Source organism: Paenarthrobacter sp. 2TAF44 (assembly GCF_052114885.1).
Taxonomy (GTDB): domain Bacteria; phylum Actinomycetota; class Actinomycetes; order Actinomycetales; family Micrococcaceae; genus Arthrobacter.
In genome coordinates this window covers 288,358-403,700 of the sequence record NZ_JBFRFP010000001.1, presented here as the reverse complement: position 1 = coordinate 403,700, position 115,343 = coordinate 288,358, and the positions used below count along the sequence as shown (strand labels likewise).

General features: G+C 60.5%; 98 protein-coding genes (2 of these 98 only partly in view). 45 read left to right on the top strand and 53 right to left on the bottom strand.

Features of this window, described 5'->3' with window-relative positions; genetic code table 11:
- Positions 1-251, top strand: partial view of a helix-turn-helix domain-containing protein gene (locus AB4Z15_RS01730; protein WP_442015763.1) — the 3' end only. The gene continues 757 nt to the left of window position 1, outside the view; only the last 251 of its 1,008 coding nucleotides appear in the window; its start codon lies beyond the left edge, outside the window; it ends in the stop codon at positions 249-251.
- Between the two features lie 15 nt (positions 252-266).
- Here AB4Z15_RS01730 and AB4Z15_RS01725 read toward each other — a convergent pair whose 3' ends face one another.
- Positions 267-464, bottom strand: a complete 198-nt coding sequence (locus AB4Z15_RS01725) for a hypothetical protein (RefSeq protein WP_442015762.1) — start codon at positions 462-464, stop codon at positions 267-269.
- A 168-nt stretch (positions 465-632) separates the two neighbouring features.
- Here AB4Z15_RS01725 and AB4Z15_RS01720 point away from each other — a divergent pair, with 168 nt between their 5' ends.
- Both AB4Z15_RS01720 and AB4Z15_RS01715 read left to right on the top strand, forming a co-directional pair.
- Positions 633-1,859 (top strand): acetyl-CoA C-acyltransferase, encoded by a 1,227-nt coding sequence (locus AB4Z15_RS01720; protein WP_442015761.1) that lies wholly within the window; start codon positions 633-635, stop codon positions 1,857-1,859.
- Entirely contained in the window at positions 1,856-2,269 is a 414-nt protein-coding gene (locus AB4Z15_RS01715) for a hotdog fold thioesterase (protein WP_442015760.1), read from the top strand. Before AB4Z15_RS01720 ends, AB4Z15_RS01715 begins: the two co-directional genes overlap by 4 nt.
- A gap of 126 nt (positions 2,270-2,395) precedes the next feature.
- Here the strand turns inward: AB4Z15_RS01715 and AB4Z15_RS01710 are convergent, their stop codons facing one another.
- Together AB4Z15_RS01710 and AB4Z15_RS01705 are read right to left on the bottom strand one after the other, a co-directional pair.
- Positions 2,396-3,415: a dihydrodipicolinate synthase family protein gene (locus tag AB4Z15_RS01710; RefSeq protein ID WP_442015759.1), complete on the bottom strand. Its 1,020-nt coding sequence runs from the start codon at positions 3,413-3,415 to the stop codon at positions 2,396-2,398.
- 39 nt (positions 3,416-3,454) lie between these two features.
- Complete coding sequence (locus AB4Z15_RS01705; protein WP_442015758.1) at positions 3,455-4,468, bottom strand: ornithine cyclodeaminase family protein; 1,014 nt, start codon at positions 4,466-4,468, stop codon at positions 3,455-3,457.
- 139 nt (positions 4,469-4,607) lie between these two features.
- Between AB4Z15_RS01705 and AB4Z15_RS01700 the strand changes: the two genes are divergently transcribed.
- From AB4Z15_RS01700 to AB4Z15_RS01665, 8 genes are all read left to right on the top strand, one after another.
- The gene (locus AB4Z15_RS01700; protein ID WP_442015757.1) at positions 4,608-5,984 is read left to right on the top strand and encodes an aldehyde dehydrogenase family protein; all 1,377 of its coding nucleotides are present in this window, start codon (positions 4,608-4,610) and stop codon (positions 5,982-5,984) included.
- A gap of 103 nt (positions 5,985-6,087) precedes the next feature.
- The gene (locus AB4Z15_RS01695) at positions 6,088-7,590 is read left to right on the top strand and encodes a bifunctional 3-(3-hydroxy-phenyl)propionate/3-hydroxycinnamic acid hydroxylase (RefSeq protein WP_442015756.1); all 1,503 of its coding nucleotides are present in this window, start codon (positions 6,088-6,090) and stop codon (positions 7,588-7,590) included.
- Between the two features lie 47 nt (positions 7,591-7,637).
- Entirely contained in the window at positions 7,638-8,576 is a 939-nt protein-coding gene (locus tag AB4Z15_RS01690) for a VOC family protein (protein WP_442015755.1), read from the top strand.
- Between the two features lie 30 nt (positions 8,577-8,606).
- The gene (locus AB4Z15_RS01685; RefSeq protein ID WP_442015754.1) at positions 8,607-9,638 is read left to right on the top strand and encodes a fumarylacetoacetate hydrolase family protein; all 1,032 of its coding nucleotides are present in this window, start codon (positions 8,607-8,609) and stop codon (positions 9,636-9,638) included.
- Positions 9,635-10,501, top strand: coding sequence for an ABC transporter substrate-binding protein (locus AB4Z15_RS01680; RefSeq protein ID WP_442015753.1), 867 nt, complete (start codon positions 9,635-9,637; stop codon positions 10,499-10,501). The genes AB4Z15_RS01685 and AB4Z15_RS01680 overlap by 4 nt, the downstream gene beginning before the upstream one ends.
- 141 nt (positions 10,502-10,642) lie before the next feature.
- A complete protein-coding gene (locus AB4Z15_RS01675; RefSeq protein ID WP_442015752.1) occupies positions 10,643-11,659 on the top strand; it encodes a fumarylacetoacetate hydrolase family protein in 1,017 nt (338 codons plus the stop codon).
- Positions 11,659-12,267, top strand: coding sequence for a cupin domain-containing protein (locus tag AB4Z15_RS01670; RefSeq protein WP_442015751.1), 609 nt, complete (start codon positions 11,659-11,661; stop codon positions 12,265-12,267). Before AB4Z15_RS01675 ends, AB4Z15_RS01670 begins: the two co-directional genes overlap by 1 nt.
- Positions 12,264-14,234, top strand: a complete 1,971-nt coding sequence (locus tag AB4Z15_RS01665; protein WP_442015750.1) for an acetoacetate--CoA ligase — start codon at positions 12,264-12,266, stop codon at positions 14,232-14,234. The genes AB4Z15_RS01670 and AB4Z15_RS01665 overlap by 4 nt, the downstream gene beginning before the upstream one ends.
- A 143-nt stretch (positions 14,235-14,377) precedes the next feature.
- Here the strand turns inward: AB4Z15_RS01665 and AB4Z15_RS01660 are convergent, their stop codons facing one another.
- The gene (locus AB4Z15_RS01660) at positions 14,378-15,292 is read right to left on the bottom strand and encodes a LysR substrate-binding domain-containing protein (RefSeq protein ID WP_442015749.1); all 915 of its coding nucleotides are present in this window, start codon (positions 15,290-15,292) and stop codon (positions 14,378-14,380) included.
- Positions 15,293-15,431: 139 nt separating this feature from the next.
- Here AB4Z15_RS01660 and AB4Z15_RS01655 point away from each other — a divergent pair, with 139 nt between their 5' ends.
- The 6 genes from AB4Z15_RS01655 (at position 15,432) to AB4Z15_RS01630 (ending at position 21,861) form a co-directional block, all read left to right on the top strand.
- On the top strand, positions 15,432-16,727 hold the full coding sequence (locus AB4Z15_RS01655; protein WP_442015748.1) for a cytochrome P450: 1,296 nt from the start codon (positions 15,432-15,434) through the stop codon (positions 16,725-16,727).
- A 29-nt stretch (positions 16,728-16,756) separates the two neighbouring features.
- On the top strand, positions 16,757-17,080 hold the full coding sequence (locus AB4Z15_RS01650) for a 2Fe-2S iron-sulfur cluster-binding protein (protein ID WP_442015747.1): 324 nt from the start codon (positions 16,757-16,759) through the stop codon (positions 17,078-17,080).
- A 15-nt stretch (positions 17,081-17,095) separates the two neighbouring features.
- Positions 17,096-18,337: an NAD(P)/FAD-dependent oxidoreductase gene (locus AB4Z15_RS01645; RefSeq protein ID WP_442015746.1), complete on the top strand. Its 1,242-nt coding sequence runs from the start codon at positions 17,096-17,098 to the stop codon at positions 18,335-18,337.
- A gap of 37 nt (positions 18,338-18,374) precedes the next feature.
- Entirely contained in the window at positions 18,375-19,274 is a 900-nt protein-coding gene (locus tag AB4Z15_RS01640; RefSeq protein ID WP_442015745.1) for a LysR substrate-binding domain-containing protein, read from the top strand.
- A 152-nt stretch (positions 19,275-19,426) separates the two neighbouring features.
- The gene (locus AB4Z15_RS01635) at positions 19,427-20,458 is read left to right on the top strand and encodes a VOC family protein (protein ID WP_442015744.1); all 1,032 of its coding nucleotides are present in this window, start codon (positions 19,427-19,429) and stop codon (positions 20,456-20,458) included.
- A complete protein-coding gene (locus AB4Z15_RS01630) occupies positions 20,455-21,861 on the top strand; it encodes an MFS transporter (RefSeq protein ID WP_442015743.1) in 1,407 nt (468 codons plus the stop codon). Before AB4Z15_RS01635 ends, AB4Z15_RS01630 begins: the two co-directional genes overlap by 4 nt.
- A gap of 26 nt (positions 21,862-21,887) precedes the next feature.
- Here AB4Z15_RS01630 and AB4Z15_RS01625 read toward each other — a convergent pair whose 3' ends face one another.
- The 5 genes from AB4Z15_RS01625 to AB4Z15_RS01605 form a co-directional block, all read right to left on the bottom strand.
- A complete protein-coding gene (locus AB4Z15_RS01625) occupies positions 21,888-22,799 on the bottom strand; it encodes a carbohydrate ABC transporter permease (protein ID WP_442015742.1) in 912 nt (303 codons plus the stop codon).
- 31 nt (positions 22,800-22,830) lie between these two features.
- A complete protein-coding gene (locus AB4Z15_RS01620) occupies positions 22,831-23,766 on the bottom strand; it encodes a carbohydrate ABC transporter permease (protein ID WP_442015741.1) in 936 nt (311 codons plus the stop codon).
- On the bottom strand, positions 23,766-25,097 hold the full coding sequence (locus tag AB4Z15_RS01615; RefSeq protein ID WP_442015740.1) for an ABC transporter substrate-binding protein: 1,332 nt from the start codon (positions 25,095-25,097) through the stop codon (positions 23,766-23,768). Before AB4Z15_RS01615 ends, AB4Z15_RS01620 begins: the two co-directional genes overlap by 1 nt.
- 134 nt (positions 25,098-25,231) lie before the next feature.
- Entirely contained in the window at positions 25,232-27,355 is a 2,124-nt protein-coding gene (locus AB4Z15_RS01610; protein WP_442015739.1) for a beta-galactosidase, read from the bottom strand.
- Positions 27,356-27,381: 26 nt separating this feature from the next.
- Positions 27,382-29,553, bottom strand: coding sequence for a hypothetical protein (locus AB4Z15_RS01605; protein ID WP_442015738.1), 2,172 nt, complete (start codon positions 29,551-29,553; stop codon positions 27,382-27,384).
- A gap of 186 nt (positions 29,554-29,739) precedes the next feature.
- Here AB4Z15_RS01605 and AB4Z15_RS01600 point away from each other — a divergent pair, with 186 nt between their 5' ends.
- A complete protein-coding gene (locus AB4Z15_RS01600; RefSeq protein ID WP_442015737.1) occupies positions 29,740-30,333 on the top strand; it encodes a TetR/AcrR family transcriptional regulator in 594 nt (197 codons plus the stop codon).
- 56 nt (positions 30,334-30,389) lie between these two features.
- On the opposite strand, the gene AB4Z15_RS01595 is transcribed toward AB4Z15_RS01600, so the two are convergent.
- The 3 genes from AB4Z15_RS01595 to AB4Z15_RS01585 all read right to left on the bottom strand — a co-directional run bounded on the left by AB4Z15_RS01595 (position 30,390) and on the right by AB4Z15_RS01585 (position 36,333).
- Complete coding sequence (locus AB4Z15_RS01595) at positions 30,390-32,858, bottom strand: glycoside hydrolase family 2 TIM barrel-domain containing protein (RefSeq protein WP_442015736.1); 2,469 nt, start codon at positions 32,856-32,858, stop codon at positions 30,390-30,392.
- Between the two features lie 293 nt (positions 32,859-33,151).
- Entirely contained in the window at positions 33,152-34,918 is a 1,767-nt protein-coding gene (locus AB4Z15_RS01590) for an FAD-dependent oxidoreductase (RefSeq protein ID WP_442015735.1), read from the bottom strand.
- A 113-nt stretch (positions 34,919-35,031) separates the two neighbouring features.
- Complete coding sequence (locus tag AB4Z15_RS01585) at positions 35,032-36,333, bottom strand: MFS transporter (RefSeq protein ID WP_442015734.1); 1,302 nt, start codon at positions 36,331-36,333, stop codon at positions 35,032-35,034.
- 188 nt (positions 36,334-36,521) lie between these two features.
- Between AB4Z15_RS01585 and AB4Z15_RS01580 the strand changes: the two genes are divergently transcribed.
- Both AB4Z15_RS01580 and AB4Z15_RS01575 read left to right on the top strand, forming a co-directional pair.
- A complete protein-coding gene (locus tag AB4Z15_RS01580) occupies positions 36,522-37,376 on the top strand; it encodes a sugar phosphate isomerase/epimerase family protein (protein ID WP_442015733.1) in 855 nt (284 codons plus the stop codon).
- Positions 37,377-37,381: 5 nt separating this feature from the next.
- Positions 37,382-38,167, top strand: a complete 786-nt coding sequence (locus AB4Z15_RS01575) for an SDR family NAD(P)-dependent oxidoreductase (protein ID WP_442015732.1) — start codon at positions 37,382-37,384, stop codon at positions 38,165-38,167.
- On the opposite strand, the gene AB4Z15_RS01570 is transcribed toward AB4Z15_RS01575, so the two are convergent.
- The 6 genes from AB4Z15_RS01570 to AB4Z15_RS01545 are packed head-to-tail and all read right to left on the bottom strand — an operon-like array spanning position 38,164 to position 44,491.
- On the bottom strand, positions 38,164-39,165 hold the full coding sequence (locus AB4Z15_RS01570) for a LacI family DNA-binding transcriptional regulator (RefSeq protein ID WP_442015731.1): 1,002 nt from the start codon (positions 39,163-39,165) through the stop codon (positions 38,164-38,166). The genes AB4Z15_RS01575 and AB4Z15_RS01570 overlap by 4 nt on opposite strands.
- Before the next feature lie 40 nt (positions 39,166-39,205).
- On the bottom strand, positions 39,206-40,576 hold the full coding sequence (locus tag AB4Z15_RS01565) for an MFS transporter (RefSeq protein WP_442015730.1): 1,371 nt from the start codon (positions 40,574-40,576) through the stop codon (positions 39,206-39,208).
- Between the two features lie 46 nt (positions 40,577-40,622).
- Complete coding sequence (locus AB4Z15_RS01560) at positions 40,623-42,095, bottom strand: NAD-dependent succinate-semialdehyde dehydrogenase (protein WP_442015729.1); 1,473 nt, start codon at positions 42,093-42,095, stop codon at positions 40,623-40,625.
- Entirely contained in the window at positions 42,092-43,219 is a 1,128-nt protein-coding gene (locus AB4Z15_RS01555; RefSeq protein WP_442015728.1) for an alcohol dehydrogenase catalytic domain-containing protein, read from the bottom strand. The genes AB4Z15_RS01560 and AB4Z15_RS01555 overlap by 4 nt, the downstream gene beginning before the upstream one ends.
- Entirely contained in the window at positions 43,216-43,665 is a 450-nt protein-coding gene (locus tag AB4Z15_RS01550) for a zinc ribbon domain-containing protein (protein WP_442015727.1), read from the bottom strand. Before AB4Z15_RS01550 ends, AB4Z15_RS01555 begins: the two co-directional genes overlap by 4 nt.
- Before the next feature lie 22 nt (positions 43,666-43,687).
- Positions 43,688-44,491 (bottom strand): N-acyl homoserine lactonase family protein, encoded by an 804-nt coding sequence (locus tag AB4Z15_RS01545; protein WP_442015910.1) that lies wholly within the window; start codon positions 44,489-44,491, stop codon positions 43,688-43,690.
- 148 nt (positions 44,492-44,639) lie between these two features.
- Here AB4Z15_RS01545 and AB4Z15_RS01540 point away from each other — a divergent pair, with 148 nt between their 5' ends.
- The gene (locus AB4Z15_RS01540) at positions 44,640-46,412 is read left to right on the top strand and encodes a helix-turn-helix domain-containing protein (protein WP_442015726.1); all 1,773 of its coding nucleotides are present in this window, start codon (positions 44,640-44,642) and stop codon (positions 46,410-46,412) included.
- Between the two features lie 26 nt (positions 46,413-46,438).
- On the opposite strand, the gene AB4Z15_RS01535 is transcribed toward AB4Z15_RS01540, so the two are convergent.
- From AB4Z15_RS01535 to AB4Z15_RS01515, 5 genes are all read right to left on the bottom strand, one after another.
- Positions 46,439-47,374 carry an ROK family protein gene (locus AB4Z15_RS01535; RefSeq protein ID WP_442015725.1) on the bottom strand — a complete coding sequence of 312 codons (936 nt, stop codon included), beginning with the start codon at positions 47,372-47,374 and terminating at the stop codon, positions 46,439-46,441.
- 52 nt (positions 47,375-47,426) lie between these two features.
- Entirely contained in the window at positions 47,427-48,317 is an 891-nt protein-coding gene (locus AB4Z15_RS01530) for a carbohydrate ABC transporter permease (protein WP_442015724.1), read from the bottom strand.
- On the bottom strand, positions 48,314-49,258 hold the full coding sequence (locus AB4Z15_RS01525) for a carbohydrate ABC transporter permease (RefSeq protein WP_442015723.1): 945 nt from the start codon (positions 49,256-49,258) through the stop codon (positions 48,314-48,316). The genes AB4Z15_RS01530 and AB4Z15_RS01525 overlap by 4 nt, the downstream gene beginning before the upstream one ends.
- A 71-nt stretch (positions 49,259-49,329) precedes the next feature.
- Positions 49,330-50,670 carry an ABC transporter substrate-binding protein gene (locus AB4Z15_RS01520; protein WP_442015722.1) on the bottom strand — a complete coding sequence of 447 codons (1,341 nt, stop codon included), beginning with the start codon at positions 50,668-50,670 and terminating at the stop codon, positions 49,330-49,332.
- A 190-nt stretch (positions 50,671-50,860) separates the two neighbouring features.
- Complete coding sequence (locus AB4Z15_RS01515; RefSeq protein WP_442015721.1) at positions 50,861-51,922, bottom strand: Gfo/Idh/MocA family protein; 1,062 nt, start codon at positions 51,920-51,922, stop codon at positions 50,861-50,863.
- A gap of 162 nt (positions 51,923-52,084) precedes the next feature.
- On the opposite strand from AB4Z15_RS01515, the gene AB4Z15_RS01510 reads away from it, so the two are divergent.
- Entirely contained in the window at positions 52,085-53,308 is a 1,224-nt protein-coding gene (locus AB4Z15_RS01510) for an ROK family protein (protein ID WP_442015720.1), read from the top strand.
- Between the two features lie 78 nt (positions 53,309-53,386).
- Here AB4Z15_RS01510 and AB4Z15_RS01505 read toward each other — a convergent pair whose 3' ends face one another.
- Positions 53,387-54,034, bottom strand: a complete 648-nt coding sequence (locus AB4Z15_RS01505; RefSeq protein WP_442015909.1) for a GTP cyclohydrolase II — start codon at positions 54,032-54,034, stop codon at positions 53,387-53,389.
- A 181-nt stretch (positions 54,035-54,215) separates the two neighbouring features.
- Here AB4Z15_RS01505 and AB4Z15_RS01500 point away from each other — a divergent pair, with 181 nt between their 5' ends.
- The 4 genes from AB4Z15_RS01500 to AB4Z15_RS01485 all read left to right on the top strand — a co-directional run bounded on the left by AB4Z15_RS01500 (position 54,216) and on the right by AB4Z15_RS01485 (position 59,738).
- The gene (locus tag AB4Z15_RS01500) at positions 54,216-54,707 is read left to right on the top strand and encodes a MarR family winged helix-turn-helix transcriptional regulator (RefSeq protein ID WP_442015719.1); all 492 of its coding nucleotides are present in this window, start codon (positions 54,216-54,218) and stop codon (positions 54,705-54,707) included.
- A gap of 236 nt (positions 54,708-54,943) precedes the next feature.
- On the top strand, positions 54,944-57,124 hold the full coding sequence (locus AB4Z15_RS01495) for an amylo-alpha-1,6-glucosidase (RefSeq protein WP_442015718.1): 2,181 nt from the start codon (positions 54,944-54,946) through the stop codon (positions 57,122-57,124).
- 153 nt (positions 57,125-57,277) lie between these two features.
- Positions 57,278-57,853 carry a TetR/AcrR family transcriptional regulator gene (locus tag AB4Z15_RS01490; RefSeq protein WP_442015717.1) on the top strand — a complete coding sequence of 192 codons (576 nt, stop codon included), beginning with the start codon at positions 57,278-57,280 and terminating at the stop codon, positions 57,851-57,853.
- Positions 57,854-58,121: 268 nt separating this feature from the next.
- Complete coding sequence (locus AB4Z15_RS01485) at positions 58,122-59,738, top strand: MFS transporter (RefSeq protein WP_442015716.1); 1,617 nt, start codon at positions 58,122-58,124, stop codon at positions 59,736-59,738.
- Between the two features lie 341 nt (positions 59,739-60,079).
- Here AB4Z15_RS01485 and AB4Z15_RS01480 read toward each other — a convergent pair whose 3' ends face one another.
- From AB4Z15_RS01480 to AB4Z15_RS01455, 6 genes are all read right to left on the bottom strand, one after another.
- Positions 60,080-61,297, bottom strand: a complete 1,218-nt coding sequence (locus AB4Z15_RS01480; RefSeq protein WP_442015715.1) for a serine hydrolase domain-containing protein — start codon at positions 61,295-61,297, stop codon at positions 60,080-60,082.
- A gap of 3 nt (positions 61,298-61,300) precedes the next feature.
- Positions 61,301-62,116, bottom strand: a complete 816-nt coding sequence (locus AB4Z15_RS01475; protein WP_442015714.1) for an ABC transporter ATP-binding protein — start codon at positions 62,114-62,116, stop codon at positions 61,301-61,303.
- Entirely contained in the window at positions 62,113-63,063 is a 951-nt protein-coding gene (locus tag AB4Z15_RS01470) for an ABC transporter ATP-binding protein (protein WP_442015713.1), read from the bottom strand. The genes AB4Z15_RS01475 and AB4Z15_RS01470 overlap by 4 nt, the downstream gene beginning before the upstream one ends.
- Positions 63,060-63,974: an ABC transporter permease gene (locus AB4Z15_RS01465; RefSeq protein ID WP_442015712.1), complete on the bottom strand. Its 915-nt coding sequence runs from the start codon at positions 63,972-63,974 to the stop codon at positions 63,060-63,062. Before AB4Z15_RS01465 ends, AB4Z15_RS01470 begins: the two co-directional genes overlap by 4 nt.
- Positions 63,971-64,987 carry an ABC transporter permease gene (locus AB4Z15_RS01460; RefSeq protein ID WP_442015711.1) on the bottom strand — a complete coding sequence of 339 codons (1,017 nt, stop codon included), beginning with the start codon at positions 64,985-64,987 and terminating at the stop codon, positions 63,971-63,973. The genes AB4Z15_RS01465 and AB4Z15_RS01460 overlap by 4 nt, the downstream gene beginning before the upstream one ends.
- Before the next feature lie 92 nt (positions 64,988-65,079).
- Positions 65,080-66,672 carry an ABC transporter substrate-binding protein gene (locus AB4Z15_RS01455; protein ID WP_442015710.1) on the bottom strand — a complete coding sequence of 531 codons (1,593 nt, stop codon included), beginning with the start codon at positions 66,670-66,672 and terminating at the stop codon, positions 65,080-65,082.
- Between the two features lie 103 nt (positions 66,673-66,775).
- Between AB4Z15_RS01455 and AB4Z15_RS01450 the strand changes: the two genes are divergently transcribed.
- On the top strand, positions 66,776-67,663 hold the full coding sequence (locus tag AB4Z15_RS01450) for a LysR substrate-binding domain-containing protein (RefSeq protein ID WP_442015709.1): 888 nt from the start codon (positions 66,776-66,778) through the stop codon (positions 67,661-67,663).
- A gap of 7 nt (positions 67,664-67,670) precedes the next feature.
- Here the strand turns inward: AB4Z15_RS01450 and AB4Z15_RS01445 are convergent, their stop codons facing one another.
- Positions 67,671-68,273, bottom strand: coding sequence for a TetR/AcrR family transcriptional regulator (locus AB4Z15_RS01445; RefSeq protein WP_442015708.1), 603 nt, complete (start codon positions 68,271-68,273; stop codon positions 67,671-67,673).
- Between the two features lie 115 nt (positions 68,274-68,388).
- Between AB4Z15_RS01445 and AB4Z15_RS01440 the strand changes: the two genes are divergently transcribed.
- The 3 genes from AB4Z15_RS01440 (at position 68,389) to AB4Z15_RS01430 (ending at position 71,102) form a co-directional block, all read left to right on the top strand.
- Positions 68,389-69,288 (top strand): carbon-nitrogen hydrolase family protein, encoded by a 900-nt coding sequence (locus AB4Z15_RS01440; RefSeq protein ID WP_442015707.1) that lies wholly within the window; start codon positions 68,389-68,391, stop codon positions 69,286-69,288.
- Between the two features lie 10 nt (positions 69,289-69,298).
- Positions 69,299-70,726: an APC family permease gene (locus AB4Z15_RS01435; RefSeq protein WP_442015706.1), complete on the top strand. Its 1,428-nt coding sequence runs from the start codon at positions 69,299-69,301 to the stop codon at positions 70,724-70,726.
- Between the two features lie 112 nt (positions 70,727-70,838).
- Complete coding sequence (locus AB4Z15_RS01430) at positions 70,839-71,102, top strand: hypothetical protein (RefSeq protein ID WP_442015705.1); 264 nt, start codon at positions 70,839-70,841, stop codon at positions 71,100-71,102.
- A gap of 86 nt (positions 71,103-71,188) precedes the next feature.
- On the opposite strand, the gene AB4Z15_RS01425 is transcribed toward AB4Z15_RS01430, so the two are convergent.
- From AB4Z15_RS01425 to AB4Z15_RS01395, 7 genes are read right to left on the bottom strand one after another with little or no spacing between them, the layout of a single operon-like run.
- Positions 71,189-72,256, bottom strand: a complete 1,068-nt coding sequence (locus AB4Z15_RS01425; RefSeq protein ID WP_442015704.1) for an LLM class flavin-dependent oxidoreductase — start codon at positions 72,254-72,256, stop codon at positions 71,189-71,191.
- The gene (locus tag AB4Z15_RS01420) at positions 72,256-72,513 is read right to left on the bottom strand and encodes a tautomerase family protein (RefSeq protein WP_442005126.1); all 258 of its coding nucleotides are present in this window, start codon (positions 72,511-72,513) and stop codon (positions 72,256-72,258) included. Before AB4Z15_RS01420 ends, AB4Z15_RS01425 begins: the two co-directional genes overlap by 1 nt.
- Before the next feature lie 5 nt (positions 72,514-72,518).
- On the bottom strand, positions 72,519-74,006 hold the full coding sequence (locus AB4Z15_RS01415) for an aldehyde dehydrogenase (RefSeq protein WP_442015703.1): 1,488 nt from the start codon (positions 74,004-74,006) through the stop codon (positions 72,519-72,521).
- Entirely contained in the window at positions 73,996-74,736 is a 741-nt protein-coding gene (locus tag AB4Z15_RS01410) for an alpha/beta fold hydrolase (RefSeq protein WP_442015702.1), read from the bottom strand. The genes AB4Z15_RS01415 and AB4Z15_RS01410 overlap by 11 nt, the downstream gene beginning before the upstream one ends.
- 12 nt (positions 74,737-74,748) lie before the next feature.
- Positions 74,749-75,303 carry an amino acid synthesis family protein gene (locus tag AB4Z15_RS01405; RefSeq protein ID WP_431114987.1) on the bottom strand — a complete coding sequence of 185 codons (555 nt, stop codon included), beginning with the start codon at positions 75,301-75,303 and terminating at the stop codon, positions 74,749-74,751.
- Positions 75,300-75,908, bottom strand: coding sequence for an amino acid synthesis family protein (locus AB4Z15_RS01400; protein ID WP_442015701.1), 609 nt, complete (start codon positions 75,906-75,908; stop codon positions 75,300-75,302). The genes AB4Z15_RS01405 and AB4Z15_RS01400 overlap by 4 nt, the downstream gene beginning before the upstream one ends.
- A 55-nt stretch (positions 75,909-75,963) precedes the next feature.
- Positions 75,964-76,644, bottom strand: coding sequence for a GntR family transcriptional regulator (locus AB4Z15_RS01395; protein ID WP_442005131.1), 681 nt, complete (start codon positions 76,642-76,644; stop codon positions 75,964-75,966).
- Between the two features lie 140 nt (positions 76,645-76,784).
- Here AB4Z15_RS01395 and AB4Z15_RS01390 point away from each other — a divergent pair, with 140 nt between their 5' ends.
- From AB4Z15_RS01390 to AB4Z15_RS01360, 7 genes are all read left to right on the top strand, one after another.
- Entirely contained in the window at positions 76,785-77,723 is a 939-nt protein-coding gene (locus tag AB4Z15_RS01390) for a flavin reductase (RefSeq protein WP_442015700.1), read from the top strand.
- Positions 77,724-77,823: 100 nt separating this feature from the next.
- Complete coding sequence (locus AB4Z15_RS01385) at positions 77,824-79,254, top strand: purine-cytosine permease family protein (RefSeq protein ID WP_442015699.1); 1,431 nt, start codon at positions 77,824-77,826, stop codon at positions 79,252-79,254.
- 103 nt (positions 79,255-79,357) lie between these two features.
- Positions 79,358-79,840, top strand: a complete 483-nt coding sequence (locus tag AB4Z15_RS01380) for an NUDIX domain-containing protein (RefSeq protein ID WP_442015698.1) — start codon at positions 79,358-79,360, stop codon at positions 79,838-79,840.
- Between the two features lie 77 nt (positions 79,841-79,917).
- A complete protein-coding gene (locus AB4Z15_RS01375; protein WP_442015908.1) occupies positions 79,918-81,390 on the top strand; it encodes an NAD-dependent succinate-semialdehyde dehydrogenase in 1,473 nt (490 codons plus the stop codon).
- Between the two features lie 27 nt (positions 81,391-81,417).
- The gene (locus AB4Z15_RS01370; RefSeq protein ID WP_442015697.1) at positions 81,418-81,972 is read left to right on the top strand and encodes a cysteine hydrolase family protein; all 555 of its coding nucleotides are present in this window, start codon (positions 81,418-81,420) and stop codon (positions 81,970-81,972) included.
- Positions 81,973-82,112: 140 nt separating this feature from the next.
- The gene (locus tag AB4Z15_RS01365) at positions 82,113-82,838 is read left to right on the top strand and encodes an alpha/beta fold hydrolase (RefSeq protein WP_442015696.1); all 726 of its coding nucleotides are present in this window, start codon (positions 82,113-82,115) and stop codon (positions 82,836-82,838) included.
- Between the two features lie 38 nt (positions 82,839-82,876).
- Entirely contained in the window at positions 82,877-84,361 is a 1,485-nt protein-coding gene (locus AB4Z15_RS01360) for a carboxylesterase/lipase family protein (RefSeq protein WP_442015695.1), read from the top strand.
- A gap of 96 nt (positions 84,362-84,457) precedes the next feature.
- Here AB4Z15_RS01360 and AB4Z15_RS01355 read toward each other — a convergent pair whose 3' ends face one another.
- A complete protein-coding gene (locus tag AB4Z15_RS01355) occupies positions 84,458-85,429 on the bottom strand; it encodes an AraC family transcriptional regulator (protein ID WP_442015694.1) in 972 nt (323 codons plus the stop codon).
- A 334-nt stretch (positions 85,430-85,763) separates the two neighbouring features.
- On the opposite strand from AB4Z15_RS01355, the gene AB4Z15_RS01350 reads away from it, so the two are divergent.
- The 6 genes from AB4Z15_RS01350 to AB4Z15_RS01325 are packed head-to-tail and all read left to right on the top strand — an operon-like array spanning position 85,764 to position 93,964.
- Positions 85,764-87,107, top strand: coding sequence for an extracellular solute-binding protein (locus tag AB4Z15_RS01350; RefSeq protein ID WP_442015693.1), 1,344 nt, complete (start codon positions 85,764-85,766; stop codon positions 87,105-87,107).
- Position 87,108: 1 nt separating this feature from the next.
- On the top strand, positions 87,109-88,071 hold the full coding sequence (locus tag AB4Z15_RS01345; protein ID WP_442005544.1) for a carbohydrate ABC transporter permease: 963 nt from the start codon (positions 87,109-87,111) through the stop codon (positions 88,069-88,071).
- Positions 88,072-88,986, top strand: coding sequence for a carbohydrate ABC transporter permease (locus AB4Z15_RS01340; RefSeq protein WP_442015692.1), 915 nt, complete (start codon positions 88,072-88,074; stop codon positions 88,984-88,986).
- Between the two features lie 11 nt (positions 88,987-88,997).
- The gene (locus tag AB4Z15_RS01335; RefSeq protein WP_442015691.1) at positions 88,998-90,017 is read left to right on the top strand and encodes a LacI family DNA-binding transcriptional regulator; all 1,020 of its coding nucleotides are present in this window, start codon (positions 88,998-89,000) and stop codon (positions 90,015-90,017) included.
- Positions 90,018-90,048: 31 nt separating this feature from the next.
- Entirely contained in the window at positions 90,049-91,647 is a 1,599-nt protein-coding gene (locus tag AB4Z15_RS01330) for an alpha-N-arabinofuranosidase (RefSeq protein WP_442015690.1), read from the top strand.
- Between the two features lies 1 nt (position 91,648).
- On the top strand, positions 91,649-93,964 hold the full coding sequence (locus AB4Z15_RS01325; protein WP_442015689.1) for a beta-L-arabinofuranosidase domain-containing protein: 2,316 nt from the start codon (positions 91,649-91,651) through the stop codon (positions 93,962-93,964).
- 53 nt (positions 93,965-94,017) lie between these two features.
- Here AB4Z15_RS01325 and AB4Z15_RS01320 read toward each other — a convergent pair whose 3' ends face one another.
- The 13 genes from AB4Z15_RS01320 to AB4Z15_RS01260 all read right to left on the bottom strand — a co-directional run bounded on the left by AB4Z15_RS01320 (position 94,018) and on the right by AB4Z15_RS01260 (position 111,453).
- Positions 94,018-95,043 (bottom strand): SDR family NAD(P)-dependent oxidoreductase, encoded by a 1,026-nt coding sequence (locus tag AB4Z15_RS01320; RefSeq protein ID WP_442015688.1) that lies wholly within the window; start codon positions 95,041-95,043, stop codon positions 94,018-94,020.
- A complete protein-coding gene (uidA, locus tag AB4Z15_RS01315; RefSeq protein ID WP_442015687.1) occupies positions 95,040-96,896 on the bottom strand; it encodes a beta-glucuronidase in 1,857 nt (618 codons plus the stop codon). Before uidA ends, AB4Z15_RS01320 begins: the two co-directional genes overlap by 4 nt.
- A 22-nt stretch (positions 96,897-96,918) precedes the next feature.
- Complete coding sequence (locus tag AB4Z15_RS01310; protein ID WP_442015686.1) at positions 96,919-97,929, bottom strand: Gfo/Idh/MocA family protein; 1,011 nt, start codon at positions 97,927-97,929, stop codon at positions 96,919-96,921.
- The gene (locus AB4Z15_RS01305; protein ID WP_442015685.1) at positions 97,926-98,789 is read right to left on the bottom strand and encodes an ATP-binding cassette domain-containing protein; all 864 of its coding nucleotides are present in this window, start codon (positions 98,787-98,789) and stop codon (positions 97,926-97,928) included. Before AB4Z15_RS01305 ends, AB4Z15_RS01310 begins: the two co-directional genes overlap by 4 nt.
- Complete coding sequence (locus tag AB4Z15_RS01300) at positions 98,789-100,585, bottom strand: dipeptide/oligopeptide/nickel ABC transporter permease/ATP-binding protein (protein WP_442015684.1); 1,797 nt, start codon at positions 100,583-100,585, stop codon at positions 98,789-98,791. The genes AB4Z15_RS01305 and AB4Z15_RS01300 overlap by 1 nt, the downstream gene beginning before the upstream one ends.
- Positions 100,582-101,523, bottom strand: coding sequence for an ABC transporter permease (locus AB4Z15_RS01295; protein WP_442015683.1), 942 nt, complete (start codon positions 101,521-101,523; stop codon positions 100,582-100,584). The genes AB4Z15_RS01300 and AB4Z15_RS01295 overlap by 4 nt, the downstream gene beginning before the upstream one ends.
- Positions 101,524-101,534: 11 nt before the next feature.
- A complete protein-coding gene (locus tag AB4Z15_RS01290) occupies positions 101,535-103,091 on the bottom strand; it encodes an ABC transporter substrate-binding protein (protein ID WP_442015682.1) in 1,557 nt (518 codons plus the stop codon).
- Positions 103,092-103,372: 281 nt separating this feature from the next.
- On the bottom strand, positions 103,373-104,023 hold the full coding sequence (locus AB4Z15_RS01285; protein WP_442015681.1) for a TetR/AcrR family transcriptional regulator: 651 nt from the start codon (positions 104,021-104,023) through the stop codon (positions 103,373-103,375).
- Positions 104,024-104,134: 111 nt separating this feature from the next.
- Complete coding sequence (locus tag AB4Z15_RS01280) at positions 104,135-105,139, bottom strand: LacI family DNA-binding transcriptional regulator (RefSeq protein ID WP_442015680.1); 1,005 nt, start codon at positions 105,137-105,139, stop codon at positions 104,135-104,137.
- 159 nt (positions 105,140-105,298) lie between these two features.
- Positions 105,299-106,117 (bottom strand): SDR family NAD(P)-dependent oxidoreductase, encoded by an 819-nt coding sequence (locus tag AB4Z15_RS01275; RefSeq protein WP_442015679.1) that lies wholly within the window; start codon positions 106,115-106,117, stop codon positions 105,299-105,301.
- Positions 106,114-107,346 (bottom strand): glycoside hydrolase family 1 protein, encoded by a 1,233-nt coding sequence (locus AB4Z15_RS01270; RefSeq protein ID WP_442005529.1) that lies wholly within the window; start codon positions 107,344-107,346, stop codon positions 106,114-106,116. Before AB4Z15_RS01270 ends, AB4Z15_RS01275 begins: the two co-directional genes overlap by 4 nt.
- A 55-nt stretch (positions 107,347-107,401) precedes the next feature.
- Positions 107,402-110,068, bottom strand: a complete 2,667-nt coding sequence (locus AB4Z15_RS01265; RefSeq protein WP_442015678.1) for a family 78 glycoside hydrolase catalytic domain — start codon at positions 110,066-110,068, stop codon at positions 107,402-107,404.
- A gap of 32 nt (positions 110,069-110,100) precedes the next feature.
- Complete coding sequence (locus AB4Z15_RS01260) at positions 110,101-111,453, bottom strand: MFS transporter (protein ID WP_442015677.1); 1,353 nt, start codon at positions 111,451-111,453, stop codon at positions 110,101-110,103.
- A 185-nt stretch (positions 111,454-111,638) separates the two neighbouring features.
- On the opposite strand from AB4Z15_RS01260, the gene AB4Z15_RS01255 reads away from it, so the two are divergent.
- Positions 111,639-112,265, top strand: coding sequence for a TetR/AcrR family transcriptional regulator (locus tag AB4Z15_RS01255; protein ID WP_442015676.1), 627 nt, complete (start codon positions 111,639-111,641; stop codon positions 112,263-112,265).
- A gap of 117 nt (positions 112,266-112,382) precedes the next feature.
- On the opposite strand, the gene AB4Z15_RS01250 is transcribed toward AB4Z15_RS01255, so the two are convergent.
- Positions 112,383-113,123: a glucose 1-dehydrogenase gene (locus AB4Z15_RS01250; protein WP_442005525.1), complete on the bottom strand. Its 741-nt coding sequence runs from the start codon at positions 113,121-113,123 to the stop codon at positions 112,383-112,385.
- A gap of 497 nt (positions 113,124-113,620) precedes the next feature.
- On the opposite strand from AB4Z15_RS01250, the gene mgtA reads away from it, so the two are divergent.
- Positions 113,621-115,343, top strand: partial view of a magnesium-translocating P-type ATPase gene (mgtA, locus tag AB4Z15_RS01245; RefSeq protein WP_442015675.1) — the 5' portion only. Its footprint extends 947 nt past the window's final position; the window shows 1,723 of its 2,670 coding nt (coding positions 1-1,723); it begins with the start codon at positions 113,621-113,623; its stop codon lies off the right edge, out of view.

The following is a 115,343-nucleotide window of genomic DNA, read 5'->3' as shown; positions in this document are numbered from 1 at the left end:
AGCTCTGCGAAGAGCACGGCGAAACGGTGAGCTCCTGGATCCGGCGCAAACGCCTTGAAAAATGCCGTTTGGACCTTGAGAACCCGCAATTGAGCGGCAGGCCGGTATCCGCCGTAGGAATGCAGTGGGGCTTTACGGACGCCTCCAGCTTCTCCCGCGCCTTCAAATCGGCCTTCGGGCAAGCGCCGGCTGAATACCGCTACTCTTTCACTCCCCTTCGAAGGTTCAAGGAGCAGAAGGACGATAGCTGACTAATCCGCGCATGGTCACAAACGTCCGCCATCAATAAGGCGCGACTGTTGATCGACGGCAGCCGAACTCGCAGACAGTTTCCAGTGGATGCGCTTCTTGAGCACACGGCCTCCTTGACGGAGGTCTATGCCGGCAACGAGGGCCGCCTTGTCGCCCAACTCATCGGTGAATGCCAACAGGACGAGATGGCGATGGCGGAATTCCAGAAGCATTTCTGGCTGTTCCCGCAGGCCTTGTGTAATACGATACGGTTCGTATAAGTTGGGTGGACTGAGATGCAAGGGCGGGCCCTTGGGCTTAGCAACCCTGTGTTCTCAATCCCGTCCTTCTCGCGCCAAGGGACCAGCGGCGTGCCGGGCGGTCCCCAATGAAAGGAAAGCATGATCGTGAAGACTGCCTTGGAGCCACGTGATGCTGTGGTGGTCGCCTACCGCCGAACACCGATTGGCCGGGCCCGTAAGGGTTCATTGGCCGCTGAGCGTCCCGAGGATCTGGCCCTCGCAGCCATTCGGGGAGCACTCGCTGCCGTTCCACAGCTGGGCTCTGACGAGTTCGCGGATGCCTACGTGGGGTGCGCTGTCCCGCAGGCCGCACAGGGCGACAACATCGGACGTCGAATCATGGTGCTTGCAGGAATGGACACCGTCCCGGCGGTCACAGTAAACCGCTTCTGCGCCTCCTCGTTGCAGGCTACGGCAATGGCAGCACAGGCCGTGCGCGCGGGCGACGGCGATGCCTTCCTGGTTGCGGGTGTCGAATCGACCAGCGCAGTTCCTCCAGTGACTGATAACCCCCACCCGGCCTTTGCCGAGGCAGCGCGACGGGCCGATGCCAGCTTCGAAGCTGGTCAGCCGTGGGTCGACCCCCGGGATCGTGGCGAGCTGCCGGATGTGTATCTTTCGATGGGCAAGACTGCGGAGTTCGTAGCCCGTCTGACCGGAACCTCGCGCCGTGACCAGGACGAATGGGCTCTTGAGTCTCAACGCCGGGCGGAGCGGGCTGTCCAGTCCGGGTATTTTGCGCGAGAGATTGTCTCAGTGACCACGGCTTCCGGCATGGTGGTCAGCGCCGATGACGGCCCGCGACCGGGAACCACCATGGAAGCCCTGTCAGGTCTGAAGCCTGTGTTCCACGAGTCCGGAACTGTCACGGCGGGCAACGCCAGCCCACTGAACGACGGCGCGTCGGCCTTGGTGGTAATGAGCGCCCGCCGAGCCGGCGAACTTGGATTGCGGCCGTTGGCCCGGATTCTGGGCAGCGCCGCCAGCGGCCTTTCACCAGAGATCATGGGACTGGGACCGGTTGCTGCGTCCAGTCGTCTGCTTGATCGTTTGGGGCTCTCGATCGGTGACATTGACGTCGTCGAACTGAATGAAGCCTTCGCCGCCCAAGTGGTCCCAGTGGTCCGCAAGCTCGGGGCGGATCCGGAGCGCGTCAACCCCTTTGGCGGCGCAATCGCCCTGGGCCACCCCTTCGGTGCAACGGGTGCGAGGTTGGTTGGAACACTCATCAATGGTCTGCAAACCACTGACGGATCCCTCGGCCTGGCCACCCTGTGCGTGGGCGGCGGCCAGGGCATGGCCATGGTGCTGGAGAGGCTCTCATGAAACCGATAGCACTTATTGCGGACCCGGCCCGCTCAATGCTTGCCGCAGACCGCTCCTTGGAAGGCCTGGGTATTCAGGTGCTGAGTGCAAGTGCAGGGCGGGCCACTGCAGTCCTGACCGTTACGCCACAGATGGCCAACGGGCATGGGATTGCCCACGGCGGCTTGGTCTTCGCTTTGGCAGACACGGCATTCGCCATGGCCGCAAACACGTTCGGCGCCGGAATCGCGACCGCCGAGGCTTCGATCTCCTATGTTTCCCCGGCCCGCATCTCCGAGGAGCTTGTTGCCTGCGCTGAAGTGACATTTCACGAGGGCCGCCGGATGATCGTCGATGTCATGGTGCGGGCGGGGGAGCGGACTGTTGCCATCTACCGCGGAACAGGCAGGGCGCTTCGCGCGACCGACTGATTCTCGTGCACGACGCCGGGGCCACGCAGTGGTCCATCCATGCATGAGGAGCCCCTTGAATCACCGGGCAATAAACAAGCCGGCGATCCAAGGGGCTTTCCGTGCCAGCTCACGGCCGGCCACTATTTATGCGGTGACGCGTCCGCGGAGGAACTCGGAGTCAGGTGAGTCCGTGACTGGAAGCCCCGAAGCTTGCAGGCTGGCGCGTAGCTGCTTCATGAAGCGGTCGGGGAGCCTGACTGCCGGAGGACGCAGCGCGCCCCCATTAAATCCGGAGAGCCATTCCTGGTATTTCCACTGGGTGCGGTTGATGGAGCTCGTTCCCGGAGTGGAAGTGGACGACACCGCAATATTCGCGGCCCGGGCGGGCTGCACCTCCCAATACCGTTCCATGGCCTCCTCCCACTTGCCGGTGCGCGCGAGCTCAAAGGCCTTGGGGTAGTAGTCGCCCATCCAGTTCGTGTTCGCAGTGCCGGAGAACTGAACGTCCAGGACCGACATCAGGGGGATGAGTTCGGCCTCAATGGGGCAGGAGATCACTACTTCATCGCGGAAGTGGTGGTACATCTCCATGACACCTGGAATGCCCGGGTATCCCTGTTCGGCCTTGATGGCAACAATGCTGGGCATGGCATCAAGGACGCGGCGCACGAAATCAACGCTCATGCCCGCGGGGTGAATCCTCTCGAACCCCCAAGCCGGCAGCGGGAACAACATGGTTGCAAGGTCGGTTTCGTCGGTAAACCGCTTGGTGTAGTCGAAAACCTCGTCGTATGAAGTGGGCCAGAACGAGGAAGGATAGGCCAGCAGGGCACGGTCAGCGCCCGCCTTCGTCGCCAGGTTTGCGGCGTGGATGTTTTCTTCCAATGTCCCGAAAATGGCGTGGAAAAAGAGGCCGAAGTCTTCCCCGGCAGCCTCGCGGGCCACCTCCGTGATCCGGGCATTCTCCTCCGGAGTTATGTTCGCTTCGGCTATCAGCAGGGAACCCTTGTAGCCGCGTTCCTTGAGCAGGAGGATGTCGTGTCGGATTGCATTTTCGTTGATGCCGGAGAAGTCCGGGGTGAAGGACGGGTGCGTGACGGCGACAGTGCCGACAAAGTTCTCCCGGGCCCAGGAACGTGCCTCGGATTTGGTGTAGTCCACCATGATGTACTCCTTGTTTTTCCGTTTTTTCTGATCTGGGGCCTATTTGCGGCTGGTGACGATGCCAACCGGAAGGATCGTGCCAACGCCCTCGGCGCGGGCGCGATCCACGAGCATTTCGGCCACCACGATGTCCTGCAATCCGGAACCCGTTGACTTATATATCCTGATCCCGCGCTCCACATCGATCGCAGTTTCCCCGCTGAGGACCGCATTGAGCGTGACGACGAGCGAATCGACGTCGACGCCGTTCGCCCGGGCCGCGATCATGTCCCCGCTGCCGTGCACTACCTCGTCACGGGTGTCCACCACTACTGTTGTGGCCCTTGCGATCAGCTCCGCAGGCAGTTCCCGTTGGGCTGGTGTGGTGGAACCGATGGAAACTACCGCCGAGTCGGGGCCGACCCATTCGGCCTGCAGGGTAGGGGACTCGTCCCGGGAGCGGGCGGCGCACAAAATTAGATCAGCCCCTTCCGCAGCCTCGCGGGCGGAGCCGACAGCGCGTGCGGGGGCGCCAAAGACGCCGTCGAACTCGGCAGCAAAGGCCTCGCGATTGGCGGCCGTAGGGCTGAACACACGGATGTCCGCGAATTCAAGGACATGCGAAAACGCGGTCAGATGGGAACGTGCTTCAAAGCCGGAGCCGATCACCCCGACGCTCAATGGCCGTGGCGGGACGATGCTGGAGGCGCCCACTGCTGTGGTTGCAGCGGTGCGCAGGCCGGTCACACGGTTTCCGTCCACCAGCGCCACAAGATCCGCGGTGTCCTTATCGAAGAGGGAAATCAAGTAGCTGACGCGGAGTCCATCCGCGAAGGACCCTGCAATGGATTTCGCGCCGAACAGCTGCCCGCTTGGTGGCACCGAGGGCATGACCCTCAGCCATTCCCGTGGCGTCTGAGCGAATATGCGTCCAGGCGTGCCGGCGTCGTCGGCGGGATTCTTATAGGCCGCGCGGATCGCCTGGATAGCCGCGGACCAGTCCGAAATGCTGGCCACATCGGCGTCGGTGAGAAAGAGTGGAAGGTTCGTCGGTAGCTCGCCGTCGGTGCTCACGGGCACTCCTTTGTGTCGTGCAGCCGAAGTGGCTGCTGCGTGGGTGGATGAATCCGGAGAAGGATCGAAGATTGTGTCCGATACGCATCGTATCCTATAGTCGTGACGAAGAACACGTCTCGAGGAAGAGGACCCACGTATGGCAATCGCAACCGTCAACCCCACCACCGGTTTGACCGAATTGATCATTGAGCCGCACAGCGCGGAGGAAGTCCAGGAGCGAATTGCAGAATCGGCCAAAGCTGCCCAAGCGCTGCGGTGGACAACCTTTGCCCAGCGTGCGCTGTGGATGCTCGCTGCGGCGGAAATTCTCGAGGAGCAGGCGGAGGGCCTGGGGGAGCTGATCACCGTTGAGATGGGTAAGCCAATTGCGCAATCCATTGCCGAAGTGCACAAGTGCGTTAAGGCCATGCGCTTTTATGCCGCGCGGGCCGAGGAATTCCTTACTGACGCTCCCTTGGACAACCCGTCATCGGTGGGCGCCAGCAGGGCGTGGACCCGCTACGAACCGTTGGGGACCGTCCTGGCGGTCATGCCTTGGAACTATCCGTTGTGGCAGGTCATTCGTTTTGCGGCCCCGGCGCTCATGGCAGGGAACTCGGGCCTGCTCAAACACGCATCAAACGTGCCGCAGGCCGCGCTCTTTCTGGACACGCTCTTTGAGCGGGCGGGTTTCCCGATTGGCTCTTTCCGCACCCTGCTGATTGGCGGCTCTGCGGTGGCCTCCGTGCTGGCCGATGAGCGGGTCAAGGCCGTCACGCTGACCGGCTCCGAGCCGGCAGGACGTTCGGTGGCTGCCATCGCCGCCGATCACGTAAAAAAATCCGTGCTGGAGCTTGGCGGCTCAGATCCTTTCATTGTCATGCCTTCGGCCGATGTTGCGGAGGCAGCAGCGACCGCCGTCCGTGCGCGTATCAGCAACAATGGCCAGTCATGCATTGCCGGCAAGCGCTTCATCGTGCACACCGAGGTCTACGACGCTTTCGCCGCCGAATTCGTGAAGCTGATGTCGGAGCTTTCCGTGGGGGACCCACTGGACCCCGCAACCCAGGTGGGACCGTTGGCCACCCTGTCCGGACGCGACGAGCTGGCTGAACTCGTCGAGGACGCACGCGCTTTGGGCGCCCAGGTGCTGACTGGCGGGACAGTCCCGGAAGGTCCGGGCTTCTTCTACGCCCCGACGGTGCTCGCCGGCCTAACTGAAGAGATGCGGATCATCCAGGAAGAGGCCTTCGGTCCAGTCGCGTCGCTGTACCGTGCCCATGATCGCGAGGATGCCTTGCGGATTGCGAACCAGACTACCTTTGGGCTTTCGAGTTCAGTGTGGACCGGCGATGTTCAGGAGGAGGAATGGTTCCTGGCGAATCTCGACGCGGGGGCGGTCTTTATCAACGGCATGACGGTTTCGTATCAAGAGCTTCCTTTCGGCGGAATCAAGCGCTCCGGCTTTGGTCGTGAACTGGCTGCGGACGGCATCAGGGAGTTCTGCAACCTTAAGACAGTCTGGAAGGCCTAAGCCGGCGGGCGCCGTTTTAAGCGCTTCCATGCACCCTTGTGCCCCCGCGTGATGCATGTTACTTTTTATTCGAAACGATACGTACTGAACTTGAAGGAGCGAGATGACTAACGTCAACGTCGACGTCGTAGTGATCGGGGGAGGGCCTGTTGGAGTCACTGCCTTGGCCTTGTTGGGGCGCGCGGGTCTGACCGCCGTCGGCGTGGAGCGGGATGCCCAGGTTTGGCCAACCGCCCGCGCAGTGCATTTTGATGGTGAAACCTTCCGTACCCTCCAATCGCTGGGGGTAGCAGAGCGCTTTGCCGAAGCAACTTTGCCGATGTCCTCCTTCCACATTGAGAATGAGGAACGGGAAGTCCTTGTGTCCGTGCCCACTGGCCAATTCGGCACTCAGGGCTGGCATGATGACCTCACTTTTCACCAACCGGACATCGAAGTTCTGCTACGGGGCGTGGTGGAAGAACTTCCCGGTGTTGAGTTCCGACAAGGCGCCAACGTGATCTCAGTGCGCAACCAGGGAGCCGGCGTCGCAGTGGCGGTGCGGGACGCTGACGGCACGGAATCACTCATCCATGCCCGCTGGGCCATTGCTGCGGATGGGGCCCGTTCGTCAATCCGCCAGGCGTTGGGGATTGAGTGTGAAAAGCTGGGTGAAGATGCGCAGTGGCTGGTCGCAGACGGCATTTTGGAAGAAGGCCCTGGGTTGTCTTCCGACATGATCTTCCTGGGCCATCACACCCGGCCCTCCCTGTGGATCCGCCTGCCCGGCAAGCGTGTTCGCATGGAGTTCATGTTGATGCCGGGGGATGACCCCGAAGAAATTGCAACCCCCGCGGGCGTTGAAAGAATCAGCCACGGCGTCCTGCCGGCAGGGAAGTTTGTGGCAGACCGCCTCGCCACCTATACCTTCCGCGGCCGCATCGCGCAGCAGTGGCGGGCCGGCAACATCTTCCTGGCAGGAGATGCAGCCCACCAGGCACCCCCGCTTTTTGGGCAGGGACTTTGCGCAGGAATGCGGGATGTGGCCAACCTCGTCTGGAAGCTTGACGCTGTCAAGCGGGGCACGGCCAATGAAAGCCTGCTCGACACCTATGAGAGTGAACGCATGCCGCATGCACGGTTCTGGGTGGAGCAGGCAACAAGAGCGGCGGGTTTCATGCAAACAACCGACGCCGAGATCGCCAAGCAGCGTGACGCCTTCATTCGCGCAAACCCTGCTGCCTCCGCCCCGGTAGCCCCCGCACTGGGGCCGGGCCTGCACGAAGGTGGCGTCGATGAACGTGCCGGCAGGCTGGCCATTCAACCGATCCTCAGCGACGGAGTGCGTCTGGATGACATGGTGGGAAGCCGGTTCCTGGTGGCAACAACACACGAAATCTATTCGGCAATCCCATCCCAACTCCGCGAACAACTCGAGGATTCCGCCGACGTCGTGGTCCTGTTTGATCCGGCAAAAGTTGGCCAGATCCTTCAGGCCGCCGGCGCCCAAGCTGTTGTCATCCGCCCCGACCGCTACATCCTGGGCTTAGGCGATACCCCTGACGCGCTGGAGCGCCTCATCGGCAGAATCCCGGGCCTTGCCCGGGAAGTGCCGGCATCCCTCTAAAGCAAAATTCGACAGACCACACACGGACAGGAACACAGGAGCGCATCATGGCATTCAGCCCGATCACACACCTCAGGCACTTCGACATCGCAGTGCCTGATTACCAAAAGCAGGTTGAGTTTTACAAGAACCACTGGGGACTCACCGAAATGGAGAACGACGGCGACGTGACGTACTTCGCCGCCGAAGGCTCACCGGAACAGTATTCGGTGCGTGTTCGTAAGGCCGATGAAAAGCGCCTCGACATGGTCGCTTTCGGTGCAGCGGACAAGGCCTCAGTGGACCAACTCGCCTCGGATCTCATTGCCAAGGGCGTAAAGCTGATCGGCGAACCCGATGACGTCAAGACCCTTGGAGGTGGGTACGGCTTCCGGTTCTTCGACCTGGAGGGACGCACTATCGAGGTCTCATCAGACGTAGACGTACGCAAGCACCGCAAGATCGAGGAACGCGAGGCGATTCCGGTGCGGCTCTCCCACGTGGTGCTCAACTCTCCTGAACCCGAGAAAATGCGCGCCTGGTATGAGCAGATGCTTGGCTTCCGCCTCTCCGACACCCTGAAGCACCCGCACATGGGGGATCTCTTCTACTTCATGCGCTGCAATGCCCAACACCATTCCATTGCGATCTCCCGCGGCCCGCATGCTTCACTGCAGCACGCATCCTTCGAGCTTCGTGGCATCGACGAGTACATGCGCGGCAGCGGCAGACTGCTGCGTTCGGGATTCAGGAAGATCTGGGGCCCCGGCCGTCACAAAGCCGGAGACAACACCTTCACCTACTTCCACGATCCCAACGGGAACACCATGGAGTACACCACCGAACTGGACTCGGTGGACGAGGATACATGGCATCCAAGCATCTTCGACACCCGCGATCCTGAGACGTCCGATCAGTGGGGAACCGGGGGCGACATGGACGAATTTATCGCCCGCGAGATGTTCAACGACCAGGACAAGGGCCTTTATGTCCCCCCGCCGGTATAGCGGCACCAAATGATGGACATTGGAGGATTCATGGAAGAAGAGCAAGTGAACGGCTTCACGCTGGGCACCTTCGAAAAGGCCGGGGAGAGCTTCCCCGGTGCGGTCTTTGGAGACCGCGTAGTTGACCTGCGCATCGTGCTGCCGGGAATTTCACGCATCGGCGATCTCTTCGCCGATTGGGACGCACACCTGGATGTGCTCGGGTCCATCGACGCGGCCGCGGCGCGCACCCTCCCGCTCGAAGGACTGAACGTGCAGGCGCCGGTCCAGCCGGTGGGCAGCATCATCGCCGCCGGGGCAAACTACCGCGAGCACGTCGTGCAAATGAGCGTCGCCCACAAGCTCGGCAAGGAAGGCGCGGACCCAGCGCAATTAGCAGCTGACGCTGCGGCCGAAATCGACGAGCGGGGCCGCTCGGGGGATCCGTATGTCTGGACGGGTATCCCCTCGGCGGTGTGCGGAGCCTACGACGACGTCCAACTTCCTGATGTGGGTGGCAACGTCGACTGGGAACTGGAGCTCGGAGTGGTCATCGGACGAAAGGCCCACAGGGTCTCAGCCGAGGACGCTCTTGACTACGTGGCCGGATACACCATCGTCAATGACATCACCGCACGCACCTTGGTCCCGCGCAACGACATCGCGATGATGGGTACTGATTGGTTTCGCGCGAAAAACCAGCCCACGTTCTTCCCTACGGGCCCCTACCTTGTGCCGAAGCGGTTCGTCCCGGATCCGGCAAAGCTGCGGATCCGCCTGAGCCTGAACGGCAATCCAATGCAGGATGCCCTGGCCGATGACCTGGTCTTCGACATCCCGAGCCTGATCGCCTACGCCTCCTCGGTAGCCGTCCTGCTGCCCGGCGATGTCCTCATCACTGGTTCCCCGGCAGGCAACGGTTCTCATTGGGGCCGTTTCTTGAGGGACGGCGACGTCATGGAGGCGGAAATCAGCGGACTGGGCACTCAACGGTCGACTGTTCGCGGGCCCAGCGGACAGTTGCCCCCCTGGTATGTGGATCGGCCGCTCGCCGTCGCTGCTGCTGGCGGAGCCGCCCAGTGACCCTGCGCCAGAGGACCTTGCGCCAGAGCCATTTTGTTCCGCCAGTGTCCTATCTGCTGGCGGAAGATCTTGGATTCCTGCGAGGATCAGATGTGGTGCTCACCCGCACCACCTCAAGCGCCGAACAGCTTCGAGCCCTGCTCGCAGGGGAACAGGACATGGTTGTCACGGCGATCGACAACCTGTTCGAGTGGACCCTGGCAGGGGCCGACCTTCGCCTGGTGGCCCAAGTGGAGGCGACCACGCCGCTGGGTATCCATGCCCGCAGTGGCCTCGCGACGATAACGGATCTGGCTGGTTGCCGGTTCGCCGTTGACGCTCCCAACAACGGTTTCGCGCTCATCGCCAAGCGTCTGCTGCGGGACGCCGGCGTCGAGGTCGACTACAGGGTAGTGGGTGGTGTGCGCGAACGCCTGGATGCACTGCTCGACGGCGAAGTGGACGCGACGCTGCTCGGGGCGCCGTTGGACAAACTTGCGGAGAAGTCCGGATTTGCCCGAATAGTGGACATCAATGCATGGCTGCCGGAGCTGCCGGGCCAAGGACTGGTGGTCCGTGCCGACGTCGTCGGATCCGTGGAACTGGAACGCTACCTCAGGGCCTTGGCACGCGGCGTGGAGGCCGGAGTTCAGCTGTCAGATGCGCAGGGCATCGAATTACTTGAACGCTGCGGTTTCCAGGCTGGGGCGACGAGCGCATGGGACTCACGGGCGCGGACGCTCACCGTGGACCAGCGCGGGCTGGAGCTGTTGACCGGGATCCGACAAAGTCTGGGCATGCTTGGGCAGGGCACTTCCCTGAAGGAACTCTGCGACACTGAACCGCTGCTGAAGGCCTTGGAGCCCGCATCCCGGGAGTCGTGACCCGATAATCCTCACCGTACTGGCTACTACTGCACGCATCATCGTCGTGTGACCCTACAAACCTCCGAGGGACTTGCTATTGCAATCCCCATATCTCGATACGATACTGTACGTATCGTATGAATAAACGAAGGAAAAATCATGAAACTGGGACGGATAGCAGTGCCCACGCCCGACGGCGAAGAGATTCGCCTGGTTGCGGCCCAGCCGGAACAAGGCCGGGTCATTGATCTCGCACGCGCCTACGCACTAACGCTTCAACGCAAAGCCGCCGAACCTGACCGGGCGCGGGCGCTGGCCCGCGCAGTTCTGCCCGGCAGCCTGGCTGCCGGAATCGGTGGAGGCTCCATATTCCTGGATGCGGCCCACGACTCACTGGCCGCCGCCGACGATGCCTCATACGGCATTGACGAGGTGTCATGGCGAGCGGCAGTCGACGCCCCGGTGATACGCGACGGCCTGACTTTCGAGCAGCATATCCAAAACTTCCACCGTATTGTGGCCAAGGCCCAGCCGGCACGCTCAATTTACGAGCGGCCGGGCTATTTCAAGGGCACCACGGCCATGTCCTACGGACACAACCAGGAGCTTCCCTACCCCGATTTCACGAATGCCCTGGACTGGGAGCTCGAGGTTGGATACGTCGTGGGCAAGTCCGGCAGTGATCTGACCCCTGATACGGCGCTGGACCATCTCTTCGGCATCACCGTCTTCAACGACTTCAGCGCACGCGATGTTCAGGGTGCGGAAATGGCCATCGGCATGGGCCCGCAAAAGTGCAAGGACTTCGGCTACGGCATCGGCCCATGGGTCACCACGATGGACGAAGTCGATTCAATCGAGGGACTGCGCGGGCAGGTCCGTGTCAACGGCGAAGTCCTCTCCGACACCAAGGTGGAGGACTTCGTCTACACGCCGGCCGAGTTGCTGGCTTACGTCTCCATCTCGGACCGCCTTCAGCCTGGGGACCTCATCGGCTCCGGCACCATGGGCTTCGGCGCCGGCGTGGAGATCGGTAAATTCCTGCAGCCCGGCGACGTCATTGAGCTTGAACTCGAAGGCGTCGGGACGCTTCGCACCCCGATTTCCACCGAACGCCAAAAGGCGCCCTGGTGGCCAGAGCCCCGCACTTACCCCCACGACGAATGGGTGGCGTGATGACACGGCCCCCGGTTCGCCGTGTCGTCACCGGACACGACGACAATGGTCGCGCCATTATCCTGTCGGATGGAGCGGCCCCCAACCACTGGTCCTCGGACATGATTCCGGGATTTGGTGCCACGGTCCCCTGGATGACGGAGGCAGAGGCGATCGATCATGTGAGCGACGAGGATCCGGCTGGCGCGGACGTCGAGATCCCCAGCTTCCCTGCCCCGGGCCAGACGATACTGCGCATCGCCGATTTTCCGCCGGACTCTGTGTACCCGGACGAGGCTGGCTCGGTCATCTTCAACGAGATCGACGGACACGAGGAGGCTGAAGCCGGGGCCGAGCACAGCGGTTCCAGGCATTTCTGGTTCCACCGCACTGACTCGCTGGACTATGCGGTCGTTCTTGAAGGTGAAATCACGCTGCTGGTTGACGAAGGTGAGGCAACCATGCGCGCCGGTGATGTGGCCGTGCAACGTGCCACGAGCCACGCCTGGTCCAACCGCACGGAGCAGACCGCCAGGGTCCTGTTCGTACTGATCGGAACCGAACCGCTGACCGCGGCACAGATTGCCGAGCAGCGCAGGAAGGCCTCCCGGCACTTGGAGAGGGCATGATTACCAACGCGCAGGCCGCAGATGGCGAATTGATCTGGCAACCTGATCTGGAACGGGCGCCCGAGACCGGCGTTGGCCGATTCGCCGAGTTCCTGGCCGGCCACAGCGTCGGGATTGGGGCGGGCTACGACGAACTGTGGCAGTGGTCAGTGGATGAGCCCGGGAAGTTCTGGGAGCTTTTCGCCGAGTTTGCCGGCGTCGATTTAGGTGGAACTCCGGGGCCGGTGTGCAGCGGCGACCCCATGCCACACACGCGCTGGTTCCCCGGCCGCACGCTCAACTTTGCAAAGCATCTGCTGCAGGGCCACGAGGGAGTCGCCCTCATCGGCATCGATGAGGATGGGAAGCGCGAGGAGGTCACATGGGCTGCGCTGAGGAGGGACGTTGCCTCCTTGGCTGCCCATCTTCGTAGTTGCGGCGTAGGCCAGGGCGACAGGGTTGTCGGAATACTTCCCAACGTTGCCGAGGCCGTCGTCGGGCTGCTTGCCAGTGCGTCCGTCGGCGCTATCTGGTCGGTCTGTGCCCCGGAGTTCGGCCCGGGTGCAATCGTTACACGCTTTGCCCAGCTCGAACCAAAGGTCATCCTTGCCGCGCCGGGCTACCGACTCGGCGGGAAGGACCGGGACCGTCGTGGTGAGCTGGTGGAAATCATCGCAAAGCTGCCTACGCTCGAGCACATCATCTGGGTGGGGCGGCATACTTCCATTCCAAGTGTCCCCACCCAGGTCCCGGCCACGGATTGGGAGCAGGCCATCGCCGATCCAGCGGAGCTTGTCTTCACCGACCTCGAGTTCAGCCACCCCCTGTGGGTACTGTTTTCTTCGGGGACCACAGGGATTCCCAAGGGGATCGTTCACGGTCACGGCGGAGCGCTGCTTGAGGAGCTGAAAATGCTCCTTATACATTCCGACCTGCGCCCGGGGGACCGATACCTCAACGTTGCTTCCACCAGCTGGGTGTTGTGGAACTCGCTCGTCTCTGCGCTCGGAGTCGGTGCCACGGCGGTGCTCGTTGATGGAAACCCCACTTTCCCGTCCTTGGACCGGGTATGGCAGATCGCTGCAGCAGAGCAGATTGCTGTCCTGGGCGTGGGTGCTGGTTTCATCCACGCCTGCGCAAAGGCGTCCCTGGCACCGATGCTCGACCATGACCTGGCTGCCTTGAAATCCGTTCAGGTCACAGGTTCACCGCTCTCCGCTGACGGCTATCGCTGGGTTTACGGCAATGTGGGCGATGTCTGGTTGAACTCGATGAGTGGCGGTACTGACATCGCCTCCATTTTCGTAGGGGGATGTCCCACACTGCCCGTCCATGTCGGCTATATCCAAGCACCTGCCCTTGGGGTACGTGTGGAGTCCTGGGATGAAGTCGGCAATCCCACGCGTGGTAAGGGCGAACTGGTGGTTACCCAAGCAATGCCATCGATGCCGCTGAGCTTCTGGGGTGATGACGGCAGCCGCTATCACGATAGCTACTTCGCCACATATCCAGGGGTGTGGCGGCATGGGGACTTTATCGAGTTCACCCTGCAGGGCATCCTCATCCACGGCCGCTCCGACTCAACCCTCAACCGCAATGGGCTGCGGCTCGGTTCGGCAGATATCTATGCCGTAGTTGAATCATTGCAGGAGGTCGCCGAGGCCTTGGTTGTCGGTGCGGAACTGGGCGTTGATTATTACATGCCACTCTTCGTCCACTTGGCCGACGGCGCCGACCCGAGCATCGCTCGGGAAGCCATCACCAGATCGATTCGGGAAAACCTGTCCGTTCGGTACCTTCCCGACGACATTGTCTTCATGCCGGGAATTCCGCATACCCGCACTGGAAAGAAGCTGGAGGTCCCCGTAAAGCGGCTCTTGCAGGGTGCACCACTGGAATCGGTCGCAGATCTCGGGTCGGTGGACAACGCTGTCCTGCTGGAAGGATATGCAAGGTTTGCCCTTAGCCGGCAGACCGTATCACCCTAGGTGGCGCCGCCCTACGGGCAATGGAAATGGGGGAAGGACGAGCCGGACCGGCGCAAGCGAGGTCCGGCTCGTCGTCGTGCTTGGGCCCTTACGTCAAAGCGGTCCAGAAGCTGATTCGCCCCCCAGCGACGTCCAGCGCCGCTTTACTCGGGCTGAGATGCATCCAGGATTTCGACGGCGTATTGCACCAGCGCCTTGGCCCGGTTCGTGAGGGCCGCTTCCTTGGGCCACACCGCGACGACGGAGGTCTGGCCGGCGCGGGGGCGGAGGTGCCTGGTGACGAGACCTTTGCCTTCGCTCGAGACGGGGATCTGGTTGGGCCTGGACATCAGCAGACTATAGCCGAGTCCCCGCCCGACCATTGCCCGGACCAGATCGATTTGCGGTACTACGGCCCCGAGCTGTGGTTTGAGGCCGCGTTGGGCGAACATCAACTGCGTATATTCGGTGCTGGGTGCCGTGTTGAGCATGATGAGCGGCTTGCTAGCCAAAGCTTCCAGTTCAATGTCCTCTTCCTGGGCAAGGGGGTCGTCGGCGCCCAGGACTGCCATGACTTCGGTTTGGTAGATGACTTTGCGTTCCACGTCCGCGGGAAGGCCGATGTCATAGACGATCGCAGTGTCCAGGCTTCCGTTTTCCAGAGCGGGCAGCAGGTCGGCATGGTCTCCCACCGTGATGCTGATTTCCACTTTTGGGTGGCGTTTTGCCATGCCCTCGAGGACGGCGGGGAGCACGTTGCTTGCCAGGCCTGTGTAGCAGCCCAGTGACACCGGGCCTTTGAGCTCGCCACGAAGCTCTCCCAACCCCTCGGCCAGTGCACTGGCTTCCCGAAGCAATTCCCGGGCCCGCGTTGCGAAGTGGCGTCCGGTGGGTGTCAGGTGCATTCCCTTGGCTTTCCTGCGAATGCACAGCTGTTCCCCCAGTGCCGCCTCCAGCTCACTGATGGCATGGGACAGCGCCGATTCGGAGATGTGCAGCTGTTGTGCTGCTGACCCCAAGGTGCTGTGTTCGGGGAGCGCGGCGAACAGTTCGAGCTGTCGAAAGGTGAACTTCGGCACTTGAGTCTCTATTCCTAAGAAATCGAATTACTTCTGCTGATATCCGCAGTTTACTGGAGAATGTTTTGCCATGACACTGATTACACGAGGACGTACCAGTAGCACCGGGTACACAATGACGTGCCAGTAGGAGCAAGCCATGACGACACAAGCGGGCGAGTGCCCGTTCCACGGGAACTCAGTGATTACCCATACGACAACAGACCCGGTTCGCAGTATCGGCGGAGAGGAGCCTGCAACTGTTTCACCGGATGCCGCTGACTACCCGGTGGCTGATTGGGTTGACGTAGCGGCCCTTGCAACTAATCCATACCCGACTTATGCCCGGCTCCGGGCGCAGTCTCCGGTGGCCTGGGTTCCGCAGCTTAACAAGTTCCTGGTGACGAGTTACGCCGGTTGCCACACGGTTGAACAGGATCAGGAGCTGTTCAGTGCTAACGTTTCGGGTGCAACGATGACCCGGGCGATCGGCGCCCAGCCAATGTTGCGCAAAGACGACCCGGAGCACGCCGCAGATCGGGCGCCTGTAAATCCTGTTCTTCGTCCCAAGTCCATCAAGGAAGTCTGGGGACCGGTTTTTGAGCGTAACGCCGAGACCTACCTTCAGAAAGTCGCCGAGCTGGGGCCGGACGAAGCGGATCTGAACCGGGATTACGCAGCCCCCGTGGCATCGCAGAATCTCATTGACCTCCTGGGATTGAAGGACGTTTCCGTGGAGCAGGTGCGGCGCTGGTCTCATGACTTCATCGCCGGGATGGGAAATGTTTTGAATGATCAGTCGATCTGGGACCGGTGTGATGCCGCTACCGCGGAGGCTGATCGCTTGCTGGAGGAGCTCATCCCCTATTACCGGCAGAATCCGGACGCCTCGATGGTGTCCGCTTTTGCCAACAGTGGACTCCCCACCGCCAATGTTGCAGCCAACGTCAAATTGACCATTTCCGGTGGTATGAACGAGCCGCAGCATATGGTCACCAACATGGTGTGGGCGCTGAGCAATCATGTTGACCAACGCGAGCAGGTCCTTGCTGATCCAGCTTGGTGGGCATCAGTGTTTGATGAGGCGGTCAGATGGCAGTCACCGATCGGAATGTACCCCCGGGAAACGACACGGGAAACTGTCCTTGAAGGCGTCCGTATACCTGCCGGCGCCGGTATCGGCGTCGTCGTGGCATCTGCCAACCGCGACGAGGGCCACTTCGGCGCTTCAGCTGCAGAATTCGATATCAATCGGACCAAACGCCCCCACCTCGCCTTCGGCAGCGGCGTCCACCTCTGCGCCGGTCACTGGGCGGCGAAGACCTCCATTGGCCAGATCGCCGTGCCGATGGCCTACGAGCGCTTTCCGGGCCTGCGCGTGGACCAGCGACGGAGTGAAAGCTGGGATGGCTGGGTCTTCCGCGGACTGACCAGCCTGCCCGTCACCTGGAACTAACGCAACCACTTATTACCAAAGGAGCAACGATGCCCACCGTCACCTATACCCAGCCCAACGGCACCCAACAAACCCTTCAGGTCGATCCAGGCACCACATTGATGCGCGCCGCCGTCAACAATGGCATAGACGGGATCATCGGCGAATGTGGAGGCCAGGCCATGTGCGCCACCTGCCACGTTTACGTCCGCCCGGAGTACGCGCAGGCGCTGCCGGACATCAGCGACGACGAAGACGAAATGCTGGACTGCGCCACCGCGGAGCGAATGGACAGCTCCCGGCTGGCGTGCCAGATCACCATCGATGCAGAACTGTCCGAGATTGTCGTCGACATCCCTGTCGGCCAACTCTAGAACGGGTGCAGTGACATGAACGTTGTTATCATTGGCGGCGGCCAGGCCGGCCTGCAGGCGGCCGACGCGCTGCGTTTGGAAGGATACGACGGCAAGATCGACGTCATAGCCGAGGAATCCGGTCTGCCCTACCAGCGCCCCCCTCTGTCAAAGGACTACCTCTCCCCGGGCAAGGAGGCGGCTCCCTTGCCGCTGCGAGGCCCGTCCTTCTTTCTCGATAAGCGCATCTCGCTTCATGCAGGGGTTCGCGCACTGGCCGTGGACCGGACCGAACGGACGGTGAAAACCACTGAAGGCGTGCTCGACTACGACCACCTCGTTTTCGCAACCGGCGCCAGAAACAGGATGCTGAACTGCCCAGGCGCCCTCCTGCCCGGCATCCATGGTCTAAAAACACTCTCGGATGCAGAGGCATTGCACATGGCGCTGCCCAGTGCCCGCAACATCGTGATCATCGGTGCCGGATTTATCGGACTCGAATTCGCGGCGGCAGCCTTGGCACACGGCTGCAACGTCACCGTGCTGGAATTCGCTCCACGTCCAATGGGACGGGCACTGACTCCCGTCATGAGCGAATGGTTCGCGGCAGCCCTTCGCTCCCGGGGCATAGACTTGCGCCTCGATGAGGGTATCGACCGCTTCGAGCCTGGCGCTGATGGCCGGGTAGGAGCCGCAATCTCCACCTCAGGGTCCTCCTACCCGGCAGATCTGGTCCTGGTCGGCATTGGCGTGCAGCCCAACGACACCTTGGCCCGCGACAGCGGAATCGAAACCAGCAACGGAATCGTCGTCGATGAAACGCTTCGCACAGCAGACCCCGCCGTTCTGGCAATCGGCGACTGCGCCAATTTCCCCAGCGCACATGCCGTGGGCAGTCTCCGCCTGGAGTCCGTCCAAAACGCCACCGACCAAGCACGTCATGCGGCACGTACAATCCTGGGAGCTGAAAGCCCCTACACGGCACTGCCGTGGTTCTGGTCCACTCAAGGCCCGTACAAGCTGCAGATGGCAGGCATCCCACAACCGGATGACGACCTCCTGATCCTGGGGGACCAGAGCGAAGCCAAATTCTCCGTCCTCTGCTTCAGGGAGGGCATCCTCGCGGCTGTGGAATCGGTCAACAACGCCGCAGACCATATGGCGGCCCGTAAACTACTCTCCGCAGGCATCGCCATCACCCGTACCCTAGTGGAAAGCGAGGGCTTCACCCTCAAGGCTGCCACCAGGGAGGTATCGCTTGTCAGCCAAGTCCCCTAATGGATGGACCCCCACCGGGATGGACCTTAATCTGTTGATGCCCCTTAGCGTGCTGCTGGAGGAGCGCAACGTCAGCGCGGCGGCTCTTCGGTTAAATGTGAGTCAGCCCACCGCTTCCACATTTCTTGCCAAGCTTCGTCGGTACTTCGATGACCCTCTGCTCGTGCGGGAAGGCAACATCTACAGATTGTCCCCTCTGGCAATGCGCTTGAAGGAAGAGCTTCCGGGCGCCCTGCGGTCTCTCGAACAGATCATGAGGGCGCAATCGGAGTTCAATCCTTCAACCAGCGATCACGAATTCACTATCTTGGCAACGGATTATGCCAGTTGGCGCGTAGGCACCCAGCTGCTTCCGCGGCTTGAGTCGCTCGCTCCCGGAATCAAGATCAGGTTCGACCATGTCCTTCCGGCTCACGTTGACGGTGCGCCCGAATCCCTCAAAGATGTGGATGGCATGCTGCTGCCACACGGCTACCTGGCCCGACAACCGCACGTGGACGTCCTCCTTGACGAATGGACATGCTTGGTGGCCAGCGACAACCCACACCTGGGGGAGCGTCCTTCACGGGAAGAGCTCCTGGCGATGCCCTGGATCATGACCATCAGTGGCAGAGGTGCCTTTACACCCGCCGCACGGCAACTGCAGATAGCCGGAATCGACCCGCTCGTGAGCACTATTACCCCAAATTTCTTCGTCATCCCTTCCCTGATTGAAGGATCCAACAAGGCCGCCTTAATGCCCAAGGCTTTAGCCTGGAGGGCAGTCCAGGCCTCAAGCCGCCTCCGCCTTGTAGACCCTCCTATCCCTCTGTCTGCACTTTCAGAGGCCTTCTGGTGGCATCGGGACCGAGAGCACGAACCCGCGCACCGCTGGTTCCGCCAGCAATTGGAACTGGTCTGTGCACCCCTGCTTCGAGCGCCCGCGCAAGAGTATTAACGCCGTTCAAAGTAGAGATTGCACTATCTGGTTTTCCAATAGCGCCTATTGGAAAGTCGGGCTTCCCAATAGTTATGAGCCAGTTCACACTGAAATAGCCGGCAGATAACAAGCAATGGAAATTTGCTACGGCTTTACAGAAAGGATCGACGATGATCCACCTCCTCTCACATCTTTCCCACATCGAGATTTACGCGAGCGATCTCGAGGAATCCGTCCGCTATTACGAAGAGCAGGTTGGTCTTCGGGTCGTGGACCGTGCACACGGCAAGGTGTACCTCCGTTGTTGGGGTGACTACTACGCGTACAGCGTGGTCTTGACTCCCGGAGATGAGCCTGGAATGGTCTCGATGGCCTGGCGCACGTCAAGCGACGAGGCACTTCAGGAAGCTGCCCGCCGGCTTGACGCCACCGAGTATGCCGGAAAATGGAAGGATGCAGGAGAAGGCCTCGGGCGCTCCTATGTCTTTACCGGACCGTACGGCCACACAATGCAGCTTTTCTGGGAAGTCGACCTGTACAAAGGCGAAGGCGAATTCGCTTCGACATACCCCGATCGGCCTTCGAAAAGAAGCAACCAAGGCATCGCGCCCCGCCAACTGGACCACGTCACGATCGCCGCTTCCGATGTTGAGGGATTTGCCAAGTGGTACAACGAGACGCTGGGCTTCCGCATCATGGCCTTCGCAGGCTTGGAGCACCCGGACATCACTTTCTTTGGGGTCCTGACCACCAACGAGAAGTCACACGATCTGGGAATTCTGCTCGATGCTTCCGACCGTCCCGGTCGCATTCATCACTACGCCTTCTGGGTGGATAACCAGGCTGAGCTGGCCCGCGCGGCAGACCTCCTCATCGAGAACGGCACACCCATGGAGTTCGGTCCAGGCATTCACGGTATCGGTGAGCAGGATTACCTGTACTTCCGGGAGGCCAGCGGCCTACGTATTGAGGTCAATACCGGCGGATACCGTAACTACGTGCCTGACTGGAAGCCAAACCGCTGGACCCCTGCCCTCGGGGCGAACGATCTCTACCGGAACAGGGAACTGCCGCAGTCGATGCTGGAGGCCTTCCCGCCCGCAGCCGCACCGACCGCTACCGAGCAGGGTCTCGTTCCCGGCACCGAAGCCGAACTTATCGAACAAGCGGCGCTGCGAACAGAGAGGTTCATTGGATCATGACCGCATTCCCGGAATCAAAGCAGAGTTTGTCCTCTTTCACTGACCACGTCGGCCTTACCTGGCGCCATTGGGCCTACTTCACACTCATTACGCTCGTCCTCCTGGCAGACGGGATGGAAGTTACGATTATCAGCCACACCTTCCCTTCGCTTGTGAAGGAATGGGGTGTCTCTGTGGGCGGCGGTATCACCCTCATCGTGACTGCTGGCTTCATCACTATGGGAATGGGCGCGATCATCGCCGGACGTCTTGCTGATGTGCTGGGAAGAAAGACGGTGTTGACCAGCGCCGCCGGCCTCTTCTCCATCGCAACGACGCTAGGGGCAACATCCCCGGATTTCACCGCTTTCACCATGTGGCGGCTCGTGGCTTGCTTCGGCATCGGCGCCGTAATGCCAACCGGCGTCACTCTCCTTGCTGATCTGGTTCCAGCCAAGCGGCGCGCGGCAATGGTTGCCGCAGCATATGCGGGCGTCGGACTGGGAACGACGGTTGGTGCAGCACTTGCCGGCCTGCTGATACCCAGTGGCGGTTGGAGGGCGCTTCTCGTTGCAGGCGGCCTTGCCCCGGTCCTCATCATCATTACACTTGCATTCCTCGTGCCCGAACCGCCTGCTTTCCGTGCCGCCCGTGGGGCGACTGAGAGAGCGAAACAGGGACTGGCGCGCCTTGCTCCGAAGGTTGATCTCGCAGATGTCGATCTGACGCCACCGGCAAAGGGAGACACTAGGGAAGCCCTTAAAGTCGTTGTCTCCAAACGCTTTGCCGTCACGACCATACTCCTCTGGGTCTTCGGGTTCTTCTCCCTCGGTACGCAGTTGCTGATCGCCCAGTATCTTCCGACGCTCCTCCAGCAGCCCGTCCCCGGCCTCAACACGGTGCAGAGCAGCACTATCGTGGGTGCATATGGATTCTCCAGCGTTCTTGGCGGACTGGTCCTTGGGGCCATTTTGACCAAGGCATCCCGATACTTGACCATTGGCCTCGTCCTTGGAATGTCCGTCGCAATGACCCTGGTCATCGCTCTTGTACCGAGTCCCGGGTTTTCCACGTTGTTGCCACTCTTCACGATCGCCGGCTTCATCCTGCCAACGGGTTTTGGCCCTACACGTAACATCCTCGCCACTGCTGCTTACCCGACGGCGGTCCGCGGCACTGGCGTCGGAATGACAGAACTCGGAGCACGCCTTGGTTCGGCCGCCGGAGGAGCGGCCGGCGGCACCCTGATAGGTGCCGGACTGAGTCTCTCGGCCATTTTCCTCGCGCTCCTTGTACCTCTCGCAGTCCTGCTTGGCGCTCTTGTCGGCTTGAGAGCCGAAGCGAAACGTACGGGAGAAACCGGGGCGGAGGCCTCCGAAGAAGTAGCCGGGCCGGTCCTTGCCGCACCTACCGTTGCCAACTGACGCCGTCGTCGTTCCTCTGCCTTGGATTATTTGATGGCGCCTGCCCCGATTCCTTTGACGATGTGCCGCTGCGCCAGCAGATAGAAGACTATGACGGGAACAATCGATATCGCAGTTGCCGCCAGGAGGATCTGTTGTTGCGGTGTTTCTGCCGAATCGAAGCTGGTCAGGCCTCGCTGTATGGGCATGAGTGAATTGTCGTCGAAGAGAACGAGGGCCATGAGGTACTCGTTCCATGCGGCCAGTCCCTGGATGACAGCTACCGCGGCCAAGCCCGGCTTGGCCAAGGGGAGGATAACGCTGGCGAAGATCCTGAGGGAGGAAGCGCCATCAAGAGCCGCCGCTTCCTCGAGATCCTTGGGCTGGCTGGCGAAGAAGCTGCGCATGATCAACGTGGCCATGGGAACACCTGAGGTGATGAGGATCAGGACGTAACCTACCCGGCTGTTCGTGAGCCCGAGGTCGGTCAGCAACCGGTATTGGGCGAGGAACATAGCCGGGGCCGGGATAATCATGACGGCGAGAATCACGACTGTGAAGATGGCCTTGCCCCGGAACTCCATCCGGGCAAGCGCGTAGCCGGCCATGCTCGATGCCACGAGAATCCCCGCGACCGCGGTCAGCGTGTACGTAATGCTGTTGAGCAGGTACATTCCGAGGTCGCCCTGCACCCATGCCGTGACGTAATTTTCCCAATGCGCTTCAAGGGGCACGAGGGTTTTTCCCGCAAGTAGCTCCTCCAACGATTGGAGGGAGCCGGAAACCATCCACAGGAGGGGGAAGAGCGCTATGAGCGCGGCAACGATCAGCAGGCCGTACAGACCGATTTTGTCAGGCCGGATTCGACTCCTTCGGACGCGCACGCGATGATCCTGCTTTGCAGTTGCGTCAGATATGCGGGTTCGATGTTCGGCGACTTCAGTGTTCTTCAATGACATCAGAGGCTTCTTTCGACTGATTGATGTGTCCTCATGCCCGAGACCGCCTGGTTGAGACGGCGAGCTGAATCAGAGAGAGCAGCACGAGGGCACCGCCGAAGACAACCGACATGGCGGCAGCGCTGCCGTACTCGTGGTTGGTAAAAGCTTCAGCATAAATTTGAAGGGTCGGAACCATGGTGTGATAGCCCGGTCCTCCGTTCGTCAGCACCTGGACGGTGCCAAAGACCTGCAGTGCCGCCAGGAGGGTGAGCAAGCTGACGATCGTAGTGACAGGCGCAAGCTGCGGCCAGGTGATGTACCGGAATTTCGACCACGCCCTTGCCCCGTCCAATTCCGCAGCTTCGTAAAGTTCGGAGGGAATGTCCTGCAGTCCTGCGAGGAAAAGCAGGAATCCGAAGCCCCAGTGGAACCAGATGAACACCGCAATGACCGATGGCAACGCAAGGGCAGGATCGCCGAGCCAGTTCTGCTGGAAGGCGCCGAGTCCCACGATTTCGAGCAAACGATTGAGGACTCCGGATTGCGGTGAGAAGAGCGACGTAAAGATCAAACCGACGACGACAACCGAGAGGACTCCGGGAAGATAGAAGACTGTCCGGAAGAAGGTTTTTCCTCGTACCACTTTGTTCACTGCCACTGCCATGGCGATTGCGAGACCGTTACCGATGAAGAAACCGACCAGAGCGAAGACTGCGACGTTTTGCATCGATGCCCAGAACGCTTCGTTCTTGAACACTGACTCGTAATTCTTCCAGCCGATAAAGGGCGTGTCCGGGCTGACACCGTCCCAGCTCTGGAAACTGAGCAGGATGGCTTGGGCGAACGGAGTGATGGTGAACGTAGCGATCAGAACGATTGCGGGGGAGAGGAACAATAGCCCGAGCAGCGTCTTGCGCGCGCTGCCTCTGCGTCGCGGCGCCCCGAAGGAGCGCCGCGAGGCAGATGTTGCGAGTTGGGGGGACATCAGCTCTTATCCTGGGCAGCCTGCAAGTCATCCAGGACCTGGTCGATCGTAAGCTCGCCGAGGACAAGGCCCTGTGCATCCCGAATGATAGCGGTGTTCACGTTGGTCTTGATGGTGTTCGGCAGAACCTGCATGTCCTTAACACCTGCCCCGAATCCGGAAAGCTGGGGCGAAAGTGTCCCGCTTGCCAGCAGCTCAGGGTTCGATGGCATGATGTGACCCACTTCAGCGAAGACCTTCTGCTGTGCAGGGGCAGTAAGCCACTTGACGAACTCAAGCGCTTCCTTTGGGTGCTTGCCCTTCGGGTTGATGACTGCGCCCTTTCCCGGAAGGCCCGGTGAACGGGGTGCAAGTTTGCCGTTGGCGGCCGGCGGAACGGTCAAAGAGATGAAGCTGTTGTAGTCGGGGGCCGTCTTGAATCCGACCGAGACGCCAGGGGAAGCGTCGAAAATGGCGCCGACTTCATGCTTGCTGAAGAAAGATGCCTCCACGGTGGGGTTGTCATTTTGGCCGCCCGTAAGGGAGCCGTTGGCAATGACGCCGGCCTTTTTTAAATCAACGAGCAGTTGGAAGGCATTGCGCCACCCGTCGGACTTCCAGCTGGCCTTACCGTCAAACGTCGCGGAGATCTCCTCATCCGTCAGCCAGTTTGAGGCGAAACCCTGGATCAGCTGGGGCGTCAGCGATGCGGCGACAGAGAAGGTACCCTGGCCGTTCTTGCTGGCCGCGGCGAGCTTTGAGATGAGTTCACTGGATGTCTTTGGCAGGGCCTTGGGGTCGATGCCCGTCGCTGCCGTGTCCAGGAGGAGTCCGTACGTCTGGGTTTCCCAATGCGCCGTGTAGATTCCCGAGGGAACACCCAGGTTGTTTCCATCTGCGAATGTGGACATCTTGATCACGGCGGGGCTGAAGTTCTTACCCCAGTCTCCCTGCAACTCGGATTCAAGGTTCATCGCCCAGCCGGCCTTGTAGAAGGGCGCCATGTCCGTTGCATTGAATGAGGAGTAGATGTCAGGCATCGATTTCGATTGTGCCTTTGCTTGCAGCTTGGGCAGATAATCTGTCGGGCCGGGCGAATCAACCGTGATTTTGATTCCCTTCTCCTTGGAGTACTGCTCCGCGAGTTGATTCAGGGCCGCTTCCTGTCCACGGGATTGGTTAAGGAAGGTCAACTCAACCGCACCAGAGCTGTCACCGGAAGCGCTCGTGGAGCCGCCGCCGGCGGAACAGCCCTGGAGGAAGAGTGAAGCGGCTACCGCAATGGCGCCGACGGTAACAGCCCGACGCCGGACGGCTGCCGGACTTGCTGGGGTACTGCTGTTTTTACGCATGGATTCTCACCTTTGAAAAGGACGTAAGGATTTGGGGAGTTTTGGATTCTGTTGTTTAAGGAACGAGTCAGGATGGCCTTGGCGGAGCGGAGGTGCCGGGCCTCCTGAATGGCGGACCGGGCGGACAGCTAATTTCATAGGCACGTTGGTTGCTCCCCCAGGGCGGAAGGAGGTTCGACGTACGCCCTGGATGTGATTTCCTGGTGCTCGATGACCGCCACACCTTGCGACTCGAGGACCATTCCAGCTGTTGGGCCTTCGCTCAGCAGATCTCTGCCTCTGGCCGTGAGGGTTACAGGAACGCAGCCATGGTTGATCACGAAGCTCACTTCGCCGCGCCGGACGGTCTCAACCCATCCTTCTCCGTCGGGTATCTCCGTAGCCGTATCGAATGCGATGCCTGCTTCGCCGAGCAAAGTGTGGACCAATTCGGTCATCGCGCGGCGTTCCAGGCGGGTGGCCAAATACCACGCTGCGCCGTTCCCCGTGGATCGACGCGTGAGGGCAGGCATTCCCTTAAGGTGGCCTTCTCCGAAGCGCACCTTGACCTCAGCGTCCCGGATGCGTACCGCTTCGCTCCATCCAAGACCCGTAGCGCGGCCGCCGGCAAATACGTCGCCGAGCACTTCTACTGTTGGAGGGATGGTCGCCTCCGGCCGGACCGGGATGGAGCCGGGCCGCTGCCATGCAGCCGCAAGGGGTACGAACTCTTCGATCCACACCCCCAGGGTCTGCTGCAGCTTGCCAAGATAGCCGTTCAGCCGGAGATGCAAGGACTCATCTAGGATCGCCGATTGGGCTGTGACGAAAACGGTCGATCCGGAGTTGGCGGCCTTGTCCAGGGCGTCAAGTTGGGCGTCCGTTGCTACGAGGAGGTTAGGGACGATGATGAGGGGATATGCGGCGAGGTCCTCATCGCCGCGAACGAAATCGACCACAACGCCGGCCCTTGTCATGGCTGCGTGCCAAGGAGCCACGAGGGCGAGATAGCTGGATTCTACTGGTTGCCCGCGCTGCTCCAAGGCCCACCAACTGTTCCAATCGAAAACGATCGCCGCCTGGGCGGGGACGTGTTTGCCCATGAGCTGGGGGAGTCTGCCCAGCTCGTGCCCGAGCTGGGCTACTTCGCGCCAGATCCGCGTGTCGGTCCCGGAATGGGGCAGCATCGCTGAGTGGAATTTCTCTGCGCCAGCTGCGGATTGGCGCCACTGGAAGAAGAGAATTCCGTCGGCTCCACGGGCCATGGCCTGGTAGGACAATGCCCGCGTCTGCCCTGGCGCCTTGGGAGCGTTCTCTGGCCGGGTGATAACAGCGCCGGTGGACTGTTCCATCAGGATCCACGGCTTGCCCCTGCCCAAGGACCGCATAAGGTCGCGCGCCATGGCTGCGCCGAGGGGCGCGTCAGGGTCTGCAGGATCGGGGTACAGATCATCCGAAATGACATCGACGTGTTGCGCCCATTGCCAGTAGTCGGCACCGCGGAAGACACCCATGAAGTTGGTGGTCACAGGTACGTCCGGCGTTACTTCGCGCAGGATGGCTTTCTCGGCAAGGAAGCAGCCGAGCAGTTCGTCAGAGCTGAAACGGTCAAAGTCGAGCAGTTGGGTGGGGTTTGCAAAGGCTGCTGTCGTCCGCGGAGGCAAGACCTCGGCGAAGGACCCGTAGCGCTGGGACCAGAAGGCTGTACCCCAAGCATGGTTGAGTCCGTCGACGTCGACGTATTTCTTTTCAAGCCAGCGTCGGAAGGCTGCCGCCGATTCGTCGCAATAGCAGCGGGCCACATGGCATCCGTACTCGTTGTTGATATGCCATAGGGCCAGCGCGGGATGCTGACCATATCGCTCGGCAAGCTTTCGTGCGAGCCGTCCCGCGGCTGAACGGTAAGCCGGCGAGCTCGGGCAGTATGTCTGGCGCGAGCCCGGGGCCAAGCGGACACCGTCGGCTGTCACCGGAAGTGACTCCGGATAGGCCAAGGAAAACCATGGCGGAGGCGAAGCCGTCGCCGTTGCAAGATCGACGCGGATGTTCCCGGCGTGGAGGTTGTCCAAGGCCCGGTCGAGCCATGCGAAATCGTACTGGTTCTCTTTCGGCTCCAGCATGGCCCAAGAGAAAACGCCAACAGTTGCGAGATTGACTCCTGCAGCCTTCATCAGGCGAACGTCTTCAGGCCACATCGATTCGGGCCACTGTTCGGGGTTGTAGTCACCGCCGTACCACGGGGTGGTGGAGAACGCGGAGCGCATAGCTGCCTCTCTCATTGGTGATGGAAGGAAAAAGCGTGGTTCTAGCGGCTTGGATGGGGGGAAACGGCGTATCCGCTGAAGCGGGGCAGAGTGTTGAAACCCTCGACGGCGAGTCGCCAACCTGGTGGGAGTGCTGCTCCACGTTCAACGGCAAGGGCCAGATGGGCTATCGCAGCCAGGAGGCCACCGTTGGCAGGAAGGTAAAGAGTGAGGAAGCCTGGGATCTGGGGATTGTGCCCATTGACGAGGAACTGGTTCTTCGGCGACGGCAGAAGCAGTGCCTGAATCGCCTTCTCCATGTCTCCCAGCCGTGCTGCCGACATCGACATGACGGGATAGTCCCAGCCCCAGGTGGATTGAAGGTCCCAATTCAGCCACACGGAGTCAAGGGTTGCGCGCATGGCCCCGGGATCAATAATGTCCGTGTCGGGCAACCAGCCAAGGGCCATCAGCATGGAGGGATGGTCTTTGCGCAGCAGGTATGGCGGAGTCGCCAAGGCAGCGTACGTTCCGTCGGGCATCAACCGGGGTTGATGCATGCGCCGACCGACAAGGTCCCAGTCCTCACGAATCGGCAGGTTCAGCCGTTGCCGCCATTCATTCGCAACGTTCAGCGCCCACGACCAGTAGGCGAGCTCGAAGGTTGGATCTGTGTTGGTGCCCCGGTCAACGAGGTAGCTTTCCTGGGCAGGGATCAGCGGCGGTGGCAGGATAAAGGTTCCGTCATGCTCTTCAACGAAGTCGGCCATGAAGTCGGCTGTCGCTTCAACAAGCCTGTAATGCTCCTCGAGGAATCCTTGTTCGCGGCCCTCGCTGTACAGAAGTTCGAGCAGGTGGATCAGATGGGGCTGCTGCCATATGAGGAACACGCCGATGTGACTGGGCGATTCCCGCGCTGACGGGTCTGTTTGCTTCGGCCAACGGGCACCCTTGTATCCTTGGCGGCTGGCCGTTTCCTGGGCAGCCGGGAGGGCTGTGTGGTACCAGCCGAGGCTACGTTCAAGGAGTGCCCCGCGCCCCCACAACGGGAAGTGGGCGCCATGCCACCAATGCATTTCGAGGTGGAACTTCCCGCACCAGGTGTTGTAACTCAACCCTGTTTCTGCAGGAGGCGTCCCTCCAGCGCTATTCACCGCCAGGAGGTACTGGGACAGCACAACCCGGCGTTCAAGCTCCGTGGCGCCTGCGTCTGTGCTTCCGTCGAAGCTTACGGCGGCACCGCTCAGCCAGTAGTCCTCCCATGCAGAAGCGGCGGCGGTACTGACTGCCTCAAAAGTGCGTGGAGAGTCAGTCGGTTGAGGCCCCGGAACGGGGTGTAGGGTAACGACGACTTCGAGCTCGTCTTCACTGGTAACTGCCATCACGCGGGTCCCGCCGTCGAGCAGGCATAACGTACCCGTTGTCTCCACTCGGACTTCGTAGGTTGTGGATTCCACAACTCTGCGGGCCAGCCATGTCCCGGGTGATGTCTCTTCCCAACGCACGCTCTCGGCCAACGGGAGTTCGAACGGGGCCAAGTCATCGCGCTGGGGGTCGAAGATCCAGGACACTGCCAGTCCGCTGCGCAGCAGTTCTGATCTGATTCTCGTTGCGAAACTCTGGGCGGTGGGATGCGCCGTGGTGGCTACTTCGACAGGTACGCCTTGGAGCTGATAACCGGCATGTACTGTGCCGGACCACAAGTCGAGTTCAGTTTGTGCGCCCTCAAGTTCGTTCGGATGGACTATCCGGGGACCTGCCTCGGTTGCATCCAGCGCGAGGCGGCCCAGATGCAGCCTTCTGGGGTTGAAGGCGAACCAGGCACTTGCCGTGAGTTCGTCGGGAATCGGATCGGCGGCGCGTTGCAGCCCCATTCGATCCAAGTAGGGTACCGGGCCCCTGGGGGTTTGGTGCATGGTGGTGGCATCTTCCAGAGAAAATTCCTGTCCGCTTCGGGTGCTGTACCAGCCCCAGCTCGATTGACTGCGAAGGGGGATTTGGAAGTCGTCCACGCTAAAGGGCCGTACCTGCTGTTCCGGCAGGCCCCTGCTGCCGTCGTCGGCAATCCGCCGTGGATCGGGCCGGAGTTCGTGAAACGCCGGAAAAGTCTGCAGGCCGGAAATGTCCACTGTCATGGCAACGTCGCCGTTGCCCACGCTGAGCGTGTTGGTAGCGTGCGGCTGTGTGAGGACGGGATTATGACGGCACACGGTGCTGCGCCGGTTGATTTTCATGCGCGTACCCCACGCAGGCCGTCACATGATGTCTGGCCAGGGCGCATCACTTTATGCGGTTGGCAGTGCTTGGGCATCTTTGCCTCCTCGACGCTTGGACCCGAATTCTGAGTCAACTATAATTTCTGATTAGAGGATAGCGTTAAGGTTTGAAACGAATCAACAGTTTTCTTGAAAGGACTTGATATGGCGGAAAAGCGGGGAGAGTACGCAAAGTCGAACAAGCGCCGGGAAGCGCTCAGTGCGGCGGCGCTCAATCTTGTGCAGGTCAAGGGGCATCGGAATGTCACGGTCTCCGAGGTCGCCCAAATGGCCGGGGCCAGCGAGCCGACGGTCTTCTACCATTTCCCCACCAAGGAAAGTCTGTGGATCTCTGCCTTGAAGCAGTTTGACGATGAGAACATCCGCAGCGTTGGTCATGAGGCCGGAGCTATCGCTGATATGGGCCGTCGTGCGGAAATAGGTGTTCGCCGCCCCCACATCCCGCTTCTTTATGCGGAAATGGCGGGCGCCGCCGTCGACCGGGAAAACCCCGCGAACCCCTATTTTCAAGAGCGAATGGCCCGATCCCTGCAGGTCATCGAGACCGACATCCAACGTCTGCAGGACATCGGAAAGGTGCCGGCTGATGTAGATGCCCACGTTGCCGCCCGAGTTCTCCTCGCGTGCTGGGAAGGTTTGCAATTCCAGTGGCAGCACGGACCTGAGTTCGACATTCGAGCCCATTTGGAATGGAACATCCGGGCAGTCCTGGGTCCTGACGCACTGACCCCGCAGTGATGGCTTGCAGCAGCGGCGGGGTCAGTGGGTCAATTTACATCATGGGTAGAACCGGCTCAGTGCACCAGGGCATCCACCAAGCGGTCCACGGCTGTGACAGTGATCGTGGCCGTTTGGTTCGCGCCTTTCACGGTGACGGTGATTTCACCTGCTCCGGTGGGGCGCACGATTGCCAGTGCCCTTCCCTCGTAGGTGGTGCCGACGTCGGAGCGGAAGGAATCCTGTGACTGTGGGTTCCCATTACCGACCCCCTGCAACACGCCGTCGCCTTCCACTGCAACAGAGAAGGGCTCTGCTCCCTGCCTGAAGACACGGCCCGCATCGTCTTCCAGGGATACGTCGACGAACGCGAGATCGCCGTCGGAGGCGTCGATGGTAGTCCGATCGCTTCGGACCCGGAGGGTGGGCAAGCCCTCCGGAGTCGAGAGGCTCCATCTTCCCTCCGATCCGTCGGCATTTCTGGCGATAGCCGTTACCTCGCCAGCGGCGAATTCGGTGTCGAAGATCGCCTTGAACCCGTTCCCGGGGCCCGCCGGGCGGACTCCTGCACTCTTGCCATTGATCTGCAGTTCCACCTCAGGCGCTGCGCTGTAAACCTCGATGCGCATCGGTGTTCCCTCGGCAACATCCCAGTCCCATGTTGCAACTGCGTCGCTGAAAGACCATTGAGTGGGGCGTGCCTCCCGCGTGAAATTTTCGGGGGGATGCACTGCGATGTAGGGCTCGGCCCTGAGGCCGAACACAGCTTCACGGAAGTAGGAAACAGGCCGGCGATGTCCGGTAATGTCGATGTCCCCACACCACGCGGTCCGCCAAGGGAACGGTGCGCCGAAGGATTGGGGACCTTCGTCAGCGTAGTTGACGCGTCCTATACCGGCCTCGCCCAGGTAGTCCCATCCGGTCCAGGTGAAGTCGCCGATGAGATGGGGATGCTGCTCAATGGACATCCAGTTCTCACTGATCTTTGCGGGGAAAGTCTCGGTCCCCACGATGAGGCGGTTCGGGAACAGTTCACGGTCCAGCTCGTACCTGCTCTCTCCGTAGTTGAGTCCGGCAACGTCAACTACGGCAAAAGACTCCTCAGTGCTGTTGGTGACCAGGTCCGACGTCGCGATGTCCTTCATCAAATCGCCCATCTGATTCATGGCTGAGTTGACGCCACCCTCCATGTTCCTGCCCGCCTCGGCGAGGCGGTGGATAACAGAGACCATCGGATTCATGCCGTTCGTTGTGAAGCGGGTGGGATCCAACTGACGGATCTTCTCAGTGATGCGCCTGCCCCACACGGCGCCCAGGGAGTTTCCCGTCTCGGGAATCTCATTCCCGATCGAATACATGATGACGCTGGGGTGATTGGCGTCTTTGAGCACCATCGCTTCGACGTCGCGCTCCCACCAGTCAGCGAAGCGCAATGAGTAGTCAAAGGATGATTTGGACTCGGTCCAAACGTCGAAAGCCTCATCGATGACAAGTAGCCCTAGACGGTCGCAAGCGTCGAGCATCGCGGGGCTGAGGGGGTTATGGCTACTGCGGATGGCGTTGAATCCGGCCTTCTTGAGCAGTTCGACGCGGCGTTCTTCTGCCCTGCGGATGGTGGCGGCGCCGAGGGGTCCATTGTCATGGTGAATGCACGCGCCCCGCAGTTTAACGGTCCGTCCGTTCAGGCGCAGGCCGTGCGCGGTATCCAGCTGCAGCGTGCGGAAGCCAAACGCGGTGGTGGAAAGCTCAAGCTCGTCGGCGCCGTCGAAGACGCGGGTCACCGCTGTATAAAGGTTCGGATCATTGACGTCCCACAGCTGTGGGTTCTTGATGGTCAGACGCTGGCGCAGCACCGCGGGCTCAGCCGGAAGGACAGTTACGGGGGCCTCAGTTTGCGCGACCAACGCCTGTTCCTGGTCAAGGATGTCAACGCGAACCCGCACTGTTCGCGGTCGGGCCCCGGAGTTGCGCAGCGTCGTCGCTAGGGCTGCGACGCCCAGGTCGGCATCAACGTCAGGGGTTGTGATCTGGACGCCCGCGTAGTCGAGATGGACCTCGCCGGCGACAGTGAGCCAGACATCACGGTAAATGCCCACACCGCTGTACCAGCGGGAGTCCTCGTGTGCGCGTGCCTCTACCCGGATGACATTCCGTTCCCCGTGTCGCAGGTGGGGGGTCATGTCCACGCGGAAACCGGAGTAGCCGTAAGGGCGTTGGGCCACGAAGTCGTCATTTACGAAAACCATCGCGTCGCGGTAGACGCCCTCAAAGTCGACCGCGACGTGGCGGTCGCTCCACTCGGACGGCACATCGAACTCCTTTGAGTACGCGAACGCACCCCCGGGGACGTAGCCCGTGTTCGACCCGTTATCGCTCGGAATCCGTGCTGATCCCACAAGCGCGTCGTGGGGTAGGCAGATTGATTCCGGTGGTGCCTGGCCGGGGCGCAACTCCGAGAAGAAGCCGATTTTCGGGCGAACGGACCACCCACTGTTGAAGGAAACGCGTGTGGGCTGCCTGTATTCGGTGAGGTCCTTCGTCATCATCTCTTCCTGTCGGTCTTGTGTGTTCCGTGGACGGGCTTCCCACCATTGCGCATGCAACGGTCGCTGCAGAGACCGGAGCAGGTCAAAGGCAGGGCAGCGCAAAATGACCTTTGCTGGGGGGACGCGGAAGTACTGACTCTCCGCTCGGGCATGGGCAGAGCCTGAGATCTGGCGACTCGCCCACGGTCTCACTGCTTCAGGTGCACCTTGGTGATTGGGCAGCAGCTACGCGAGCTGGGAAGCTTGAATTGAATAGTAACCGCCATGGTAACTATTGGCAAGGCTCGACAGGCCTAAGCTGACGTCCCGTCGTCTTCGTAGTCGCTGACGCCGGCCAGGTCGCGTCCGGCGATGTATCCGAAGGTGAGGGCGGGGCCGAGATTGATCCCTCCTGCGGGGTAGTGGCCGCCCATGACTGAGGCTTGGTCGTTGCCGGCGACGTAGAGTCCGTTGATGGCTCGCCCTGCATTGTCCAAGGCACGCCCGTGCGGATCGGTGGCGAGGCCGGCGAAGGTGCCGAAGGAGCCAGGGAGAACCTTGACGGCGTAGAACGGACCCTTTTCCAGGGCTCGGAGGGATGGGTTGGGGGTGTTCTTGGAGTCTCCGCCGTATCGGTTGAATTCGGTGGTTCCCCGGTTGAATTCGGGGTCGATGCCTTTGCGGGCGTTTTCGTTGAAGTCCGCCACGGTTTGTGCCAAGGCTTCAGGGTCGATGCCGCAGGCACTGGCCAGTTCTTCGATGGTGTCGCCTTTTTTCAGGTAGCCGGAGCGGAGGTAGGGGAACAGGGGGACGGGCAGTGGTTTGGCCATTCCCAGGGGGAACTTGCGGACGTAGGCGGCGTCGGCGATTTGCCAGGCTTCGACGGGTTCGCCGTCGGGCGTTGCTTTGAGCATTCCTTCGACGTAGTCGTAGTAGCCGTTGGCTTCGTTGACGAACCGTTTTCCATTGCGGAGCACGCCGATGCTGCCTGGTTTGGCGCGGTCCATGATGTGGGGGAATGTTCCTGTGCGGCCGTTGCGGTAGGGAACCAGGGAGACCGGGCACCAGGCGGCAGGCGATTCGACGTTGGTGTTGAAGCTTGCCCCTACGGCCTGGGCCATCGTTATGCCGTCTCCGGTGGCTTCCTTGGGTGCCAGGGTCCAGTGTTCCTTGCCCGTGGGGGTTTTAGGGAATAGTTCTGCGCGGCGGGCCACGTCGTTCGGGAAGCCGCCCGTCGCGAGCACGACGCCGCGCGAAGCGTTGATGGTGTACCTTCCGTCGGGTGAATGTACGACGGCGCCGCTCACCTTGCCTTCCTTATCGGTGAGTAAGTGTTGGGCTGGTGTGGAGACGCGGATGTCAGCACCAAGATCGTCAGCTGACTTCAACAGCCTGGCGGTGAGGGCGGTGCCGTTGACGAGTTGCATGTTGCGACGATGGATGAGCAGATCCAGAACATGCCGTCCCACCCGCCATGTTGCGTGGAGCAGGCCCTGGATGTTGCCCTGGGATGCCGAAAGGAATTTAGTGAGGTCAGGTCCGGCCATGATGCCCATGCCCAGGAACGAGGTTTCGTAGAGCTGGTGGCGCGCCTTTGAACGTAGCTCGGGCTTGATATTGCGTGCATTGAGGGGTTTGGGGCCGACAGAGCGGTTTCCGGTGCCCGCGCCAGGAGTCTGGCCATAGATGTCTTTGATCTTGGCCCCGGGGACGAATTGGAGGCTGGTCTTGTTATGGAAGAACCCAACCATGTGGGGGACTGCTTCAAGGAAGGCCTCGATCCTTTCCGCGTTGTAGTTCTTGCCGAGGCGGTGGCGCAGGTAGGTGCGGAAGAGTTCGGGGTCCTCCTTGATTCCTGCGGCCGTGGCCAACGGGTTTCCAGGGGTCCAGGCCCAGCCGCCGGACCAGGACGTGGCACCGCCACAGACGTGCGCCTTTTCCACGACGATGACTTTCAGCCCGTGGTAGGCCGCTGTGACCGCAGCTGAGAGGCCGCCTGCGCCCGATCCGATGACGAGGACGTCGCAGTCGAACGTGGTGCCGGAGGTTGCGCTTGATTCGATGGTTTTGGTGGTCTTCACTCGGTTCTGGCCTTCAATGTTGTTTGTTGGTCTCGTATACGGGCTGGAGGCAGGTGCGCGGCGGCACGCACCTGCCTCCTGTCTGTTGCGGGGGGATGGGTACTGCTTTGGGTTTAGCGGTGTTCCTTGTTGGCCCACTTATAGGACCAAAGGCTTGATACCAGTGCTATGAGGCATAGGCCTGCAAGGAGTGCTGCTGCCGGGACCCAGCTGCCGCTGCTTGCCATCAGGGCGGTGGCGACCAGGGGAATGAAACCGCCGACGGCACCAGCCAGTGCGTAGGCAAATCCTGCGCCGCTGTATCGGATCCGGACGTCGAACATGTCGGTGAACCACGTTTGCTGGACGCAGGTGGAGATATTGTGTCCGAGGTTGATCAACGCGACGAAGCCAAGGATCATCGGGACCAGCTCACCGCTTTCTAGGGCCGCGAAGAACGGGGCTGCTGCAAGTGCTGCGGCCAGTGGGCCGATGATGTAGAACCATTTCCGGCCGAACTTGTCCGCGAGTCGGCCCCAGAGGGCAAGGAAGGGAATGGCCAGGACCATGGCGACCATGGAAGCGGTCAGGACGGTTGAGGACGGCGTGTCTGTGAAGTTCTTGACGTAGGCGAGTGAGAACGTGAAGCCCATGTAGAAGGTGCTTTGGTCCACCATTCTCATGCCGATCACTGCCAGGATCTTTTTGGGGCTTGTCCGCAGGGCTTCGGCCAAGGGTGCCTGGGCGGCTTTGTGTTCTTCCTTGGCTGCGGCAAACTCCGCTGATTCCGGCACGCCTGCCCTGATCCAGAGGCCGACGAGGGCGAAGAGGATGCTGATCACGAATGGCAGCCGCCAGCCCCAGGCGAGGAACTGTTCGGGGGTGGTCATGGCGGTGACCAGCGAGAACGCTGCGGTGCCGAGCAGCAAGCCGACGAATGATCCGATCTGGACGCCGGTCGCCAGGAAGTTCCGCTTACCTGCGGGTGCGTTTTCCACCGCCATCAGGGCGGCTCCGCCCCATTCCCCGCCGACAGCCATTCCTTGGATGGCCCGCAGGGTCACCAGCAGGATGGGCGCGGCGACACCGATGGCAGCGTAACCGGGGAGCAACCCGATGGCCGTGCTGGCCAGGCCCATCATGATGACGGTGATGAAGAGCATGGTGCGGCGGCCGTACTTGTCACCGAAGTGGCCGAAGATGGCCCCGCCCAGTGGGCGGAACAGGAACCCGACGGCGAAGGAACCCATGGATGCCAGCAGGCCGGCAACTTGGTTGTCGGACGGGAAGTACAGGGGACCGAAGACAACGGCAGCGGCTGTGCCATAGAGAAAGAAGTCGTACCAGTCAACGACTGCGCCGACTGTGCTGGCCAGTGCTGCACGGCGGCCTGCCCTGGCGCTGATCGTTACCGGGGGATGGGTGGGAGTGCTCATGGCGGCAGTGCTCCCTGTGTTGGGGGTTTGGGGAGTCGTCATTGCGGTTCACCGCAACCTTTCTGTAGCTCGGCACCTTTGCCGGCGAGTGGGATAAGTGCTTTAATGACTACGCAGTCATTTAGTGATTTTGATCATACGCGCATCGTTGGATCGCGGTCAAACACCCATTGAGCAGGACGGAAGTTATGAACAGAACCATTGGTCTGGCCCACTTGTCAGCGTTGCATCTGAGTCCGCCCGAACTGGTCCAGGCTGCGGCTAACGCCGGCTTCACCTCTGTCGGCATCCGCGTTTACCCGGCGACCAAGGGCGAATCGACCTACCGCATGGCGGTTGGCTCCACCATGTTTGTACACACGCTTGATCGTCTCGGAGGGACGGGAGTGGCGGTGCGTGATGTGGAGGTATTCACGCTCAACGGGAATCGTGGACGCGCCGAATGGGAGCCCGTGCTTGAAGCGGGAGCTGCCCTGGGTGCGAGTGTTCTGAACGTGATCGGAAGTGATCCGGATGGGGGCCGGCTAAGGGACAGCCTTGCGGCGCTGGTCGAAGATGCCCGCGCGTTCGGGATCAGGCCCTCCGTTGAGCCGATCTCCTACCAGCCCCTGGCAACCGTGCCTGCGGCGGGATTGCTTGTCCAGCAGACGGGATGCGGAATCATGCTCGATGTTCTTCACTTCGTGCGTGCCGGCGGCAGGATTGCGGAACTGGAGCATCTGCCTGCAGGGGCTGTGACTGTCATCCAGCTGTGTGACGGCCCAGCCGACACCCCGGACTTGCCGGTCCCGCGTGCCATGCCCTTGGGACAGGACGTCAACGGATCCCCCCGGCAGATCGAATCCCGGTCAAAGAGGCTAGCGCCAGGGGAGGGTGTCTTCCCCCTTGGGGAGATCCTGGACCTTTTCCCGGACACGCCGATCAGCGTCGAAGTCCCTGACGTCCTGGCCGTCGAGGCGCATGGCACATTTGCCCACCTCCAACACCTCTATGAGGCAGCCGCAACGCTGACCCGAACCTCCCTGAAAACCGAAACGAAGTGAACACCATGAGCGAACTTACCCAAGAAAAAACAACCCGAACCGCCGCCCCGGAGACCTATTGGCCCGGTCGGTTTCAGGACCAGGTGATCCTGGTGACCGGCGCCGCCGGCGGCCTCGGCTCGGACACCGCGGACCGGCTGGCACGCGAAGGTGCCACAGTTGTATGCACGGACGTCAATGCCGGCGGCCGGGGTGATGGCAGCAGTCCGTCGAACTGCATGGCCCTGAATGTCACCCAAAGGCAGGACTGGGACCATACTGTGCAGGCCGTTCTGCAGCGGTACGGCAGGATCGACGGGGCGCTCTTTGCCCATGGCATCCAGGGACCGGAGGTTCCCGTGACGGAGATGCCGGCAGAAGGATGGGCCAGAACCCTGAGCGTGAATCTGGACGGCTGCCTCCACGGTCTGGCCAGTATCCTGCCGGTCCTCACCAAGCAGGCCTACGGCAGGATTGCCATCCTGTCATCCATTTCCGCGCGTGAAGGGAATCCGCACCAGGCCGCCTACTCGGCTTCCAAGGCGGGCCTGGTCGCACTGGTGAAAACGGCAGCGAAAGAGGTGGCACCTTACGGTGTTACGGTCAATTCCATCGCCCCGTCCATGATGAAAACCCGGCTCCTTCAGGACCTGAGCCCGGAACGAAACGCCCAACTCCTTGCCAAGGTTCCGATGGGAAGAGTCGGGCTGCCGGAAGAATTCTCGGCTTTGGCCTCATGGCTGCTATCCACCGAGGCCAGCTACATGACAGGCCAGACACTGGACCTCAGCGGCGGCCGCAACACCGCCTAAGCGGGCGGTCCCGTCGTCCCCCGCACCTGCATATGGACCGGAAACACCGTCTTCATCGTTTCGCTGGGAGGCTCACCTTCGATCCTCCCAGCAAGACGGTCCACTGCCAGATACGACATCTCCGGGATCGGCTGATGCACAGTGGTGAGGTTGATGAAAGCCCACCGCGCCGGCCCGGAGTCATCGAACCCCACCACGGAAAGCTGCTGGGGAACACTGATCCCCAGTTGCGCAGCGGCGTCCAACACGGCAAACGCCAAAGCATCCGTCACGCAATAAATTGCCGTCGGCCGGTCCTGGGTATCCAACAACTCCAGCGCGGCCCGGACCCCTTCTTCATGGGTTAGCCTCAGATGCCGAATCCAGTCCTCACGAACCTGAAGTCCACGCCGTTCCATGGCCGCCCGGAACCCGTCCTCACGGTCCCGGCCATTGGACCGGTCCCGCAGAGTGGTCAGGACACCGATGCTCTTGTGCCCCAGGCCTTCAAGATGGGCAACAACAATCTCGCCGGCGCGTCGGTCATCGGCAAGGACTGCCTCGACCTCAACAGTCGTATCGTCACGACTGAGCAACACCACGGGTGTCCCGCGCTCCAACACCCTGCGGACGGCGGCTGAAGATTCTCTCGCCGAAACAAAAATCATCCCGTCCACCGTTGCACTGTCCAGGACATCAACTGCCTCAGGGTCAGGTGAAATGTCCGGGTCCCGGATGAGGACCATCCGATACCCGCGCTCAAGAAGCCGATTCTGCAACGACTCCACAATGACCGGATAAATAGGGCTGGTCAGGTCAGCAACAACCACACCGACGGCGTGTGTCCGCCGCGTCACCATCATCCGGGCAGCGGCATCAGGCACATACCCTAGCTCCCGTGCCACCGAAAGAATCCGCGCTTTCGTGGCTGGGGCAACGGACGGATGGCCCCGAAGGGCACGGGACACTGTCGACTGCGACAATCCCAAATGACGGGCCACGTCAACGCTGGTTACCATTGCACCATCGTATTTCACCAGATCAGCTCGGGTCCCGATGCTATTGAACGTGCGTCTGGCTCTTCTGAGCGGACGGGCTGTCGTGCTGGTGCCGTGGGTCTGCGGTGTCCTGACTGAATTTCTTGCGGGTTTCGGGTGCGATGAGTGCGGACACCACCGTAATGATGCCAATGATGCTGAAGTACAGGATCACCCATCCTGGTTCACCATTCCCGGCGTTCAGAAGGGCGACGGCGACCAGCGGCGCGACGCCACCGGCGAGCACCGAACCGAACTGATAGCCCATGGAGGCTCCGCTGTAGCGCAATTTAGTAGAGAACAGTTCTGCAAAGAAAGCTGCCTGTGGCCCATACATGGAGTTGTGGAAAACAGCGAGGCCAATGATGATGGCGAGGGTTGCCAACAACGCACTGCCTGTGTCGGTCATGACGAAGTACAACGGGAAGAACAGGAGTCCTCCGATGGCCCCGAAAAGGTAGACGGGCTTGCGGCCGATTTTGTCGGAAAGGATGGCCCAGAGTGGGACGGCGATAATGCCAATCGCGGAGGCGATAAGTACCGACATCGTTCCCTGGTTGGCGCGGTCGGTCCCGAAGGTCTTCATGATGTAGACCACGGAGAAGGTGGTGTAGAGGTAATAGGCGGAGTTTTCTGCCAAACGCATTCCGACGACGAGCCAAATGCCCTTGGCCTCCTTCTGCAGTGCCTCACCCAAGGGTTTCTGCGAGGTCTGCTTGGCCGCGACGAGTTCTTTGAAGTCGTCGGAGTCCTCGAGCTTGGAGCGGACGATCATGCCCGTAACGATCAGGAGGACACTGAGCAGGAACGGTATGCGCCACGCCCAGGCGTCGAAAATGTCGGCGGGCACCGAGGCTTTTACGGCAAGGACGCTGGAATTGGCGAGCAGCATTCCGGCGGGAACGCCCATCTGGGTGAAGCTCCCGAACAATCCACTGCGGCCCGGAGGCGCGTGCTCGATGGAAATAACTGCCGCTCCCGCCCATTCTGCTCCTGCCCCGAAACCTTGCAGCAGGCGCAACATCGTGAGCAGGACGGGAGCCCAGAAACCGATCTGGGCGTAGGTCGGCAAGAGTCCCATGGCCAGGGTCGCGACCCCCATGATCAGGAGGGAGAGAACGAGCATGGGCTTCCGGCCGATCTTATCTCCGAAGTGACCGGCGAACATCCCCCCGAAGGGGCGGGCCACGAAACCCACCGCGTAGGTGACAAAGGCAAGAAGGAGACCGGTTGCTGGGTCTTGTTCGGGAAAATACAGTCTGCTGAAGACGCCGGTCGCGGCAAGGATGCCAAAAATGTAGTAGTCATACCATTCGATGGTTGTGCCGACGAAGCTGGCGAGTGGCACACGCCAGGGGGTCTTTGTGCTGATGGATGTGCTGGGAAGTGTCATGGGATTTTCTTTCAGCTTGGTACAAGGGAGTTGGCGGGGGAGATGGTCAGGCGAAGGGATTGGAGAGTCCGATGTAGACGGTCTCGAGGAATTCCTCGATTCCTTCGGCTCCGCCTTCACGGCCGAGGCCTGACTGCTTGACGCCGCCGAACGGTGCTGCGGGGTTGGAGATGATGCCCGAGTTCACACCGAGCATGCCGGTCTCGAGTTGTTCGGATAGGCGAAGGACCCGGTTGATGTCGCGGGTGAACACGTAGGAGATCAACCCGTAGGGGGTCGCGTTGGCGCGGTTGATTGCCTCTTGTTCGTCGTGGAAAGGAACAATCGGGGCCACCGGTCCGAAGATCTCCTCTGACAGTGCACGCGCCTCGGCCGGCACATCGGTGAGGACGGTGGGTTCGTAAAAGTAGCCGGGTCCGGGCAGCATCCTTCCACCGGTGAACACGCGTGCCCCCTTACTGACAGCGTCATCGACAAGGTCTGCGACTTTTTGGCGGCTGTGCTCGTCAATGAGCGGTCCGATCTGAACTCCGGCCTCCGTCCCGCGACCGAGTGTCATTTCGGACATCCGGGAGGCCAGACGCTTGGCGAACACATCGGCAAGGCTGTGGTGAACGTAGAACCGGTTGGCCGACGTGCAGGCCTGTCCGCCGTTCCGGAGCTTGGCTGCGATGGCACCTTCAATTGCCGCGTCGAGGTCTGCGTCGGCGAACACCAGGAACGGTGCGTTTCCACCAAGTTCCATGGACGTTCGAAGCACGGTCCCCGCTGCCGCTTGCAGGAGGCGGACCCCGACTTCCGTGGAACCGGTAAACGAGAGTTTCCGCAACCGGGGATCTGCGATGAGGGGACCCGTCACAGCTCCCGCCGAGGATGTGGGCACCACGTTGAGCACACCTGCTGGCAATCCTGCCTCGTGCATGACCTGCGCGAAAAGGAGCGTCGTCAGCGGTGTCAGGGCCGGTGGCTTGATCACCATCGTGCAGCCGGCCGCGATTGCAGGAGCGACTTTCCGTGTCGCCATCGCCAAGGGAAAGTTCCACGGAGTGATGAACAAGCAGGGGCCGACCGGTCGTTTCGTCACCAGAAGGCGCGAATTCCCGTCCGGCGATGGGGAATACCGGCCCGAGATGTGGGCTGCTTCTTCACTGAACCAGCGGAGGAACTCCGCGCCATAGGCGACCTCGCCGCGAGCTTCAGTAAGGGACTTGCCCATCTCCATTGTCATCAAGAGGGCGAAGTCCTCGGCGCGGGCGGTGACGGCTTCGAAGCCGGCTCGGAGGATTTCGGCGCGGGTGCGCGCGGGGGTACCGGCCCAAGCAGTTTGCGCTGCCGCCGCCGCGTCGAGTGCTGCCAACCCGTCCACAGGGGATCCATTGGCGACGGTGGTGAGGACTTTCCCGGTGGCAGGGTCTTCAACATCGAAACGCTGCCCTGTCGGGGCGTCATGCCACTTTCCAGCAATGAAGACTCCGGTTGGTAAGGAGTCCAGCAGGGAGACTTCCGAAGCCGCGTTCACCGAGGATCTGCTTCCGCTACCGCAAACGTGATGATTTGTCGCACCGCGAGGCCGTCCGCGAGGTCGTCCATGGCTTGGTTTACTTCCTGGAGGGTGATGGTGGATGAAATCAGTGCTTCGATGGGTAGCCGCCCCTCACGCCACAGCTGCGCGAAGGCGGGGATGTCACGGGCAGGGACGGCGGATCCGAGGTAACTGCCAATGATCGTGCGGGCCTCGGCGGTGAGCCCGAGCGGCTTGATCGCCGCTTCCGCAGTTGGTGCAGGAAGGCCAACGGTGACGGTCCGGCCACCTACGCCGGTCAGTGCCACGGCAGTTTCAAAGGCTCTGGCGTTACCGGCAGCTTCAATCACGATCGGCGCCTTGAGCCCTGCTTCGAACGCCTGACTGGGCGTGTAGACCGCGCTTGCGCCCAGAGCAGTCGCTCGTTCGAGCTTGTCGACGACGGCGTCCACTCCGATGACGTCCCCTTTTCCGAGGGAAACCGCTGTGAGCAGCGCCGCCATTCCGACTCCGCCTAGACCCACCACTATGGTCGTCTCTCCCTCTTCGGGCTTGGCGGCGTTGATGACTGCCCCGCCCCCTGTGAGCACGGCGCATCCAAGGACCGCGGCGATCTCCGGCGGGATGTCGTCGTCAACAGGCACTAGTGAGCGCCGATCGATGACGGCGTGGGTTGCGAACGCGGACACACCCAGATGGTGGTAAACATCCTGCCCGCCGCGATGCAGACGTGTTCCGCCCGAAAGCAAGGTTCCCGCATTGTTCGCTCCCGAGCCGGGCGTGCAGGGTAGTCGCCCGTTCGTGCGGCAATTGGCGCACTCCCCACATCGGGGAAGGAAGGCCATCACCACCCGCTGGCCCGTGACCAGGTCCTCGACTCCATGCCCCCAACTGACGACACGGCCGGCAGCTTCATGGCCGAGCAGCATCGGTAGTGGCCGAACCCGGTTGCCGTCCACGACGGACAGGTCAGAGTGGCAGATTCCTGCGGCTTCGATTTTGATCAGGACCTCACTTGGGCCGGGCGGATCGAGCTCGAGTTCGCTAACGGTGATAGGACGGGAGGTTCCGAAAGGCCGTGGGCGGCCGATCTCTTCCAGGACTGCTCCGGTTATTTTCATGGTGTGGCTTTCATGTTGATGTCTCCCCGGGTCGGTGCGGGGTGATGGGAATGTGGGGTTGCTCCTTCGGCGATGGCCGAAGTTACCGCTGTGGCGATGTCGTCACCGGCGCGGAGTGGGCGGCCTGAAAAGATGCCTTCGTGCGCGAGGATGGGGCGTCGGTCACCGGCCAGTTCCGGGTAGCGTTCTTCGAGTGCTTCACGGCGCTCGGCAACTCGGTGCCAGTGCGCGATCGTTTCGCGGTCGCCCTGCCGGACGGCGTTCCAGCTACGCGGCATCTGCTCCCGGGAGGGCCCTGCGGACGCGCGTCCCCCGATGTTCAGCCGGGAAGGGCGCCTGCTGGTTTCAGCACCACACCTTGGACAGGGCGGGTTGGCCGATGCCATTGTCGCGAGGCCGGCCTCGAAGTGGTGCCCGTTCTGGCAAGCGAAATCGTAGAGGATCACGTGTTCTCTCCCAGCGGCCGGCTCAGTTGTAAAACCCATCGGGTGCATAGCGCAATGTCTTGGCCTGTTCCCCGTCGTGGCCGAAGATAACCTCCGCCCCCGTACGGTCGGCGATAGCCCGGAGTTTTTCGACAGACTCAAGCCAGCGAACGTTGTCCCAAACGATCGCCGCGCCGACGGCGGGAGGCCCCCAACTGTCCGCGAGGTACACCGCGTCCGAAGTGAAAATCTTCGTCCCCTCGTTTTTGAGATCCAGCTGCAATGACATGGTTCCCCAGGTGTGGCCGGGGGTCTCTATTACCTTGACGCCGGGCACGATCTCCACGTCGCCGCTGACCCCTTCCAGATCGAGCGACTCGTAGTCCGAGACGATGTGCGCCCCCTTCGAATAGCCTTCTATGGCACGTGCGCCAGCGATCTCGGCGCTGTTGGCGATGATCCGGGTTTTGCCGTTGTCGAACATCGAGGCGTTTGCGGCATGGTCGAAATGCAAGTGTGAGAGCACCAGGATGTCGATATCATCCGGTGTCAATTCCAGCTGAGCGAGAGAAGAGTCCAGATAGCCCGGTCCGTCCACTGGCTCACGTACCGGAAAGAAGTCCTGAAACCCTGTGGGCGCCCATCGCTGCTCCCAGTCACGCGGAACGCCCGTGTCCCACAGAATCCGACCCTCGGGATGCTCGATGAGCACAGCATGGGTGGGGCAATCGCCCCAGACGACAGGGTCCTCTTTATGGTGCCGGTCGCGGATAGTCCGCCCACCTTTGAGCAGAAGCCAAGTCAGGTCGGTCTCCATGACCCCGGTGGACAGAATATGGACGCGCATATCAGTCACTACAACCTCCTTGTTGTTCGCGGCAACTTTTACCGTTCCCCCACTCTGCAGGTTCATGGGAAGCAAAACCATGGTGCTAAGGGATATACAAATGGTGAATACATAGCCGGAATCGACATATGTCACTTAGAATCACGGTATGACCGAGTCCAGAATCCAGGAATTCAGGGCACCGGGGGACCCGGAAATCCTCATGGCCGCCACCGAAAGCTCGACTGACCTGGCGAGCGTGCGCGATCGTACGCTCATCCTCAAGGGGATCCTGCGCCGCACCCGCACCCTTTTAGGTGCCGACATGGCATACCTCAGTCTGAATGACCTCCCTGCCGGGGAGACGTACATCCATGTCACGGACAACGTGCGTACCGAGGAATATCGGAACATCCGCATGCCGTTGGGTACCGGGGTACTCGGAGCAGTCGCCACGGGCGGCTCAACCGCGTCCACTCTTGATTACCTGGCTGACCCAAACATGAACCACATCCCTGCGATCGACCAGATCGTCGCCCTCGAAGGGGTAAAGGCGATCGCCGGGGCGCCGCTTAGGGTAGGTGGTCGGATAGTCGGTGCCCTGCTCGTCGCGCATCGCGCGCCGGCCAGCCTTCCGGCTGCCGGGCAACGGGCCCTTGAGCACATGGCAGCCCAAGCGGCCCTCGCACTCGAACAGACCCGCCGAGGAAGTGAGATTACTCAGCTTCGGGCGTTGATAGGCAGTACGACTACCAGCAACGCCGGCCGGACCCGGGAACTGGAATCAATGCTTGCGCTGGATGAGCGGCTGATGGGAAGTATGGTCGCCTCCGTCAACGCGGAGGGCGTCATTGCGGTGCTTGAAGAAGCATCGGGGCGGCCCTTGGGACTGTTTGACCCGGCAGGGCGTCACCGCTTCGGATCCGTGACGCTGAGTAAGCCCGCGCTTGAGACGTGGGGGGTGCAATCGGCAATCAGCAGTTCGCTGCATGGCGCGAGTGCTGCGACCGTTCGACACAAAGGTGATGCCTACACGGTTGTCGCCATCGCGGCCGGCAATGAGCACCTGGCAACGTTGGTCATGAACGGCTCCGCCAGCAAAGAGACCTCACTCCTTGAGCGGGGTTCGGTGTTTGTGAGCGCAGCGCTACTGTTCGAACGCACCCTCGTGGATGCCAACAACCGCGCCCAATCAACGCTCATGGAAGATCTGCTTACCAGCCGAACTGAGGACCAGGCTCAGGCTGTGAGAACCAGGTTCGCCGCCTACGGCATTGAACTCCGCAATAAAATCGCCGTCCTGGTCATCCTGGTTGATCCTGCGGTCCGGCACGCTGCGCTTGCGATAGTGCAACAGAGACTTCGAAAAGCTCCGATGCTCATTTCGTCCCACATGGGCCACATCTGCGTGGTGACGACGTCGAGCGCGGCAGCCTTGGCCGAAGAACTGGACCAGATCCTGCACGAGGATGGGCTCTCTGCAGTAATTGGCCACGCAACAGCTACCGGCGAAACCATCAGCAGTGTCCGGGAGGCCCATGATGAGGCCTCCCAAGTCGTTACGGCCGCCAAAGAACTCGGCTGGCGACGCGGGTTTGCCGACCTCAACGATTTGGGTATTGCCGGAATCATGCTCAGCCATGACCGTGCTGCAACCGCAGCGCGGATCATCGAACGAACGCTCGGCCCTGTTCAGGAGTACGACCGGGCGCACAGAACTGAACTGCTTGGCACGCTCTGGGCGTACCTCGAGACTGGGAGTCGTCTCCAAAGCACGGCTGCGCAGCTGCACATCCACCAGAACACCGTCAAGCAACGGCTCGAGCGGATCGACTCCCTGCTCGGCCCGGAGTGGCGTACGCCCTCACGCCGCGTCGATGTGCACTTCGCGCTGCGGCTCTGGAAACTGACTCCGCAACGACTACACGAACCGCACCGATAGTATTCCGTGATGGCAGCCCCACGGACTTAGGAAGAACCAGTCACAAGAATTGCCCTGGCATACAGAGCTGCTCCGATCAATCCAGCGTCTTGGCCAAGGGTTGCAGGGAGAATGCGGGGGCGGCGATGAAAGGTCAGCAGTTCGTAGACCGCTTTTCGTAAGGGGACAAGCAAGGCTTCTCCCGCTTGGGAGAGTCCACCACCGATGACGAAGACCTCCGTGCCCAGGATGCTGACGCACTGGCTGATACTGAAGGCCAGTGCGTCTACTGCTTGTTCCCAGACTTGCCGGGCGATTGGGTCGCCCTCGGCGGCGAGCGAGAGTACAGCTTTTGCGCCGTCTACCGTGTTGCCGCTGATTGCCGTGTAGCGGTGGGTGATGGCTCCTGCTGAGCCGAGGGCTTCAAGTATCGTCGTACCGCCGGAAGGGGCCGGGACCAGTGCGTGGCCTATTTCCCCGGCGTAGCCTCCGGCGGTCACGGGTTTGTCGCCGGAGAACACGGCGGCGGCAATTCCCGTGCCGATGATGAGGACGGCGGCGTCGTGGTGGTCGTGTGTCTGGCGCATTTGTAGTTCGGCTGCCCCTGCGGCGGCCACGTCATGGCCGAAAGCCACGGGCATGCCCAGCCTGGACTGGGCTTGGGTGGTGAAGGGGAAGTCGCGCCATCCTAGATTGGCGGAGTAGATGCCCGTCCCTGTGGCGGCGTCTACTATGCCCGGTACCGTTAGCCCTGCTGCGTGGACCTCCACCTGAGGGTGTTCTGCTTGTAGCTCGCGGGCGAGCTCTCCGATCCGGTCCAATATTGTCTCTGCCGGTTGCGTTGGATGCAGTGGCGTGGCCACGCTGCGGGAGCCCTGCACATTGCCGTTGGTATCGATCAGCGCGGCTTTGATGAATGAACCTCCGACGTCGAAGGCCAGGACTGAGGCGCGTGCGGCACCAAGCGACACGGGGGATGGCATGGGTGTCCTACTCTTTGTCTTCTAATTGGTGGAACAATTTCGGGTGGCGGGTTTAGACGGCGCCATAGGACAGTCCTGAGATGAGCCGGCGCTGGAAGATGATGGCGAGGACCAGGATTGGGATTGTTCCCACCGTTGCCGCGGCAGCCATCTGGCCGAAATCAGTTCCCGCGATCGAGATGAAGAAGTTGACGGTCGTGGGGAAGGTGCGGGCGTCGATGGACGTCAGGAACTGGGCGAAAGCGAACTCGTTCCATGTTTGGATGACCAGGAGGAGGCCGGCCGACACCATTCCGGGGCCCAGGATGGGGGTGTGGATAATCCATAGGATCTTCCACCTAGAAGCACCGTCCAGTTGGGCGGCTTCGTCGATGTCCATGGGAATGTCGCGCATGAACCCCCGGAGCATCCAGACGGCAAGGGGGACGTTCATGGTCATGCAGGAAATGATGAGCAGGATCTGGGTGTCCAGGAGACCGATGAACTGGGCTATCAGGAAGAACGGGATCACGACCGCGATGGCCGGGATCATGCGGAAGGACAGCACGTTCAAAGCGACGGAGCGTTCCTTCCGGAGGCCGAAACGAGTCAGGCCATAGGCGGCCATGAGCGCGAGAACGAGGGACGGTATGACTGACCCGATTGTCACGATGACGCTGTTGGTGATGTATCCGCCAAAGTGCTTCCCCTGGAAGAGCTCCGCGTAGTTGTTCAGCGTGGGTTGGAAGATGAATGCTGCAGGGTTCAAAACGTCGCGCTTGAGTTTGAAGGATGAGATGAGTGTGAAGGCGACGGGGAAGAGAGTGATGATGCCCCATATGCCAACGACGGCGTAGATAAGGGCTGTTGTTGTTCTCGCCTTTCGGCGGTTGGCGCTCATGACGGCAGGTTTCGCGGGACCCGCGATTTTTTCCGTCAGGTTCGGTCCTTCTACGACGGTCATCCCTGAAGCCCTTCTGCTTTTTTGAGGTGGCGTGTGACGAATTGCGAAATGATGATGACGAGAATGAGCAGGAGGACTGCGACGGCCGAGGCGCGGCCGATCCAACCTGAGGTGTAGAGGCCGTAGTGGAAAACCATCAGGCCCAAAGTTTCGGTGGCCTGACCTGGTCCGCCTTGGGTCAGGGCGTAGGCGGTATCGAATATTTTGACTGAATCGATGAGGCGCAGGGCGATCACCAGCCCGAAGATTGGTTGGATCATGGGAAACGTGATGTTCCGGAACAACTGCCAGGCGTTTGCTCCGTCGAGCTGGGCTGCTTCTTTGGGGCGAGGGTCCAGAGATCGCAATCCTGCGAACATGATGAGCGCTACGAAGGGTGTCCACTGCCAGGTTTCGACGATGAGAACGGAAATGAAGGCCAGCGGTGGCGAGCCGAGCCAGGCCTGGTCAAGGCCGATGGGCCGCAGGAAAGCGTTCAGGGCGCCGGTGAGGTCGTTGAAGATCAGCCGCCAGATGAGGCCGGCCATGACGGGTGCCATGACGAGCGGGATCAGCAGGAGCGTGGTGATGATGCCGCGGCCGATGAGAATGCGGTCAAGCAGGAGTGCCAGGATGGTTCCCAGCACCACAGTGGTCAGGGTTGAGCTGAGCAAAAAACCGATAGTGACTCCGACTGCCGGCCAGAAATTGGTGTCCGTTCCGGACAACAGACGGGTGTAGTTCTCCAGTCCGATGAACTTTGCTGCGCTCAGTGGCGTTCCCCTGTCGTAGTTGAAGAGGCTGATTCCATAGAGGAACAGACCTGGCAGGACTCCCACCAGTGTGACGATGATGACTGCCGGCGCGACAAAAAGCCGCCCGGTGCGGTCATTGCGTATTTCTGCGGGGCTTCGCTGCTTTTGCCGTTTGACCCTGGTCGGCGCTGCCGATACTGCGCTCACGAGTTGGCTCCTTGCTGTTCATGGTGGTGGTTGGAGGGGACCCCAACCACCACCATTGGTTCTTCACTGGATTAGAGTGCCCTTATTTCGGTGCTTGCCTTTTCAAGGGCTTCCTTGGCCGTCAAGTTCCCAACAAATGCTTCCGAGCAGTAGTTGCCGATGATTGTCAGTTTCTCGTCGAGCTTTTCTACCTTGGGCAACCAACTGATGCCTTGGTCGCTGAGGTTCTTGGCCTTATCCAGCGACTCAAGCATCGCCGGGTACAAGACCTTCTCTGCATCTGTCTGCGGGTCCTGCAGCGTGCTGGCCCGGGTCGGTACACCACCGTTGTGGATGTAGTCTGCGGCCTTGGCTTTGGAAGTCATGTATGTAATGAAGGCCCAGGCAGCGTCAGCGTTCTTGGACTTCGAAGCCAGGCTGAGCCCCCACCCGGCAAGGGCGCCGAACTGTCCCTTGGGCCCGGAGGGCGGCGGAACGAAGGCGACCTTGTCAGCGACAACTGAGGAGTCGGGGTTCAGGATCGTCGGGGCGATCGCCGTAGCGTCAAACCACATGGCCGAATGGCCCGAGGCAAAGGCTGAGAGGGCTTCTTCGTTCGTGTAACTTCCCACGTCCTTCGGCATCGTCTTGAGCAGGTCGAGGTAGTACTGGAGAGCCTCCACATTCTCAGGTGAGGCAATTTGATCTGCCCCGGTCTTCGGATCCCAGAAGCCCGTGCTGAACTGGTACATCAAGGTCAGCAAGCCAGACGCGAAATGGATGCCCTTCTGTGCACGCATGGACGTCCCGTACAGCCCGTCTTCCTTGCCATTGAAGAACTGCGCGAGTTCCAGGTATTCCTTCATGGTGGTTGGTGGTTTCTTGCCGTACTTATCAAAGAGGTCCTTGCGGTACCCGATGAAGCGGGTTTCGCCGGCGATCTGGACCCCATAGGACTTGCCGTCAACTTCCTGCAAGCCTTCACTGTAGGCCGGAAGGATGTCTTTGTAGTCGAAGAAATCCGGGGCGCTGTTCAACCGCTGACTGACGTCTGCGACTATGCCGCGTTCAGCGAAACTGGACATCCAGAACCCGTCCACCATGACGGCGTCGTAGGCGGCGTTGCCGCTCTGGTAATCCAGTTCGATCTTCTGCTTGAGGCTGTTCTGGTCAACGATGTCCCACCGGACGTCAATGCCCGTCAATGCTGTGAAATCGGCAGTCATTGCCTGCATTGCAGCGGTACTTGGGTGTGTTTGGGCTGCGATGGTGATGGACGTACCTTTGTACTTTTCCTTCACGCTCGTCGCCCATTCCTGCACGCCGGGGTCCTGGCTGGCGCCCGACGTCGTGCCGCCTCCGGTGGTGCTGCAGCCGGCGAGCAGCAGAGCCGTGACGCCGACTGCGAGCAGCCGTTGCCTGTTGCGCTTCATGGTTGTTCCTTAGGTCTTGTTGGGAGTGGGTGGTGAAGAGATGCCTTGCGTGGACGATCTGCAGTGCACCGGATTCCGGTGAACCCTCGATCGCGACAAGGACCTCGTTGACCGGCAGGTGGCGGCGGCTCGAAGGTCCCTGGGAGTATGCGGGGGACTGGCGCTGTTCTCCTTTGCTGGGGGAGATGCATCAGCTGACAGGGGCGGGAGCCAGGAGGCTTTCGCGGGTTGTAAGGGAAACGCTCGCGCCGTTCTCCAGCGAACGATGGACCGCTTCGATGGCGTGGGTGACGATGAGTCCCTGTGTTGCTGTGGGCACGGTGGTGACCGTGCCGCGGACGAAGTCGATGAATTCGTTAACCATGTCAATGGGTACGCCCCCAATGCGGCCGGCACGCTCGGTGACGCCCCATTGAGGCCATGAAACCCGGTCCTGGGAGTAATGGGTGATGCCCTGGTTGGAGACATCGATGTGGAAGGCATCCGTGCTGGTCTGCACTTCGTAGCGGAAATCGTACACGGCAGGTGCGGTTTGGGGCAGGATCCACGATGAGTGCAGGACGGCCGTGGAACCGTCGTCCATGACGAACGTTGCGCTGATGCAGTCCCATGTGTCCACGTCAAGGGCCGGCAGCACACGTTTCACTCCGACGGCATGGACCGAAACCGGTCGCGCACCGCTGAGCCACATGGCCAGGTCCAGGGAGTGAGGCATGAGGAACCATGCCGGGGAACTCTTGGCAGCCCAGGAGAGCATCTTCGTTGGAACGAAGATGGTGTCGTTCAGGCTGATGATCTGGTTCAGGACACTGCCACTGTCCTGGGACTTCAAAAGCTCCCGCACGGCGGAGAACCGTGGGTTCCAGCGGTTTTCGAAACCGACCATGATCCTGGCCCCGCCTTCCGCTGCGGCCTCGATGATGGCCTCTGCATCAGCTGTGGAAGTGGCCAGCGGTTTTTCGATCATCAAATCCAAGCCGGCGGCGGCGCAGGCGATGGCTGCTTCTTTATGGGCGAAGTCCGGGGTGGCGATTACCGCAGCCGTGAGCTCAGGATGGGCGATGAGCATCTCTTCCACGGAGGGGTAGCCGGGGACGCCGTGTTTGGAGGCAACGGTATCCCGTGCGTGTGGGCTTGGATCACAGACCGCAATCAGTTGACCCAGGGGGTTCTCCTGGATTGCCCGAGCAAAGAGCCCGCCACGGATTCCTCCACCCACTATCCCGACATTCGCCGTTTTCAAACTGGTCATTAGCGTCAGATCCTTCAATAGGGAGCGGAGCCCGTCATTGGTACCCGAGAACGAGTGACTTCAGTCACTAGGGTTTGTATGAGTGCCCAGCATACATACTTCATGTAAGGTGTGTCCATACATATCTTTTGGAGTTCAGCTGGCTTGAAGGAGAATCTCGTCGTGGACGTTCAAGACAAGCCCCCGTTTACCGCCTCGCCGCCCAAGAGCGGCCCGGCGGAGTCGAGGCGGCTGATTACTGCCTCCCGTATCGGTGAAGCTAATCGTGCACGGGTGCTGCAGGTTCTTCACACGGACGGCCCTGCCAGCCGGGCACAGTTGGCACGCGCGCTGAACGTAAACCGCGCAACCATTGCTTCGATTCTGCAGCCCCTGATTGATGACGGTGCTTTAGTTGAGGGCGAGCCCGTGTCTGCAGCGGTGACCGGTGGAAAGCCAGCCCGCCCGTTATGGTTCAGCCATCACGGGCCACTCCTGGGCGGAGTGCGTATTTCACCGGACGGAGTGACGGTTGCGCTCATGGGAATAGACGGCAAAATCCGTGTTCAGGCTTCGCGTGCCTACGCACGGGACGCTTCCGGCGAAGCCATTATGGAGGCCATTGAAGAGTCCGCCGATGAGTGTTTTGTCGGGCGGAAAATTATCGGCATCGGTGTGGGTGCTGCGGGTATGGTCAATGCCACCACAGGCACCATCATCTCCATGCACCTCACCCCGGGACTGAACGGGCTGCAGGTCGGTGCACGGCTTCAGGGGCGGTACGGAGTTCCCGTCCTGGTGGATCACCACCCGAGAGTCCAGGCCCTGGGGGACCGCTGGTTTGGCCTTGGCCGGCATCTGCAGGACTTCGCCTCCGTCTATACGGGGGAGGCATTGGGCTTCGGGATCGTCTACCAGGGAGCAATAGTCCGTGGCAGGGACGGCGCGGGTGGTGAATCCGGCCATACCACCGTGCAGCTCGACGGCGCTCCATGTCGGTGCGGGCGCCAAGGGTGCTGGGAAACCGTGGCTACCCTCGGTTGGCTCCGGGAACGGGCAGCCGAGCTCCAACTACCGCAGGCGGAATCCATGGATTCCGCTGCGCTGGTGGCATTGTCGGATGAGGGAAATGCCGCCGCAGCGGACTTGATGGATCTCTATGCACGCAACCTTGCCGTTGGAATGGCCAACAACGAAGAAGTACTCGGCTCGGGGACCTACATCATGCATGGTGATGTGTGCGGAGGTGGAGAGCCAATGCGCGAAGCCATTCAAGCCTGGATGATCAAGCTTCCGCTCGACCGTGGGCAGCCCGCCACCGTGCTCTTTGCCGACACTCAGGATCCTATGACCCTGCTCGGAGGCGGTGGACTCATCCTTGCCTCAACGTTCTCGATAACCGTTTAGCCATCCGGCGCTCCCCGGAACTTCGCATGGGTTAAACGATGAACAACCAAGGTCCAAAGTTTGTGAGCCGGGGTGCGCTCAGGCGAAGTCAGGGAGGTTCAACGTATGGGCAGTACGGTCGCGTTTGGCGGCAAGGTAGCGGTGGTTGGTAGAGGACAGGTGGACTCCCGTAGGCACCTGCTCCGTCACCTGGATCCCGAGGGCTCCCAATTGAGCTGTCTTGTCAGGATTGTTGGTCAGCAGTCGGATGCTGTCGGCGCCAAGGGCGGACAGCATCTGGGCCGCCGCTGTGTAGTCGCGCTCGTCTTCACCATGGCCAAGAGCCAGGTTGGCTTCGTAGGTGTCCAGGCCGGCGTCTTGGAGGGCGTAGGCATCCAGCTTTGAGTACAGGCCTATTCCGCGGCCCTCCTGGCGAAGGTAAAGCAGGAATCCGCCTGCTGCGGCGATCTGTTCCACGCCTTCTCGCAGTTGGGGTCCGCAGTCACAGCGCTCAGATCCGAACACGTCTCCCGTCAGGCATTCGCTATGTAGCCGGACGAGTGGTGCCGGGTCCGTATGGCGCAGCAGAGCCTGCTCCCACTCGCCCAGGGCAAGCAGCAGATGCTCCTTCCCATCGGCCAGTCCGTTGAAGGTCAGCACTTCGGCTGTTGCTCTAAAGCCGTCCGGGAACTGCAGGGGCACAGTGACCTGGCTTCGGACCGCCGCTCGAGAAAGGGCGGCGGCCATTCCGTGCGCTTTGATGGTCGCGGATACAACAGTCATCTCAGATCCTCAGGCATTCAGTAGGCGGGCATCAGATTTTTACTTCACGTATGAAGCAAACGTTAGGACTATTTAGTTCACAATGCAAGTGAATGACGTTAAAATAAAGTTCATGCGTGAAGTTTTCTAGGCTATGCTTGGGCTCATGGAAGATTCTTCGGGACCTCGGTGGCTAAATGACGAGGAGCGACAGGCCTGGCTCGCATTCGTTGGCGTGTTGATGCGGCTGCCCCCTGCCCTGGATGCTCAACTGCAGCGCGACGCGGGGCTCAGCCACTTTGAGTACACGGTTCTCGCTGGGCTCTCTGAGGCCCCTGACAGGACCCGTCGTATGAGCGACTTGGCTGGCTTTGCGGAGGCTGGGCTCCCGCGCCTATCCCAGGTGGTTGCCCGTCTTGAAAAGCGCGGTTGGGTGCTCCGCTCACCCGACCCCACCGATGGCCGCACTACTCTGGCAACCCTGACCGAAGAAGGGTGGGAAAAAATCGCCAGCTCAGCCCCCGGTCATGTAGAGGCTGTCCGAAGCCTCGTCTTCGATCCTCTCACTAAGACGCAGTCACGCCAGCTGAGCGAAATCTGCCAACGCATCATGCGCACCATCGACCCTGACGATCGATGCCTCCGTGACATCGACTGATTCGCGATCGCGTCCGTGATCCTTAACCCTCATCCACTCACCGCGGCAACCGCCAACGCAGCCGGAGGGTTACTAATGAGGCAACGTATCCGCCGTCGCGGAGGTTAGCCACGAGTCAACGCGTGCTCTGGTCTGAGAGGGAAAGCAGGCGTAGCGTCGTTCGAAGAATTGGCACTGACGGCAGCAACACGACCCGCTGGATCAGGGCGGGCGATTCAGATTTGTGAGGGCCTGAGATGGCTGGGTGGAATGCGGACACGGCGGCGGGGCCGCTGGGAGCCGGGACAATTACCCTGCTCGAGGGGTCCTCGTTCTGCATCTCTTTGCAGAGCGGGGACATACAGCCGGAACATCCACACGGTCTTTTTGTCCGGGACACACGCATTTTGTCCTGTTGGCAGCTCACGATTAACGGCTACCCCCTTGAGCCGCTGGCGGCGGAGATGAAGGAGCCGTACCGAGCGCTATTTGCAACGCGGGTTCCCCGCTCGGACGGATATGCGGACAGCCCGCTGATTGTGGAGCGGCTCCGGGAAGTTGGAGTGGGCATACAAGAACAAGTGCGCATCGGGAATTACTCACTGGACCGCGTCGATTGTGTTGTCTCACTGAGAGTTGAGGCGGATTTCGCAGATCTGTTCGAGGTGAAGGAGGCACGGATCCAGCGGCGCTGGGATCAGACGCGCCAATCTGACGGGGACGCACTAACCATCCAGGCTGTTTGGCAAGATGTCCGGAAGGGCGTTGTTGTCCAAGCTCCTGGAGCGGACATTGGTCAAGAGGCGCTCACATACCGGGTCTCGGTCCCGCCGCACGGCGAGTGGAGCACTACCTTGACAGTGACTCCGATGGCCGAGGGGACCAACCCTGAAGCCATGTTTGTCCATCCTGATGAGGACGGCCTATCCCCTCGTGACCTGCGTCGGCAGGAATGGGTGGCAAAGACTCCCGTAGTGCAGATGGGAAACCTCTCCATTGAGCGAATTGGCCGCCGGAGCTACGACGACTTGGGTTCCCTTCGCATAGAGGATCCGAACCATCCTGACCGTGTCGTGGTGGCTGCAGGTGCGCCCTGGTTTATGACGCTGTTCGGCCGCGATTCACTTTGGGCATCCGAGATGTCGATGCCGGTGGATCCGTCGTTGGCATTGGGCACGCTCCAAACGCTGGCAGAACGGCAAGGAACAGTGGTGGATCCTTTGAGCGAGGAGGAGCCAGGCAAGATCCTGCACGAGGTCCGGCTTGACGTTTCCAGCGGTTTGTCCCTGGGTGGAAAGTCCGTGTATTACGGGAGCGTGGACGCAACGCCCCTGTTTTTGGTGGTCTTGGGATCCGTCGGTCGCTGGGGTTTCGCCAAAGAAACCATCGCCGATCTCCTTCCGCATGCAGATCGGGCGCTGGCTTGGATCAGGGATTACGGTGACAAGGACGGTGACGGATTCGTTGAGTACGAGCGACTCAATCCCAACGGGCTCGTCAACCAAGGCTGGAAGGACTCCTGGGATGGCATCAATTTCGCTGACGGAGCCTTGGCCGTACCCCCTATCGCTCTCTGCGAGGTGCAGGCCTACGTCTACGTTGCGTATCTCTCGCGGGCATGGATGGCCTACCAAGCGGGAGACGGTCCCTTGGGAAACGAGTTGGCCATTCGTGCCAGCCAGTTGAAGGAACAGTTCAATGAGCAGTTCTGGATGCCGGATCGGGGCTACTATGCGGTGGCCTTGGACCGCGACAAGCGTCAAGTCGATGCCTGCGCTTCCAACATGGGCCACTGCCTTTGGGCCGGACTCGTGGACGAGGACAAGGCCCCACTGATTGCTGAAAGGCTGATGTCCCCGGAAATGTTCAGCGGCTGGGGAGTGCGGACTTTGGCTAGCGACATGGGCGCTTACAATCCGGCAAGCTATCACAACGGTTCGGTGTGGCCGCATGACAATGCGATCATTGCGGCCGGCCTGCTGCGCTACGGATTCGTTGAGGAAGCGCAGCGTATCGCCACTGCCCTGCTCGATGCGGCCGAGCTTTCTGATGGCCGATTGCCCGAGCTGTTCTGCGGCTTCAGCCGGGAACGCTACGCTCGGCCCGTGCCCTATCCGACGGCGTGTTCCCCACAGGCTTGGGCAGCGACCACACCGATCTTCCTGGTGACCAGCCTGCTGGGATTTGATGCCGATGCGTCCCAGGGCGGTTTCTGGATGGATCCCGTGCTCCCGAAGTCCTATGGTGACCTGCATGTCAGGAACGCGCCCATGGCCGCTGGCCGGATCAGTCTCGACATCGAGGATTCAATACCCTCAGTCCACGAAATGCCTGAAGGTATGGTATTCCACCGCGGTCGGAGGCCGTGGCTGGCAGAACTCGTCCAGCAAGCTGGCCGGGAGAAATGGCCTAACATCCGCAACGCTCCCGCGGAATAAGCCGCTGATGGCAAACACTTCCCTCTGGCCCGTCAAGCGAAGGCTCATCGGGTACTTCGAACAGCGCAAACGCGACCTTCATGAAAGCTCGTCACAGTGAGCCGGACTATCGTGAACGTTTCGTATTGGATGAATCCGTATTAGAGTCATCGTATGGCGATTAGAAGCGAGCAGAGTCAAAGAGCGATCCTCGATGCGACCATGGCGTTGCTTGATGACAGAAAGCCTGGCGCCCTGACCGTCCAAAAGCTATCGATTGAGCGTGTTGCCCGGGAAGCGGGCGTAAGCAAGACAACGATTTACCGGTGGTGGCCCAGCAAGGCTGCGGTTGTGATTGACACCTTCCTCGACAATCACATCGCGCGTACTCCAATACGGGAGGATGTTCCGGCGATCGAGGCGCTCAAAGAGCACCTTGGCTCGCTGGCCGAGATTTATGGCGGCCGGGAGGGCCACCTCGTCGCCCAGCTAATTGCGGAGTGCCAGTACGATCCGGCGGCCATGGCCGAATTCAAGGACCGATTCTGGAATCACCGCTTGGAAGCCGCGCTTGCCCTCATTGAGCGGGCGGTCCAGGAGAGGGCGATCAGGAGTGACATACCTCCCATGGTTGTGACTGAACTTCTCTACTCGCCAATCTATTTTCGGTTGTTGCTTCACACTGGACCACTAGACCGAAAGATGACGGACCAGACCCTAAGGGCAGTGCTGGAAGGCGTACGCGCATAGCTGGATAAGGAACAAACACAGGAAGGGATTGACTCTGACAGCGTCAATCCCTTCCTCTTTGCCTGCCCGGGAGCCCGCGCCCGAAGGCGTAAATCACGCCAGCCCTCGCCAGCTGCATCTGCGAATAGCCCTGCCGGCTTTGACAGACAGGCCGACGCTTGAGGCATTGTCAATACGATACGGATCGTATATATTCGGGCTGGGGCGTCGCGCTGCATCAGCCCGGCGGGGTTTACGTCACCCATTTCCGTGAACAAAGGAGTTCCACGTGACTTATCCGAATCAACTTGGCAGACCATCGAATCAAGACCCTGGGCCGTACCCGCAGGGCACGCAGGTTCGTGTGGGCGCCACCCTTACCGCAGCCTTTGCCGCACCGTTCGTCTCGTCGATTGCGAACGTCATACCCGGATCACTGAACGGTGTTCTGCAGCAGCACTTTCACGCCCACGCTTCGCAGCTCACGTGGATCACCGCGGCATTCCTGATTCCGGTTGTCGTCTTCGAGCTAACCTTCGGCGCCATCGGTGACATCTTTGGGCGAAAGAGGCTTATGTATCTGGGGTCACTGCTCCTTCTGGCCGGAAGCGTAGCCTCGGTGTTGGCTCCGACGGTTGAAGTGATGTGGCTTGGCGCTGCACTGAACGGCCTGGGCGCGGGCGCGTTGTATCCGACGTCGTTGGCGATGGTGGCCGCCGTCGTGCACACGCCAGTCCAGCGGACCCGTGCCATCGCGACCTGGGCAGGATTTCTCTCCCTCGGCGGTGCCATCTGTCCCATCATTGCCGGGGCATTCGCAATCGCCGGCTGGTGGCAGGGCGGCTATGTGCTGATCGCGGGCGGCGCAGTGATCACGCTTGCTCTGGTTCTTCGGGCAACGGATTCGTCGGCGCCTATGGGCCGAAAGCTGGATCTTCCCGGCCAGGTGACGTTTGCACTGGGCCTGACTGTGGCCTTGTGGGCCACAGTGCAGGGATCCGAGGTCGGCTGGAGCCAACCGGAAATCATTGTCGGCTACCTCGTCGCGGCTGTCCTGCTAACCGCTTTCATCATCATCGAATTGCGAACACCTTCGCCATTGCTGCATTTGGGCATGTTCAGGATTCGTTCATTCTCGATTGTTGGCATCGTAACTGTGATCGGTACCTTTGGATTTCTCATATATTGTTTCTCCACCAGCGTTTGGCTTGGCGTGCTGCAGCACCAGAATGCGGTCTACATCGGGGTCATTTGGCTCGTGATGCAGGGCCCGTCCTTCGTCTTCGCCCCGGTCGTTGGCAGGCTCCTGCACTCCGTCAGTCCACGCTGGCTTCTCAGTCTCGGGTTCGCGTTGATCGCCGTTGGTAGCTTTATCGCGGTCGCATTTGACCCGCACGACTTTGACTGGACGAAGTTCTTCCTTCCTGGGGCGTTCATCGGTATTGGCTGGGCCCTGACCATCGCGTCCATTTCGGAGGTATCTGTGAACACCGTGCCGAAGTCCCTTGCCGGGATGGGCAGCGCCACGACGAACCTTGTTCGCGATCTAGGTTTCGCGCTCGGCCCCGTTATTGGCAGTGCGATCGCTTTCGGGACGGCCAATAGCCAGCTAATTCCAGCTTTGGGCGCGCTGAACCTCCCGGCGGAGCAGGCAGGCCCGGTTCTGGGTATCGCCCAGGCCGGTGGAGCAATTGCCGTCAATAGTGTTCCCACCCTCCCGGCTGGTGCGCACGAGGTTGCCCTGACGGTATTGGGCAATGGATTCCAATTGGCCTTCCTGATCGGTGCGATCGCTGCCGCTGTTGCAGCAGTGGTCACACTCATCGGCCTCGCTGGCATGGACAACCGACCGGCGGTCGAAGAGGTTACAGCCCAGGACCTGCAGCCTCTGGCCGATCCCGTCTGACGTTACTTCCCAAGGCGTCTCATCGGTCGCCCACTGCGGGTTTGCGTTTACTGTCGCTGCCACCGCGAGCACGTACCCGGATGAGGCAGGTGGTGAATCTGACTGTCATAAAGGGTGCGGGAGCCTGAAGCCAGGCTGCTGTTTGGCTCGAGATTTGCCCGGGATATCGACTTCCCCGATGATGACGACCGCGACGACCAGCCGACGACGGCGGCGAACTCCCGCCGTCGTCGGCTGCAAGGTCCTCTGGAACCTTCTTGAGATGTGGACGGAAAGGGGGCTACCTTGCGGGAAAGACTGTTCACGAACCAGAGAGTGAAGTCCTTTACGCCGAATGCAAGTCAGCCGGTACGAGTGTGTTCCAGGATGTTGACCATTTGCCTGAAACCTTCGGCATGCGTCTGGCTGAGTTCGAGCGCGACCGGCTGTGGGCAGGAGGAGAACTTCGCGATTACTGTGTCGCTGATCGGGTCAATCCAGATGAATTGGCCGTGGATCCCGGCAGCGTAGACCGTGCCTCGCGGATCTCCGGGGACCCACCATTGGTTTCGGTATGAGCCGTTGGGGTGGACTTGCTGGTAGGCCGTTCCCCGGGCCAGTTGCGGGTCTCCGCCGCGCATAGTGTTCTTGATCCACCATGATGGGACGATTGTTTGCCCGTTGGCTTTTCCCTCGTCCAGCATTAGCTGTCCGATTTTGGCCATGTCCCGTGCGGTGCAGGCGATTCCGCCGTTCGCAAATGCGAACCCACCGGAATCGGTGGTGATGAGTGCATCATCGCTGGTCCCAAGCCGGGACCATAGTTCGTCCGAGAGGACTTCGGCGTATCGCTTTCCGGTGACGTTTTCAATGATCCATGCCAGCACGTCTGTACTAGCCGAGCAGTACTGGAATGATCGCCCGTGTTCGCCGTCAGGTTGGAGGCGCGTGAGGAATTCGTAAGTGTCCCTTGAATCTGTCTCGAGCTTTGGACGCCAGCCGGCGATCCTGTCCTGCTGCTGGACTTCTGCGTCTGCATCCAGGTAGTTCTCGCTGTAGCGGACTGCGGCGGTCATGTCGAGCACTTGGCGGATCGTCGCGTTACCGTAAGCGCTTCCCGCTAGCGCAGGGACGTAGTGGCGGACACTCTGTTGGGTGTCTATGAGTCCTTTGCCCACCAGAATGCCTATGGTGAGCGCGCAGATGGATTTGGAAACAGACATCAGGACGTGCCGGTCGTGCGGTTGGAAGGCGCCAAAGTAGCGCTCCATGACCATGTTTCCGTGCTGGAGTACCACGATGGCGTCTGTGTGCGTGGATTCCAGGAACTGGTCAACACTGCTCCACTTCTCTGCTTGTTCCGTGGTGTCTGCAGCCATTCCCATGAAGGGCTGGGATGAGCTGCCCCGACGGATCGTTGCGGTAGTAACGAGTTCACTGATGTGAGCGAAGCCCCAGCGGTTGAATGGGCTTTCCTGCCAGTTGTCCAAGGTGACGGGCTCGTTGAAGTCTTGGCCGGTGTAGCGGTCGATCTTACCGGGACTTGTAAGGAGGAAACCGTTAGCTGTTGTCTCTACCATGTTCTAGTCGCTGCCTTGCGTGTTAAAGGTGTGGGAGTCTGCGATGCCTGGCTGGCCGTGCCCTGGGGCAGCCTCAAGGAGTTTGCGGGTGTAGTCGTGGCTTGGGTTGGCGAAGATCTGTTCGGCTGGTCCACTTTCGACGATCTTGCCCGCCCTCATGACCGCTACCTCATCGCTGAGGTAGCGGACGACGTCAAGATCGTGAGAGATCAGCAGATACGTCAGCCCTTTTTGTTGCTGCAGGTCCTGGAGCAGGTTCAAAATTTGGGCCTGGACGGAAACATCAAGCGCGCTGGTGGGTTCATCCAAGATCAGGAGACGGGGCGAGGTGGCCAAGGCGCGTGCTATGCCAACGCGTTGGCATTGTCCTCCGGATAGCTGGTGTGGGAGCCTGTGGGCGTGTTCCGCTCCCAGTCCGACCTCGTCAAGCAGAGTGTTTATTCTTGCTTGAAGGGGCTGCCCTTTCAGGGAAGTGTGGGTCCGTAGTGGCTCTGCCACTGAAGCCCCGATGGTCATGCGTGGATTCAAAGCCGCCACGGGATTCTGCAGTACTATTCCCATTCGCGAACGGACAGTGCGCAGTGCCTTGGGTGCGAGCATGCCGAGGTCTTGTCCTTCAAAGATGGCACGCCCGGATGTTGTGCGCATTAACTGCATGGCGCAGCGGGCCAGGGTACTCTTGCCGGAGCCGGATTCTCCGACCAGGCCGTAGACGGTACCTTCCTGGATGTTGAGGGAGACGTCGTCGACTGCGGTGAAGACTCTTCTGTGGTGCGGGAACGTTTTGACGATGTTTTCGAGGGTGAGAACGCTGGTCATAGTTCGGCTTCCTGGAGGCAGGCTACTGCCTGGTGTGGTCCTGTCTCGGTGAGGAGCGGGTCGGTGAGGGAGCAGTCGGTGACTGCATGCAAGCAACGGTTTCTGAAGGCGCACCCTGTGAGGGAGAGGAGGTTTCCCGGCACTGTTCCAGGGATGGCGTTCAGTCGCTGGCCGTGGGTTCGCCCTGCTGGGAGGGCGCCCAGAAGGCCGCGGGTATATGGGTGGCGTGGGTTGTTCATGACCGCTTCCACAGTTCCGGTTTCGATCACCCTGCCTGCGTAGAGGACCGCCACCCGGTCACATACATCGCGAATGATGCCAAGGTTATGGCTGATGAGCAGCACACCGAACCCAAACTTGTGTCGGAGTTCGTCAATGAGGACCAAAATTTGCCGGGCGACAGTGACGTCCAGAGCCGTGGTCGGCTCATCCAGGATCAATAGCCGGGGCTGGCGTAGCAAAGCCATGGCAATCATGGCCCGCTGCAGCATCCCGCCGGACAATTGATGCGGATAACTGCGGTAGACACGTTCGGGGTCGGGAAGGCCGACCAAGGTCAGGTGTCGTATGATTTCAGCTTTGCCTTCGGACCTTGAGATCTGTTGGTGTCGGGTCAGGACATCGCTGAGTTGGCGGCCAAGGGTGAAGACGGGGTTGAAGGCAGTTCCGGGGTTTTGGAATACGATGGCCACTGAACCGCCTGGTTCTGATGCGGCCCCTAAGGGATCATTGCTGATGGTCACTTGCCCGGTACGCCGTGCACCCCGTGGAAGGATCCCCAAGGCTGCGAGTCCAGTCAGTGACTTGCCGCAGCCGGTTTCCCCTACCAGGCCGAGAATTTCTCCGGCGGAAACATCAAGGTCGATCCCGCGGACGGGGCGGTTGGTAACCTTCCCCCGGTCAGTGAATTCGACGTTTAGATCGCGGATGCTAAGTACGTGCGTCATCGCTTTACCTGCCTGGGGTCAAGGAGGTCGCGCAGCGAATCTCCGAGGAGGTTGAATCCCAGGACGGCCACAAAAATGGCCAGCCCCGGAAAGGTGGCTATCCACCAGGAACTGAAGATAAGACCTCGTCCTTCGGCGACCATCAGGCCCCAGTCGGGCAAGGGCGGCTGAGTTCCAAGACCGATGAATGCCAGGGATCCGGCGGCCAGGATCACAGTACCGATGTCAACGGTTGCTTGGACGAGGATGGGCGTCATGCAGTTGCGAAGTATATGGCGGCTGATGATGAGCAGTTGCGGAATGCCCATGGCGCGGGCTGCTTCGACGTAGGAGCGTTCCCGAAGGGATTTTGCTTCCGCTCGCACAAGGCGCGCATACCAGGGCCACCAGCTGATGGCCAAGGCGATACCGGCGTTGGTCAGGCTTGGCCCAAGAATCGCAACGGTCACCATGGCCAGGAGCAGAGGCGGGAAGGCCTGGAAGATCTCGGTCACACGCATCAAGGCTTCGTCGAGCCAACCACCGCAATACCCGGCGACAGCGCCGAGGGGAATGCCGATGAGGGCAGCGGCCGCGACAACGACGGAAGATATGGTGAGCGCCGGGTTCGCGCCCATGATGATGCGGCTGAGAACGTCACGACCGAGTTGATCGGTGCCTAGCCAGTTTAAGGCGTTGGGGGCGAGGTTTCGGGCGGAGGCATTGGTCGCACCCATTCCCTGATCAGGGAAAGGTGCCAGCCATTGCCCAAAAACAGCCAAGATTACGAGAAGGACAATGATCATGGCGCCGACGGCGGCCAAACGGTCACGGCCCAGCGTCTGTTTGAGTAGCTTGATCGGTGTGAGGGTTCGCTGTTCTCCGGTCGTCCCGGAAAGGCTAGGGGCGGCGATTTGGGTGGTGGGGCTCATGACATGCTCACTCTGGGATCGATTCGGGATTGCAGGATGTCCACCAGAAGGTTGGCCAGCAGGTAGGCTGTGGCGCCCATGAGTGTAATTGCCATGATGGCCGGGTAGTCCACTGCAAGCATGGAGGATGTAGCGAACTGCCCGATCCCTGGCCAGTTGAAGACAGCTTCGACGAAGAAGGTTCCGGTCAGGGCGTAGGCTGCAGCCATTCCGGCGATAGACAGGACGGGTGGCAGAGCATTTTTCAGGGCGAGGCGCCACCGGATGGCGGACTCCCTCAGACCGTAGGCCCGGGCGGTGAAGATGTAATCCTGGTTCATGACATCGAGCATGGCGGCCCTGGTCATTCGTGCAACGAGTCCGAGAGGGTATGCGGCCAGGGTGAGGGCCGGCAGGATCATGTGCTGCAACCCGTCGGTGAAGGCCACGCCGTTGCCGGTGATCATGCTGTCCAACAGGGGAAGACCGGTCACATGAGTGATGGGGTTGGAGTATTTGATGGAGTTGCTGAATTCCCCAGTGGCTGGAAGTATTCCCATCCCTCCAACGAACAACAGTTGAAGGAGCAGCCCGAGCCAGAAGGCGGGCACGGAAATCCCTCCGATAGAGAGGAAACGGATTGCTCCGTCGAGGAATCCGCCAGGGCGGCGGGAGGCCAGCACGCCCAGGATGACGCCTGCCATAACAGCCAGAACTATGGCAAAACCGATGAGTTCCAATGTGGCCGGGAGGCGGGTGAGCAGCTCGTCCAATACGGGGCGTTTTGTGGCAAGAGAATTACCCCAGTCGCCGGTGACCAGGTTCCTCAAGTATTCGAAGTACTGAATGAAGATGGGACGATCAAAACCCAGCTCTTGGCGGACCCGGTCAAGCTCGGCCGGCGGGGCCTTGGGACCGGCATAGATGACGGCAGGGTCGCTGGGAACTATACGGGATAGTACGAAGACGATCGCTGTGAGCACGGCGAGAACCAGCACCGATGTAATGAGCCGTCTGAGGACGAAGCGCAACATGGTTCTCCTTATCTTGGATGATGGAATGAAGGTCAGAGCAGGGGAGATACGGCCCGGTTCAACGAGCCCGGGCCGCATCTCAGAAGGGATGGCTAGGCAGCGGGTTTGATGGATGCGAAGAACACGGTGAAGGGATAATTTTCGTTGAACTCGGAAATGTTCAGTCCAGCCGGAACGACGGAGACGGCGCGGGCATCGTAGAGGAACGCAGCAGGTGCCTCCTTATAAAGGAGCTGCATGGCATCCTCATAGAGGTCCTGGGCTGCAGACCTGTCCGTTCCTGTCAGTGTTGCCGCCTTATCCACCAATGCGTCGTACTCGGGGGATTTCCAGTAGCTCAAGTTGAAGGATGGCTTTTCGCTGGAATGGAACAGTGTGGTGAGGTTGTCACTGCCCGCGTCGCTGTAGGTCGGCCAGTAATACAGCACAAAAATGTCCTGAGCTGTTGCGGGATCGGCCTTGGCGGCATCCCACTGCTGATTGAACAACTGGGCCTTGACGTCCACTTCCACACCGATCTTGGCGAACGCATCCTTGATCAGTGGCACAAAGCGGGCTTCCGCAGGGTTTTCGGAGGCATAGCTAAGAGTGAGCTTCAGGCCGTCGGCATGACCAGCTGAGGCCAACAGTTGCCTGGCCTTTTCCAAGTCTTGGGAGTACTGGGGGACATCCTCGCTGTAGGGGAATATGCCCTTGGGAGCAGGGCCGTGCGACTGCGTACCGTAGCCCTGCCCACCGATGTCGATGATCTCTTGATACGGAATTGCGTAGCTGAGCGCGCGGCGGACCTCCGGGTCATTCAGTGGTGCCCGGCTGGTGTTAAACATGGCCAGGAAGTTGAAGGGGGAGTTGAAGTCCTTCACCGTGAACTTCGGGTCATTCGCCAGCGTCTTGGCGTTTTCCACCGGGATGCTGGTTGCATAATCGACCTCTCCTGCGGTCAACATTTGCTGGGCGGTTACCGCATCCGGCGTAATGGAGATGTCCACCACATCGAAGTGCGGGGCCTCTTCTTTGTTCCAGTGGTCCTTGAACTTCTTGAGCACGACCTCAGAGCCGGGTTTGTAGGAGTCGATGGTGTATGGTCCGGAGCCCGCGTCAATTCCGGCGTCAAAGTACTTCTCGTCCTTGGCCGATGCAGCCAAGGCCTTGGGGGAAACGATCCAGGCGCCATAGGTGGAGGAAGCTACGAGGTCCATCGGAGCAGCGTATTTAAGATTGATAGCGACAGTTGAGTCGTCAGGAGTTTCAATACTCTCCACCGGCGCCCAGATGAAGGATGCTGCTGCCCGCTCCCTGGCGGCATCAATGCTGGCCTTGACAGCTGCAGCATTGACGGGCTCGCCGTCGTGGAAAGTTGCGCCCGAACGGATCTTAAAGGTCCATGCCTTTCCGTCCTCGCTGGCGCTCCAGGACTCGGCGATGGCCGGCTTGAATTCTTTGGCGGAGCCTTCAGGGTTCTTCCATAGCAAGGGCTCATAGACGTTTCCCATGTACAGCGCCTCGGTTGAAAAGGAACGCACCGGATCCCATGTGGTTATGGCAGCAGACGCAGCAACCGTGAACACATCCGGCTTCGACGATGCGTCCGGAGAGGCCGTACAGCCTGCTGAGCTTAAGGCAAGAACCACTGTGGCTGCCGTAGCGAAGACGGTCCGAGCCGGGGTTGGAGATGAGAGTGCCAAGAGAGACTCCTTGAAGAAGGGGGGAAGTGTGACGAGTCTAACTAGGTGCTGCTATGCCTGGGAAATGCCTATGATGGGTAGGACTAATACCTTGGAGGCATATATGGATTTGAGGCACTTAACGTATTTCCTGAGCATCGTTGATGAAGGTTCGATCAATGCTGCGTCACGCTCTTTGATGGTGGCCCAACCATCTTTATCCCGGCAGCTTCGCTTGTTGGAGAAGGACCTCGGGCTCACCCTCTTCGACAGATCAGGAGCAAAATTGTCGCTGACCGCGGCGGGCGCAGCGTTTCTGCCCATCGCCAAGGACCTGGTCACCCGCGCCGCTCAGGCCAAATCATCCGCACGTGCAATGGCCGGGGGTTCGGTCCAACGGCTGACGATAGCTGCAGCCTCTGCGACCATCGCGGACATTATCGCACCTTTCATTGTTTCGCAGGGGCCGGATGGAGTCCTTACCAATGTTGTCGAGGCAACCCCTGAGTTTGTCTACGATGCGTTGCTCGAAGGTAACGCTGACTTTGCGCTGGGAACAAAGCCACCACCATCCGAGCTTGAATCGGTTGTAGTTGGCAGGGCGTTCCTATGGGCGCAGTGCAACGCCGAACACCCACTCGCCGGGCGGGAGAAAATCAGCCTCCAGGACCTCGTGCAATGGCCCCTCATAACCATGACAACTGATTTTGGTGTCCGCACGATGTTCGATGATGCTGTTAGCGCCGAAGGTCTCACGTACAAGGCCGCATTTGAAGTACGCTCGGCCCGGGTCGGCCAAGCGTTGGCGGCCGCTGGCAAGGGGATCTGCGTGCTCTCGGATGATCCGGGATTTGGTGTGCACGCCATGCCCATCACTCATCGCGGAAAGGACCTGGTGTTCACGCTCTTCGGCGTGTGGAATCCGCTGCATTTCGCTGCACCTGCGATAGGGGAGTGCCTGCAGAACCTTTCGCGTTTCACATCGGAGCTGTATCCGGCCGCGCGAACTTAGGAGGAAATCAATCCCTTGTCTTGGTTTTCACCATGTTCGACGCGTAGCTGATCAGGAATTTGTACTCGTCTTCCGGTGTCAGGTCGCCGAGAAGGACGTCCATTACAAGGCCGTCCTCGAGGGCCACGAAGCTCCGAGCCAGGAATCCGGCCGTCGCCGACAGCGTGAATGCATCCTCCCGCGCGCCTCGTTCCAGAATCCCCTTGTAGAGATTCGTTTGCCGCTCCACGAACGCCATCTGCTGCCGGGCGGCCGCCTCGTTGCGAAGATAAACCGGGATGAGTTCCACCAGAATCCGAGAAGCGGCTTCGTTTTCCCCAGGCCACGGTACGCCGGAATGGATGCAGGCCCTGAGCTGCGCTTCAGGGCCACTCTCAGCCTGGATGCGGGCCTCCCTGCGGTCACAGTACTCCATAACGCCTTGATGAAAGACTTCGCTGAAGAGCTCGTCAACGTCGCGGTAGTAGTACAGCACCGCAGCTGGGGTGACACCGGCTTCGTTTGCAATGTCGGAAAGGCGGGCCGCTGAGGACCCTCTGTCCAGGAGGACTCGTCCAGCCGCTGCTACGAGTTGATCCCTGCGTTCTGTTTGGTTCCGTGGTCTTGCCATGATCTCAATGCTTTCACACCGCGCTCGAGGTGAGCCTTGACACACTCAAGTTCCTTAATTAATCTTTAATTAATCTTTATTTAAGAAATTCGCTTACGCAAGGAAACTCCCTGTCATGACCCGACTTCTCCCTCTCGCTCTTGTGCAATCACCTGCAGAGACGTTGACTGATTTTGCTGCTGGTCTCGAGCGGAAGGTCAAAGCACATGCGGTTGCCGACCTTTTCGTTTACCCCGAGCTGCACTTGAACACGGCAGACTCTCCGGGTCCTGAGGGCCGGCAGGCCTACATGGAAGCCTCGGCCGAACCTCTCCATGGCCCGCGCGGGCGCACTCTTTCCGAGCTTGCCGGAGACCTTGGAATCTGGCTTTTGCCGGGCAGCGTGCTCGAACGTGGCACGGACGGACGAATCTACAACACCGCCGTCGTGTATTCCCCGCAAGGAAAAGCTGTAGCCGCCTACCGGAAAATCTTTCCCTGGAAACCCTACGAGACCGTTTCTTCCGGTCAGGACTTCGTAGTCTTCGATATGACTGGTTACGGCCGGGTCGGTCTATCCATTTGCTACGACGCCTGGTTCCCCGAGCACAGCAGGCATTTGGCGTGGATGGGCGCGGAGCTCGTCCTTAACGTTGTCCAAACCCCGACCAATGACCGCGTGCAGGAAGTTGTTATCGGCCAAGCCAACGCAATCGTCAACCAAAACTTCGTTGCCAGTGTTAACGCAGCCGGCATGCACGGGGTCGGACGCAGCTTTCTGGTTGACCCTGAAGGCCGCGTTCGGATCTCTGCGATCGGGCCTGAAGACGCCACCTTGGTGGATGTGATCGACCTGGACCAAGTAGGGAATGTACGTCAGTATGGCACTGCGGGCGTCACCCGCCCCTGGGACCAGTTCGCTGAAAATGATGACAGCATTCCGTTGCCGCTCTACGCGGGTCAGCTGGATCCCCGCCTCTGGCGGCAAACCAACTCCCCGTCGAACCTGACCAACCTCAGCACTGACCCAGCCTAAGGAACTCCCCATGTCCGCTGAGAACATTAAACTCACCCCCAAACTATCCCTGCTGTCGGTAGTCGTGTTCGGCTTGGCCTATATGGCGCCGGGCATCGTCATGACGATCTTTGGTGTGATCTCCTCCACCAGCGACGGAACTGCCCCAACAGCATTCGCCCTCGCCACTGCCGCCATGCTGCTGACGGCCCTCAGCTACGCAAAAATGGCGAAGATTTTTCCGAACTCAGGTTCGGCCTACGTGTATGCGCGCCGGCTTCTCGATTCCCGCGTCGGCTTCCTCGTCGGGTGGGCAATCCTCCTGGACTACCTCTTCCTTCCCACCGTGGCCTGGCTCTTCCAATCGTTCTACCTCGCAGCACAGTTTCCCGACATCCCCGTTTGGGCCTGGCTCGCCTTGAATGCAGGACTGACAACGATCATCAACGTCACGGGCATCGTGCTCACTGACCGTGTCAACAAGACGCTGACCCTCCTGGTGGTTACCCTCATCGGGATCTTCATCGCCTACTGCCTGGCCTACCTCGGGGGAAACCCGCCATCCTCGTTCACGGACCCCTTCTGGAATGGTGCGACGACGGTAGGCGGCGTCGCTGCGGCTGCGGCTATCGCTGCCTACGCCTTCCTGGGATTCGACGCCGTCAGCACACTCAGCGAAGAAACCAAAGACGCCGAGCGCAATATTCCGCGGGCTATCCTCCTGACAGTCCTCGTTGGAGGAGTAATTTTTGCCGTCGTCTCCTACATCATGCAGCTCGTTCATCCCGGTGGGGACTTTGAAGAAGCAGCCACCGCGGCATACGCGATGCAGGTTCTCGTCGGCGGGCAGTTTTACGCCAACATCACCAATATGCTCTTCATCGTCGGCGGGTTCGCCTCGGGGCTCGCCATCCAGGCAAGCACCAGCCGGCTCCTCTACGTCATGGGCCGCGACGGAGTCCTGCCCCGCCGACTCTTCGGGCGACTCCATCCCCGAACCAGGACGCCTATCTTCAATCTGGTCCTCGTCGGTGCGGTGGCCATGCTGGCACTGAACATCTCCTTGGAAGTCGCAACCTCCTTCATCAACTTTGGTGCCTTCCTGGCATTCACCACCGTCAACCTCTGCGTCGTCGCCTACTTCATCCGAAGCCGTCGGCAAGGAAAAGACCTTTCGATCATTGGCTTCATCGTCCTACCAATACTCGGGGCTGCCGTCGACATCTACCTTCTAACCCAGCTCAGTCCCATCGCCATCACCATCGGCGTCTGCTGGATCGGCCTGGGCGTGCTCTACCTCGCCTTCCTCACCAAAGGATTCCGCAAAGAACCACCAGAAATGCGGCTACAAGACCGTGAGGGCCAGCCCGGCGAACCCACTAGCGTTCTGCCGCCAAAGGCGGACGACACGCGGGCAGCCAGGCAGAAAGCAGCCCCGGTCCAGCCCACTGAAATCTAAACTCCCCGACAACTATAAGGACGGGCCGGGCACGGGTGCCCAGGCCTGTCCTTGCGTGGCATGCGAAATGACGACCAATCCAAGTCGACACAAAGAGCAAAGCAGGAGTCCAATGATCATTACGATCGAGGCCGGCCGCGACTTCCACATCACAGGCCAATCGACAACAGAAATCTCAGACAGTATCAACACGGCTGTGGAGATTGCCCGCGACCACTCGATGACAGAAGGATGGCAGGGCATTATTGTCACCCGCCACGGGCCTGACATGTACACGGTGAACCTGAGCTCTGATGTTCCCTATGGAGTAACGGTGGAACGGGATCTCACCAGCGGCAACCAGCCTAAGGACTGGGGACGTCAGGCAGCTATCTAGAAACACGCCGACGACGGCAGCAAAGTCCCGCCGTCGTCGGCTGTAATATACCCCGAGCTTTCCCGAGGCCCGGACGGAAGGCGCCGCTATCTGGCCGCAGTTGCCGGGGCCTCCTGGAAAGCCGGTACAACGTGCTCGATGAAGAGTTCGAGCGAGCGCTTCTTCTCCTCATGCGAGAGGCTGTTGTCGGACCAGATGCTGAACTCCGTAACGCCCAGTGCCTCGTAGTGGCGGAGCCGTTCGATCACTTCTTCAGGGGTCCCGATCATTGCCGTTTGGTGGAGGGACTCCGGCGTGAACTCCGGACGGTCGGCGAACTTTTCTTCAGGGCTGGGCTCGAGGAAGCCGTTGATCGGAGTGTTCTTGTTCCCAAACCAGGCGTCGAATGTCCTGTAGAACTTGTTGATGGCCTCTGCCGGGCGGCGCCAACCCTCGGGTTCGTCGGCTGAGTGGACATGCGTGTGGCGGAGCACCATGAGATCCGGCCGGGCGACACCCGGGTTGTTTTCGACGGCGGTATCAAACTTGCGCGCGAGGTCGTCGACTTCCTCGTCGCCTTTCATCAGCGGGGTCACCATGACGTTGCAGCCGTTTGCGACCGCGAACTCGTGCGAGGAGATGTCGCGGGCTGCGATCCACATGGGCGGAGTCGGTTTCTGTATGGGCTTGGGGACGCTGGTGGATGTGGGGAACTGCCAGATCTCGCCGTCGTGTGCGTAGTCACCTTCCCAGAGCGCGCGCACGGCGGGAACGATTTCGCGAAGGTGCTTGCCGCCGTCCACCGCGGACATGCCTCCCATGAGGCGGTCGAACTCGAACTGGTAAGCGCCGCGGGCGAGCCCTACCTCCATTCTGCCGTTGCTGATGACATCCAGAAGTGCGGTCTCTCCAGCCACGCGGAGCGGGTTCCAGAAGGGCGCAATAATGGTCCCGGCGCCCAGCCGGATGCGTGAGGTTCGCGCCGCCAGGTAGGCGAGTTGGGGCATGGGGCTGGGGGAGATGGTGTACTCCATGGAGTGGTGCTCACCGATCCAGACGGTGCTGAATCCTCCAGCTTCCGCGAGGAGGGCCAGCTCCGTCAGGTTCTCGAAGCATTCGCGGTGGGAGACGGACTCGTCCCAACGCTCCATATGGACGAAGAGGGAAAACCGCATTAGTGACTCCTTCGTTCTGCGGCGGCGTGTGCCGGCGAATCGATGTTTGGGGCAGCTTCCTGGGCTGCTGCATTGCGTTCGGCAATGGTCTGATTGCCGCGGGACCAGTGTTCGTGCTGGATTTCGCGGATGATGACCGTGGTATTTTCGGGCAACGCGCCCACAGAGATCTCGGCGGCGCGGTGGAGCTCGTCAATGAGCGATCGGAGCTGCTCGGGGGTCCTGCCCCGGGCGATTGAGACTTCGATAAGAGGCAAGATTGTCAGCTCCTCATGATGAAGGGGTCGGCGATGGGGGATTCGTCGGTGTTGATCCAGACGCTCTTGACCCTGGTGTATTCACGGATGCTTTCCATGCCGTGTTCCACGCCCACGCCGCTGGTCTTGAAACCTTCGCGTGGTGATTGGGGAGACATGGTGCGGTAGGTGTTGACCCAGATCGTTCCTGCCTCCAGACGGCTGGCCATCCGGTGTGCCCTGGCCAGGTTGGTGGTCCAGACGCCGGCGGCGAGTCCGTACGTGGTGTCGTTGGCAAGGCGAAGTACTTCGTCCTCGGTTTCAAAGGGCATGATCGCTGCGACGGGACCAAAAATTTCCTCCCGAACCACACGCATGGAGTTGTTCACGTCGGTAAGGACGGTTGGCTCGAAGAAGTAGCCGCCGAGGCCGGTGTTGGGTCGGCCCCCGCCGGTCAGGACAGTAGCCCCTTCAGAGACACCGAGATCCACGTAACTGGCCACCTTGTCACGTTGGTCCTGGAATGCCAACGGTCCCAGTTCAGTGGCGTCAAGCAGGGGATCGCCAATGACAATGCTGCGGGCGCGGTTGGCAACGCGCTCAAGCAGTTCGTCGTAGATGGATTTGTGGGCGAACACACGACTTCCTGCAATGCAGGTCTGCCCGGCGGCGGCGAATATGCCAGCTACTACTCCCATGGACGCATTGGCAATGTCAGCGTCGCCGAAAACAATGTTCGGGGATTTGCCGCCCAGCTCCAGCGTTGAACCGATGAAACGGGACGCGGTTGAGGAAGCAATGCGGGCGCCTGTGGCGGTGCTGCCTGTGAATGAGATCTTTGCCAGGCGGCGGTCCTCCACCAGCGCGGCCCCCGCCTCTGCGCCGAACCCTGTGACGACGTTGATGACACCGGGCGGAAAACCGGCTTCATCGGCCAGCGCGGCGAGGCGCAGGACGGTGGCCGAGGTGTATTCGGAGGGCTTGATGACAATGGTGTTGCCGGTCGCCAGTGCGGGGGCCAGCTTGCTCGTGGTCAATGTCAGGGGCGAGTTCCACGGTGTAATGGCACCCACGACGCCGAGGGGTTCCCGCAGCGTGTAGTTCAGCATGGCGCGGCTTGAGCCAGGTATGGTGTCGCCCTGGATCTTGTCGGCGAGGCCTGCGTAATAGTAGTAGTACTCGGGCATCGCGGCGAGCTGGGCCCGCATTTCGCGCAGGAGCTTACCGTTGTCAAGGGATTCCATGCGGGCGAGTTCGTCACCGTGCTCGCCGATCAAATCGCCGAGCCGGCGGAGGAGGTGTCCGCGCTTGGTCTGGCTCAGGTCCCGCCAGGCCGGGTTCTCGAAAGCCGCAGATGCTGCTGAAACGGCCTTGGAGACATCGGCTTCGTTGCCGCGTGCTGCGCGGTACAGGACGTCGAGGGTTGCAGGGTTGCTGCTGTCGAAGTAGTCCCCATTGGATGGCGCAACCCACTCGCCGTTAATGAAGTGTTCGTAGCGGCGTTCAGTGGACATTCGAATGCTCCTTGATGAAGGCTGTCAGCTCGTTGGCGAGCTCTTGGGGACGCTCAACGGGCATCATGTGGCGTGCCCCGCTGATGATGGAATACGTGCTGCCGGGGATGGCCGCGGCCAGCCTCGCACTCATCTCGGGCGTTGATCCCGGGTCCAGCTCGCCTGTCACAGCATGGGACGGAACGGTAATCCGGGGAAGCTCGGGGGCAATTTCTGCATCCGCAGTTGCGAATACCCGATAGCAGGCCAGGAAGGATTGGGGATCGTTGCGAAGCAGGACCTTTCTGGTTGCCTCGACCAATTCGGACGTCACGGAGGACCCTTCTGGATACCAGCGAAGGATGGATGCTTCCACGGTGGCGGGAAAGTCGGCAGCCGCTGAGGCCAACCGCGTCATCACTGCGGCGTGCTCCTGCGGTGTCCGGTTACACACTGATCCGACTGAAACCAAAGAGGCCACAAGATCGGGCCGGTAACGGGCCAGGTGCTGCGCGACGAGGGCACCCAGCGAGAATCCCACGAGGTGGGTCCCGGGTTCGAGGTATCCCGCGACGTCCGCGGCGAGTTCGGCGAGCGTTATTCCTTCCGGCGCGGCCTGGGCCCGGTTTCCGTGGCCGAGGAGTTCAATTACTTGAATGTCGAACTCAGGTTCGAGGAATTCACGGAGCGGCCCCCACATCGACCCGTCAAGGCCGACTCCGTGAATGAGTGCGATGCGGGCGCGGCTCACTGGGCAGTCTCCTTAGTTGGCTTCGGTGCTGAACGCGGCGAGGCGCTGCTGGGGCCGACCTTGGGCTGCGGCGGCCAGGGCAATCACGATTTCATCGGCATGCGGGGCGTCGTTAATCCGGACCTCGATGCTTTGGTGGTGGGACCGGATGGTCGCATCAGTGATGTGCTTAAGGGGAATATCGAAGACCACACCAGCGGGGCCTCGCTTTTCCACGGCCGGCAAGAGGGTGGTGGCGTTGGCAGCGTCACGGAAGTGGTTTCCGAACGCGAGGGTGTGAATGAGGCCGGAACCGTGCTCGATTTCACCGTTCAGTCCCACGATCGCAGCTTTGCCATATGCTTCGGCAGGGGAGCCGAGCGCTTCAAGCACGCGTGGAGCGAGGAGGGCTCCGATGTCCGATGCATTGCCATCGATACCGGCAGAAAGGTCCTCGACGAATCCCTGGCCGGCCCACGGGTTCTTGATGATGGCTGCGACAACTGCGACCCTTGCGGTCGGGCTGACTTCCCGGCCTCCTTCAGTCAGGACGTCTTCGGTCAGGGTGACAATTTTGCGAATGCTCATGAAACAAGTTCTCCTAGGGTGTCTGCTTTGACGATGGGATCGGTGCGGCGGTCCCCAATGCGGGAATGCGGCCTGGGCCCCGTTGAGGCCCCGAGGACGACGACGATCTCGCCTGGGCGCGGGGCGTCACCGATGCGTGTGGTGATGCTCTGGTAATGGGTGCGGGTGGCGGCGGCGTTCTTATGCCAGAGGGGTACGACGAGCGAGGTCCCTGCCTCGGCACGGTCGTCTGCGAAGCAAATGATGGATTCACCATCGAAGCTTTCACGGACCAGGTTGCCAAAGAACGGTGTGTGGATAAGGGCGGCGCCGTGCTCAATTTCGCCGTCGATGCCGACCAGCGCGGCCTTGCCGAACGCCTCGATGGCGTCCACGCCGCCGAGGTTGGCAGCAAGGAGGTCGGTTAATTTTCGTGCAAGCACCGGAGCGAGCTGTACTACTTCCTTGCCGAGGTCATCGCTCGCGTCGCCGCCCAGCCATGGGTTGGTGACCACGGCAGCAGCTGTTGCGCGAACTGCTGGAATGGCAGGAGAGGCACCGTTTTCGAGCAGGATTTCCTCGCTGTAGTAGACAATCTTGCGGATGCCGAGTCGTTGGTCGTTCATTGTCGGCTCTTTCCAGTAATGGTGAAGCGCATGGCTTCCTTTCGTTGTGGTTGCTTCAGCTCCGGCGGCCCGGAACCGGTTCGGTGAGGGCCTCCCTGGATGAGGCGTGAACATGGTTCCTCATGGCGGATTCGGCCCCGAAGGGGTCCTTGTGCTCGATCATGTCCAACACAGCCCGATGTTCACGCGTGGAGGCTTCGAGCCTCCCCGGGTGTTCAACCGTGCGCAGAACAAGGCGTTGGTACGCGAGCTGGTTCATGAGCCGCTCGTAGTGCTCAATAAGCTTTCGGTTGTCCGAGCCGCGCACGATCGTCCAGTGAAACTCATGGACCAGCCGGGCATAGGTGTCGGTGTCATGGGTCAGGGAAGTCATTTCGGACTCTTCCAGGTTCCGCCGCAGTATTGAGAGCTCCTTGACCTCTCCGCGTCCGGCGAGCAGGGATGCAGCGAGTCCCTCCAGGGACTCCTTGAGCTGGAAGAGCTCGATGATCTCCCTGCGCGTGGGCTCACGCACGAAAGTGCCCACCTTGGGCCGGATCTCAACCAGACCTTCATGCTGCAGCTGCTTTAGTGCTTCGCGGATAGGGGTCCGGCTCACGTCGAACTCCTGGGCCAGGAATGCTTCGGGAAGAACTGCGCCCGGAGGAAAATCCCCTCCCAGTACCAGTCTGCGGATCCGATCAAGGAGGGCGTCGCGGTCAGCCAGCGCATTCTCTACTTCCAGGTTCTCTTGCATACATCACAGAGTATGTTGCATACATCAGCGGAGTCAACAAAACGCCGCCAACTTTTAATAAACCCTGCCATTACAGGGAATTTGCCAATTTTGCGTTGGCCTATTGACGTTGGCATGTGACCTGTCTTACGGTCATTGGTATGCAACAGACGCTCGAACCGCTTATCACGTCAGCTTGGCTCGCCGCTTGGGACAAGGGAGACCTTGATGCTTTGGACAGCCTCGTATCTCCCGGTTATACCCGCACCAGTAAGGCGACAGGCGCAACTGTCGACCTCGCCGGCCTCAAGTCGGAGATCGCCGCCGTTCGGGAGGCCTTCCCGGACCTGCGCACTACTGTCGATGACGTCGTCGAAGGGGACGGCACAGTCGCCGTTTTCTGGACCTCCACCGGCACCCACACCCATGAATACCTCGGCGTACCGGCCACTGGTCTGACTGTGCAGACCCGTGGCTCAAACATCCTGATCCTTCAGGATGGCAAAATACTCAAAGAAACCGTGACGTGGGACGGCAGCGAACTGCTCGCCGGCCTTGGAATCCGGCCGCTGCGCGGGATTGCAGCCCCGATGGTTCCCGATGGCGACGAGTTTGCCGAATTGGACCCATCGCTGATGAAGGCTTTCAACCGCCAGTTCATTACCGGAGTTACGGTCGTGACCACAAAGGAAGGGGAGACCCCAAAGGGCCTGGCAGCCAACTCCTACTGCTCGGTCTCCCTGGAACCACCGCTGGTGCTTGTCTGTGTCCAAAAGACGTCCAGCACCTACCCGGCCCTTTTTTCTTCAAGCCATTTGGGCATCAACATTCTCGGCACGGAGCAGTTGGGCACTGTGAAGACTTTCGCTTCGAAGGCTCCTGACAAGTTCGCTGAGCTCGACTGGCACGAAGGGCCCAAGGGAAGTCCTCTGTTGGACGGCTCGGCCGCTTCCCTTGAAGCTGAAATCCAGGAACGTTTCCAAGCCAAGACCCACACGGTCTTCATCTGCAGGGTCCGCCACGCGGAAATCAGCGAAACTGCGCCGATGGTCTACAAGGCCGGGCACTTTTTCGACGGCGCTCAACTCGCCGAACTTTAGACGGCCGGCGCGGCCAACAATCCCCGACAGGAAACCAACCGCGCCGACCGAACTGCTCGTAAGCAGCGCACCAGGGTGCGCATCCAACATTAGGACAAAAATGAGCCCGGATACCATTCGCGCTGCAGAAAGCAGCATTGCCGAAGATCGCGGTTATCGCGACAGCCTCACCAAAATCGAGCCTTACGGCATCGAGCACATCCCCGACGTCGAACGCCACGGCAAACCCCGTTCCCAGTTCTTCCTTTGGTTCGCCGCCGGAATGAACTTTCCCATCGTCGTCCTGGGGTTCAGTGCCACATATTTCGGCCTGCCGTTCTGGGCCGCGGCCCTGGCGATCATCCTTGCCGGCGTGACCTCCTCGGCGGGAATGGGCTACCTGTCCGCAATGGGTGTTCGGCTGGGCGTCCCACAGCAGATGCAGGGGCGCGGTCCTCTTGGTTTCATCGGCAACCTCTTCCCAGTGGCCTACGTGAATGTCTTCGCTGGAATCGGCTGGGCCGCCGTTACAGTCATCCTTGGCGGCCAGGCCATCGCCCTGCTCACCGATATCCCGTTTTGGCTCTCGTCACTGATCCTCATGGGCATCCAGCTTGGAGTGGCCGTCATTGGCTACAACCTGATCCACTTCCTGCAGCGCATCCTGTCCTTTGTCCTGGTGATCGGGTTTGTCTTCATCACCATCGTGGCAGCGGCCAACGGACGCGTTGAGACCGACTTCAACCCCGCAGCCCTGGGTTTTAACGGCGTCGGAGGGTGGATCGTCTTCTTCGGCTGGTTCTTCTCGTTCATCGTCGCGTGGATGCCCTTTGCGTCCGACTACTCCCGTTACCTTCCCAATACAGCCGGGAACAGGCGCGGCGCCGGCTGGGCTACCATGCTGGGCAATTTCGTCACCCTTGTCTGGATGGGGATCCTCGGAACCCTCCTTGGAACGACCACCACGGCGTCCGATAGCATCGGTGCGCTGAAGGAACTTATGGGCCCTTGGGCCGCCGTCGGCCTCGGCGTCGTCGCTTTGTCCTCGTTCACGCAGAACTTCCTCAATGTCTACGGCGGTGCCATTTCCATCCAGACCATGGGCGTCCCCGTGAAGCGACACACGGCGGTAGTCTTCATCTGCGTCGCATCGTATCTTGTGGCGCAGTGGGGCCAGACCGGATTCAACGAAGGCTTTACTGCATTCCTTAACCTGACTGCCTACTGCATCGCCCCGTACGTCGCCGTCCTGGTCTGCGATTACCTGTTCGGAGGCCGACGCACCGATCGTGGGCTCCGCGAACTTTTCGATAAGAGTCGGAAGTTCGAATGGGGCTTCGTGGCTTGGGCAGCCGGCGTCGCGCTTTCCTCACCGTTCTGGATGTCCTCGATCTATACCGGACCGATAGCCGCTGCTTTCCCGCAAATGGGTGACCTCTCCTATTACATTGGTGCGGCCATTGCTGCTGGCACCTACCTCGCCACGCATCGCCGCAGGCGTCTTTCAGGGCTGGAAATGCTCGACCGCAGCCCCGGCGCGCAAACCCTCTAACCATCAAGGTGGCAAAGGTCGGGGAGTGGTCCACCCAGGATCCTCCCCGGCCTTTGCACAACAACCTTCAAACCCCGGGCAACCGAACGCATCAGGAGCACCGATGAGTACCGCAACGCTGCAAGGGACGAGCGCGGAAGTAGACTTCACCGCAGTCTTCCCGCCTCGGGCCGTTGTAGCTGTGGTGGTTCAATGGCGCGGACGAATTGCCCTCTTCAAGCGCAGCCAGTCCGTCGGTCATGAACGCGGACTCTGGCACTGCATCACCGGATACCTCGAACCAGCCGTTTCGCCGCTCCAGCAGGCACTGGCTGAACTCGAGGAAGAAGCAGGTCTCGCCCTCGGGGATCTCGCCAGCTTCCGGACCGGTGAACAGCTTCAAATTTCTGACCACGAAGGCAATCCGTGGCTGGTCCATACCTATACAGCCGTCAGCAAGAGGCGACGGTTAACGATCAATGACGAGCATGACACTTATCGCTGGGCTGCTCCCGGGAAAATCCGGCGGTTCTCAAATCGGGTCCCGTGGCTGGACATCGTTCTGGGGAGCCTGATGCCGGGTGCCGAAACGAATGCAGGACGATGAACGCAGCGTCGGGTCCTGGAACACAACATGAGCTACGCAATAGTAAGGAACCCTCTGTGGCCGAAAACTCTACTTTGATGATTGACCGGGAAACGAGCCTCCTCGCGTCCGTGCCCACTGGCTTGTTGATCGGTGGGCAGTGGCGGGATTCTTCCGACGGCGGCACGTTCGATGTGCACGATCCCGCCACCGGGGAGGTGCTCGCCACGCTCGCCTCCGCGACCAGCGAAGACGCGGTCGCAGCGTTGGATGCCGCCGACGCCGCCCAGTCCTCTTGGGCACGGACCGCACCCCGGGTGCGGGCTGAGATCCTCCACCGGGCCTTCGATTTGGTGAGCGAACGGGCTGAGGACTTTGCTTTGCTGATGACCCTGGAAATGGGCAAGCCCCTGGCCGAAGCACGCGGCGAGGTCAGCTATGGTGCTGAGTTCCTGCGTTGGTTCTCCGAAGAAACGGTCCGTGACTACGGCCGGTACCTCACCACGCCCGAGGGCAAGAACAAGATCCTGGTCCAGCACAAACCCGTCGGACCCTGTTTGCTGATCACCCCGTGGAACTTCCCGCTGGCGATGGCCACCCGCAAAGTCGCTCCCGCTGTCGCGGCCGGCTGCACGATGGTCCTCAAACCCGCCAAGCTCACACCGTTGACGGCCCAGTACTTCGCCAAGACCATGCTCGACGCCGGCCTGCCCGCCGGAGTCCTGAACGTCGTCGCCTCCTCCAGCGCGTCCGGGATCTCCGGGCCGCTCCTGCAGGACTCCCGGCTGCGGAAGATCTCCTTCACCGGCTCCACCCCGGTCGGGAAGCGGCTCATGGCCGACGCCGCACAGAACGTCCTGCGGACCTCCATGGAACTCGGCGGGAACGCCCCGTTCATCGTGTTCGAAGACGCCGACCTCGACAAAGCCGTTGAAGGCGCGATGGCCGCGAAAATGCGGAACATGGGCGAAGCCTGCACCGCAGCCAACCGCTTCCTCGTCCATTCCTCGGTCGCTGAGGAGTTCACCGCCAAGTTCGCCGCCGCCATGGGCGCGCTGACCACCGGCCGCGGCACCGAACCCACCACCCAGGTTGGGCCGCTGATCGACGCCGGCGCCCGGGACGACGTCCACGCCCTGGTCAGCGCCGCCGTCGACGCCGGAGCCGTTGCAGTTACGGGCGGTGCGCCCGTGGACGGACCCGGCTACTTCTACCAGCCCACCGTCCTGTCCAACGTCCCGAACGACGCAGCGATCCTGGGCCAGGAAATCTTCGGCCCCGTCGCCCCCGTCACCACCTTTACTAGCGAAGAGGACGCCATCCGCCTGGCCAACGCCTCCGAGTACGGGCTCGCATCCTACCTCTACAGTCGCGACTTCAACCGCCTCCTACGGGTTGCGGAGCAGATCGAGTTCGGCATGGTCGGCTTCAACGCCGGCGTCATCTCCAACGCCGCAGCACCCTTTGGCGGGGTCAAACAATCAGGCCTCGGCCGTGAAGGCGGCTCCGAAGGCATCGCCGAGTACACCACCACCCAATACATCGGCATCGCCGACCCCTACTCGGACTAAGAAGGCAGAGAAACCGTGAATAGCCCCATGCGAGGAGCTTCAACCAGCGCAGCAAAAGGCCAGCTGGTCATTATCGACATGCAGCGCGCCTTCCGTGAAGTGGGGGACTGGCACATCCCGCGGTACGACGAAGCGGCCCAGACCATCGCACGGCTGGCAGGGGCAGGATTTCAACCAATAACCACCCGATTCGTCCCAGACACGACAGAACCGGGTTCGTGGTTGTCCTATTACGACCGGTGGTCAAGCATGCGCCGGGAACCCGAGGATCACCTTTGGGATCTCGCGCTTCCGGGCGTCGACGCCCCAAGCTCCATTGATCTTCCAACATTCACCAAGTGGGGCGATGCGATGGCCGATCGAATCCCTGTGGGCGGAGAGCTCATCCTGACAGGTGTGGCAACCGACTGCTGCGTCCTCGCCACGGCCCTTGGTGCCGCGGACGCAGGCCGGTTTGTCACTGTGGTCCAAGACGCGTGCGCGGGACAGAACGACGACGCGCACGATCAGGCGCTCAACCTCATGCAGCTGCTGTCGCCGATGATCAACGTGGTCAAAAGCGAAACCCTGCTCCAGCCGTAGCGTCAGGACTTTTTAGTCTGGATCGTTTATTGGCCAAGGAATGCGTTATCGGGGTAGCCGGAGCTATATAGAGTTCATACGATTGTCGTCATCCAATCAATATACGGCGCTGAAAAATCGCTGCTATTACAGGAGAAGTTATGACAACATTCGTTCTCGTTCACGGCTCATGGCACGACGGAGCTTCTTGGGATTCCGTCATTGAGCATCTGGAATCCCTTGGTCACAGGGCCTACGGTCCCACTCTCGCCGGCCACGGCATCGGCGTCAATAAGGAAGTGAACCACGACGATTGTGTGCAGTCTGTAGTTCAGTTCATTACGGACAATGATCTGACGGACGTGGTTCTTCTGGGGCACAGTTTCGGCGGTACAGTAATTGCGCGAGTCGCGGAAGAGATTCCCGAGCGGCTGCGTCGGCTCATTTTTTGGAACGCATTCGTTCCGCAGCCGGGGAATTCGCTGCTTGACGAAGTGCCCCCACACTACCGTGAACTTTTCAGCTCGCTGGCTGCCAGCTCTGACGACAACACAGTAGCGCTGCCGTTTTCAATCTGGCGTGAAGCATTCATTCAGGACGCGGACTTGAAACTCGCGGAATCTACTTTCGAATTGTTGTCTCCAGAACCCTTCCAGCCCTTCGCTGACCAGTTGGACCTCACCGCTTTCTACCAGTCGCCAATTCCCAAGAGCTACCTCAACGGGACCGAAGACACTGCGTTGCCTCCTGGAGAATGGGGCTGGCATCCGCGGATGTCCAGCCGACTTGGGCTTCACCGACTGGTCCAAATGCCGGGGAGTCACGAAGTCGTCTTTACCAACCCCGAATTGCTGGCCGCCAAAATTGTGGATGCCGGGCAGGACTGATTCCACAACGTGGTTCCAACAACATGAAAGCGGTAACCGTGAGTAATTCACCTGTAGTTACAATGTCGTACGGCGATGTGGTGGGCGTTTTCGAAGAAGACCTGAGTGTCTTCCGGGGAATTCCGTACGCCGCACCCCCAGTCGGCGATCTGCGGTGGCAATCTGCACGCCCCCACGAGGGGTGGGCGGGGATAAGGAGCGCTGAAAATTATGGACCGTCGGCGCTCCAGCCATTTGTCCCCGGCGGATCGCCTATTTTGGGGGAGCACGGGTCCCCACCGTTCGATGAAGATTGCCTCAGTCTAAATATTTGGACGCCCTCTGCCGATGACAAGCGGAGGTCGGTCCTGGTCTGGATTCACGGTGGCGGACTGCTCATCGGTTCTGGGAGTATTCCCTACTATGCTGGCGATACTTTTGCGAAAAACGGCGACTTGGTGGTCGTTACGATCAACTACCGGCTCGGTGCGTTGGGGTTTCTGTCCGGGATGGGCGACCGCGAGAACCTATGGCTCGATGACCAAGCCGTCGCCCTGCGCTGGATTGTAGATAACATCGCAGCATTCGGTGGCGACCCCAACGCCATCACTCTCATCGGTCAATCAGGTGGTGCCCTCTCAATAGGAGGACTTGTGCAGCACCCGACTTCCCGTGGCCTTTTTCATCGGGCGATACTGCAAAGCAGCCCTCTGGGCATCGAGTTTCAAACACCTTCGGAGGCATTCGAGCGCACCCGGAAACTCGCCACCCTGCTCGGCCACGACGACGTCGAAGCGCTAAGGAATGAGCCAGGGGAGCGTCTGGTTGAGGGCTCCCTGGGAGTACTGATTGACAACGCGGCGTTTGGAAATTGGCCGCTGGCATTCCTGCCGGTTATCGACGAGGACAGTTTTCCGGTTCATCCACTGCAGGCGCTGGCGGAATCTGACGTTGAGCTGCTGGTCGGCTGGACCGAAGATGAGGCTAGTTTCGCGTTCGCGTTGGACCCCCAGTATGCAGATACAAGCCGGTCCCAGGTGTTGGATTGGTTGGGCAGTGAGGGCGAGGAAGCCCTGACCATCTATGAGGCCTACCTCAGCTCGGGACGACACACCCCACAAGAGGTGCTTTCCGGTGTTGTCAGTGACAACCTCTTCAGGCGGAGCGCGCTGGACTTGGTGGAAAAACGGGCTGTAGACGCTCCGGTGTACGCGTATGAGTTCCGACTCGATTCGCCGGCATTTGACGGCAGGCTGGGCGCGACTCATTGCTTGGACCTGCCATTTACGTTCAACAATGTCGATAGATGGTCGGGGGCAGGATTTATTCAGGGCATCGAGGAAGTTGTCTTTGAGAGGATCGGGACGTCAATGCATAAGGCTTTCATTTCCTTTGCTGTTACGGGAGACCCAAAGCATGAGGGTTTTGCCTGGCCGAAATATACCTCTGAACAGGGCGAACTGCTTCTGATTGACCAAAACATCCGGGTCGGCACCGAGGTTGGAAGACCCTGGCAGAGCCTTGATGGGTCACGTCCCGCGTAGGGTCCCTCCTTCGTCAGGATCTGACCGGCGGGTGCTGGAATGGTGAGGGCGCTCCCCTTGTCATTCCAGCACTCGCCAATTGTCATAGGCGAGACGTCAGCGCCGCAGCGTAGCGGATGGCGGGAATCCGTAGCGTTCCCGATACTGCGCGGCGAACCTGCCCAAGTTTGAGAATCCCCAACGGTCTGCCACTTCTGCAACTGTCCTGCCCCGGCCCGACAAGAGGTCGTCGTGGGCCCTGCGAAGCCGCACGTCTCTAATGAATCCGATGGGAGTTGTCCCCAGCTGGTTCCGGAAAGCCTCCTGAAGCGCCCTGACACCCAACCCAGAACTTTTTGCGAGGTCGGCTACTTGATATTGATACTCCGGCCGGGCCTCAACTATCGCCATGACCCGACGGACAGCGGCTGAGTCAGCTTGCAAGCCAACTTCCTCCCCGGCGTCGATCGCCAGCGGGTGGGTGTCTGCGAGGGCGGCGACGGCGGTACGGATCAGCTGGTCTTGCAATAAGGGATAGCCGGCGCCGGAAGTGTTCGCATTGGACTCCCGAACCAGCAGTGACGATACTGCATTCCAAGTGGCAGCGGCCCGCAAAGACTTGGGCCCTTGCAAACCAAACCGCACCCGGGACGTTGTCTTGTCACCGCGCAAATCATGCAGGGCCTGTTCCACGTACGCACGGTCAAACCGGAAGGTGAGGAGCTGGGAGTTCACCCCAAATACGAGCCTGAAGTTTCGATACGAGTCCAAGACAATCGTCTGCCCTGACGTCAGAATACGTTCAGCGCCGCCCGAGCTTACGGCCAATCGGCCTTTGAGCACCATGCTGATCAAGATCCATGAGGCGAGCGGTTCAGCATCGACAGATGCCTCAGATCCGTAACTCAGCCTGTGTATGGAAAGAGGGCCTAAGGTGACTTCTTCCTGGACAGCATGGAAGTCTCTGGGCTGGGAAACAGCCAGGATGTGGGGGCAGTATGCGTTACTGAGTGCCTCGCGAGCCTCAGAGGGGTCGTGTGTGTCCAGGACGAGGGGTCTACCACCCGTATCAAGCCCGTGGGTGTGCATCAAGTGCTCCAAAATTTTCGACGTGGGGCGTTAAGCCCGATAAGGGCTTGCCGGAGTAGCGCCGGAGGTATATCGAGTTTATTTGATTATCGTCATGTATTCAATATATTTTCTTTGCCACCCCCGGCCATTTCAGGACGGCTTGGCGGGCGCAGGTCACAGCCCGTAACAGGAAACGAAGTTGGAAGAAAGTCTTGACGCCTCCACATGCTCGTGTAACGATAAACGCATCCTAAAGCACACTTTCTCGTGATGCATCCCGGATCTCCCGTTTATCGTTACATGCCGAGGCTTTCCCTTGGCGTGGACGCGTAGCAAGGAAGGTGCGCAGTTTATGAAAATCCAACCCATTAATCGCAGGGGATTCCTCGGTCTTACCGCCGCAGGTGTGGCAGCCGCAGCTCTTAGTGGCTGCAAGGTCAACACCTCGAGCTCTGCAGGTGGCAGTTCTTCCGGCAAAGGTGCCCTGACCATCATGGGCAACGATGGTGAGATCACCAAGGATGTGATCTCCGCCTGGCAGCAGCTCAACGCCGATGCTCCCATCACCTTTATCAAGTACGACGAAACCCGCCTCAACGCCATGCTCGCTGCCGGCACGCCCCCGGACCTGGTCCGCGGTGCCGGAGCCCAAGTCACTCCTTATCTGGCTTCCCGAAAGATTGCGAAACCGCTGGATGACTACCTTTCCGGCAGCTCCCTCATCCACTCGGACGACCTCGAAGCAATCAACGATGTGTGGAAGTGGGATGGCACCCGGCAGGGCAGCGGCAGCACCTACGGACTGACCAAGGACTGGAGCCTGGACATGATGTTCTGGTACAACCAGTCTGTTTTCGAGGAAGTAGGTGCCAGGGTTCCTGATAGCGCTAATCCGCTTACTTACGACGAATTGCTGGACGTTGCCAAGAGCATGACCGCAACCTCCGGCGGCAAGTCTTCCCGCTATGGTTTGTTCGCAACAGCTCCTGATGTCGCGTTCCTTCAGGGCATGCTCGCCACAACCGGCGTCTCGCTGTTCAGTGAAGATTTGAAGAAGGTGGACTTCAGTTCACCCGAGGCTCAGAAGGCCGTGGGCTGGCTGGCAGATGTAGCGAAAGCCAAAGCTGGCTACACACTCCTGGATCCCAACCCCGACGGCTGGGACTGGCCCCCGTTCAGTTCAGGCCGGCAGGCCATGCAGAGTGCCGGATACTGGCTGACTGGCGTCGTGTCCGGCGACACGAAGGCGCCCGACTTTGCCCGTATGGCACCTGCGCCCTTGTTGGGCAAGGAGCGGGTAAGCCCCACCACCAGCGCCACAGGCCATTGGATTCCCGCCAAGGCCAAAAATCCAGACGGAGGCTTCGCCTTCCTCGAATGGTTCACTGCCGGGCAGCCCGCAAAGGACCGTGCAGCAACCGGTGGTGGTCTGCCCGTCATGAAGAACCTTCGTTCCAGCCTTCCTGCCAAGGAGGCGTACCAGAAGTCAGCTCTGGAAACCCAGACGGCCGAGGACAAGTACGCCAAGGTGTTGAGCTTTTCCCCATACGCAACCGTCACGGCGCTGACAGCTGCAGTTTCGGAGCAGTTCCCCAAGCTGGTCCAGGGATCCCTGACGGCCGGGCAGTTCGCCGATCAAGTCAACACCAAATGCAACGCACTCCTCGCCGAGGGTGTTTCGCGTATCGGCGGTTGACATGGCTTCGACGCTAAGCGTTGCCCGTCCCGTACGGCGGGGCAGCCCATTGACCAAGCGGCGTAGCCGGGCTTTTTACCTCTTCATCTCGCCCTGGCTCATCGGCACCGTCCTGCTCACGATCTTTCCGCTCGCCTACGCCCTGGGTGTCAGCTTGACCGACTGGGACGGCGTGAGCCCGGGTTTTCGCTGGGTGGGTGCGCAGAACTATCTCGACGTCCTGGGCGACCCTGAAACGTGGGCGAGCATGTCGCGGTCTGCAGTCCTGGCTGTTGTCGTAGTGCCTCTTACGGTGGCGGGCAGTCTCGGTCTGGCCATCCTGCTGAACCAGAAGGTGCGACTGAGGTCTTTCTGGCGGACCATGATCTACCTCCCCGCCGTCTTCCCCCCAGTGGCGTCGGCATTGAGTTGGAAGCTGGTGTTTGACCGGGATTCCGGCGCCATCAACGCTGTCCGTGCCTGGTTCGGGCAGGACGCCGTGAACTGGATGACGGGGCAGCAAGTGTTCGTGGTCCTGCTGGCCGTGATGCTTTGGGGCATTGGTGCCGGCATGATCATCAACCTCGCTGCGCTGCAGGATGTTTCCCCGGAGCTCCTGGAGGCCGCAACGTTGGATGGAGCCGGACCTTGGCGCCGGTTCACGGCAGTGACACTTCCCACCATCTCGCCAGTGCTCCTCTTCCAGACCGTGACTTCGACCATCGGCGTTCTGCAAACTTTCGTTCCCGCCCTTTTGCTTTCCCCGACCACTGGCGCAGCTGCTGTCACGGCGGTTCCCGAAGCCAACAGGATTTTCATGATCGACGTCTATGCACAGTACTTTGCCTACTCCCGCTACGGTTATGCCTCAGCGATGTTGTGGCTGTTCTTCCTGGCCATCCTGGTGGTAACGGTCTTGTTCTTCCGTGCGAGCCGAAAGACTGTCTTCTATTCCGTGGATCCTTCCAGCGATGGAGGGAAGTAGATGACCCTCAAGGAACTGCAGTCATCCAAACGGGCGCATCCCTACCCGGTGCAGTCACCTGGTCATGAGCGGGGCACGCGAAGCCGATCGGGCATTCGGCGACGGTCGACCATTCTGGTCACGGCCGTCCTCGTGTTCATCACTGCCCTTGTTGCCTTTCCCATGTACTGGGTGCTGGCCACGGCGTTCAAATCGCCTGAGCAGTTGTACTCAGGGATCGCCGTTCTGTGGCCGCTCCCATCGCACATCGAGAACTTCGTAGAGGCACTAACGAGGATCCCCTTCCTTCCGTACATGCTGAACTCCCTGTTCCTGGCCACGGTCAACGGAGTCCTTACTACGCTGTCTTCGGCATTGGTCGGTTACGGTTTTGCCAGGCTCCGCGGGCCGGGAAAGGGAATTCTTTTCGGAGTACTCATCGCCATGATGATGATGCCCGGCATCGTGACACTCATTCCCACCTATCTGTTGTTTTCGCAGGTGGGACTTGTGGGGAATTACTGGCCTTGGGTGATCTGGGGATTGGTGGGATCTCCCTATCTGATCTTCCTCTACCGCCAGTTCTTTGCCGGCCTTCCCAAGGAACTGGAGGAGGCGGCCATCCTTGACGGGTGCGGACAATTCCGCATATTCACCAGGATCTTTCTCCCTATCTCCAAACCGATCGTCGTCACCGCCTTCGTCATGTCATTCCTGGCGGTCTGGGGCGATTTCATAGCTCCCAACCTTCTCTTGGATCAGAGCAACACCACCTTGGCAGTTGCGTTGTCATCCGGGTACGTCAATGAAAGGGGTTTCCCACTAAACAACCTCATAGCCGCAGGATCCATCCTTTACGTGATACCTGTAGTTCTGGTCTTCTTCTTCGTCCAGCAGCGCTACACGCAAAGTTTTAGTTCTGCCGGCATCAAATAAGTTTTGTGGAAATGGGGTCTGCAATGGTCACGATGTCTGACGTAGCGCGGCTGGCAGGAGTGTCAACAATGACGGTATCCAACGTCGTGAACGGCCGGCGGTCTGTAAATCTGGACATCCGCAAGCGTGTCCTGGAGGCTGTGGAGGAGAGCGGTTACGTCATGAACCGTTCTGCAAGGACCTTGCGCACCGGGACCACCGGGGTGATCGGGTTGGCGGTTCCTGCCCTCAGCCACGCCTATTTCGGTGAACTCAGTGGCAGGGTTATTGCCCAGGCCGCCGAGCTCGGATACCGCGTGGCCGTTGAGCAGACCGGTCTGCACATCGAAGACGAACTCGACGCCGTCGCAATGTCGCGCAATCTGGAATACGACGGCCTGATTCTCTCTGCACTGGTACTGGGGCCGGAGGAAGCCAGCCTTCTGAACCAGTCCATACCCCTGGTCCTCCTCGGCGAAAAGATATACGGCGATGCCGTTGATCACGTGGTGATGCCAAACGCAGAAGGAGCCAAGGCGGCCACTGCACATCTGGTGGAGCAAGGGTGCCAACGCATCGCCTGGGCGAGTAACTACTCTCCCGAAACCGAGCTCCACAATGTTGTACTGGATCGTCTTAAGGGCTACCGACAGAGCTTGGCGGACGCAGGACTCAGCGACGACCCTTCCCTGCACGTGCCCATGGATCAACCCAGCATGGAGCATGCCGCTGATGGCATCAAGAAGCTGGTCCACGACGGTATTGAATTCGACGGCGTGGTAGCCGTTACCGATGCGGTCGCCTTCGGGGTGATTCGAGGTCTTAAGGACGCCGGCTTGCGGGTTCCGGAGGACGTGAAGGTCATCGGTTTCGATGACGTCCAGCAGGCAGCATTTTCCGTTCCGTCCCTTTCCACCATCGCACCGGACCATGACTGGATGGTCCGGTCCTCACTCTCCCTTCTCACCGAACGGATTAAAGACCGTTCCCCCCGCCCCGGGCGCGAGCTCGTGGCCCCTTTCCGGCTCATCGTCCGGGAATCAACCAGCTGAATCACACATAGACTTTGGAGAAATCTTGACCATGGCATCTTCGCCCCGGCTCGTCGTCAATCTGGACATTGCGGGTCCCACCATCAGCCGTCACGTCTACGGCCATTTCGCCGAACATTTGGGCCGTTGCATCTACGGTGGTTTTTGGGTGGGGGAGGACAGCGAAATACCCAACACCCGTGGCATCCGGAATGATGTGGTGGAAGCCCTGCGCGAGTTGCGCATCCCAAATCTTCGCTGGCCCGGCGGTTGCTTCGCCGATGAATACCACTGGCGTCACGGCGTCGGCCCTCGTGAGCAGCGCCCCGTGATGGTCAATTCCCATTGGGGCGATGTCGTAGAAGACAATTCGTTTGGCACCCATGAGTTCATGGACCTCTGCGAAATGCTCGGCGCGGACGCCTACGTCAACGGCAATGTGGGTTCCGGCACGGTCCAGGAAATGAGCGAATGGATCGAATACCTCACCCGCGCCGATGATTCACCTATGGCTCGCCTGAGGCGACAGAACGGACGCGACCAGCCCTGGAAAGTCCCCTTCTTCGGCATCGGCAACGAACCTTGGGGGTGCGGTGGCAACTTCCGGGCTGAGGCCTACGCAGACTTGGCCCGGCAGTACAGCACCTTTGTCCGCTCCCACAACGGCAACGATGTTTACCGGATAGCAGCCGGCGCCAACGACGACGACGTGGCATGGACCAAAGCCCTGATGGAAGCGCTTCATGACAAGGGCGGGCCAGGCCGCAAGAGCTCCCCATATCAAGGTGTCTCGCTCCACTACTACACGATGTCCGGTCACTGGGACAGCAAAGGCTCCGCCACGGAATTCAATGAGGAAGAGTACTGGAAGACGGTCAAGGCCGCCCATCACATTGAGACCCTGCTGACTGCGCACTCCACCATGATGGACGTCTACGATCCGCACAAGGCGGTGGGGTTGGTCCTGGACGAGTGGGGCACATGGTGGGACGTAGAGCCCGGCACCAACCCCGGCTTCCTCTATCAACAGAACACCATCCGCGACGCCCTGGTGGCAGCAATCCACTTTGACTCCTTTCACCATCATGCAGACCGGCTGGTCATGGCGAACATCGCCCAAACGGTAAATGTCCTGCAAGCCATGCTGCTCACGGATCCAGAGAGCGGAGCGCTCGTAAAGACGCCAACGTTCCACGTCTTCGCCATGAACGCAGGGCATCAGGATGCCACCGCGTTGCATACCCACCTTGACTCTGACGGCTCGCACACTCTGGAGGGGGAGCAGGTCCCCACGTTCACTGCCTCCGCCAGCACCAAGGATGGCCAGGTTCTGATCTCCATGGCCAACCTGGAACTGGAGGACGAAAGCGAGGTGGTGCTGGACCTTCGCGGCGGCTCCCTGGAGCAGGTGGAAGCACTGGTGCTTTCCGGCGACAAAGTTTCAGCGTTCAACGCGCCCGCACACCCCGACGCCGTCACGCCGCGCTTCCTCGAAGTTGAAGAACGCGAGGGCCAGTTGGTACTGCGTCTTCCAGCCCACTCTTTCGCGACCGTTCGGGGAACACTGTCTGGTCAGGTCCCTGTAGTCACTGCTGCAGCGGCCGCGACGTCCAGCCCCACCACGGGCAGCAAGCCCTGCTTGAACTGTTGAGATGACCATGACTTTTGACTACCGCCCCCTCAGCCAAATTCGGCTTCGCGAGGGCGTCTTTGCTGAAGCCCAGCGTGTGAACCGTGAAGCACTGCTGCGTCTGGATCCTGATCGTCTTCTGGCGCCCTTCCGTCGCGAAGCGGGCCTTCCCGCTGCGGCGGAGCTCTACGGCGGCTGGGAATCGACGGGACTCAACGGCCACACGGCAGGGCACGTCCTGTCAGCTCTTGCCCACGCGGTAGCCGGGGACGGTGACTCACGTCTGGAGAAGATGCTTGGAAGCTTGCTGTCCGGACTCCGGGAAGTTCAGCAGGCCTCCGGTACAGGATACTTGGGCGGCGTACCTCAAGGGCGGCAGCTCTGGGACGAGCTCATTCAGGGAGACATTAGAGCCTCCCCCTTTGAGCTCAACGGGCGCTGGGTTCCCCTGTATAACCTGCACAAGACGCTGGCGGGCTTGGTGGATGTCGCATGGAATGTTCCCTCCGCGGAGGCGGACCAGATCCTGGATGACTTGGCGAGTTGGTGGCTGGAGACCACGGACCGACTGGACCAGGAAGCACTCGAGCTCATGATGCAAACCGAGTTCGGCGGACTTACTGAAGCGTTCGCCCGCCTGGCACTTCTCCGGCAGGATGGTCGCTACCTTCAGCTGTCCATCAGGTTCATTCGGGAAGAGCTGATAACCCGGGTGCTGGCTCTGCCGGGCGAAACAACGCAGGACTCACTTGCGGGCCTTCACGCCAACACCCAGATTCCCGTCGTGGTGGGCTACGCCGCAATTGCCAGGGCTGCCCGCGAACTGGGTTTGGAAGATGCAGCGACAGCGCGGATAGGGCAGGCCGCCCGAGACTTTTTCGACGACGTCGTTGCGTGGCGCAGCAGCGCCATGGGCGGCAACAGTGTTCGGGAGCACTTCCACCGCAGGGACGACTTCTCCCCAATGTTCCTCGGCCGGGAGGGCCCCGAGAGCTGCAACAGCTACAACATGGTCAAGCTGGCAGCCGAGCTCCATCTCCTGAACGGGGAGGACCGGTACCTGGACTACATCGAGGTCACGCAATGCAGCCATGTGCTATCCACGCAGCACCCTGGGCACGGTGGCCTGGTCTACTTCACTTCCCACCGTCCCGGCCACTACCGGATGTATTCGCCGGAACAGGACGGCTTTTGGTGCTGTATGGGCTCCGGCTACGAGGCTCACGCAAAGCATGCTGCGCACGTGTACGTCGCCAGTGGCGACGAACTCCGTATCAGCTGGCTTTTGGCCACGGAACTCAACTGGACGGAGCAGGGCGTCCGGGTCACCATTGATTCGGCCTTACCCTCAGGGAACACCGCATCCGTCCGTGTGAGAGTGGAGGAACCGCGGGAATTCACCCTGGCCATCCGCGTACCGCAATGGGCGCGAGGTGCCAAAGCCACACTGAGCGACGGCGGCAGGATCGACGGCGGCAGGATCGAGGAGGACAGGGGTTGGTGGCGACTGCGCCGCGTGTGGGACGGGACGGAGGAGATCCTGCTAAGTCTGGAGCGTGAACTGCAGGTGGTCCGGGCCGCGGATGATTCTCCATGGGCCTGGATCAGATACGGACCCACTGTCATGGCCGAGGAGATCCCGGACGATGGACTGCCCTACCGGGCAACGGGGGCCAGGGCCGCCCACATCGCTTCAGGGCCGCTCAGGCCGCTGGCGGAGACGCCTGTTCTGCTTGCCAGTGGGCTGGAAACCCACTCCGAAGGGGGCGAAGAGCTCTCGGTTCTCGCCTCGGATGGGCAGAGGCTGACGCTTAAGCCTCTGCACAGGATCCACGATGCCCGGTACCGGCTCTCTTGGCCCATGGCTCAGGACGAAATGCAGATCAGCGAAATCCAGGGGAAGTTGGCGGAACAAGACAGGGCATCTACCGCCTTGGAAGCACGGGTAGTGGACGGGATCACCTTCGGGGAGCAGCAGCCTGAACTCGATCATGAGGTTAGCGCCCAGCATGCTGAGCGTGGAATGACACCCGACGGGGCACACTGGCTGCGCCCCAAGGAGCCGCTCTCACTGGTGCTGCGTGACTGGACGATGATCGGCACGAGCCTTCGCATTGAAAGCGTGCCGGGGGAGGATCAGGAATCGTTCCTTCTCTCCGGGGCAGACAACGGGACGGCAGCAACAGTCAGGCAAGGGCCGGACGGTACCAGTGAGATTCAGTTCAACAGCAACGGCAGCTCGGAGGCCCGGCTGCTCATTGCTCCTCGGCCGGGCCACACGATGCCAAGGCTAAGGCGCCTGCTGCTCTTGACCGATGCCGCGGATTCGTTGGCCTGAAAAGTTGGGGTCCTCACTGCATCATCTGCAGTGAGGAACCCCAAGGGCTTTTCTTACTGGACCGACCACGCACCGTCCGATGGCAGGACGGCGCCGGAGATGTTGGTTCCGTCCTCGCTGAGGAGGAACGTGATGGAGGCAGCCAGCTGCGAGGCCACAGCAACAGGTGGGATTATCTGCATGAACGGAGCCAACCGGTTCGCCCCGAGCTCCGAGCCAAAGGTGGCCTCGATGCCTGTTGCAACCGGGCCCGGGGCGACTGCGTTGACGCGGATTCCCTGGGGCGCGTACATAAAGGCAGTACTGCGGGTCATTCCGAGAACTGCGTGTTTGGACGCGGTGTACGCGAGCCCTGCAGAGTTGCCGCGGAGCGCGGCTTCGGAGGCAACGTTCACGATGGAACCGCGTCCGGCAGCCAGCATGGCCGGTAGTACGGCGCGGGTCAGGCGGAACATTCCGTCCACGTTGACCGCGAACACCCGGTTCCAGACGTCATCGGCCACCTCGTGCAAGGGGGTCATGTCGTCCATGATTCCGGCGACGTTTGCCAAGGCATATATCCGGTCTCCAGCGGCTTCAACAATCCTCAGAATGTCTTCGTCCTTGGTGATGTCGGCCTGCACTGTCACCACGTCAGCCTGCGGGTGATCCATCGCCAGTGAGTCGAGCCGGGCGGCTGCGATGTCTACGGCAATCACCCTTCCCCCTTCCCGGGCAATCCTGGAAGCAGTGGCGCGGCCGATCCCGGAGCCGGCGCCCGTGACGATGACGGTCTTGCCCAGGAATCTGCCGTCGGTGATGCGTTCCTGCCACAGGGCGTCGTCGATGTCCTCGGCGTCCTCCTCGGGTTCCATTCCACCATTTGCTTCCCTCACCAGATGATCAAGCAGGGACTGCGGGAACTGTCCGCCACCGAGTTCAACGAGCTGTTGCAGGGCAAGGTGATCGATGGGTTTCAGGGCTGATTCGTCCTGTCCGGCCTCGTTAAGCATTCCCCGAAGGAGGGGACCGCCAGCGGGATGGGCGAGCCATTCCCGAATAGGACGCGAGCCGGTTAGTGCTTTGATGTTGTTGGTCATTTTGCTCCTTCGAGGGCCGGTGCTGGATTGAGCTCGGTTGTTATGTTTTCGGGAATTTCTGTTTCGTCCATGGCGGGCTTGGCACCGTTGAGACCAGTCCATCGGGCACGCAGGGTGTGAGCTGCCGCTTTTGGTTTTCTGTCCCGGCTAAAAACGCCCTTACGGTTGCCGTCCACGCGGTGGATCCCGTTCGACGTTTGGAAGTCGGCGAAGTTCCAGACGTGTTCACCTACGAAGCCATCAATCCTGTCAAAGACGCGGTGGTTCATGGCGAGGAACGATTGCTGGTACTCCTCGCTCCAAGGCATGTCCCAGATGGAGTGTTGTCCGGGCATGGTGTCTGCCCCGTATTCGCTCATCATGATGGGTTTGCCGAAGGCCTCCAGCCAGCCGCGGAGGTCACGTTCAAGGTAGTCTTCTGCGGTCTTAAGATCCCCTGTGAAGATGTACCAGCCGTAGTAGCGATTAATGCTGAGGACGTCGAAGAGGTCTGCGATTTTGTCGTTCTGGAAGGTAGCAAACATGACTGCGGCGTACGTCAGCGGACGCGTTTGATCGAGCTCACGGGCCAGTTGAACGAGCGGCTCGAAGAACTCCCGGGCCCCATCCTCGTTCGAGGCCGGTTCGTTGGCGATACTCCACATGACAACGCTTGGGTGGTTCTTATCGCGTGAGATGACCTCGCGAAGGTGTTGTGCGTGGGCCGCCTGGGTTTCGTGGTTGAAGGTGTCCGGCGAAAACGTGGGCTTGGGGCCCACCCCTGTCAGCCCTCCCTGGACCCCCAGGTTCAGTCCGACGGCGGCAGTTTCATCGACGACGACGATGCCGTGGCGGTCAGCGAATTCCAGAACCTCCTCCGCGTAGGGGTAGTGCGAGGTCCTGAACGAGTTGGCGCCCACCCAATCCAGCAACTGGAAGTCGTGCACAAGGTAGGCGTTGTCGTGACCTTTGCCCCGAACGGCTGTGTCCTCGTGCTTACCGAAGCCAGTAAAGTAGAAGGGCTCTCCGTTGATAAGGAACTGGGTCCCGCGGACTTCGACGGTCCTCACACCGAACGGCTCTGTATAGCTGTCAATCACGTCTTCGCCGTCGAGGAGCTCTACCACCAGGTTGTAGAGGTAGGCTGCACCGGGTCGCCACAGCAAGACGTCGTCAATAGTGAGTGTTCCTTGGCTGCCTTCTGCGGATGAAACTTCCTGGCCTGTAGCATCTAGGACCCGGACACGGACCGACGTTTGGTGATTGGTTTCGACAGAATAATCGACGACGCCGGTTCGGCCAATAACGCCGGTAACAACGGTGATGTCGCTGATGTGGCGTTCTGGCTTGCTGTAGAGCCACACTGACCTCGCCAGGCCAGCGTAGTTGTAGAAGTCATGCAGGTAGGTCTGTTGGCGTCGGCCGTCCTGGCTGACGCTGATGCTGCCAGGTGGGATGGTGGCACTGGTCAGTTCATTGTTCACCCCAACGGTGAGCCTGAATTCACCTCCGGGTGAGACGTGGTCGGTGATGTCTGCTTCAAAGGGCGTGTAGCCACCGACGTGCCGGGCTACCAGGACGTCGTCAACATAGACCTTGCCCTCGTGCGTGGCTGCGTCCAAACGGAGCAAAACCCTTTCCCCGGTCCAGCCCCGCGGTACGCGCACCGTCCGCTGGTACCACACCCAGCCCACGTGGTCCCGGATCTTCTGGTCAGCAAAGAGGTCGTTATAACTCGAGGGGACAGGGGCTTCGAGTCTGCCCCCCAGGACGCCTCTCCAAGGCTGGGGAACGTCTGCATCTTCAAGGGCGAAGCGCCAAAGACCGTCCAGGTTGATAAGTTCTCGGGTAATTGTAGGGCGGGGCTTAAGCAATGTATTTTCTCCTGCTTGGCTGTCAATGAGATAACTGGCTGGCGATGGTGTCCAGGGTGCGGAACACGGCAATTGTGTCTTTCGCCGGATGTATTGGGTGGTGGATTTCCCCGGCCCGGATTGCTTCGCTGGCGGCTCTGAGCATGGGGACGTAGCCGTTGCCCTCGCGGGCGTGATCGATGGGTTCAGGAGCGAACATTTTTTCCCAGGAACCGGCGTGAATCTGGAGAGTGGTGGATGTCCAGAACATGCCTGGGATGGTGATCCAGCCCTTGGCGCCGTTGATAGCGGCGGAGGGATCGACGAATTCGGTCATTGAACTCGCGCATTGCGCAAACTCGCCCCCTGCGAAGTCAAGGGTGAAATGTTCGGCGAAGTCCAGCCCATCGGCTCTAAGGCGGCCATGGGCCGTTATGGATGTTGGCTCACCGAAGATTGAGTGGGCCAATGTCACCGGGTAGATCCCTTGATCAAGGAGCGTTCCTCCGCTGCGCGCGATGTCCCATCTGCTGCCACCATCGGCGATCAGGGGAAAGCCAAATCCAGCTCGGACGCTGGACGGCTTTCCGATGATTCCGGTGCGTAGCAGCTCGAAAAGGTGTTGGAATGCGGGATTGAACTTCATCCACATAGCCTCCATGAGGAAGAGTCCTTGGCTTTCGGCCAGCGCAAAGAGGTCTTGCACCTCATCCGCGTTCAATGCCATGGGCTTCTCGACAACCACATGTTTGCCGGCAAGCAGCGCCTGGCGCGCCATGGCGGCATGCGTAGCAAATGGCGTCGCCAGATACACAACGTCAACGCCAGGGTCCCTGACAAGGGAATCGAAATCGTCGGTCCACCGGTCCAGGCCGAACTCCTCTGCGAAGCTGGCTGCATTCGCCGGGTTCCTGCTGAAGATCATTTCCACGTGGTCTCCGGGCAAGAGCTGCAAATCCGGCACTATGCTCCGGGAGATAGTGCCGGCCCCGGCGATAGCCCACCGCAATGGAGTTTGGGGACGCTGTGTCTCATCCACGGTTCCAGCCGTCATCCCGACACCCCTGCTTGGATATGCTGATCCCGGTGCAGCTCCGCAAGGCGATGGCGATCTGCCCGGCGTTTTTCTTGCTCCACAGGGTCTGCGATGGGAGCTGCGAGTAACAGCCTCTGGGTGTAGGGATGCTCTGGAGTGGAAGTTACCCGGTCGGCGGGGCCAGTTTCAACGATGTCCCCTCTGTAGACGACGCTGACGCGGTGGCTGATGTGCCGAACCACGGCCAAATCGTGCGAGACGAACAAGTAGGCAACACCTGTGCGCCGCTGGATGTCGATGAAAAGGTCCATGACGCGGGCCTGTGTGGAAAGGTCCAACGCGGAGACCGGCTCGTCGCAGACAATGAGTTTCGGTTCCGGCGCAAGTGCCCGGGCTATGGCGACCCGTTGACGTTGTCCGCCACTGAACTCCCGGGGCAAACGTTCGGCTGCGTCACCGGGCAGGCCGACTTGATCCAACAGCATGCGTACACGGGCCCGGGCTTCAGTGGCACTTGTTCCCTGGACGATGAGGGGCTCGCTCAGGGTGTCACCAATGGTCAGGGACGGGTTGAGGGAGGTATACGGGTCCTGGAAGACTACCTGGATGTCTTTGGACAGGGTACGGCGTTCCTTCGGAGTGGCATGGGTAATGTCAGAACCCCGGAAGGTGATGCGCCCACCACTGGGCTTTACAAGACCCAGCACTGCCCGCCCAATGGTGGTCTTTCCGGATCCGGATTCGCCCACGACGCCGAGTGTCTCACCCTCCGCGATTGTTAGGGAAACCCCGTGCAGGACTTCCACCTCCCGGGGCCGGAATCCGCGGCCTTTGAAGGCCACGCGGAGGTCTTTTACGTTCAATAGCGGTGTTGTCATCAGTTCTTTCCCCCGGTGGCCGTCACGACAGGCCTAGGCTGGTCGGTTCGAACGGTGTGCTCGTCGAGGATGGAGCCCAGAAGCAGTTGAGTGTATGAATGTTGCGGCTCCCGGAAGAGCTCCAGCGCGGTCCCTGATTCGACAACCCGGCCGTCCTGCATCACGGCGATCCGATCGCAGATATCTGCCACGACTCCAAAGTTGTGCGTTACGAGCAACACAGCCATGTTGAGCTCGGCCTGGAGGTCCCGTATCAGGTCCAGGATTTCGGCCTGGACTGTGACGTCAAGTGCCGTCGTGGGTTCATCGGCGATGAGGAGCTTGGGGCGGCTTGCCACGGCGCCTGCGATGAGGACGCGTTGTGCCATTCCGCCGGAGATCTGGTGCGGGTAGGAATTGAACGTTCGCTGGGGATCTTGGATACCCACACGTGCCAGCAGCGCTATCACCTTCGCCCTTGCCTCCCGGCGTGACATCCGGGCTGAGGCGCGGATGCCTTCGACGAGTTGGGCGCCAACTGTGTAGGAGGGGTCCAAATTCGACATGGGTTCCTGCGGGATGTACGCGATCTCGCGTCCTCGCAGGGTGCGTAGCCCTTGCTCCGAAAGACCGATCAGATGGCGGCCATCCAACTGAATAGCGCCTTGTGTGATCACGGCCTCGGGCGGAAGCACACCGAGGATGGCAAACGCGGTCTGCGTCTTTCCGGAGCCGGATTCACCCACCACGCCCAGGGTTTCACCTGCACGCAGGCTGAGGCTGACTCCCTTCACCACTTCCCTCAGCTGGCCTGATGGAGTGGGGTAAGCGATGGCCAGGTCGTCAACCGAGAGCAGGTCCGCCGCTGAACCTTGGATGCTGTCCGTGGTGGGGGTAATTACTCTGGGGGTATTTGTTCTGGGCGCCGAAGCCTTGGATGGTTTCAGCTTTGCTCCCTCAAAGGCGTCCCGGAGGGAATTTCCGAGCAATACAAGGGAAGCAGTAAGCGTGCCGAGCATGACGCTGGGCCAGATGAATTGGGTGGGATCGACATAAAGGTTTGTGAAGCCGTCGGCGATCATTGCACCAAAGCTGGGAACGAGGTTGGACCCAACGCCGAGAAAGGCCAGGCCGGACTGCAGGCTGATCGCCGAACCTATCAGGAACGCTGCGGCGACGATGATGGGCCCACGGACAGCGAACAGCACGTGGCGGCCCAGGATTCTAAGGTTGGACAGTCCGGAGACGCGGGCGGCATCGACGTAGAGTTCGTTCTTCACGCCAAGGACCAGGTTCCTCACGATGCGATAGACCCCGGGGGAGAGCAGCACTCCAAAGATCAGCATGGTTGCCCGGTAGTCGCCCTTGGTCACGGGCATCAGGACGATCAGGAGCAGCAGCCCGGGGAACGTCATGATGAGGCTGAAGACCCACTCTGTCGCGGTTCGGAGCCGTCGGCCGAAGTATCCGCCGATAAGGCCAAAAGTTATTCCGATAGCCAGGGCAACGCTTGCTCCAATCAGGCCTGCGATCAGGCTGGTGCTGATTGAATGGAGGAGCCGGGAAGCGATGTCGCGTCCGTTCTGGTCGGCTCCGAGGGGGTATCCCGGGGTGCCAGGTGTGGCGTTTATCGCATTGAGTTGTGCCTCATTGGGATCGTGCGGGGCGATCCAGGGAGTGAGAAGACCCAGGATGATGATGACCAGTAGCAGGACCGAAGTAATCACTGCCTGAGGGTCGGTGGCGAGTTTCCGTAGCGGAGACTTCCGGGGTGGGGCTGCCAACCCGGAAGTCACGCTGAGTTCTTCGATGCTCAATAGATTCTCGCCTTCGGGTTGAGCCAGCCGTTCACTACGTCTGTGATGAGGTTCACCGTGACAACCAACATGACGCTGAACAAAGTGATGCCCATGATGATGGGGATATCGCCCTGGAGCGAGGCGTTGAATGCGTAAGCGCCAAAGCCAGGAAGCGCGAACACGTTCTCGATGATGAGCGCACCACCGAGCATTTGAATAAATTCAAGGGACAGGACAGTCAGGGCAGGACTTGCAGCATTCCGAAGCGCGTGGCGAAGCACGATCGACCGCGTCGGTACACCACGGGTCCGCAGGGTACGGACGTAGTCTTTCCTGAGCTCCCCGATCATGGTGCCGCGGATCTGTGCAGCCATGCTGGCCACTCCACCAATGACAAGCACAATGACAGGGATAGTGATCGATGCCGCCCACTTTCCAGGATTCTGCGCAAAGGGAGTAAAACCGGTGGCAGGCAGCAACTTCAGATTCACGGCGAACACAGCCACAAGGACTATGGCGATGAGCAACCCGGGGACGACGTAACCTATCAAGGACAAGCCTTGGGAAACCTTATCGGCGAGTCCTCCTCGGGTTGCCGCCCAGACGCCCAGCGCAACGCTGACGAGCACTGTGATGATGAGCGCGGTGACGACCAGCGACAGCGTGACGCCCAGACGCGCAGCAACGGCAGGCGCCACTGGTTGGCTGGTGAAAAGAGAAGTACCGAAATCACCGGTCAGTACCGAGCCGAGCCAGTCCATGTATTGGACGATGGCCGGCCGATCGAAGCCAAGCTGGGTCATCAGTGCTTTCAGGGATTCTGGCGTCGCTGCACTGCCCAGGCGTTCGCGGGCAACAGATTCCAAGGATCCGCTGAGGAGGAAGAAAGTGATGAGGGTGACGAGCAGCGCAAGGACAATGCCTGCACCAAGACGTCGGAGGGCGTAACTGATCATGACCCGCGGCCCTATTTTCCAGATACGCCGAAGTCACGTACGGTCGGCAAAACCACCCCGGTAGGGAGGAAATCAATGCCCGGAGCTGTCGCCCAGAGCGTGCCTACGTAGGCGATCGGCGCGTTCAATGCCTGCTTCACGGTGTATTCGTTGACCTTCTTATACAGAGCATCGCGGGCTGTATCGTCTGGTTCGGTGGCAATGGACTGAAGCAACTTGTCGAATTCAGGGTCCTGCCACTTGAAGGGGTTGAGGAAGGCTTCAGGGGCGTACATGTCGCCCACCTGACGGCCCGCGCTGTTCAGACCGTAGAACCACAGAACCGCCGGATACTTCTTCGAGGCAATTGATGATGCCGTATTCTGCGGAGGCACAGGTTCCCACGTCACCTTCACCCCGATGTCCGAAAGAGCCTGCGTGATCACCGGCTCGAAGGACTGGGAGATCACCGTGCTTGGCATCGTCATGGAGAAACCGTCGGCGTATCCTGCCTCAGCCAATAGCTTGCGTGCCTTCGCCGGATCGAAGCTGTAGGCATCTTCAAGCCCGGGATCGTATGCTCCACTGTTGGGGTCGAACACCTGGACCGTGGGCTTACCCAGTCCATTGAGGAGGGCCTTGACCACCTGTGCCCGGTCAAAGGCCATGTTGATAGCCTCGCGCACCTTTACATTGGCCAGGGCAGGAACGAGTTCTCCCTTCCGGTCGGCCAGGACGAGAACGAGAGCGGCCGTAGCCTGCACCTCCTTGACTGCGAATCCTGCACCTTCGGCCTGCTTGCGTTGCGGGGCCTGGATCAGGGCTGCCTTTACTTCCCCTGCCTGGAGCGCGTTGTACTGGGCGGTCCTGTCCTGGATGACCTTGACCTTCACGGTCTTGAATGGATAGGCCGAGGCGTTCCAGTAGTCATCCCGGCGTTCCATGACGTACTCGGTGCCGTCGACAGTCTTGTCCGAGAGGACGTAGGGTCCGGAGCCAGTTGGGCGGAGTTTGGTGGTGTCGGACGCCAACGTGTCCGCGTCACCAATGACGCCTGTGGCTTGCGCCAGATAGTTCAGCAGCGATGGTTCCGGAGCGGAAAGCTGAATAACTACTGTCGAGGCATCGGGGGCGGAAATGGAGGACACCTTGGCGAGCTTGGGCTGTTGCTGGCCCGGTGTCGTCCTGGTCCTCTCCAAGGTTGCGGCTACGTCCTTGGAAGTGACGGCGTCTCCGGAACTGAACTTCAGGTCGCTGCGAAGCTTGAGGGTCAGCGTGCGCAGGTCATCAGAATATTTCCAGCTCTCAGCCGCGTTGGGACGGATCTTGTTGTCCTTGTCCACCATGAGAAGGGTGTCGAAAATTGATGCCCAGATGTAGGACTGCTGTCCTTCAGCGAGCTGGGCCGGGTCCAACGAAGCCGGCTGGGCTTGAACGGCAATGCTGAGTTCCTCGTTGCGTGAGGAATTAGTAGGTTCCGACGCCGGCGCGGAAGAGGAACACGCCGCCGTGGAGAGTAGCGCTGCTACCGCGACGGCGGCTACTGCCGCACGGGTCAGTGATGTGGTTCGGGACAAGACAGGGAACATGTCTTGAGACTCCTTTGTCATTGAGGAAAAGCTTCTGGAGATTTTTTGGGGGGCCATTGTTTGGGCCATTTAGTCTGGGGTGACCGATATCACTAGCAAAGCACTAGAAAAGCGAAAAGGCAACCGATTGCCATCATTTTAAAAAAATTAATGTTGCCCTGAAATCCTGTTGCATTTCGGGTACTCCAAATGACCACCTGGAATTCAGAAATAAAGTGTCCGGAATTCGGGGCGGTCTTGTCTTGCTAAATCCTGCGGTGGAAGTTTGTGGTCTGTTGAGATCAGCTTTGCGACATGAATTCAGTCATTTCTTGTTTGAACTTCATGAGTGGGTAACCGTTAAGGGCAAGGAATGACTGTGATACTGCCGCCGTCAGATCCAGGGAAGGGTCGATAAGCCATTGCATGCGAAGACCGCTCCATGCGGCCATCATTTGGCGGGCAACCCTGTCCGGATCGAGTTTGGGATCAGCAATTCCCTTGGCCTGGCGTCTTTTGACTCCTTCAGTGAACTCAAAAATCACCTGCTCATGGTGGGCCTTCAGGTACGCGTGGGCCGGATGTTCGGGGTTGACTGCTTCTGCGCTTAACGCGAGGAACAGGCGGGTCGTAGCTTGGTCATCCAGGGTCAGGTGAGCCATTGCGGGTGGAGGCCAGTCGGCCTTCCCGCCATCGATAACGTGAAACTCGGCCGTAAGGATGGCGCGATAATCCTCATCGGCCAGCTCCATGGCCGCGACAAGAATGTGGTCGCGCGTCGGGAAATGGTAGAGCATGGCGGTCTCGCTCATCGAGGCCCGCGCTGCCACCTCCGCCGTGGTCAAAGCTCGATGCCCCTTCTCCAGGACGACGTCGAGGGCGGCCCGGGCTACGGCAGACCGGCGCTCAAGTGTTTTTGCGTACCGCTTCCGGGGGGCTGTTGTCGAGTCCATGCACTAACGGTAGTCGAAAATTGAGTGTTACACCATAGGACTCCTGAAATTGAGCTACCTCCAAACGTCGCCAAAGAGAGTTTGGCTGTAAAAAGGGAGCATCACTCAGTTTTATGAGACTCCCTTCCACGGTCCCGCAGACCCCCGGATGATCAATTCGGTGTCTAAGGGCAGGGTTTGGGGATCTTGAACAGTGCCGGAGAGGGAGGCCAGGGCCAGGCCGGCGGACAACGATCCGCACTGCCCCAGCGGGGACCTGATGCTTGTCAATGACGGCGTGGTGAAGTCTGCGCCGAAAATATCGTCAAAGCCTATGATGCTGAGGGCATCGGGTATGACAACTCCCGCGTTTTGGAGTTCGTGCATCAGGCCAATCGCCAGCAGATCGTTGTGGGTGATGACGGCCGTTGCTCCTGAGGCCTTGACGGCCCGTGCGACTCGCCTGCCCCCGTCAACGGTTGGTGCCGCCGACTCGATGCGTTCGGCTGCGAGATGGCACCACTCGCAGGCGGCCGAGATAGCTTCCCATCGGCGGGCGGACATCCAGGACAGTTCCGGCCCCGCGACGAAGAGGACCTTTTTGTGCCCATTCCCTGCCAAGAGGCGGATTGCCTGGCTAACACCCCTGTCTGGATCAGGGATGACGCAACTAATGCCATTTACCTCTCGGTTTATCACGACTACCTGGGTGGTCTTGGCTAGAAGCTGAATATCAGTGTCACTCATGCGAGGGCTGGTCAAAATCAGCCCGTCCACGGCATTGATAACTCGATTGGCCGAAGCGAGCTCTTTGCTCGGGGACTCGGCTGCATTTACCAGAACCACGGTGTAATCGCGTTGTGCCGCGACTCTTCCTGCCTCGCGAAGAATGCCAAAGAAGGTTGGATTGGTGACGTCTGAAACAATTAGCCCGAGCGTCTTTGTTGATCCTGTCTGCAGTACTTGGGCGGCATGGTTCAGTTGAAAATTGAGTTCACTTGCGGTTGCTTCAATGAAACGTCTTGTGCGGGCATTGACTCTTTCGGGATTATTGAGTGCCCTGGAAACTGTTGATGGATTAACGCCGGCTTGCCGCGCTACATCATAGATAGTTGCCTTGGCTGTTCTCGATTGCATTATTGTCTCGTCGGACGGCACTCTTCACTTCCTTGCACGGTGGAGCACAGCACAGCGGAACACCAGCACAGTGCAGGACAGCACAGTGCTGCGCCCAGCCAGGCACGTGTGCATCTTGCTGCCGCGCACGTGCCTGGCTGGAGGGTGATCCTGCTGGCGTTAGATGGTCTGGCCTGCGTCGGCCAAGAGCGTGCTGCCGGTCATGATGGTGGACAGGTCGCTTGCGCAGAACAGGACCACGCGTGCGATGTCGTCCGGTGTTCCCATCCGACCAATGAGGCTGTTGGTCATGACGTCCATGGCCGCTGTCCCATCTGCGGGGGCGTGCGCAGCAGCGGCGGCCATGTTGCCCTCGGTTGGCACAAAGGTTGGGGCAACGCCGAGCACGCGGATGCCCAGTGGGGCAAACTCGAGGGCCATTTGCTTGGTGATGCCACGGACAGCATGTTTCGATCCGACGTAGGCGGACAAGCCCGGTGCCGTCCCACCGAATCCGGCCGTGGAGACGATGTTGACAATGACCCCGCCGTGATTCCCGTTGGACATGTGGCGTGCGGCTTCGCGGGAGCCATTGAAAACCCCGCGGGTGTTGACCGCAAAGACTTGCTCCCACATGCTGTCGGTCGTCTCCAGGACCGGAACGCTGGGGAAGATGCCCGCGTTGTTGACCCAGATGTCGATCCCTCCGAATGACTCCACGGCTTCCAGTGCGCCGAGGCGGACTGATTCGGCATCGGTGACGTCCATGCCCAGGCCTAGTGTCCGGACGGGGAAGCGGTTGGCGATTTCTGTAGCGGCCTCCACGGCTCGTTCCGCGTTCACGTCCCCGATCAGGATGTCCGCACCGGCCTCTGCCAGGCGGAGCGCAATGGCTTTGCCCAGGCCTTGCGCGCCGCCGGTAATGACGGCCCTGCGTTCGGCCAAGGACAGCAGGTCCTGGACAGGGGTGAGCGAGGCATCGGCGAATGCGGTGGTCATGCGGAAACCTCGACGTCGAGCTGGTTGCTCTGGGCGACGCGGCCAAGCCAGGCGAGGCTGGGCTTTGGTGTGCGGGCAAAGGTTTCCCTATCGACGGCGATCAGGCCGAACGTAGGTTCCCAGTGCCCCCATTCGAAGTTGTCCAGCAGGGACCAGTGGAGGTAGCCCCGAACGTCAATTCCTTCGGTCATGGTCTGGTCCAAGCCCTGCAGTGCCTCTGTGGTGTAGCGGATCCGCTGCTGGTCATCAGCTGTAGCGATGCCGTTCTCCGTGACCAGTACAGGGATGCCCCCGGTAATCTTCCAGGCGTGGCGCACTGCCATGGCCAATGCGTCGGGCCGGTATGCCGTGCCCACCAGGGTGTTGTCCGGGTGCGGCGGATGTGGGACGAGCCCGTTGGCGTCGACTTGCTGGCTGGAGTAGGCCTGAACGCCAACGAAATCATCGCCGCGGCTACCTTCCCAGTAGACGTCTTCTTTGCCGTAGCGGATCTCCAGCAGCTTCTCTTCCCCGCCAGGGGCGGCAGTGAGCGCCCCGGCCGCAATGGTCCATCCCACCTTCGCGTCGGTGTGGGCGCGGATAATCTCCCTGGCAGCGTGGTGGATGGCGGTGAACGTCCTTCCTATTTCCGGATCGGCATAGGTCAGGAAGTCGCTGTGCGTTTGTTTGGTCTCTTCGGTGCCTTCGACCGTGGGACTTTGCCACTGGCCGCCCTCGGCCAATTGCATTCGGCGCATGGCTGTCATGATCGCTGCCTGCATGTTCGGCTCGTTCATCGTCGCTACCCACTCCACCCCGTCCAGGATGGTGGTGGTCTCCTTGACGTAGCGCTGGAACTTCTCCGATGCGTCCGGAGCCAACCAGCCGCCGTCGTTCGCGAACCATTGCGGAGTGGTGAAGTGCTGCAAGGTCACCACCGGGGTGACGTTCCGGGCGAAGCAGTGCTCGATCATACGACGGTAATGGGCGAGTTCGGCCTTGGAGAAGGCGCCTGGCGTAGGTTCGATGCGGGACCATTCGAGGCTGAAGCGGTACGAAGTCAGGCCTGCGTCGGCAAGAAGATCGATGTCCTCACGGTACCGGTGGTAACTGTCGCACGCGTCGCCGGAGAGTTCCATGCCCGGCATGGTCAGTTCGCGTGCCCACCAGTCGCTGTTGACGTTGTTGCCTTCGATTTGGTGTCCTGCGGTTGCGGCGCCCCAGAGAAAATTGGCAGGGAAAGTTGTCATGGGTTTCTCATTTCTTGAAAGGTGTAATGCCCTTGCGGGCGGTTGTTAGGTGCGGTCAGGCGGGGCTTGGCACGCTGATGCCCTGCAAAGCTGCCGGTGCTGCGGCCCGGAATCTGCCCGGACCGGCTGTGTATTCAGATCCGTCGGGGAAGAGGATCCGGGCGGTCGTCTCAGCCGGGATATCGGCGTCGATGCGGAGCTCGTCACCATCGAGTTGCCAGTGGACGGTAATGGTGCCGTTGGGTGTTTCATGAGAGCCCCTGGCCCACGTAACCGACGGTCCGGGCGTGGGGGCAATGACGATGGAGTGCCAGGCCACTGAGCCCTCGGCCTGGCGCAATCCAAGGGTGTGCTCGTGCAGGAACCGGAGCACGGTTGCCTTGCTGTAGTGATTCAGCGAATCATGGGCGTCGCCGTTGTTGTCGATTCCTTCCCAGGATTCCCAGATAGTGGTGGCGCCCTTGTCCACCATGTACAGCCACGACGGCGATGTGCGCTGAAGAAGCAATTCATAGGCGACGTCGGCCCTGCCGGCTTCAACCAGGACCGGGAGCAGGTAGCCCGTTGAGAGGAACCCCGTTCCCAGGTGTGTGTCTGCGGAGCGGATGAGTTCCACCAGCCGCTCGAGGGCACGTTCGCGTGATTGTCGGGGAAGCAGGCCGAACGCGAGGGCCCGGACGTAGCTGGCCTGGGTGTCGGCGTCGGTTGTTCCGTCGGGACGCAGATATGCTGCACGCCAAGCATCGCGAACAGCGCCCGAAACCTCCTCAAACTCTGTCGCCTCTGCGGATCGTCCGAGGACGCGGGCAATCCGGGCGAGCGTTGCGGCCGAGCGGTAAAGATAGGCCGTACCTACCTCGCCCTTGTCTTCCATGAACCAGGCCATCGGGTTGTCCTGGACGGGGTCGATCAAGCGTCCATCGGCGTCGCGTTCCTTGGGTTCCGTCCATTCACCCCAATGGAAGGTGCCATCCCACAGATATTGCTCGTACGGCTCAGGCTCGGGGGATGCCTTTGCCCGTGCATGATGGCGCGTTGTGCGTGCCATTTCCAGCGCCCACCGGACCCACCGGAGCATTGAATCCCAGTTCTCGGCGAGAACGGCTTCATCTCCGTAGGCCTCATACAACTCCCAAGGAACAGTGACGATCGCATCTCCCCACCCGGCAGATCCGGTCATCATGGCGAACTGATCGTCCACGTGGTTCTTGATGCCGCGGCCGTCAGGGGAGAAGTTCGTAATGCGGCCATCGGCAAGCTGGTCGTCACGCACCGATCTCAACCACTTCCGGCTGAACCCGAGCACATCCCTCAAGCGCGTTGCTGTGGAAATAAACACTTGGTAGTCACCACTCCACGCCAGGCGTTCGCGGGTTGGGCAGTCTGTAGGAACATCCACAGCATTTCCCAGGAAGCTCCACTGTCCGATGCGATGAAGTTGATTCAGGTCCTCGTTACTGCACGCGAACTCACCCGTGCTGGGGAGGTCGCTGTGCACAATCTGCATGCTGAGCTTTGACGGGTCCGGGCGTGCTCCGTTGCGGCTGATGCGCGCGTACTGGAAACCGTGGACGGTGTGGCGGGGTTCAAAGACTTGGCCAGGCGCGCCCGCGGCTACTTCGTCGCGCTGGGAGAAGATCCTTGCTGGTTCTCCTGGCCGGTGCGAATCCAGGTGTGAGGTTGAGAGGTCGCCATCACTGTCAACGTGCTCACCGTACTCGATCACAGTATGCGTTCCTTCCGGCCCGAGGTCCTCGAGCCGGATCCATCCGGAGGCGTTCTGACCGAAGTCCGCAATCCACACGCCGGGCCTTACTTCGTTAACGCTTTTCGCCGCTCGTGATTCGATGACCCGCACCGGTGGAGCGGGCGACCAGTCAATCGGGGGTGCGTCCACGACGTTGAGCTGGACTTTCGACGGCGGTGCGGCCGGGGCGGTAAAGTCCACCGTTTGTCCGTCCATAAGGTCCGCACGTGTTGTGGTGGACGGTGTGCTGGTCCAGTCGCCATCCGTCACGATGATCTGCCGTGATCCATCGACACGTTCGATGTGCAGTTCCGCACGGGTTCCCAGCGTAGTTCCCCAATCGGCGGGGTGGCGGAACGCACCCACTTGACCCCGATACCAGCCGTCGGACAGTTCAATGGCCAGCCTGTTGAGTCCGGGGGACAGCGAGGATATCACGTCCGACGCTTGGGCGTAGAGAGTATGGTCGTACGACGTCGACCCGGGGGACAGTTCCGCGGTCCCGGCCCGTTCTCCGTTGATCGCCGCGGTGTAGACACCAAGGGCTGTGGCGTAGAGACGCGCCGACTTTATCTCGGCGTCCACGATGAATTCCGTGGCAAGAACATGCCCAGGCCGTTGGCCGTATGGCTTGTCCTCTTGCTCGAGCGGGGAAATCCAGGAAGCCGTCCAGTCGCCGGCGAGAAGACCTGTTTCAAAAGCAGACCACGCCGACCATTCGGACGTCTTTTCTGCGACCCGTACGCGCCAGGTGACGCGCTGGCGGCTGCGGAGTTCCTGCCAGGGCCATGAAACGTACAGGCGGCTGGCCGTCGTCGATGTCGGCTGCGCCACGCCGTCGACCGTTGCTTCCAACTCGTAAGCCGATGCCGCAACGTCGGCGGGAATCTTCCACGAGAGCCTCGGTGATGGGCGGGTGACCGGAAACTGGTCTCCGCCGCTGTCCACGATGAGGTCATAGGGCACTTCGCCCATAGTTTTTCTTCTTTCTTCTGCCGATGCGGGCGTTATCGAATGGACTTGACCTTGAGCGCGATGACGAGCCCACCGATCAGCGCCAGTACAGCGCCCGAGAGGTACAGGAAGGTGTAGTTCTTGTCCGCTCCAGTGATGCCGATGGTGATGATCACGGAGGCGACCAGGGGGGCCACGGCGCTTGGGATCTTCTGGGCGAAGGCAACCACCGCCATGTACCGTGCCGTTTCGGTGCGGTTGGGCAGAATCGCGAAGACGATGGCCTGGTCTACCGTCGCGAATACGGCGATGGCAGTCTGCATGAGAATTGCGCCGATGATCAGCTGGGGGAGCGACCATGCGAAGGCTTCAGCCAAGGCTCCACCCACAAAGAGAACTGCGGCAATCAGGACAAACAGGCGGCGTCGCTTGAGCTTGTCAGAAAGGAAGCCACCCAGTAGTGCACCGGCGGCAGCAGCCACCACGCCGAGCATTCCAATCGTCGCCACAACGCCAGCCACTTCCCTCACGGGGAGCCCGAGCCGCTGGGCGTAGAAGAACGTGCCGAAAGTGGTGTTGAAATACAAGCCCATGAAGAAGACGAATCGGCCCAGCCAGTTCCATGCAAAGTCGGGGTATTTACGGATACTGAATCCGTAGCTTGCGATCACTGAGCGGAAGGTGACCCGGTTGTCCACCGTGATGTTCTTTGAACTTCCTTCCGGCTTGATGAGCGGGAAGAGTGCCAGGAGGACGGCGCCGATCACGCCCGGGACGACGAACACCAGGAGCGTATTCGAAGAAACAGCGTAGGCAACGCCAATGCCCAGGACGGGAGCAATCTGCGTCATCAGGCTCGTCAGGGCGGAGACCCGACCGCGCTGGCCGTCGGGTAACTTGTCAGCCATCAGATTCTGTATGGCGGCACCGGAAATGGACCAACCGGACATTCCCAGGACCCACCCCGCACCCACCAGCAGGAGGTTCGGGGCGAGGCCCATGACCACCAACCCGGCCAGGCCAACACCCGTGCCCAGGAAGATGAAAGGAGCCCTGCGGCCGAAGCGGGACCGCGTGCGGTCACTCCAAATGCCGATGATGGGGCTGACAACCAGGTAGATGCCCTGCGCTGTCCCTGTGATGAAGCCGAGCATCTGCTCCTGGCCGGGAGCAAGTTCGGTGATCCGAACGGCAATGCCATAGGAGAGGGGCACCATCATTGCGATTGATGCGCCGAAGCTGGCCAGCATCAGCCACAGAATGTAGCCCTTGCTCACGGGAGTCTGGGGCTCTTCCGTGAGCTCTGGATGTTCGAGGGGGCCGACTGGCAGATGACTGCCCGGCGATGGTTCGGCGGCTGCAATGCCGCCGGCGAGACGGGGAGCCCCGTGCTTATCAGTAGTCACCAATGACTCCTCTATAAAGGTAGTTGGTCGCCTGCGGCATCGCAGGCGAGGACTGGACGACGGTGGGGTCGGGTACCAGTAAAGGTAACCACAATGGTTACTATTCGTGAATAGTAGTCACAGTGGTTACAATTGACAAGACCCAACGCAAAAAAGAGATTTTCCGTCGTGAGAGAAGGCTGTTCGTGACTACCACTTCTGAGCAGGAGACCGGGAAGAAAGTCAGCTCCGGTAGGCGTGGCCCGTACGCAACAACGCCGGCTCGTCGCGCGGAGATCGTGCGCGCGGCCTCGGCCAGCTTCGCTGAACACGGCTATGAGCGGGCAAGCCTCAGGGATATCGCCGCACGCGCCAACGTCACTCACGCGGCCCTGCTTCGTCACTTCGCCACCAAGGATGATCTTCTCCTCGCCGCCCTTGCCGAGCGGGATGCCGACGACGCCGAGCTGGCCAAGCGCATTGTGCAATCCAAGGTGCCCCGGGAGTTGGTGTTGAGCAGTGTTCTTAAAGAGGAATTTGCGCGGCCTGACCACATGCGAAATTGGCTGTCCATCACCATCGCAGCTACCAACCCCGAGCATCCCGCGCATGACTTCTTCATCGCTCGCCGTGAGCGAATGCGCGACTACTTCACCAGCAAGCGGCTCGCCACTGCGGAGGACGGTGCGGAGCTCACCGCTGACGACAAAGTCACCATGGTGATGGCGATGATCGACGGACTCCGGATTCAATTCCTCCTGGACCCTCATCGGAAAACACTGCACCTTCTGGAGACGCTCATGCGGTTCATCGACACGCCGGAAGAAGCTTAGCTAGTCAGCGGCAGCTCACGCGTTGCTGCGCAGCTCGCGACTTGCAGCCCGCAGGCCGGTTTCAAGTGCACGGAGCTCGTCTGCCGAAAGCCCGGCAAGGAGCCGGTGGCCCGGGAGTTATTGACCGCCGCTCACGGTTCCTGCGGTGTCTCCGCCATCGATGACGAATTCGGCGCCGGTGACAAAGGATGCCTCGGTTGAGGACAGGAACAGGACGAGATCGGCCACTTCCCCGGGATGACCTATCCTGGCCAGTGCTGTGTGGCTCATGTCTATCGGCATCCCAGCCGTCATGGGTGTGGAAATAACGCCGGGGTGAACAGAATTGACCCGGATGCCATGGCGGCCCAAGTCCAACGCTGCGCTCTTCGTCAACCCCCGAACCCCAAATTTCGAGGCGCTGTATCCGGGAATCCCTTCGTAGCCTCGCAGCCCCGCTATTGATGAAATATTCACGATCGACCCGCCCCGTGCCTCTTTCAGGGCCGGGATTGCCGCTTTGATCCCGTTAAACGTCCCGGTTAGGTTCACCGCCAGCACCGCGTTCCACTGCTCCAGCGTGTAGTCCTCGATCGGGGCGAAGTTCACGATACCTGCGTTGTTCACCACAATGTTCAGGCCACCGAATTCCTCAACAGCAGCCTGCACCGCATTTTGCCAGTCCTGGGGGCTGGTCACGTCCAGGTGAACATACCGCACCCCGGATCCGAGATGAGCGGCGAACTCCGTTCCTTCATCGTCCAGAACATCCCCGATGATGACCTTCGCTCCTTCACCGTGCAGCCGCGTTGCGATTGCAGCCCCGATCCCCCTGGCGCCACCGCTCACAAGGGCTACTTTGTCGATGACTCGTTCCATCTGATGCTCCTTCGGTCCATGGCACTGAACACAGCACTACGCGACGTCACGGCGGTCTCGGGCGGAGTGAACACCCCAGCCCAAGGCTACGGCGGGCAAACGGCACAATGCTCCGAGACGGAATGCCTCCTCGCTGCGAACGTCCCAGTCCAAGAATGACCCTGAGCAGCAACCGGCAATAGGGCTAAAGGTCACCGATCGGTGGCTCAATTCCAGACCCCAAGCGGCATTTGTTGCCTCATTTGAATATCTCCGGTTGGGTCGGCGGTAATGGCTGGCGCGACGGAACCCGTTGGGAAAATTGGACTTGGAGAGGGAGCTTTCAGAGGTTCGAGCAGCGTTGGGGACTGAGTCGGCGGCCTGCTGTTCCCAGGATCCCGACCAAGTGGCAGACTCCAGCTATGACGGCAGTCGCGACCGGGCCTGTGCTGGATTTTCTTCCAGGAGGGCTGGGTCTTTGTCTATAATACGACCGCTACCAAGGGAACGGACCTGGCATGACCTCTGTTGATGGTCGGGAGAGGAGCTTCCTTCAGCTTCCCATTATGGGCGCGGCCAGATTGGACGCTGATCAAGTCCTGAACCAGCTTGATTCGGGCACGTCAGGATTATCGGATCAGGAATCCGCGTCCCGCCTGGCCATAGTGGGGCCTAACGCTGTCCTGTCACATAAGGCCAACGGTTGGGCCGTGCTTGGGCGTCAGCTCGCCAGCCCAATCCTGATCTTGCTGCTCGTCACAGCATCTGTATCGATGTTCCTGGGGGACGTGACCAACTCGATAGTGATTGGTGCAATTCTGATGGCCAGCGTTGGTCTGGGCTTCAGTAGTGAATTCCGGGCCGAACGTGCCTCGGAAGCCCTGCACTCACAGATCACCCATCAGGCTTTGGTGCTTAGGGATGGCAGGACCCTTCCAGTGGACGTGACGGACATCGTCCCTGGCGATATCGTTCAGCTGGGACTGGGAACAATCATTCCTGCGGACATTCGGCTGCTGGAAACGAACAATCTGCTGTGCGATGAGAGCATTCTCACGGGGGAGTCCCTACCGGCGTTGAAAGACCCGTCTCCCGCACCGGATAACGCAGCCCTGGGAGATTTGATGTCGTGCGCATTCATGGGCACCGTCGTACACTCCGGCGGTGGAACCGGCGTCGTGGTGGCCACTGGGAGCGGCACCGAATTTGGCCGCATCGCCTCTGGACTGGGAGAACGTCAGCCGCAGACGGAGTTCCAGATCGGGCTTAGGCGTTTCTCATTCCTCCTGCTGCAGGTCGCCATCGGCCTGACCACCTTGATTTTCATAGCCAACTTGCTGCTCCAACGACCGATCATCGAATCCCTGCTGTTCTCACTGGCCATCGCTGTCGGTATCACTCCCCAACTTCTCCCGGCTGTCGTCAGCACCAGTTTGGCCACCGGCACACGGCTGCTGGCCAAACGGAAGGTACTCGTCAAACGGCTCGTCTGCATCGAAGACCTGGGCGACATGGACATCCTGGTCACCGACAAGACCGGGACGCTGACAGAGGGCCGGATCAGCTTGACCGACGCACTTCCAGCGACCTCGCCGATTTCAAAGGATTATCTGCTCACACTGGGGTTGCTGTCCACAGAGTCGGATTACACCACGGCTAAGCGTTCAACTGCCGGACAGAACCCACTGGATGCCGCCCTTTGGTCCAGCCCTCAAGCGGCCAAGCTTGACCCTGAACGTTTCAAGCGCCTGGACCTGATCAGCTTTGACCACGAACGCCGGCGTACCACCGTGCTGGTCCACGAAAACGCAGGCCGGAGGCTGCTGATCACCAAGGGCGCCCCGGAAGAAGTCCTCACCCTCTGCGGGCCGCCAACACCCGCGGTGCTGGCGACGCTGAATGAACAATTCCAGGCAGGATCCCGGGTCGTGGCGGTCGCCTACCGTGAGGTCCCTGGACTGGTCGAAGTTACTGAAGCAGACGAACACGACCTCACCTTGGCGGGCTTTCTGATCTTCCTGGACGAGCCCAAAGCCAACGTAAAAGCGTCACTGGACCAGCTGGAAGCATTGCAGATCACGGTAAAGATTGCCACTGGCGACAATGCCAAGGTAGCCGAGAAAGTTTGTGCCGACGTCGGCGTGCTCTCCGGGGGCACCCTTACCGGGGCCGACATCGATGGGATGTCGGATGCGGAACTCGTCCCCGCAGCCCGGGCCACCTCAATTTTTGCCCGCGTTT

What these genes read in the sequence shown, in the direction of transcription:
- AB4Z15_RS01725 (WP_442015762.1), bottom strand. Translation starts at nt 464, where the DNA reads ATGCTTCTGGAATTCCGCCATCGCCATCTCGTCCTGTTGGCATTCACC.
- AB4Z15_RS01720 (WP_442015761.1), top strand. Translation starts at nt 633, where the DNA reads ATGATCGTGAAGACTGCCTTGGAGCCACGTGATGCTGTGGTGGTCGCC.
- AB4Z15_RS01715 (WP_442015760.1), top strand. Translation starts at nt 1,856, where the DNA reads ATGAAACCGATAGCACTTATTGCGGACCCGGCCCGCTCAATGCTTGCC.
- AB4Z15_RS01710 (WP_442015759.1), bottom strand. Translation starts at nt 3,415, where the DNA reads ATGGTGGACTACACCAAATCCGAGGCACGTTCCTGGGCCCGGGAGAAC.
- AB4Z15_RS01700 (WP_442015757.1), top strand. Translation starts at nt 4,608, where the DNA reads ATGGCAATCGCAACCGTCAACCCCACCACCGGTTTGACCGAATTGATC.
- AB4Z15_RS01695 (WP_442015756.1), top strand. Translation starts at nt 6,088, where the DNA reads ATGACTAACGTCAACGTCGACGTCGTAGTGATCGGGGGAGGGCCTGTT.
- AB4Z15_RS01690 (WP_442015755.1), top strand. Translation starts at nt 7,638, where the DNA reads ATGGCATTCAGCCCGATCACACACCTCAGGCACTTCGACATCGCAGTG.
- AB4Z15_RS01685 (WP_442015754.1), top strand. Translation starts at nt 8,607, where the DNA reads ATGGAAGAAGAGCAAGTGAACGGCTTCACGCTGGGCACCTTCGAAAAG.
- AB4Z15_RS01675 (WP_442015752.1), top strand. Translation starts at nt 10,643, where the DNA reads ATGAAACTGGGACGGATAGCAGTGCCCACGCCCGACGGCGAAGAGATT.
- AB4Z15_RS01670 (WP_442015751.1), top strand. Translation starts at nt 11,659, where the DNA reads ATGACACGGCCCCCGGTTCGCCGTGTCGTCACCGGACACGACGACAAT.
- AB4Z15_RS01665 (WP_442015750.1), top strand. Translation starts at nt 12,264, where the DNA reads ATGATTACCAACGCGCAGGCCGCAGATGGCGAATTGATCTGGCAACCT.
- AB4Z15_RS01655 (WP_442015748.1), top strand. Translation starts at nt 15,432, where the DNA reads ATGACGACACAAGCGGGCGAGTGCCCGTTCCACGGGAACTCAGTGATT.
- AB4Z15_RS01650 (WP_442015747.1), top strand. Translation starts at nt 16,757, where the DNA reads ATGCCCACCGTCACCTATACCCAGCCCAACGGCACCCAACAAACCCTT.
- AB4Z15_RS01645 (WP_442015746.1), top strand. Translation starts at nt 17,096, where the DNA reads ATGAACGTTGTTATCATTGGCGGCGGCCAGGCCGGCCTGCAGGCGGCC.
- AB4Z15_RS01640 (WP_442015745.1), top strand. Translation starts at nt 18,375, where the DNA reads ATGCCCCTTAGCGTGCTGCTGGAGGAGCGCAACGTCAGCGCGGCGGCT.
- AB4Z15_RS01635 (WP_442015744.1), top strand. Translation starts at nt 19,427, where the DNA reads ATGATCCACCTCCTCTCACATCTTTCCCACATCGAGATTTACGCGAGC.
- AB4Z15_RS01630 (WP_442015743.1), top strand. Translation starts at nt 20,455, where the DNA reads ATGACCGCATTCCCGGAATCAAAGCAGAGTTTGTCCTCTTTCACTGAC.
- AB4Z15_RS01625 (WP_442015742.1), bottom strand. Translation starts at nt 22,799, where the DNA reads ATGTCATTGAAGAACACTGAAGTCGCCGAACATCGAACCCGCATATCT.
- AB4Z15_RS01620 (WP_442015741.1), bottom strand. Translation starts at nt 23,766, where the DNA reads ATGTCCCCCCAACTCGCAACATCTGCCTCGCGGCGCTCCTTCGGGGCG.
- AB4Z15_RS01615 (WP_442015740.1), bottom strand. Translation starts at nt 25,097, where the DNA reads ATGCGTAAAAACAGCAGTACCCCAGCAAGTCCGGCAGCCGTCCGGCGT.
- AB4Z15_RS01610 (WP_442015739.1), bottom strand. Translation starts at nt 27,355, where the DNA reads ATGAGAGAGGCAGCTATGCGCTCCGCGTTCTCCACCACCCCGTGGTAC.
- AB4Z15_RS01605 (WP_442015738.1), bottom strand. Translation starts at nt 29,553, where the DNA reads ATGAAAATCAACCGGCGCAGCACCGTGTGCCGTCATAATCCCGTCCTC.
- AB4Z15_RS01600 (WP_442015737.1), top strand. Translation starts at nt 29,740, where the DNA reads ATGGCGGAAAAGCGGGGAGAGTACGCAAAGTCGAACAAGCGCCGGGAA.
- AB4Z15_RS01595 (WP_442015736.1), bottom strand. Translation starts at nt 32,858, where the DNA reads ATGATGACGAAGGACCTCACCGAATACAGGCAGCCCACACGCGTTTCC.
- AB4Z15_RS01585 (WP_442015734.1), bottom strand. Translation starts at nt 36,333, where the DNA reads ATGAGCACTCCCACCCATCCCCCGGTAACGATCAGCGCCAGGGCAGGC.
- AB4Z15_RS01580 (WP_442015733.1), top strand. Translation starts at nt 36,522, where the DNA reads ATGAACAGAACCATTGGTCTGGCCCACTTGTCAGCGTTGCATCTGAGT.
- AB4Z15_RS01575 (WP_442015732.1), top strand. Translation starts at nt 37,382, where the DNA reads ATGAGCGAACTTACCCAAGAAAAAACAACCCGAACCGCCGCCCCGGAG.
- AB4Z15_RS01570 (WP_442015731.1), bottom strand. Translation starts at nt 39,165, where the DNA reads ATGGTAACCAGCGTTGACGTGGCCCGTCATTTGGGATTGTCGCAGTCG.
- AB4Z15_RS01565 (WP_442015730.1), bottom strand. Translation starts at nt 40,576, where the DNA reads ATGACACTTCCCAGCACATCCATCAGCACAAAGACCCCCTGGCGTGTG.
- AB4Z15_RS01555 (WP_442015728.1), bottom strand. Translation starts at nt 43,219, where the DNA reads ATGAAAATAACCGGAGCAGTCCTGGAAGAGATCGGCCGCCCACGGCCT.
- AB4Z15_RS01545 (WP_442015910.1), bottom strand. Translation starts at nt 44,491, where the DNA reads ATGCGCGTCCATATTCTGTCCACCGGGGTCATGGAGACCGACCTGACT.
- AB4Z15_RS01540 (WP_442015726.1), top strand. Translation starts at nt 44,640, where the DNA reads ATGACCGAGTCCAGAATCCAGGAATTCAGGGCACCGGGGGACCCGGAA.
- AB4Z15_RS01535 (WP_442015725.1), bottom strand. Translation starts at nt 47,374, where the DNA reads ATGCCATCCCCCGTGTCGCTTGGTGCCGCACGCGCCTCAGTCCTGGCC.
- AB4Z15_RS01530 (WP_442015724.1), bottom strand. Translation starts at nt 48,317, where the DNA reads ATGACCGTCGTAGAAGGACCGAACCTGACGGAAAAAATCGCGGGTCCC.
- AB4Z15_RS01520 (WP_442015722.1), bottom strand. Translation starts at nt 50,670, where the DNA reads ATGAAGCGCAACAGGCAACGGCTGCTCGCAGTCGGCGTCACGGCTCTG.
- AB4Z15_RS01515 (WP_442015721.1), bottom strand. Translation starts at nt 51,922, where the DNA reads ATGACCAGTTTGAAAACGGCGAATGTCGGGATAGTGGGTGGAGGAATC.
- AB4Z15_RS01505 (WP_442015909.1), bottom strand. Translation starts at nt 54,034, where the DNA reads ATGGCCGCCGCCCTTTCTCGAGCGGCGGTCCGAAGCCAGGTCACTGTG.
- AB4Z15_RS01500 (WP_442015719.1), top strand. Translation starts at nt 54,216, where the DNA reads ATGGAAGATTCTTCGGGACCTCGGTGGCTAAATGACGAGGAGCGACAG.
- AB4Z15_RS01495 (WP_442015718.1), top strand. Translation starts at nt 54,944, where the DNA reads ATGGCTGGGTGGAATGCGGACACGGCGGCGGGGCCGCTGGGAGCCGGG.
- AB4Z15_RS01490 (WP_442015717.1), top strand. Translation starts at nt 57,278, where the DNA reads ATGGCGATTAGAAGCGAGCAGAGTCAAAGAGCGATCCTCGATGCGACC.
- AB4Z15_RS01480 (WP_442015715.1), bottom strand. Translation starts at nt 61,297, where the DNA reads ATGGTAGAGACAACAGCTAACGGTTTCCTCCTTACAAGTCCCGGTAAG.
- AB4Z15_RS01475 (WP_442015714.1), bottom strand. Translation starts at nt 62,116, where the DNA reads ATGACCAGCGTTCTCACCCTCGAAAACATCGTCAAAACGTTCCCGCAC.
- AB4Z15_RS01470 (WP_442015713.1), bottom strand. Translation starts at nt 63,063, where the DNA reads ATGACGCACGTACTTAGCATCCGCGATCTAAACGTCGAATTCACTGAC.
- AB4Z15_RS01465 (WP_442015712.1), bottom strand. Translation starts at nt 63,974, where the DNA reads ATGAGCCCCACCACCCAAATCGCCGCCCCTAGCCTTTCCGGGACGACC.
- AB4Z15_RS01460 (WP_442015711.1), bottom strand. Translation starts at nt 64,987, where the DNA reads ATGTTGCGCTTCGTCCTCAGACGGCTCATTACATCGGTGCTGGTTCTC.
- AB4Z15_RS01450 (WP_442015709.1), top strand. Translation starts at nt 66,776, where the DNA reads ATGGATTTGAGGCACTTAACGTATTTCCTGAGCATCGTTGATGAAGGT.
- AB4Z15_RS01445 (WP_442015708.1), bottom strand. Translation starts at nt 68,273, where the DNA reads ATGGCAAGACCACGGAACCAAACAGAACGCAGGGATCAACTCGTAGCA.
- AB4Z15_RS01440 (WP_442015707.1), top strand. Translation starts at nt 68,389, where the DNA reads ATGACCCGACTTCTCCCTCTCGCTCTTGTGCAATCACCTGCAGAGACG.
- AB4Z15_RS01435 (WP_442015706.1), top strand. Translation starts at nt 69,299, where the DNA reads ATGTCCGCTGAGAACATTAAACTCACCCCCAAACTATCCCTGCTGTCG.
- AB4Z15_RS01430 (WP_442015705.1), top strand. Translation starts at nt 70,839, where the DNA reads ATGATCATTACGATCGAGGCCGGCCGCGACTTCCACATCACAGGCCAA.
- AB4Z15_RS01425 (WP_442015704.1), bottom strand. Translation starts at nt 72,256, where the DNA reads ATGCGGTTTTCCCTCTTCGTCCATATGGAGCGTTGGGACGAGTCCGTC.
- AB4Z15_RS01415 (WP_442015703.1), bottom strand. Translation starts at nt 74,006, where the DNA reads ATGTCCACTGAACGCCGCTACGAACACTTCATTAACGGCGAGTGGGTT.
- AB4Z15_RS01405 (WP_431114987.1), bottom strand. Translation starts at nt 75,303, where the DNA reads ATGAGCATTCGCAAAATTGTCACCCTGACCGAAGACGTCCTGACTGAA.
- AB4Z15_RS01400 (WP_442015701.1), bottom strand. Translation starts at nt 75,908, where the DNA reads ATGAACGACCAACGACTCGGCATCCGCAAGATTGTCTACTACAGCGAG.
- AB4Z15_RS01395 (WP_442005131.1), bottom strand. Translation starts at nt 76,644, where the DNA reads ATGCAAGAGAACCTGGAAGTAGAGAATGCGCTGGCTGACCGCGACGCC.
- AB4Z15_RS01390 (WP_442015700.1), top strand. Translation starts at nt 76,785, where the DNA reads ATGCAACAGACGCTCGAACCGCTTATCACGTCAGCTTGGCTCGCCGCT.
- AB4Z15_RS01385 (WP_442015699.1), top strand. Translation starts at nt 77,824, where the DNA reads ATGAGCCCGGATACCATTCGCGCTGCAGAAAGCAGCATTGCCGAAGAT.
- AB4Z15_RS01380 (WP_442015698.1), top strand. Translation starts at nt 79,358, where the DNA reads ATGAGTACCGCAACGCTGCAAGGGACGAGCGCGGAAGTAGACTTCACC.
- AB4Z15_RS01375 (WP_442015908.1), top strand. Translation starts at nt 79,918, where the DNA reads ATGATTGACCGGGAAACGAGCCTCCTCGCGTCCGTGCCCACTGGCTTG.
- AB4Z15_RS01370 (WP_442015697.1), top strand. Translation starts at nt 81,418, where the DNA reads ATGCGAGGAGCTTCAACCAGCGCAGCAAAAGGCCAGCTGGTCATTATC.
- AB4Z15_RS01365 (WP_442015696.1), top strand. Translation starts at nt 82,113, where the DNA reads ATGACAACATTCGTTCTCGTTCACGGCTCATGGCACGACGGAGCTTCT.
- AB4Z15_RS01355 (WP_442015694.1), bottom strand. Translation starts at nt 85,429, where the DNA reads ATGCACACCCACGGGCTTGATACGGGTGGTAGACCCCTCGTCCTGGAC.
- AB4Z15_RS01350 (WP_442015693.1), top strand. Translation starts at nt 85,764, where the DNA reads ATGAAAATCCAACCCATTAATCGCAGGGGATTCCTCGGTCTTACCGCC.
- AB4Z15_RS01345 (WP_442005544.1), top strand. Translation starts at nt 87,109, where the DNA reads ATGGCTTCGACGCTAAGCGTTGCCCGTCCCGTACGGCGGGGCAGCCCA.
- AB4Z15_RS01340 (WP_442015692.1), top strand. Translation starts at nt 88,072, where the DNA reads ATGACCCTCAAGGAACTGCAGTCATCCAAACGGGCGCATCCCTACCCG.
- AB4Z15_RS01335 (WP_442015691.1), top strand. Translation starts at nt 88,998, where the DNA reads ATGGGGTCTGCAATGGTCACGATGTCTGACGTAGCGCGGCTGGCAGGA.
- AB4Z15_RS01330 (WP_442015690.1), top strand. Translation starts at nt 90,049, where the DNA reads ATGGCATCTTCGCCCCGGCTCGTCGTCAATCTGGACATTGCGGGTCCC.
- AB4Z15_RS01325 (WP_442015689.1), top strand. Translation starts at nt 91,649, where the DNA reads ATGACCATGACTTTTGACTACCGCCCCCTCAGCCAAATTCGGCTTCGC.
- AB4Z15_RS01320 (WP_442015688.1), bottom strand. Translation starts at nt 95,043, where the DNA reads ATGACCAACAACATCAAAGCACTAACCGGCTCGCGTCCTATTCGGGAA.
- AB4Z15_RS01310 (WP_442015686.1), bottom strand. Translation starts at nt 97,929, where the DNA reads ATGACGGCTGGAACCGTGGATGAGACACAGCGTCCCCAAACTCCATTG.
- AB4Z15_RS01305 (WP_442015685.1), bottom strand. Translation starts at nt 98,789, where the DNA reads ATGACAACACCGCTATTGAACGTAAAAGACCTCCGCGTGGCCTTCAAA.
- AB4Z15_RS01295 (WP_442015683.1), bottom strand. Translation starts at nt 101,523, where the DNA reads ATGATCAGTTACGCCCTCCGACGTCTTGGTGCAGGCATTGTCCTTGCG.
- AB4Z15_RS01290 (WP_442015682.1), bottom strand. Translation starts at nt 103,091, where the DNA reads ATGTTCCCTGTCTTGTCCCGAACCACATCACTGACCCGTGCGGCAGTA.
- AB4Z15_RS01285 (WP_442015681.1), bottom strand. Translation starts at nt 104,023, where the DNA reads ATGGACTCGACAACAGCCCCCCGGAAGCGGTACGCAAAAACACTTGAG.
- AB4Z15_RS01280 (WP_442015680.1), bottom strand. Translation starts at nt 105,139, where the DNA reads ATGCAATCGAGAACAGCCAAGGCAACTATCTATGATGTAGCGCGGCAA.
- AB4Z15_RS01275 (WP_442015679.1), bottom strand. Translation starts at nt 106,117, where the DNA reads ATGACCACCGCATTCGCCGATGCCTCGCTCACCCCTGTCCAGGACCTG.
- AB4Z15_RS01270 (WP_442005529.1), bottom strand. Translation starts at nt 107,346, where the DNA reads ATGACAACTTTCCCTGCCAATTTTCTCTGGGGCGCCGCAACCGCAGGA.
- AB4Z15_RS01265 (WP_442015678.1), bottom strand. Translation starts at nt 110,068, where the DNA reads ATGGGCGAAGTGCCCTATGACCTCATCGTGGACAGCGGCGGAGACCAG.
- AB4Z15_RS01250 (WP_442005525.1), bottom strand. Translation starts at nt 113,123, where the DNA reads ATGGAACGAGTCATCGACAAAGTAGCCCTTGTGAGCGGTGGCGCCAGG.